General features: G+C 61.2%; 93 protein-coding genes, 2 tRNA genes and 5 pseudogenes (2 of these 100 only partly in view). 47 read left to right on the forward strand and 53 right to left on the reverse strand.

Translation table 11 applies throughout. From position 1 onward, the window contains the following. The 3 genes from LB551_RS14200 to LB551_RS14210 all read right to left on the reverse strand — a co-directional run. Nucleotides 1-110 carry the beginning of a DUF2938 domain-containing protein gene (locus LB551_RS14200; RefSeq protein WP_140551032.1) on the reverse strand. It extends 367 nt beyond the left edge of the window, so only the first 110 of its 477 coding nucleotides appear in the window; the start codon lies at nucleotides 108-110; its stop codon lies off the left edge, out of view. A gap of 93 nt (nucleotides 111-203) precedes the next feature. Further along, on the reverse strand, nucleotides 204-686 hold the full coding sequence (locus tag LB551_RS14205; protein ID WP_224623277.1) for a peroxiredoxin: 483 nt from the start codon (nucleotides 684-686) through the stop codon (nucleotides 204-206). Nucleotides 687-771: 85 nt separating this feature from the next. Next, complete coding sequence (locus LB551_RS14210) at nucleotides 772-1578, reverse strand: protein-disulfide reductase DsbD domain-containing protein (RefSeq protein ID WP_224659565.1); 807 nt, start codon at nucleotides 1576-1578, stop codon at nucleotides 772-774. 169 nt (nucleotides 1579-1747) lie between these two features. On the opposite strand from LB551_RS14210, the gene LB551_RS14215 reads away from it, so the two are divergent. After that, nucleotides 1748-2356 (forward strand): YqgE/AlgH family protein, encoded by a 609-nt coding sequence (locus LB551_RS14215; protein ID WP_140494949.1) that lies wholly within the window; start codon nucleotides 1748-1750, stop codon nucleotides 2354-2356. Nucleotides 2357-2378: 22 nt separating this feature from the next. Here the strand turns inward: LB551_RS14215 and LB551_RS14220 are convergent, their stop codons facing one another. From LB551_RS14220 to thrC, 4 genes are read right to left on the reverse strand one after another with little or no spacing between them, the layout of a single operon-like run. Next, entirely contained in the window at nucleotides 2379-5267 is a 2889-nt protein-coding gene (locus tag LB551_RS14220; RefSeq protein WP_140551029.1) for an EAL domain-containing protein, read from the reverse strand. Nucleotides 5268-5270: 3 nt separating this feature from the next. Further along, on the reverse strand, nucleotides 5271-5867 hold the full coding sequence (locus tag LB551_RS14225) for a GNAT family N-acetyltransferase (protein ID WP_224659566.1): 597 nt from the start codon (nucleotides 5865-5867) through the stop codon (nucleotides 5271-5273). A gap of 15 nt (nucleotides 5868-5882) precedes the next feature. Beyond that, nucleotides 5883-7175 carry a M16 family metallopeptidase gene (locus tag LB551_RS14230; RefSeq protein WP_140551028.1) on the reverse strand — a complete coding sequence of 431 codons (1293 nt, stop codon included), beginning with the start codon at nucleotides 7173-7175 and terminating at the stop codon, nucleotides 5883-5885. A gap of 14 nt (nucleotides 7176-7189) precedes the next feature. Further along, nucleotides 7190-8587, reverse strand: coding sequence for a threonine synthase (thrC, locus tag LB551_RS14235; RefSeq protein WP_224659567.1), 1398 nt, complete (start codon nucleotides 8585-8587; stop codon nucleotides 7190-7192). Between the two features lie 129 nt (nucleotides 8588-8716). On the opposite strand from thrC, the gene LB551_RS14240 reads away from it, so the two are divergent. Next, on the forward strand, nucleotides 8717-9442 hold the full coding sequence (locus LB551_RS14240) for a hypothetical protein (RefSeq protein WP_224659568.1): 726 nt from the start codon (nucleotides 8717-8719) through the stop codon (nucleotides 9440-9442). A gap of 37 nt (nucleotides 9443-9479) precedes the next feature. On the opposite strand, the gene LB551_RS14245 is transcribed toward LB551_RS14240, so the two are convergent. After that, nucleotides 9480-10169 (reverse strand): HAD family hydrolase, encoded by a 690-nt coding sequence (locus tag LB551_RS14245; RefSeq protein WP_224659569.1) that lies wholly within the window; start codon nucleotides 10167-10169, stop codon nucleotides 9480-9482. Nucleotides 10170-10333: 164 nt separating this feature from the next. Between LB551_RS14245 and LB551_RS14250 the strand changes: the two genes are divergently transcribed. Further along, on the forward strand, nucleotides 10334-11467 hold the full coding sequence (locus tag LB551_RS14250) for a site-specific DNA-methyltransferase (protein WP_224623269.1): 1134 nt from the start codon (nucleotides 10334-10336) through the stop codon (nucleotides 11465-11467). Nucleotides 11468-11533: 66 nt separating this feature from the next. Here the strand turns inward: LB551_RS14250 and LB551_RS14255 are convergent, their stop codons facing one another. Both LB551_RS14255 and mutY read right to left on the reverse strand, forming a co-directional pair. Beyond that, nucleotides 11534-12145: an HAD family hydrolase gene (locus tag LB551_RS14255; RefSeq protein WP_224659570.1), complete on the reverse strand. Its 612-nt coding sequence runs from the start codon at nucleotides 12143-12145 to the stop codon at nucleotides 11534-11536. 11 nt (nucleotides 12146-12156) lie between these two features. Then, entirely contained in the window at nucleotides 12157-13326 is a 1170-nt protein-coding gene (gene mutY, locus LB551_RS14260; protein ID WP_224659571.1) for an A/G-specific adenine glycosylase, read from the reverse strand. A 56-nt stretch (nucleotides 13327-13382) separates the two neighbouring features. On the opposite strand from mutY, the gene LB551_RS14265 reads away from it, so the two are divergent. From LB551_RS14265 to smc, 3 genes are all read left to right on the forward strand, one after another. Then, a complete protein-coding gene (locus tag LB551_RS14265) occupies nucleotides 13383-13883 on the forward strand; it encodes a DUF721 domain-containing protein (protein ID WP_140555929.1) in 501 nt (166 codons plus the stop codon). 142 nt (nucleotides 13884-14025) lie between these two features. Further along, entirely contained in the window at nucleotides 14026-14769 is a 744-nt protein-coding gene (locus tag LB551_RS14270) for a DsbA family protein (RefSeq protein WP_140551020.1), read from the forward strand. Between the two features lie 114 nt (nucleotides 14770-14883). Beyond that, entirely contained in the window at nucleotides 14884-18342 is a 3459-nt protein-coding gene (gene smc / locus LB551_RS14275; RefSeq protein WP_224659572.1) for a chromosome segregation protein SMC, read from the forward strand. Between the two features lie 502 nt (nucleotides 18343-18844). Here smc and LB551_RS14280 read toward each other — a convergent pair. Then, nucleotides 18845-19264 (reverse strand): VanZ family protein, encoded by a 420-nt coding sequence (locus tag LB551_RS14280; protein ID WP_224659573.1) that lies wholly within the window; start codon nucleotides 19262-19264, stop codon nucleotides 18845-18847. 342 nt (nucleotides 19265-19606) lie between these two features. Here LB551_RS14280 and LB551_RS14285 point away from each other — a divergent pair. Both LB551_RS14285 and LB551_RS14290 read left to right on the forward strand, forming a co-directional pair. After that, a pseudogene (locus LB551_RS14285) lies at nucleotides 19607-20302 on the forward strand (transposase); the annotation flags it as partial. After that, a pseudogene (locus LB551_RS14290) lies at nucleotides 20302-20430 on the forward strand (IS256 family transposase); the annotation flags it as partial. The pseudogenes LB551_RS14285 and LB551_RS14290, both read left to right, overlap by 1 nt. A 63-nt stretch (nucleotides 20431-20493) precedes the next feature. Here LB551_RS14290 and LB551_RS14295 read toward each other — a convergent pair. Then, on the reverse strand, nucleotides 20494-21639 hold the full coding sequence (locus LB551_RS14295; RefSeq protein WP_224659718.1) for an acyltransferase family protein: 1146 nt from the start codon (nucleotides 21637-21639) through the stop codon (nucleotides 20494-20496). Between the two features lie 585 nt (nucleotides 21640-22224). On the opposite strand from LB551_RS14295, the gene LB551_RS29930 reads away from it, so the two are divergent. The 3 genes from LB551_RS29930 to LB551_RS14305 all read left to right on the forward strand — a co-directional run bounded on the left by LB551_RS29930 (nucleotide 22225) and on the right by LB551_RS14305 (nucleotide 25084). After that, nucleotides 22225-22356, forward strand: a complete 132-nt coding sequence (locus tag LB551_RS29930) for a hypothetical protein (protein ID WP_263495840.1) — start codon at nucleotides 22225-22227, stop codon at nucleotides 22354-22356. 881 nt (nucleotides 22357-23237) lie between these two features. Then, the gene (locus tag LB551_RS30100) at nucleotides 23238-23621 is read left to right on the forward strand and encodes a DUF2924 domain-containing protein (RefSeq protein WP_224659574.1); all 384 of its coding nucleotides are present in this window, start codon (nucleotides 23238-23240) and stop codon (nucleotides 23619-23621) included. Next, nucleotides 23621-25084 carry a recombinase family protein gene (locus LB551_RS14305; RefSeq protein WP_224659575.1) on the forward strand — a complete coding sequence of 488 codons (1464 nt, stop codon included), beginning with the start codon at nucleotides 23621-23623 and terminating at the stop codon, nucleotides 25082-25084. The genes LB551_RS30100 and LB551_RS14305 overlap by 1 nt, the downstream gene beginning before the upstream one ends. Nucleotides 25085-25445: 361 nt before the next feature. On the opposite strand, the gene LB551_RS14310 is transcribed toward LB551_RS14305, so the two are convergent. Further along, complete coding sequence (locus LB551_RS14310) at nucleotides 25446-25871, reverse strand: superinfection immunity protein (RefSeq protein ID WP_224659576.1); 426 nt, start codon at nucleotides 25869-25871, stop codon at nucleotides 25446-25448. 52 nt (nucleotides 25872-25923) lie between these two features. Continuing rightward, complete coding sequence (locus LB551_RS14315) at nucleotides 25924-26544, reverse strand: DUF4339 domain-containing protein (RefSeq protein WP_224659577.1); 621 nt, start codon at nucleotides 26542-26544, stop codon at nucleotides 25924-25926. Nucleotides 26545-26663: 119 nt separating this feature from the next. On the opposite strand from LB551_RS14315, the gene LB551_RS14320 reads away from it, so the two are divergent. Continuing rightward, nucleotides 26664-26894, forward strand: a complete 231-nt coding sequence (locus LB551_RS14320) for a helix-turn-helix domain-containing protein (protein WP_224659578.1) — start codon at nucleotides 26664-26666, stop codon at nucleotides 26892-26894. A 492-nt stretch (nucleotides 26895-27386) separates the two neighbouring features. Here LB551_RS14320 and LB551_RS14325 read toward each other — a convergent pair whose 3' ends face one another. Both LB551_RS14325 and LB551_RS14330 read right to left on the reverse strand, forming a co-directional pair. Beyond that, a complete protein-coding gene (locus LB551_RS14325) occupies nucleotides 27387-27848 on the reverse strand; it encodes a hypothetical protein (protein WP_224659579.1) in 462 nt (153 codons plus the stop codon). A gap of 67 nt (nucleotides 27849-27915) precedes the next feature. After that, nucleotides 27916-28794, reverse strand: a complete 879-nt coding sequence (locus LB551_RS14330) for a hypothetical protein (protein ID WP_224659580.1) — start codon at nucleotides 28792-28794, stop codon at nucleotides 27916-27918. A 177-nt stretch (nucleotides 28795-28971) separates the two neighbouring features. On the opposite strand from LB551_RS14330, the gene LB551_RS14335 reads away from it, so the two are divergent. After that, nucleotides 28972-29178, forward strand: coding sequence for a helix-turn-helix domain-containing protein (locus tag LB551_RS14335; protein ID WP_224659581.1), 207 nt, complete (start codon nucleotides 28972-28974; stop codon nucleotides 29176-29178). Here LB551_RS14335 and tnpB read toward each other — a convergent pair. From tnpB to LB551_RS14360, 5 genes and pseudogenes are all read right to left on the reverse strand, one after another. After that, nucleotides 29164-29409 (reverse strand): annotated as a pseudogene (gene tnpB / locus LB551_RS14340) (IS66 family insertion sequence element accessory protein TnpB); the annotation flags it as partial. The gene LB551_RS14335 and the pseudogene tnpB sit on opposite strands and share 15 nt — an antisense overlap. 292 nt (nucleotides 29410-29701) lie before the next feature. Beyond that, nucleotides 29702-31141 carry a hypothetical protein gene (locus tag LB551_RS14345; protein WP_224659583.1) on the reverse strand — a complete coding sequence of 480 codons (1440 nt, stop codon included), beginning with the start codon at nucleotides 31139-31141 and terminating at the stop codon, nucleotides 29702-29704. After that, nucleotides 31134-31598: a DUF5681 domain-containing protein gene (locus LB551_RS14350; RefSeq protein ID WP_224659584.1), complete on the reverse strand. Its 465-nt coding sequence runs from the start codon at nucleotides 31596-31598 to the stop codon at nucleotides 31134-31136. The genes LB551_RS14345 and LB551_RS14350 overlap by 8 nt, the downstream gene beginning before the upstream one ends. Then, complete coding sequence (locus LB551_RS14355; RefSeq protein ID WP_224659585.1) at nucleotides 31595-32935, reverse strand: DNA modification methylase; 1341 nt, start codon at nucleotides 32933-32935, stop codon at nucleotides 31595-31597. Before LB551_RS14355 ends, LB551_RS14350 begins: the two co-directional genes overlap by 4 nt. After that, on the reverse strand, nucleotides 32932-33819 hold the full coding sequence (locus tag LB551_RS14360) for a hypothetical protein (RefSeq protein ID WP_224659586.1): 888 nt from the start codon (nucleotides 33817-33819) through the stop codon (nucleotides 32932-32934). Before LB551_RS14360 ends, LB551_RS14355 begins: the two co-directional genes overlap by 4 nt. Before the next feature lie 391 nt (nucleotides 33820-34210). Here LB551_RS14360 and LB551_RS14365 point away from each other — a divergent pair. Further along, nucleotides 34211-34899: pseudogene (locus LB551_RS14365) on the forward strand (integrase core domain-containing protein); the annotation flags it as partial. Between the two features lie 37 nt (nucleotides 34900-34936). Here the strand turns inward: LB551_RS14365 and LB551_RS14370 are convergent. Then, nucleotides 34937-35011: transfer RNA gene (locus LB551_RS14370), tRNA-Gln, on the reverse strand. A gap of 125 nt (nucleotides 35012-35136) precedes the next feature. Continuing rightward, nucleotides 35137-35481 carry a VOC family protein gene (locus tag LB551_RS14375; protein WP_224659587.1) on the reverse strand — a complete coding sequence of 115 codons (345 nt, stop codon included), beginning with the start codon at nucleotides 35479-35481 and terminating at the stop codon, nucleotides 35137-35139. Between the two features lie 213 nt (nucleotides 35482-35694). Here LB551_RS14375 and ppdK point away from each other — a divergent pair, with 213 nt between their 5' ends. Continuing rightward, the gene (gene ppdK, locus LB551_RS14380; protein ID WP_224659588.1) at nucleotides 35695-38373 is read left to right on the forward strand and encodes a pyruvate, phosphate dikinase; all 2679 of its coding nucleotides are present in this window, start codon (nucleotides 35695-35697) and stop codon (nucleotides 38371-38373) included. A 142-nt stretch (nucleotides 38374-38515) separates the two neighbouring features. Then, entirely contained in the window at nucleotides 38516-39256 is a 741-nt protein-coding gene (locus LB551_RS14385; protein WP_224659589.1) for a polysaccharide deacetylase family protein, read from the forward strand. Between the two features lie 38 nt (nucleotides 39257-39294). Here LB551_RS14385 and LB551_RS14390 read toward each other — a convergent pair whose 3' ends face one another. Together LB551_RS14390 and LB551_RS14395 are read right to left on the reverse strand one after the other, a co-directional pair. After that, nucleotides 39295-39684: a DUF427 domain-containing protein gene (locus LB551_RS14390; RefSeq protein WP_140551014.1), complete on the reverse strand. Its 390-nt coding sequence runs from the start codon at nucleotides 39682-39684 to the stop codon at nucleotides 39295-39297. Between the two features lie 140 nt (nucleotides 39685-39824). After that, nucleotides 39825-40181, reverse strand: a complete 357-nt coding sequence (locus LB551_RS14395) for a hypothetical protein (RefSeq protein ID WP_140551013.1) — start codon at nucleotides 40179-40181, stop codon at nucleotides 39825-39827. Between the two features lie 302 nt (nucleotides 40182-40483). On the opposite strand from LB551_RS14395, the gene LB551_RS14400 reads away from it, so the two are divergent. Further along, on the forward strand, nucleotides 40484-42112 hold the full coding sequence (locus LB551_RS14400; protein WP_224659590.1) for a fatty-acid--CoA ligase: 1629 nt from the start codon (nucleotides 40484-40486) through the stop codon (nucleotides 42110-42112). 178 nt (nucleotides 42113-42290) lie between these two features. After that, nucleotides 42291-43076, forward strand: coding sequence for a DUF1499 domain-containing protein (locus LB551_RS14405; protein WP_224659591.1), 786 nt, complete (start codon nucleotides 42291-42293; stop codon nucleotides 43074-43076). A gap of 19 nt (nucleotides 43077-43095) precedes the next feature. Here LB551_RS14405 and LB551_RS14410 read toward each other — a convergent pair whose 3' ends face one another. Next, nucleotides 43096-44004, reverse strand: coding sequence for an MBL fold metallo-hydrolase (locus LB551_RS14410; RefSeq protein WP_224659592.1), 909 nt, complete (start codon nucleotides 44002-44004; stop codon nucleotides 43096-43098). 119 nt (nucleotides 44005-44123) lie between these two features. Here LB551_RS14410 and LB551_RS14415 point away from each other — a divergent pair, with 119 nt between their 5' ends. The 6 genes from LB551_RS14415 to rfbD all read left to right on the forward strand — a co-directional run bounded on the left by LB551_RS14415 (nucleotide 44124) and on the right by rfbD (nucleotide 49304). Next, nucleotides 44124-44714 (forward strand): biotin transporter BioY, encoded by a 591-nt coding sequence (locus LB551_RS14415; protein ID WP_224659593.1) that lies wholly within the window; start codon nucleotides 44124-44126, stop codon nucleotides 44712-44714. A 61-nt stretch (nucleotides 44715-44775) separates the two neighbouring features. Further along, entirely contained in the window at nucleotides 44776-45810 is a 1035-nt protein-coding gene (locus LB551_RS14420) for an NAD-dependent epimerase (protein ID WP_224659594.1), read from the forward strand. Between the two features lie 80 nt (nucleotides 45811-45890). Further along, entirely contained in the window at nucleotides 45891-46772 is an 882-nt protein-coding gene (rfbA, locus tag LB551_RS14425) for a glucose-1-phosphate thymidylyltransferase RfbA (RefSeq protein WP_140638700.1), read from the forward strand. Then, on the forward strand, nucleotides 46773-47327 hold the full coding sequence (gene rfbC, locus LB551_RS14430; RefSeq protein WP_224659595.1) for a dTDP-4-dehydrorhamnose 3,5-epimerase: 555 nt from the start codon (nucleotides 46773-46775) through the stop codon (nucleotides 47325-47327). Between the two features lie 31 nt (nucleotides 47328-47358). Continuing rightward, nucleotides 47359-48429 (forward strand): dTDP-glucose 4,6-dehydratase, encoded by a 1071-nt coding sequence (rfbB, locus tag LB551_RS14435; RefSeq protein WP_224659596.1) that lies wholly within the window; start codon nucleotides 47359-47361, stop codon nucleotides 48427-48429. Beyond that, complete coding sequence (gene rfbD, locus LB551_RS14440) at nucleotides 48426-49304, forward strand: dTDP-4-dehydrorhamnose reductase (RefSeq protein ID WP_224659597.1); 879 nt, start codon at nucleotides 48426-48428, stop codon at nucleotides 49302-49304. Before rfbB ends, rfbD begins: the two co-directional genes overlap by 4 nt. A 76-nt stretch (nucleotides 49305-49380) precedes the next feature. On the opposite strand, the gene LB551_RS14445 is transcribed toward rfbD, so the two are convergent. The 12 genes from LB551_RS14445 to LB551_RS14500 all read right to left on the reverse strand — a co-directional run bounded on the left by LB551_RS14445 (nucleotide 49381) and on the right by LB551_RS14500 (nucleotide 65669). After that, entirely contained in the window at nucleotides 49381-50499 is a 1119-nt protein-coding gene (locus LB551_RS14445; RefSeq protein WP_224659719.1) for a glycosyltransferase, read from the reverse strand. 448 nt (nucleotides 50500-50947) lie between these two features. Further along, nucleotides 50948-51694 (reverse strand): glycosyltransferase family 2 protein, encoded by a 747-nt coding sequence (locus LB551_RS14450; protein ID WP_224659598.1) that lies wholly within the window; start codon nucleotides 51692-51694, stop codon nucleotides 50948-50950. Further along, the gene (locus LB551_RS14455) at nucleotides 51694-52641 is read right to left on the reverse strand and encodes a GDP-L-fucose synthase family protein (protein ID WP_224659599.1); all 948 of its coding nucleotides are present in this window, start codon (nucleotides 52639-52641) and stop codon (nucleotides 51694-51696) included. The genes LB551_RS14450 and LB551_RS14455 overlap by 1 nt, the downstream gene beginning before the upstream one ends. A 10-nt stretch (nucleotides 52642-52651) precedes the next feature. After that, a complete protein-coding gene (gene gmd, locus LB551_RS14460) occupies nucleotides 52652-53734 on the reverse strand; it encodes a GDP-mannose 4,6-dehydratase (protein ID WP_224659600.1) in 1083 nt (360 codons plus the stop codon). After that, nucleotides 53731-54663: a glycosyltransferase family 2 protein gene (locus LB551_RS14465; protein WP_224659601.1), complete on the reverse strand. Its 933-nt coding sequence runs from the start codon at nucleotides 54661-54663 to the stop codon at nucleotides 53731-53733. Before LB551_RS14465 ends, gmd begins: the two co-directional genes overlap by 4 nt. After that, on the reverse strand, nucleotides 54660-55910 hold the full coding sequence (locus LB551_RS14470) for an ABC transporter ATP-binding protein (RefSeq protein ID WP_224659602.1): 1251 nt from the start codon (nucleotides 55908-55910) through the stop codon (nucleotides 54660-54662). The genes LB551_RS14465 and LB551_RS14470 overlap by 4 nt, the downstream gene beginning before the upstream one ends. Further along, nucleotides 55910-56728, reverse strand: coding sequence for an ABC transporter permease (locus LB551_RS14475; RefSeq protein ID WP_224659603.1), 819 nt, complete (start codon nucleotides 56726-56728; stop codon nucleotides 55910-55912). Before LB551_RS14475 ends, LB551_RS14470 begins: the two co-directional genes overlap by 1 nt. 98 nt (nucleotides 56729-56826) lie before the next feature. Further along, nucleotides 56827-57834 (reverse strand): GDP-mannose 4,6-dehydratase, encoded by a 1008-nt coding sequence (locus LB551_RS14480; RefSeq protein ID WP_224659604.1) that lies wholly within the window; start codon nucleotides 57832-57834, stop codon nucleotides 56827-56829. After that, nucleotides 57834-61115: a glycosyltransferase gene (locus LB551_RS14485; RefSeq protein WP_224659605.1), complete on the reverse strand. Its 3282-nt coding sequence runs from the start codon at nucleotides 61113-61115 to the stop codon at nucleotides 57834-57836. Before LB551_RS14485 ends, LB551_RS14480 begins: the two co-directional genes overlap by 1 nt. Then, complete coding sequence (locus tag LB551_RS14490) at nucleotides 61112-62674, reverse strand: sulfotransferase family protein (protein ID WP_224659606.1); 1563 nt, start codon at nucleotides 62672-62674, stop codon at nucleotides 61112-61114. Before LB551_RS14490 ends, LB551_RS14485 begins: the two co-directional genes overlap by 4 nt. A 149-nt stretch (nucleotides 62675-62823) precedes the next feature. Then, a complete protein-coding gene (locus tag LB551_RS14495) occupies nucleotides 62824-64239 on the reverse strand; it encodes a mannose-1-phosphate guanylyltransferase/mannose-6-phosphate isomerase (protein ID WP_224659607.1) in 1416 nt (471 codons plus the stop codon). Further along, on the reverse strand, nucleotides 64236-65669 hold the full coding sequence (locus LB551_RS14500; RefSeq protein ID WP_224659608.1) for a phosphomannomutase: 1434 nt from the start codon (nucleotides 65667-65669) through the stop codon (nucleotides 64236-64238). Before LB551_RS14500 ends, LB551_RS14495 begins: the two co-directional genes overlap by 4 nt. Before the next feature lie 575 nt (nucleotides 65670-66244). Here LB551_RS14500 and LB551_RS14505 point away from each other — a divergent pair. Beyond that, entirely contained in the window at nucleotides 66245-68185 is a 1941-nt protein-coding gene (locus LB551_RS14505) for a nucleoside-diphosphate sugar epimerase/dehydratase (RefSeq protein WP_224659609.1), read from the forward strand. 219 nt (nucleotides 68186-68404) lie between these two features. Next, nucleotides 68405-68944 carry a sugar transferase gene (locus LB551_RS14510; RefSeq protein ID WP_224659610.1) on the forward strand — a complete coding sequence of 180 codons (540 nt, stop codon included), beginning with the start codon at nucleotides 68405-68407 and terminating at the stop codon, nucleotides 68942-68944. Here the strand turns inward: LB551_RS14510 and LB551_RS14515 are convergent. Both LB551_RS14515 and LB551_RS14520 read right to left on the reverse strand, forming a co-directional pair. Beyond that, complete coding sequence (locus LB551_RS14515) at nucleotides 68932-69879, reverse strand: NAD-dependent epimerase/dehydratase family protein (protein WP_224659611.1); 948 nt, start codon at nucleotides 69877-69879, stop codon at nucleotides 68932-68934. The genes LB551_RS14510 and LB551_RS14515 overlap by 13 nt on opposite strands. Before the next feature lie 17 nt (nucleotides 69880-69896). Continuing rightward, on the reverse strand, nucleotides 69897-71174 hold the full coding sequence (locus LB551_RS14520) for an O-antigen ligase family protein (protein WP_224659612.1): 1278 nt from the start codon (nucleotides 71172-71174) through the stop codon (nucleotides 69897-69899). Nucleotides 71175-71653: 479 nt separating this feature from the next. Between LB551_RS14520 and cysD the strand changes: the two genes are divergently transcribed. The 3 genes from cysD to cysQ are packed head-to-tail and all read left to right on the forward strand — an operon-like array spanning nucleotide 71654 to nucleotide 75301. Next, a complete protein-coding gene (cysD, locus tag LB551_RS14525; protein ID WP_140550973.1) occupies nucleotides 71654-72559 on the forward strand; it encodes a sulfate adenylyltransferase subunit CysD in 906 nt (301 codons plus the stop codon). 2 nt (nucleotides 72560-72561) lie between these two features. Then, nucleotides 72562-74499 (forward strand): sulfate adenylyltransferase subunit CysN, encoded by a 1938-nt coding sequence (gene cysN / locus LB551_RS14530; protein ID WP_224659613.1) that lies wholly within the window; start codon nucleotides 72562-72564, stop codon nucleotides 74497-74499. A gap of 10 nt (nucleotides 74500-74509) precedes the next feature. Beyond that, nucleotides 74510-75301, forward strand: coding sequence for a 3'(2'),5'-bisphosphate nucleotidase CysQ (cysQ, locus tag LB551_RS14535; protein WP_224659614.1), 792 nt, complete (start codon nucleotides 74510-74512; stop codon nucleotides 75299-75301). 10 nt (nucleotides 75302-75311) lie between these two features. Here cysQ and LB551_RS14540 read toward each other — a convergent pair whose 3' ends face one another. The 4 genes from LB551_RS14540 to LB551_RS14555 form a co-directional block, all read right to left on the reverse strand. After that, complete coding sequence (locus LB551_RS14540) at nucleotides 75312-76454, reverse strand: DegT/DnrJ/EryC1/StrS family aminotransferase (RefSeq protein WP_224659615.1); 1143 nt, start codon at nucleotides 76452-76454, stop codon at nucleotides 75312-75314. 495 nt (nucleotides 76455-76949) lie between these two features. Beyond that, entirely contained in the window at nucleotides 76950-77873 is a 924-nt protein-coding gene (locus LB551_RS14545; RefSeq protein ID WP_224659616.1) for a carbohydrate kinase family protein, read from the reverse strand. Continuing rightward, on the reverse strand, nucleotides 77870-78316 hold the full coding sequence (locus LB551_RS14550) for an RbsD/FucU family protein (protein WP_224659617.1): 447 nt from the start codon (nucleotides 78314-78316) through the stop codon (nucleotides 77870-77872). The genes LB551_RS14545 and LB551_RS14550 overlap by 4 nt, the downstream gene beginning before the upstream one ends. Next, nucleotides 78317-79543 carry an ROK family protein gene (locus tag LB551_RS14555; protein ID WP_224659618.1) on the reverse strand — a complete coding sequence of 409 codons (1227 nt, stop codon included), beginning with the start codon at nucleotides 79541-79543 and terminating at the stop codon, nucleotides 78317-78319. Between the two features lie 189 nt (nucleotides 79544-79732). Between LB551_RS14555 and LB551_RS14560 the strand changes: the two genes are divergently transcribed. The 10 genes from LB551_RS14560 to LB551_RS14605 all read left to right on the forward strand — a co-directional run bounded on the left by LB551_RS14560 (nucleotide 79733) and on the right by LB551_RS14605 (nucleotide 96076). Next, nucleotides 79733-80788 (forward strand): sugar ABC transporter substrate-binding protein, encoded by a 1056-nt coding sequence (locus LB551_RS14560; protein ID WP_411970945.1) that lies wholly within the window; start codon nucleotides 79733-79735, stop codon nucleotides 80786-80788. 156 nt (nucleotides 80789-80944) lie between these two features. Then, on the forward strand, nucleotides 80945-82006 hold the full coding sequence (locus LB551_RS14565; protein WP_224659619.1) for an ABC transporter permease: 1062 nt from the start codon (nucleotides 80945-80947) through the stop codon (nucleotides 82004-82006). Next, nucleotides 82003-82785, forward strand: coding sequence for an ATP-binding cassette domain-containing protein (locus LB551_RS14570; protein WP_140495053.1), 783 nt, complete (start codon nucleotides 82003-82005; stop codon nucleotides 82783-82785). The genes LB551_RS14565 and LB551_RS14570 overlap by 4 nt, the downstream gene beginning before the upstream one ends. A gap of 132 nt (nucleotides 82786-82917) precedes the next feature. Then, the gene (locus LB551_RS14575) at nucleotides 82918-85386 is read left to right on the forward strand and encodes a glycogen/starch/alpha-glucan phosphorylase (RefSeq protein ID WP_224659620.1); all 2469 of its coding nucleotides are present in this window, start codon (nucleotides 82918-82920) and stop codon (nucleotides 85384-85386) included. A gap of 103 nt (nucleotides 85387-85489) precedes the next feature. After that, nucleotides 85490-87736, forward strand: a complete 2247-nt coding sequence (glgB, locus tag LB551_RS14580) for a 1,4-alpha-glucan branching protein GlgB (RefSeq protein ID WP_224659621.1) — start codon at nucleotides 85490-85492, stop codon at nucleotides 87734-87736. A gap of 2 nt (nucleotides 87737-87738) precedes the next feature. Then, nucleotides 87739-89004, forward strand: coding sequence for a glucose-1-phosphate adenylyltransferase (gene glgC / locus LB551_RS14585; protein WP_140550962.1), 1266 nt, complete (start codon nucleotides 87739-87741; stop codon nucleotides 89002-89004). A 107-nt stretch (nucleotides 89005-89111) separates the two neighbouring features. Then, nucleotides 89112-90557, forward strand: a complete 1446-nt coding sequence (gene glgA / locus LB551_RS14590; protein WP_224659622.1) for a glycogen synthase GlgA — start codon at nucleotides 89112-89114, stop codon at nucleotides 90555-90557. A gap of 3 nt (nucleotides 90558-90560) precedes the next feature. Next, a complete protein-coding gene (locus LB551_RS14595; RefSeq protein ID WP_224659623.1) occupies nucleotides 90561-92189 on the forward strand; it encodes an alpha-D-glucose phosphate-specific phosphoglucomutase in 1629 nt (542 codons plus the stop codon). Nucleotides 92190-92445: 256 nt separating this feature from the next. Then, a complete protein-coding gene (gene glgX, locus LB551_RS14600; protein WP_224659624.1) occupies nucleotides 92446-94449 on the forward strand; it encodes a glycogen debranching protein GlgX in 2004 nt (667 codons plus the stop codon). Then, nucleotides 94442-96076, forward strand: coding sequence for an alpha-glucosidase family protein (locus LB551_RS14605; RefSeq protein ID WP_224659625.1), 1635 nt, complete (start codon nucleotides 94442-94444; stop codon nucleotides 96074-96076). Before glgX ends, LB551_RS14605 begins: the two co-directional genes overlap by 8 nt. A 20-nt stretch (nucleotides 96077-96096) precedes the next feature. Here the strand turns inward: LB551_RS14605 and LB551_RS14610 are convergent, their stop codons facing one another. Next, on the reverse strand, nucleotides 96097-97863 hold the full coding sequence (locus LB551_RS14610) for a TadG family pilus assembly protein (RefSeq protein ID WP_224659626.1): 1767 nt from the start codon (nucleotides 97861-97863) through the stop codon (nucleotides 96097-96099). Beyond that, entirely contained in the window at nucleotides 97863-98309 is a 447-nt protein-coding gene (locus LB551_RS14615; protein WP_224659721.1) for a TadE/TadG family type IV pilus assembly protein, read from the reverse strand. Before LB551_RS14615 ends, LB551_RS14610 begins: the two co-directional genes overlap by 1 nt. Nucleotides 98310-98594: 285 nt before the next feature. On the opposite strand from LB551_RS14615, the gene LB551_RS14620 reads away from it, so the two are divergent. The 4 genes from LB551_RS14620 to LB551_RS14635 all read left to right on the forward strand — a co-directional run bounded on the left by LB551_RS14620 (nucleotide 98595) and on the right by LB551_RS14635 (nucleotide 104014). After that, nucleotides 98595-100187, forward strand: coding sequence for a peptide ABC transporter substrate-binding protein (locus LB551_RS14620; RefSeq protein WP_140494803.1), 1593 nt, complete (start codon nucleotides 98595-98597; stop codon nucleotides 100185-100187). A gap of 171 nt (nucleotides 100188-100358) precedes the next feature. After that, on the forward strand, nucleotides 100359-101282 hold the full coding sequence (locus LB551_RS14625) for an ABC transporter permease subunit (RefSeq protein WP_224659627.1): 924 nt from the start codon (nucleotides 100359-100361) through the stop codon (nucleotides 101280-101282). Then, the gene (locus tag LB551_RS14630; RefSeq protein ID WP_224659628.1) at nucleotides 101275-102393 is read left to right on the forward strand and encodes an ABC transporter permease; all 1119 of its coding nucleotides are present in this window, start codon (nucleotides 101275-101277) and stop codon (nucleotides 102391-102393) included. The genes LB551_RS14625 and LB551_RS14630 overlap by 8 nt, the downstream gene beginning before the upstream one ends. 1 nt (nucleotide 102394) lies before the next feature. Then, nucleotides 102395-104014: an ABC transporter ATP-binding protein gene (locus LB551_RS14635; RefSeq protein ID WP_224659629.1), complete on the forward strand. Its 1620-nt coding sequence runs from the start codon at nucleotides 102395-102397 to the stop codon at nucleotides 104012-104014. Between the two features lie 26 nt (nucleotides 104015-104040). On the opposite strand, the gene LB551_RS14640 is transcribed toward LB551_RS14635, so the two are convergent. Continuing rightward, a complete protein-coding gene (locus LB551_RS14640) occupies nucleotides 104041-104385 on the reverse strand; it encodes a hypothetical protein (protein ID WP_224659722.1) in 345 nt (114 codons plus the stop codon). 304 nt (nucleotides 104386-104689) lie between these two features. On the opposite strand from LB551_RS14640, the gene LB551_RS14645 reads away from it, so the two are divergent. Continuing rightward, complete coding sequence (locus LB551_RS14645; RefSeq protein ID WP_224659630.1) at nucleotides 104690-105808, forward strand: glycosyltransferase family 9 protein; 1119 nt, start codon at nucleotides 104690-104692, stop codon at nucleotides 105806-105808. A 135-nt stretch (nucleotides 105809-105943) separates the two neighbouring features. Here the strand turns inward: LB551_RS14645 and LB551_RS14650 are convergent. Next, nucleotides 105944-106020: transfer RNA gene (locus LB551_RS14650), tRNA-Pro, on the reverse strand. A 251-nt stretch (nucleotides 106021-106271) separates the two neighbouring features. On the opposite strand from LB551_RS14650, the pseudogene LB551_RS14655 reads away from it, so the two are divergent. Beyond that, nucleotides 106272-106426 (forward strand): annotated as a pseudogene (locus LB551_RS14655) (phosphomannomutase/phosphoglucomutase); the annotation flags it as partial. 11 nt (nucleotides 106427-106437) lie between these two features. Beyond that, nucleotides 106438-108678, forward strand: a complete 2241-nt coding sequence (locus LB551_RS14660; protein ID WP_224659631.1) for an AGE family epimerase/isomerase — start codon at nucleotides 106438-106440, stop codon at nucleotides 108676-108678. A gap of 30 nt (nucleotides 108679-108708) precedes the next feature. On the opposite strand, the gene betB is transcribed toward LB551_RS14660, so the two are convergent. From betB to betI, 5 genes are read right to left on the reverse strand one after another with little or no spacing between them, the layout of a single operon-like run. Beyond that, nucleotides 108709-110172 carry a betaine-aldehyde dehydrogenase gene (gene betB / locus LB551_RS14665; protein ID WP_224659632.1) on the reverse strand — a complete coding sequence of 488 codons (1464 nt, stop codon included), beginning with the start codon at nucleotides 110170-110172 and terminating at the stop codon, nucleotides 108709-108711. 57 nt (nucleotides 110173-110229) lie between these two features. Beyond that, entirely contained in the window at nucleotides 110230-111882 is a 1653-nt protein-coding gene (gene betA / locus LB551_RS14670; RefSeq protein ID WP_224659633.1) for a choline dehydrogenase, read from the reverse strand. A 3-nt stretch (nucleotides 111883-111885) separates the two neighbouring features. After that, a complete protein-coding gene (locus LB551_RS14675) occupies nucleotides 111886-112893 on the reverse strand; it encodes a threonine/serine dehydratase (RefSeq protein WP_224659634.1) in 1008 nt (335 codons plus the stop codon). Beyond that, nucleotides 112890-114419, reverse strand: coding sequence for a choline-sulfatase (gene betC, locus LB551_RS14680; RefSeq protein ID WP_224659635.1), 1530 nt, complete (start codon nucleotides 114417-114419; stop codon nucleotides 112890-112892). Before betC ends, LB551_RS14675 begins: the two co-directional genes overlap by 4 nt. Continuing rightward, entirely contained in the window at nucleotides 114416-115006 is a 591-nt protein-coding gene (gene betI / locus LB551_RS14685) for a choline-responsive transcriptional repressor BetI (protein ID WP_224659636.1), read from the reverse strand. The genes betC and betI overlap by 4 nt, the downstream gene beginning before the upstream one ends. Nucleotides 115007-115195: 189 nt before the next feature. Here betI and LB551_RS14690 point away from each other — a divergent pair, with 189 nt between their 5' ends. Next, a protein-coding gene (locus LB551_RS14690) for an acetyl-CoA acetyltransferase (protein ID WP_224659637.1) crosses the window boundary here: on the forward strand, nucleotides 115196-115343 show its start. 1019 nt of this gene lie beyond the right edge of the window; the window shows 148 of its 1167 coding nt (coding positions 1-148); the start codon lies at nucleotides 115196-115198; its stop codon lies off the right edge, out of view.

The following is a 115343-nucleotide window of genomic DNA, read 5'->3' on the forward strand; positions in this document are numbered from 1 at the left end:
CAGTTCGGCCGCGGCTGGCCGAACGCCTTGTGCAGGAACAGGGCCCAGATATCCATCAGCAGCGTGGCGCCGATGCCAATCGCGACGGCGCGCCAGAAGATGTCAAACATCGTTGGAATCCCCCCAAAAGTCCGGCAGTTCCGGGGCGCGGTCGCTTGTCGGCGAGGCCTGGCGCCGCGGCCCCGCCTAACGGCCGCTGAAGCTTACAGCTGTCCCAGAATATGTGCCGCGCCGGATTCATCGACGCCGGGCTTGGTCTCGACATTGAGGGCGGTGACCTTGCCGTCATCGACGATCATAGAAAACCGCTTCGACCGAAGACCCATGCCGCCGCCGGAGAAGTCGGCGTCGAGGCCGATCGCCTTGGCGAAGTCGCCATTGCCGTCGGCGAGGAACAGGATCTTGCCTTCACCGCCGGTGAAGCGCGCCCAGGCGCCCATGACATGGACGTCGTTGACCGAAACAACGGCGATCGTATCGACGCCGCGCGCCAGGATGGCGTCGTGGTTCTCCAGATAGCCGGGCAAATGATTGTTGCTGCAGGTCGGCGTGAAGGCGCCTGGCACGGCAAACAGCACGACCTTCTTTCCTGCAAAAATCTCGGCCGTCGTGATCGGCTTGGGACCGTCGGCGGTCATCGTCTTGAACGTCGTATCGGGCAGTCTGTCGCCAGCGGAAATGGACATGGGTTCCTCGTTTGCGAGAATGGGGAAGGACGTGGCCTTGGGTAGCGAACTATGCGGTTTCCCGCAACCATCGCGGAGGGCTGGATCAAGGGAAAGGCAGAAGCCCTTCGACCGCGCCTGCCGAACTCGTCAGCGTATAGTGTAGTCCGCCATCCGTGGGTGTCGTCGAGGGCCGGTCGAGGATCGGCACGGTGAAGATCAGCTTGCCGTCCTTCTGGCTGCGGGCCGGCGAACCGAACATGTAGTCGCGGTCTCCTGCGACGAAGAAGTCCGCCGCTTCCGGATCGCCGGGAAAGCTCGCCTCCACAACCAGCGTTTCATGGTCGCCCGGCAGCACGTTGATGCCGAAGTCGGATCTTGCCGGCGCGGGCAAGGCGGCGAAGCTCGCCTTGACCAGCTCCGCGTCCTCGGCATTATCCGGGTCGGAGCCGGGGTCGACGGTCAGCCGCGTCTGCACAGGGATGCAGATCGTCTCGCAAATGCCGAGAAAAATGTCGGCGTCGATAACGGACGGATCCTTCGCGGTCGACAGCGTGAACGTCACCGGCAGCGAGACCGGATAGTCGTAGCCCGCCCATTTGCCGTAGCCGTCGTCATGACGCTTCGGCGCTGGGAAGGAAAGGCTGGCATCGGAAATGTTGGTGCTGGCCGAGATATCGAGTTGCGGCGGCACGCCCGCGTCGCCCGGGTCGCGCCAATAAGTCTTCCAGCCAGGCTTGAGCGCTATGTCGAGAACGCCCCGGATGCGGCCGGCATCGTCGGGCTTGCCGCTCGTCACCAGCCGTACCTTGCCGCCTTCGCTGTTGTACCAGGCGGACGAAGAGGCGGCGGCTGGGAGTGTGATTGCCGATCCGACAGCGGCGCCGAGCAACAGGATTTTCAAGCTTTGCATGGTGATGATTTGATCGTCCGTTCATGGCCGTGCAATGATTTCATGGTCTTGCCGGTATCATATTTGCGTGACCTTTGCCGCAGGTAATGATCGGCCGGCGGAACGGGCTTGGTCGAAAACCGGCGCGGTACATCTTTTCGGCGCCCGGGAAACGCGTTACGCTCTGATTATGGACTTGTTGCGCCACAAGAAGACGGCCGCCGGCAGCGGCTTTCTCGACGATCAGTTCCTCATTGCCATGCCCGGCATGAAGGACGACCGTTTCACGCGCTCGGTCATCTACATCTGCGCCCACAGCGATGAGGGCGCGATGGGCCTGATCATCAACCAGACGCAGCAGATGCTGTTTCCGGACCTTTTGGTGCAACTTGGCATCATGAACGAGCACGAGGCGATCCGGTTGCCCGCCCGTACCCGTGATTTCGTCGTTCGCAATGGCGGGCCCGTCGACCGCAGCCGCGGCTTCGTGCTGCATACGGGCGATTACCGGGTGGAGTCTTCGCTGACCGTTTCGGACGATGTCTGTCTGACCGCGACCGTCGACATATTGCGCGCCATATCGTCGGGCCGGGGACCCCGTCACGCGCTGATGGCGCTGGGTTATTCGGGCTGGGGCGCCGGCCAGCTGGAAACCGAGATAGCCGAAAACGGCTGGCTGACCTGTCCGGCCACTCCGGAGCTTCTGTTCGATACCGACATCGAGCGCAAATACGACCGGATTCTTGCCTCGATCGGCATCGACCTCGCGCATTTGAGTGTGGCGGCCGGCCACGCCTGAGCTCCGGCGGCGTGAAAGCCAATTACGCCTGCGTCAGCGGATACTGTTCCTTCAGCGTCTTCAGCACCTGATCACCGGGCATCGGGGCGCCGAACATGAAGCTCTGCACATATTCGCAGCCCATCTGGCGAAGCTCCAGCGCGTCGCGCTCGTCCGAAATGCCTTCGGCGACCACCGACAGGCCCAGCTCATGCGCCATGCTGACCATGGATTTGAGCAGCACGGCGCGTTTGGGCGTGTTGTCGTCGACGAAGCTCTTGTCGATCTTGATCGTGTCGAAGGGAAAGCGCGTCAGATAGGCGAGCGACGAATAGCCGGTGCCGAAATCGTCGAGCGACAGGCCGATGCCGAGCTGCTTCAGCTTGTTCAGCACATGGGCGGTCTGCTCGGGATTGTCCATGACCAGCGATTCCGTGAGCTCGAGCCGGAAGCAGCGCGGCTTCAGATTGGCCCGAGCAATAACCGAGCGAACATCGCTGACCAGGTCGCGGCGGATGAGCTGGCGGCTGGAGAGGTTGACCGAAACCGACAGCGGCGCGTCGCCGATCTGCTTCTGCCATGCCGCCAGATCCTCGGCGGCCTGCTGCATGGCGAACAGCCCAAGCTGCACGATCAGCCCGCAGCTTTCGGCAACCGGGATGAAATCGGCAGGCGGGATCATGCCGCGGCGCGGATGGTCCCAGCGCAGCAACGCCTCGAAGCCGGCGACGCTGCCGTCTTCCAGCCGCACGATCGGCTGGTAGGCAAGCGTGAATTCGCGCCGTTCGATGGCGCGGCGCAGGTCGGATTCGAACTGCAGCCGGTCGGTGCCGACGGCGCGGAAGGCCGGACGGAACGGTTCGATCCGGTCGCCGCCGAAGCGCTTGGCCTGGTGCATGGCAAGCTCGGCGTCCTTGACCATGTCCTCGGCCGAGGTCTGCGCCGAGGTCCAGGTGATCAGCCCGATCGAGGCGGTCAGCACGATCTCGCGCTTGGCAAAGGTGATCGGAGCGTTGATGGCATGCTTGATGGCGTCCGCCACCGCGGCGATGCGGGCCGGGTCCTGCTCGGAAAGCAGCATCAGGGCGAACTGGTCGCCGGCGAAGCGTGATAGCGAGTCCTTCGGCTTCAACAGCCGGTGCAGGCGGCGCGCGATGGTGAGCAGGATGGTATCGCCGGCCGAGATGCCGAGCCCGTCATTGACCTGCTTGAAGCGGTCGATATCGATGACGAAGACGGTCGGACGCACCTTCTCTTCGGTCCGTGCGATCGAGATGATCGCCTCGAGCCGGTTCATGAACAATTCGCGATTGGGCAGGCCGGTGAGATTGTCGTGCACCGCGTCGTGCAGCAGCCTCTCCTCGGATTTCTTCTGCTCGGTGACGTCGACCATGGTGCCGACGCAGCGGATGACCTCGCCGTCCGATCCGATCACAGGGCGCGCGCGCAGAGCAAACCAGTGATAGTGGCCGTCGGCGCCGCGCAGCCGGAAGTTCTGCGCCACCTTGCCGCGCCGATGCTCGAGCACCACGTCGAGCGTGGTGCGGAACGTGTCGCGGTCATCGGCATGCAGCACCGGCAGCCAATTGCGGGCAGCACCCCCCAGACTGTTGGGGGCGAGGCCGAGTTGGATGCTGACGTCGGGCTTGGTGACGACGCGGTCGCGCAGCACGTCCCAGTCCCACACCGTGTCGCCCGAGCCGGCCACCGCCAGCGCCTGCCGCTCGAGGTCGGAAAACAGTCCCTGGTGCAGCGCGCCGCCGGCAAAGGCATGCTGCATGACGGTGAAGCCGATCAGCAGGATGATAAGGATCAGACCGCCGCCAAGCGCCGGCTGGGCGATGTCGTTGTCGAGCATGCCGGTTATCGCCATCCACGATCCGCATAGCCACAACAGCACCATCACCCAACTGGGCACAAGCATGATCGCGCGATCATAACCGCGTATGCCGAGGAAGATGATCAGGCCGAGCCCGGTCAGCGCGGTAGCGGCGAAGGACAGTCTGGCGATGCCCGCCGCGACCGCCGGGTCGACGATGGCGACGCCAGCGATCAAGAGCAGGCCGAGGATCCAGACCAGCGCCCCATAGCTGAAATGGCCGTGCCATCGGTTGAGATTGAGATAGGCGAACAGGAACACCACGAAGGTAGCCGCCAGCGCCACCTCCGTTCCCGCCCGCCACATCTGCTCATTGCCGGGCGATATCTCGATGATCTTGTTGAGAAAGCCGAAATCGACGCAGATATAGGCAAGCACGGCCCAGGCGAGTGCCGCGGTCGCGGGGAACATGGAGGTTCCCTTGACGACGAACAAGATGGTCAGGAACAGTGCGAGAAGGCCGGCGATGCCGATGACGATGCCGCGGAACAGCGTGTAGGAATTGACCGAGTCCTTGTAGGATTCCGGATCCCAGAGATAGACCTGCGGCAGCTTGGGCGAGGCGAGTTCGGCGATGAAGGTGATCACCGTTCCCGGGTTCAGCGTCACCCGGAAGACATCGGCGTCGGGGCTGCTCTGGCGGTCGAGAGCGAAGCCTTCGCTGGGCGTGATGGCGGCGATGCGGGTCGAGCCGAGATCCGGCCAAAAGATGCCGGAATTGACCAATCGGAAATGCGGCGCCACGATCAGCCGATCGAGCTGCTGGTCGGTGGTGTTGGCAAGCGCGAACACGGCCCAGTCGCCGGTTGAGCGGGCGTCATTGGCCTCGACCTCGATACGCCGCACGATGCCGTCGGGTCCGGGTGCGGTCGAAACCTGGAAGTTTTCGCCCTGGTTGCGGTAGATTTCCACGGCGCCGGACAGATCGAGCGCGACATCGTCGCGGGCGATCTTGATCGGTTCGACGGCAAAGGCCGAGGACGCAGCGCACAGCGTCAGGATCGTCGCGAGGACAAAGGCGAACAGCGGCCCGTTGCGCAGGAATTTCGTCAAAAATCAGTCCTTCATTCCAGCGCCTGGCGGATCGTCCGCGATCCGGGCGTAGAGGTAGTGGTCCTGCCAGATGCCATTGATCCTGAGGTAGGATCGCAGAAGTCCTTCGCGCCGGAATCCGGCTTTTTCAAGCACACGGATCGACCTGATATTGTCGGGAATACAGGCCGCTTCGATCCGGTGCAACCTCAGCGTATCGAAGGCGAAGCGGGTCACGACCTTGACCGCGTCGGTCATCAGGCCGCGGCCGCCGAAGCGCTCGCCGATCCAGTAGCCGACATGCCCGCTTTGCGAGACCCCGTGGCGTATGTTGCCGAGCGTAATTCCGCCCGCCAACCTGCCGCTCGACTTCTCGAAGATGAAGAAGGCGATCGCCGTTCCTTGCGCATAGTCCTCGCGGTAGCGGCTGATGCGCAGCCGCCATGCCGCCCGGTCAAGCTCGTCCGGCGCCCAGCGCGGCTCCCATGGTTCGAGGAAGGCCCGGCTTTCGCCGCGCACCGCCGACCACTCCCGGTAGTCATTGGTGAACGGCACGCGCAGCGTTACGCGGTCGCCCTTCAGTGCCGGCAGGTCGCGGCGAAAGAAAGGGAGCGCGAACACGGCGCTTGTGCAGGCTTAGACGGCGAGCTTGCGGGCCGTGGTGTGCGTGCCCGGAAGCGAATCGAGGATCGCTTCGTATGGCGCCAGCGTACCCACGGGCCCGACAGCGGTAAGCGTCGGTTTGGTCGAGAACAGCCGTGACGACAGGTCGGTCAAACGATCGACCGTCAGCGCCGAGAGCCGCTCCATCAGTTCCTCCTTGGCGATCGGCCGGCCGAACAAGAGCAGCTGTCGCGCGATCTGCGAGGCGCGGCTGGCCGGGCTTTCCGCCGACATGATCAGACCTGCGCGGTATTGCGCGCGTGCCCGGTCGAGCTCTTCCTGCAGGATGTTCTCGCCGGCCTTCTGCAACTCCTCGATGATTACGGGCACCAGTTCGGCGATGTCGCTCTGCCCGGTCGCGGCATGGACGCCGAATATGCCGGTATCGGAAAAGCCCCAGTGGAAGGCATAGACCGAATAGCACAGGCCACGCTTTTCCCGGACTTCCTGGAACAGCCTCGACGACATGCCGCCGCCGAGGATCATCGACAGCACCTGCGAGGCGTAGAAATCGCGCACATGGTAGGCGCGGCCTTCGAAGCCCAGCACGATCTGCGCATCCATCAGGTCGCGGTCCTCGCGGAAATCGCCGCCGACATATTGCGCATATTGCGGGATCGTGTTGTCGGCCTTGGTGCGGAAGCCGCCGAGCTGCTTTTCCACTTCGCGCACGAAATTGTCGTGCTTGATGTCGCCGGCGGCCACGATCACCATGCGCTCGGCGCCGTATTGGCGCTCGATGAAATCGTGCAATTGCTTCGAGGTGAAGGATTTGACGGTTTCCGGCGTGCCCAGAATCGAACGGCCGATGGTCTGGTGGCGAAAGGCCGTCTCGGTGAACCGGTCGAACACGATGTCATCGGGCGTGTCGTGCGCGGCGCCGATTTCCTGCAGGATGACGTGCTGCTCGCGTTCGAGCTCCTGCGGGTCGAATTCCGATTCCTGCAGGATGTCGGCAAGAATGTCGACGGCCAGCGGCACGTCGTCGGAAAGCACCCTGGCATAGTAGGATGTGGTCTCGACGCTGGTGGCGGCGTTGATCTCGCCGCCGACGTCCTCGATTTCCGAGGCGATCTCGAAGGCTGTTCGCCGCTTTGTGCCCTTGAACGCCATGTGCTCGAGCAGATGGGCCATGCCATGCTCTTCGTCACGCTCATTGCGGGCACCCGACTTGACCCAGGCACCCAGGGCAACCGATTCGATGCTTGGAAGGGTTTCGGTGGCGACTGTCAGGCCGTTCGACAGACGGCTTACCTCAACACCCATATGGTTCGTACTCCTTAACGCGCCGCTCGCGCACGGCGGCTGACGTAATCTTCCACCATTTTCAGGTCGGATGGAAGTACCGTGTATTTTTCCTCCGATGTCATCAACCCACCTAGCCATGCGGGCAGTGCGGGCGACACGCCGCTGGCGGCCTCGACGGCGGCCGGGAATTTTGCTGGGTGCGCAGTGCCCAGCACCACCATCGGCGCTGCATTCGAAGCCTTGCCGGCCGCGACATGCACGGCGGCCGCGGTATGCGGATCAAGCAGGTAGTTGCTGGCCGCGAGCGTCGAGCGGATCGTGGTGGCGACCTCGTTCATATCGGCGCGGCCGGCATCGAATTCGGCCCGCATCCCTGCGATTTCCGCGGCTTCTATGGTGAAGGCGCCGGATTGTTTGAGCCCGGCCATGTAGCGCCGCACGGTCGCCGGGTCGCGGCCCGATGCCTCGAACAGAAGGCGCTCGAAATTCGACGACACCTGGATGTCCATGGACGGCGAGGTAGTCGCGAACACGCCCTTGGTGCGGTATTCGCCGGTCGCGAAAGTGCGTGCCAGTATGTCGTTGTCGTTGGTGGCGATGACCAGCCGCTCGATCGGCAGCCCCATTTTCTTCGCGGCGTAGCCGGCGAAGATATCGCCGAAATTACCGGTCGGCACGGTGAAGGAGATCGGGCGGTCGGGCCCGCCGAGCGACAGCGCCGAGGAGAAATAATAGACGATCTGGGCCATGATGCGGGCCCAGTTGATCGAATTCACCCCCGAAAGCGAGACCCGGTCGCGGAAGCCGTGGTCGTTGAACATGTCCTTGAGCAGGCCCTGGCAATCGTCGAAATTGCCTTCGATCGCCAGCGCATGCACGTTTTCAGCCTTCGATGTCGTCATTTGCCGTTGCTGCACCGGCGAGACGCGGCCATGCGGGAAAAGAATGAAGATGTCGGTGCGGCTGCGCCCGGCGAAGGCGTCTATCGCTGCTCCGCCGGTGTCGCCCGATGTGGCGCCGACGATGGTGGCATGCTGGTTGCGTTCGGCGAGCACATGGTCCATCAGCCGGGCAAGCAGTTGCATCGCCACGTCCTTGAAAGCCAGCGTAGGTCCATGGAAGAGTTCGAGGACAAAGGTGTTGGGGCCGGTCTGGACCAGCGGGCAGACGGCCTCGTGGCGGAAGGTGGCATAGGCCTCGCGCACCAGGCGCTCGAACACGGGCGCCGGGATTTCGTCGCCAAGGAACGGCGACAGCACGCGGATGGCCAGGTCGGGATAAGCAAGGCCGCGCATGGCGCGGATCTCGGCCATCGAGAATTGCGGCCACTGGCGCGGCACATAGAGCCCTCCGTCGCGTGCCAGGCCTGTCAGCACGGCATCGCAAAACCCAAGCGCGGGCGCCTCGCCGCGGGTACTCACATATTGCATCGTCACAATTCCGTTACTGCCTTGGGTTTCCGCCCACCGCAAGGTGGTTAATTTCTACGCTGGCTCAGTCGCATTTTTGCCGCGCGGTTGATATACGTCACCGGCTTTGGGAGAGGGAAGTGCAGTTTCATGGCGTTTCATACATTCAACGGTCGCTTTTTCGCGGGTCTTGCGCTCACCGGCTTTATGCTTGCCGCCGCCGGCTGCCAATCAGGCGACAACGGTATTCTGAACCTGGGTTTCGGCAAGAAGGACCCGACCGCGCCACCGCCGCCGCAGGACCCCAAGATTCTGGCCAGCCAGTTGAACGCCTATTGCCCGAGGGTGACGCTTCGCGACGGCACGGCGTTCTTCAACACCTACGCCAACGAAGCCCGGAAGCCCAGGCCCAAGCTCAAGAAGACCGGCGATGCCGCGCAGGATGCCGCGGCCCAGGCTGAGGCCGACGCTGCCGCTGCTACTCCGCCGGACGATTCGGCGAGGATCATTTATCAGGCCTCGATTAGCGACGTGACGCGGGATTGCAGCCGCGCCGACGGACAACTGACGATGAAGATCGCGGTCGCCGGCAAGATCGTGCCGGGGCCGAAATTCACGCCCGGAACCATCACCATGCCGATCCGCACCGCAGTAATGCATGGCACTGAGGTGCTTTATTCGCAGATCCACCAATATCAGGTCCAGGTTACCGATCCCTCGGTCGCCACCCAGTTCGTCTTCACCGATTCCAACATCGTCGTGCCGGCGCCGACGGCGCAGGATTATCAGGCCTATGCCGGCTATGACGAAAATGCGCCGAAGGCTGCGACCGACAAACTGAAGAAGGGCAGGAAGAAAGCCGCCGCGACCAACTAAGTCCGCGGCAGCGGTGCTCTTGAAGCCAAGCGGACGCTCACGCGTCCGCCGACCACTCGGATAAAGCGGCCAGCGTGCCGCCCAGCTCCGCCCAGCGGCGGATTACCGTCTCGGCGCCCGCCTCCGTCAGCGCATCGGCATGGCCGGGATAGCTATGGGCGGCGCCGGTGAAGCCGATGACACGCATTCCCGCCGACCTTGCGCCGGTGACGCCGTGCACGGAATCCTCGATGACGAAAGTGTTTGCCGGATGGGCGCCGAGCTTTTCGGCGGCCAACAGGAACACGTCCGGAGCCGGTTTGGTTTTTCCGGTCGGCGTCTCCATTGCGGAGAAGATGCGCCCGGCGAAGAATGGCAGCAGATGCACCTTCTCCAGCATGAATTCTATCCGCTCCGAGCGTGAGTTGGAGCAGACGCAACGTTGCGCCGTCACCGAGGCGACCGCTTCGCGCACGCCCTCGATGGCACGAACGTCGCTGCGCAGTTTCCGGTCCACCAGCTCCTCGGCGCGATCGATCAGCGATACTTGGAACGGGATGTTGGACTTCTCCTCGACCCGCATCAGGATGTCCTTGAACGTCAGCCCCGCATAGGTCTCGGCGATCTCCTCGGCCGAGATCTCGTATCCGGACAAGGTCAGGAGCTCGGCCTCGACGCGCGCGGCGATGATTTCGGAATCGACGAGCACGCCGTCGCAATCGAAGATGACAAGGTCTGGCTGGGGCATGGTGATCCGGGCAATGAGGGCGGACAGGCTTCAGGCGGCGCGGCATACACCAATGGGCACATCGGTGCAAACCGGCGCGCCCGATCGTTGCCCTTCACCGAATATTTACGCTGATCGGTAACCATAACCAGGAGTAAACAGTAACGCGTGCCTTGGGTGTAAAAATGTCAGCCGTGCGTCTTGTCGACGAGCTTTCCCATGCTCCCCAGCAATCCGAATGGCTGGACACGATCCTGAAGGGCGATTGCGTCGCGGCGCTCGACCGGCTGCCCGAGAAATCCATCGACGTCATCTTCGCCGATCCGCCCTACAATCTGCAGCTTGACGGCGACCTGCACCGGCCCGACCAGTCCAAGGTCGACGCGGTCGACGACGACTGGGACCGGTTCGAGAGCTTCGAGGCCTACGATGCCTTCACGCGCGCCTGGCTGCTGGCGGCGCGCCGGGTACTGAAGCCCAACGGCACCATCTGGGTCATCGGTTCCTATCACAACATCTTCCGGGTGGGGGCGAAGATGCAGGACCTCGGCTTCTGGATCCTCAACGACGTCGTCTGGCGCAAGACCAACCCGATGCCGAATTTTCGCGGCCGCCGCTTCCAGAACGCGCATGAGACGATGATCTGGGCCTCTCGCGACCAGAAGGGCAAGGGCTATACCTTCAACTACGAAGCGTTGAAGGCGTCGAACGACGACATACAGATGCGTTCCGACTGGCTGTTCCCGATCTGCACCGGCGCGGAGCGGCTGAAAAACGACAATGGCGACAAGCTGCATCCGACGCAGAAGCCGGAAGCGCTGCTCGCTCGTATCATGATGGCCTCGACCAAGCCGGGAGACGTCGTGCTCGATCCCTTCTTCGGCTCCGGCACGACAGGCGCGGTGGCCAAGCGCCTCGGCAGGCATTTTGTCGGCATAGAGCGCGAGCAGGCCTATATCGACGCCGCCAATGAGCGCATCGATGCGGTGCGGCCGCTCGACGGCGCGGACCTGACAGTGCTCACTGGCAAGCGCGCGGAGCCGCGCGTCGCCTTCGTCAGCCTGATCGACACCGGGCTGATGACGCCCGGCGCCACGCTCTACGATGCCAAGAAGCGCTGGGCTGCCAAGGTGCGTGCCGACGGCACGGTGGCGATCGGCGACAGTGCCGGCTCGATCCACAAGATCGGCGCCGAAGTTCAGGGTCTTGATGCCTGCAACGGCTGGACCTTCTGGCACTATGAACGCAGCGGCGGCCTGACTCCGATCGACGAACTGCGCCGCATCGCCCGGCTCGGCATGGAAAGGGCAGGGGGCTGACCCTTGTCCGATGCCGCGCCATGGCGTTGATTCAAAGTCTCAACGAAGCGCTGGAAGCGATTCAAATCACGCCTTGATTCCGAGCCGCTCAAGATCTGCCTTAAGCGTCTTGGCATCGGTGAACAGCACCGCTTGCCAGCCGGCCGCCCTCGCGCCGTCGACATTCTTCTGGCTGTCGTCGATGAACAGCGTCGCGGACGGTTCGAGCTCGAAAGCGGCGACGTGATGGTCGTAAATGTCGCGATCCGGCTTGATCTTGCCGATCTCGCCCGAAATGGTGACACCGCGCGGACGATTGAGAAAGTCGAAGCGTTGGCGTGCTTCGGCCAGCGTATCGGCGGCGAAGTTGGTCAGCATGGTGACATCGTGCCCGCTGTCGATCAGGCCGACCATGATGGCGACGCTGTCGTCATAGGCATGCGGCACCATGTCGTGCCAATGGCGGCGAAAATTGCGGATGTTTTCCGCATGATCCGGGTAGTCGGCAATCAGCAGCGTTTCCGCCTCTTCCCATGTCCGGCCGCGGTCCTGCTCGATGTTCCAGTCATGCGTGCAGACATTGTCGAAGAACCATTTCCGTTCTGTCTCATCGGGAATAAGCCGGCTGAACGGGATGTTGGGATCGTAGTGGATCAGCACTTTGCCGATGTCGAAAACGATGTGACGGATTTCAGTCATGCGGTCCTCGTTCAATGCGGGCGTTGCCTTTTCGTCGCGCCGGGTATTGCAGCCTCGATTGCCTTTTTCATGACAGTGGGCAGCGCTTCGCCCGAAATGTCCGCTGGCAGCGACCAGAAATGCCCGGCTGGAGTCTCGCCATTGCTTCGGGCGAGGAACACTTCGAGCTCGAGCGCAAAATGGGTGAAGACATGCGCGATCCGGCCGGCTTGCCGCCAGTCGCCGGGAAAGGGTGCGGCGGCCACTGTGGTTGCGCCGTCCAGCCGTGCCGTCCAGCCGGTCGTCGGCACCTCGGTCATGCCGCCGAGCAGCCCCTTGTCGGCCCGTTTGCGCAAAAGAATGGCGCCGTCGTTTCGCACGGCGACGAAAGCAGCGCCGCGCCGTAGCGGTTTGCCGGCCTTGGGCAGGCGCACCGGATATTGTTCGGGATCGCCTGAAACGACCGCGCTGCAGTTCTCGCGCAGCGGGCAAAGCATGCAGCGCGGCCGGCGCGGGGTGCAGATCGTGGCGCCCAGATCCATCATCGCCTGCGCGAAATCGCCGGGCCTCATGGCAGGAACCATGCGCTCGACACGGGCGCGGATGCCGGCCTTGGCTTCGCTCAGCGGCGTGGCAATGGAGAACAGGCGGGTCACGACACGCTCGACATTGCCGTCGACGACGGCAGCCGGCCGGTCGAAAGCGATCGCCGCGATCGCTGCCGACGTATAGGCGCCGATGCCGGGCAATTCCTTCAAGCCGGCTTCCGTGTCCGGAAACCGGCCGCCGCGCCCGGCCACCAGATCGGCGCAGGCCTTCAGGTTGCGGGCACGGGAGTAGTAGCCGAGCCCTGCCCAGGCTTTCATCACGTCCTCGACGGGCGCCGCCGCCAGCGCCGCGATATCAGGCCATTTCTCGACAAAGGCGCGAAAATAGGCCTTCACGGCTTCAACCGTGGTCTGCTGCAGCATGACTTCCGATAGCCAGATCCGGTAAGGATCGGGCCGCACGCCACGGGCATGGTCGCGCGGGGTCACGCGCCACGGCAACTCGCGGTGATGCATGTCGTACCATGCGAGCAGGCGGGACGCGGTAGACGCAGCTTTGCTACTATCGCCGGACGCAGCTTTCCTGCTGTCACTGGACGCAGCTCTGCTGCTGTCCTCTGATATGGCCTTGCGGGTCTGCTCGTGCGGTGCCATTGATCTCGTGTCGGCCTCGGCCGGGAAGAGTGGAGGTGGGTGGCTGGAGAACGCACATGGCAGGGAAAAGGCCCTTCGGCAATCCCGTTCCGGTGAGCGATCTCGCGACCGCGATCCTGGATCCGGTGCTGCGCAAGCGGGCGGGCATTTCGGTCAGCCTGGTTCAGTCGTGGGAAGAGATTGCCGGTTCGCGCCTGGCCGGTCATTCGCGCCCTGAAAAGATCCAGTGGCCGCGGCGGCTGCACGAAGACGATCCGTTCGAGCCTGCCGTACTGGTGATCGCCTGCGAAGGCATGGCGGCGCTCCATCTGCAGCACGAGGCCGGCGAGATCATCAATCGCGTCAACGCTTTTCTCGGCTTCACGGCCATAGGCCGTATCAGGATCGTGCAGAAGCCGGTTCTAAGTGAAAAAGCCCGGCCGAAACCGCCAGTCAGGCCCCTCAATGAAGCGGAAAAGTCAAGACTGTCGCACATCGTCGGCAAGATAGAAGACGATGGCCTGCGTGCCTCGCTGGAGCGGCTCGGCGCCACTATTCTGGGACAAAGAAAGTCATAGCACCGTCGCCAATCTCGCGATTTCGTGATTATAAGCTTCAAGTTTCACGATTGGATTGGGGACGGCGATGCCTTAATTCGCGCCAACTCTCGCCTTTTCGTGCCTTTGCGTTGCAAAATCCAACCCTTGTCAGGTGATTCGTATGAACCGTCCTCCGTTCGGCAAAAGCTTGTCCCGCAGAAACCTGCTGTCTTCGCTGGCCGCCATTCCGGCGGTGGCCATGCTCGCGGCATGCAGCGACTCTGGTGAGGAAGCCAAGGCGGCCGATGTGAAGCCTGCCGCTCCCGCCGCGCCTGCGACAGCGGCCACGCCGGCCGCCGTCAAGGCGCCGGAGGCTCAAGGCACGGTCGACATGGCCGAACTGCTTAAGCCCGGCGCATTGCCCGACAAGCAACTCGGCAAGGACGACGCCAAGGTCACGATCGTCGAATACGCCTCGATGACCTGCCCGCATTGCGCGCATTTCGCCGAAACCACCTTCCCGGAATTGAAGAAGAAATACATCGATACCGGCAAGGCACGCTACATTCTGCGCGAATTCCCGTTCGATCCGAGCGCCGAGGCCGGTTTCATGCTGGCGCGATGCGCCAAGGACAACTACTTCCCGATGGTGGATGTCCTGTTCAGGCAGCAAGCGAACTGGGTGGGTGTGTCCAACACCAAGGATGCGCTGCTGCAAATCTCCAAGCTCGCCGGTTTTACACAGGAGTCCTTCGAAGCCTGCTTGACGGACCAGAAACTTCTGGACGATGTGAGGGCGGTCCAGAAGCGCGGCGCCGACGAATTCAAGGTCGACTCGACGCCGACCTTCTTCATCAACGGAAAGACCTACAAAGGGGCGATGTCGATTGAGGAAATGTCGGCCATCATCGACCCTCAGCTCTGACGTCCTGGCAATGCCGAAGCGGCAGCGCTTCGGCATGCGCGGCCCTTTTGCCGTGCCGCGACCGTGCGCCCCGCCGCAAACCCGCGGCGCGGTTTCGCGTTCAGGGCGGCCTGAATGAAGTTTTCACGCCTTCGCCTCCTCGGTTTCAAATCCTTCGTCGAACCAGGCGAGTTCGTGATCGAACGCGGTCTGACGGGCATTGTCGGGCCGAACGGCTGCGGCAAGTCGAACCTCGTCGAGGCGCTGCGCTGGGTGATGGGCGAAAGCTCCTACAAGAACATGCGCGCGTCCGGCATGGACGATGTGATCTTTTCCGGCTCGGGCACGCGTCCGGCCCGCAACACCGCCGAGGTCACGTTGTTCCTCGACAACAGCGATCGCTCGGCGCCGGCAGCCTTCAACGACGCCGACGAATTGCAGGTGTCGCGCCGCATCGAGCGCGAGGCGGGCTCGCTCTACCGCATCAACGGCAAGGAAGCGCGCGCCAAGGACGTGCAGCTTCTGTTCGCCGATCAGTCGACCGGCGCGCGTTCGCCCTCGATGGTCGGCCAGGGCCGCATCGGCGAGCTGATCCAGGCCAAGCCCCAGGCGCGCCGCGCCCTGCTGGAAGAAGCGGCCGGCATTTCCGGCCTGCATACGCGCCGCCACGAGGCCGAACTCAGGCTCAAGGCAGCCGAGCAGAACCTCGAGCGCCTGGACGACGTCGTCGGCGAGCTGGAAAGCCAGATCGAAAGCCTGAAGCGCCAGGCACGCCAGGCCTCCCGCTTCAAGAACCTGTCGGCCGACATCCGCAAGGCCGAGGCGACGCTGCTCCATCTGCGCTGGACGCTGGCCAAGACCCAGGAAGGCGAGGCACGTTCGGCGCTGGCCGTCGCCACCGCCCTGGTCGGCGACCGCGCCGCCGCCCAGATGGCCGCCGCCAGGGAGCAAGGCATCGGCGCGCATCGGTTGCCCGATCTGCGTGATGCCGAAGCTGCGGCGGCCGCGGCCTTCCAGCGTCTGTCGATCGCCAGATCGCAGATCGAGGAAGAAGCCGGCCGCATCCGCGCTCGCCAGGCGGAACTCGAGCGCCGGCTCCAGCAGCTCGACGGTGACATCGCCCGCGAGGAGCGCATGGTGCGCGACAATGCGGATATCCTCGAACGCCTGCGCACCGAGGAAGCAGCGCTCAATTCCGAAAATGCCGGCGCGGCCGAGCGTGAAGCAACCACCCGAGCCGCCTTCGAACAGGCAGCCGCGACGCTCTCGCAGAGCGAGGCCAGGCTTGCAGCGCTAACCGCCGAGCGGGCCGAGGCCGCCGCTTCGCGCAATCAGGTCGAGCGGACGCTGCGCGAGACCGCCGAGCGTCGGGACCGTTTCGCCCGCCAACTCGCCGATGTCGACCGTGAATTGTCCGAAATCCTCTCCAAAGTCGCGGGCTTGCCCGACCCGGCAGAGAAGCGGCTTCTGGTCGAGGATGCAATGGCGAGGCTCGAAGAGAGCGAGGCTGGGGCGATTGCCGCCGAACAGGCGGTCGCAGAGGCGCGTGGGGCCGAAAATGCCGCCCGTCCGCCATTGCAGGACGCCAGGGCCGAACTGGCGCGCATCGAGACCGAGGCCCGCACGCTGGCCAAGATCCTGAACGCCGCCAGCGGCGATCTCTTCCCGTCCGTGCTGGAACAGATCAGCGTCGAGCGCGGCTATGAGACGGCCTTGGGCGCCGCCCTTGGCGAGGATCTCGACGTGCCGCTCGATCGCAGTGCGCCGGTGCATTGGGGCGAGGGCGCGATCCAGGCCGGCGACGCCGCGCTTCCCGAAGGCATCAAGAACCTGGCCAGCGTGGTACGTGCCCCGCCGCAGCTTGCCCGCCGGCTGGCGCAGATCGGTATTGTCGAGAGTGCCGACGGCCGCCGCCTGCAGGGACTGCTCGCGCCCGGCCAGAGGCTGGTCAGCCGTGAGGGCGCGCTGTGGCGGTGGGACGGGCTGACCGCCAGCGCCGACGCGCCGACCGCGGCCGCGCAACGCCTGGCGCAAAAAAACCGGCTGGCCGAGCTCGATGCCGAAGCAGTGCAGGCGACGCTTGTTCTGCGCGAGGCCGAGGCGGCGCTCGCGCAGGCTGAACAGGCGCTTCGCGAGGCCAGCGAGGCCGAGCGCGCCGCGCGTCAGGCCGGACGCGACGCCCAGCACGGACTGGACGCCGCCCGCAACGCGCTGGCCCAAGCCGAAAAGGCCGGCGGCGAATTGTCGAGCCGGCGCGCCGCCCTGGACGAGGCCCGCGCCCGCATTGTCGACAGTCATGAAGAAACTTCGGCCGCCTTTGCCGAGGCGGAAATGCTGCTGCAGGACGCGCCCGATCTTGGCGACTTGCAGATACAGCTCGAACAGTCCTCGGCCAATGTCGCCCGTGACCGCGCCACGCTCGCCGATGCGCGTGCCGTCCATGAAGGATTGCGGCGGGAGGCCGAGGCGCGTTCGCGCCGGCTCGATGCGATCGGCACCGAGCGCAGCAACTGGCTGGAGCGCGCCGAGAACGCTTCGACGCAGATCGCCTCGCTGGGCGAACGCAAGGCAGAGGCCGAGGCCGAACGCGAGAGATTGGCCGACGCGCCCGACGAGATCGATGCCAAGCGGCGCGCCTTGCTGTCACAGCTCACCGAGGCCGAGACCTTGCGCAAGGCAGCAGCCGACCGTCTGCAGGAAGCGGAGAACAGGCAGGCGGAACTGGACAAGGCGGCCACCGGCGCGATCCAGTCGCTGGCCGAGGCGCGCGAGACCCGTGTCCGCGCCGAGGAGCGCTTGACCGCGGCCGACGAGCGCCGGCTGGAGGTCGAGGCGCGCATCCAGGAGACGCTGAACACTCCGCCGCATCTGGTCATCCGCCATACTGGACTGGAAGCCGACGATCCGATGCCCGAAATGGCCGAGATCGAGCGCCAGCTCGACAGGCTGAAGATCGAGCGCGAGCGGCTCGGCGCCGTCAACCTGCGCGCCGAGGAAGAGCAGAAGGAGCTTTCGGACCGGCTGGAGACCATCGTCTCGGAGCGCGAGGACATCATCGAGGCGATCCGCAAGCTCCGGCAAGCGATCCAGAGCCTCAACCGCGAAGGCCGCGAGCGGCTTCTCGCCGCCTTCGACGTGGTCAACGGCCATTTCCAGCGGCTGTTCTCGCATCTCTTCGGCGGCGGCACGGCCGAATTGCAGCTCATCGAATCCGAGGATCCGCTCGAGGCAGGCCTTGAAATCCTTGCCCGTCCGCCCGGCAAGAAGCCGCAGACCATGACGCTGCTGTCCGGCGGCGAGCAGGCGCTGACGGCGATGTCGCTGATCTTCGCCGTGTTCCTCACCAACCCGGCGCCGATCTGCGTGCTCGACGAAGTCGATGCGCCGCTCGACGATCACAATGTCGAACGCTTCTGCAATCTGATGGACGAGATGGCCAAGACCACCGAGACGCGCTTCGTCATCATCACCCACAATCCGATCACCATGGCGCGCATGGACCGGCTGTTCGGGGTGACCATGGCCGAGCAGGGCGTCAGCCAGCTCGTTTCGGTGGATCTGCAGGCAGCCGAAGCCATGCGCGAGGCAAGCTGACGCGTCCTCAATGGGCGGATTTCAAATGGCTTGATAGTTGATGGATCGTGGAGCGACTCGAAGTCGAAGTCACGCGATCCCGCACGGGAAGCCGCTACGCATGTCTCTTCGATGCTCTAACCAGTATGGCCGTGCTTGTGCGGATGATGCCTGGCCGACGACCAGACGAAATACAGCGACCCCAGCTTCAGCACAGGCACCCGACGATCCCGCTCGCGATCACGCAGTTCGCGATAGACCTTCACCTTCAGCGTGCCCCCGGCAGTCTGATTCGCAGAGCCATGGCGGCCGCAGTATGCGCAGCTTTCCAGGCGGCTGAGAAGGGGCGGTCCAAGTCGTCCCGCCGGCGTCCGGGCGTTCGGACGACCGGTCGGGAATCATGTCTGCCCACCCGACGGCGACATATTTGCCATCTGCCAGGCCGGCAACTCGCGCCTGTGCTCGCGGCGCCGCAGCTCATTGATGTTGCTTCACCTTCAACGTGCCGTGCTGAAGCCTGATCTTAAGCGTCGTCGTGTCGTTCGCGCGGCAAGGCAGGCGATTCGACTTCTTCTCGCCTTGCCCGTTGCACGATCCAGGTCGCACAGATCGCGGCCAGCAGACCGCATGCCATGCCGACGCAATCGGCAACCCAGTCGAGCACGTCGAAATCGCGGCCTATCGCCGTGGTGCCCTGGAGAACTTCGATGGCAGCACCGACAAAAGCGAGGAAGACGATCAGCGCCGGCTTGTGCCGCGGCCAGCCGAGGCTGCCCAGGAAAGCCAGCACGGCGAATGCGCTGGCGTGATTGAGCTTGTCATAGTGGAAACCGATATCGATCCCGAATTGCTTGAGGCGATGTACCGGCAGCAGCGCGAGAACGAGAACGGCCGCGAGCGTGACGACAAAGGCAATCCGCTCGGCGACGGAATAGATTCTCATTCTGCTCCAACAACATGTCTCCGGTATAAACCGTACCTATGTGTCCGGAACGGACCCCTGTGCGCTTGGCTGGGGTGCCAGTCTATCGCGAACCTGTCTCGGGTGAATTTCCCTGTTACACTCCAGAAAACAGGGAAGAGGCGACGATTATGGCTTCTCTGAGACCTTCTGGCGCGCGAAATGTCTACTGAAATTCGCGGCTTAGGGTCCATTCCCTGAGGGGCAAAAACAGGGAGATTTTGGGTGCTTAACAGGGAAAGTTGAGGCCGTTAGGGGTTCAAACCTGCCTGTAAGTTTTTGCTCCACCCGGAGTTAGCTAGAGTCCGGCCTTCAAGAAGGGAGATGAAGCGGAGGTGGTTCACGGAAGAGCAGATCATCGCGGTGCTGCGAGAGCACAAGGCGGGTATGAAACGGTCGATCTGGTCCGTAAGCACGGATAAAAGGCGACGCTGTATATTTGAAAGGCGAAGTATGGTGGAATGGACGTGTCAAACGCCAAGCGCCTCAAGGCCCTGAAGGACGGAACGCAAAGCTGAAGAAGCTACCGGCGGACCAGATGCTGGAAGTGGCGGGCACTGAAGGAGCTTCTGACATAAGATGGTAAGGCCGCCGCAAGCGCGAAGCCGTAGCGCATCTGCAGGCCGCCATGGGCCTGTTGGAACGGCGGGTCTGTTCCATTGTCGGCACCGTCCGAAGATGATCCGCTATCGGTCCTGTCGTCCGCCGGAGACGGAGCTGCACAGAAGGCCGCGCGAGGTGTCATGAGCGAAGACGCTTCGGCAATCGGCGGCAGTTCATCTGCTGCGCCGGGAAGGAGAGCCATCGGGAATCAACTGCACTTATCGGCTCTACCTGGAAGGAGGGCTGACGGATCGCAAGCGCCGCGCACGACGCCGGGCTGTGAGCACGCACTCCGATCCTGGTCGAGGCAAGACCGAACGCGCGATGGTCGCAGGAATTCGTGCACGACCAGTTCGCCTGCGGGCGGCGGTTCCTGGTGCTGAACATCGTCGACGACTGACACGGGAATGCCTGGCGCGGCCATGAAGCTGCTATATCTGGTGCTCAACCACGCGGCTGAAGAATGGAAACGACCGCCGCGCGAGTGGTTCGTGGCCAAGACACAGTTCGCTGTCGTCTTCGGCGAAAGGTTCGTCAGCCAGTGACGAAACCGGCCTTGCGCACAGAATTCCTGACAGTCCTTCCGGAACCGTCAGCGAGCAATCGGCTTAGCGATCCTCAAGGCTGGCCAAGCTGGAAATAGGCGTCGGATGCAACGCATGTCCCGGTAGGGCGCCTTCGGGATTTTTGGGCGAGACGCCTCTCTTGATCAGGTCACGCGCAAATCGGTTCATTGGCCGCTCGACAATCCTTGTGACGAGAAAGGCGGCCAAGACACTGGTCGAGGCTCCTGCTGCAAATAGCCAGATCGGTGCAAAGCCGAGCGCGTAGCCGACGCTCATTACCAGCGATCCGACAGGGAGGTGCAAGAGGTAAAGTGCATAGCTGATATTCGCGAGAAAATCCAGGATCTTCGGTACTCGCCGGATACCGGAAACCATTAGCGCATAGAACATGATCCCGGATAAAATATAAGTCCATATGGCTCCGTAAGGGCCATCAAGAAGAAGCCCAGGGAAGCGGTACTCATACATGAGAGAGAACACCAACAGGTTCGCAGCCAGTAGCGTAACCGCTTCTCGCCCCGCAATCCGCCTAGTATGGTCCAGATAGAAGATGCGGCCCACCACAAAGAGCGGCAAGTAGATCGAGAAATAGCCCAAATATGACAGATCGGCGCTCGCCTTGTATGGTAATACTAGAATCACTTCTGCAGCCGTCAGCACCCAAGTTGCCCCGACCGGGCGCCCTTTGATAAGTGGAATGACTGCCACCACCAGCGCGTAAAACAAGACCTCCGCCCAAAGGCTCCAGGTAACCGCTAGCGCAAGCGGGCGGCGATCTACCGGGAAGTTGAGCATAATCGCGCTCATGAGATAGTCACGCAGGTTTTGGGCTTCATCGCCAAGCATCGGCACCAACCCAAATCGGGACGCAGCGCCGGTGCCGATCGCCATGGCACCGGCGGCAATGAATAGTGTCGGCAACAGCCGAAACGCGCGCTTAACGACAAACTCTCGCCGCGATTCGGACTGCGCCACGTGACTGATGATGTAGCCGCTGACCAGGAAGAAGATCGAGACGCCGAAATGCGCGCCACCTTGTTTCAGCCGAAAGCCGTCCACGATAGTGGACTGGTAGACCGTCCATGGAGCGAAGGCGATACCACGTTCCATGAACCACCAACCGCCAAGATGGCACCACATCACTAGGAGCGGCGCCGCGCCCCTTAGCAAATGAATGAAGGGTATCACGGGTTTGTCATGAGATTTCGGCGCTGACTGGCCACGACCGCTTAAAGGAGAAACGAACAAGAGCAATTCCCTATATCTAGCTGCGAGGCTTACCGCATCGACCCGCAATCTTCAATCGGGCCGCGGGCGGGCCCCGACCGAAACCAGCTTGTCGTGCCGCTCTCGTGCTCCGTCATGGGTATCCATTCGCCTGATGTGGGCTCGCGGCCTCGCGGATAGTCACCGGACCCAACACCTTCGCAGCCTCGACATCGCTGACGGCGGATAGGTGGGCAGGCCTCAAGGCCGCGCCATCACGCATAATTCGACTGAAATCGCTCGGCCCCGCTCCCCGCGTCAACATAGCCAAATCCGAGATCTAACAAGCTGCCCGCGAGTCGGAAAGGAACTGCCCTGGACTGCAGGGCCTCCTGTGACCGCGCGCAACACACTCGGCGCGCTGACGACGCCAAACGTGATGCGCTTCGAACTCTCCTGACGGAAGGCAAGCGCCGGCATGAACCCCTGAACAGGTTGGCGGACGTGGTTGCAAAGTTTGGTGGGAGATCGCAAAACCATGCAGCCGGTGCGAATACTGGAGCGGCAATGGCAATGAGGCTGTCGCCGAGGCTTGGCTTAGCCGCACTCATCCGCGGCTGCTATCCGCTCTACGGCCGCTCCTACCCGGATTTCAGCTGGCAGGCCAACTACAAGAAGGGAAGCGACGTGTTGACTTAGGGCCAATTAGGACCTGACTATGAACCCGGTCTACGCGTTCGCCTGACCTTTGATGCTTCAGAAAACGGCGGTTCACCGGTAAGAAGCTGGCCGACTATATTGATGGGGTCGACGAGAGCGACGCTGAGGACCTTCGCAAGTTCGTCAACGCGCGTGATCCGGCAAAGATCAATGAGCTTGATGGCGGCGCGGCAGAAATGATTAAGGCAGTTGAGACTGCGTTGCACGCCGAGGCAGCCAGAATGTCAGCTGTCGTACTCCCAGGCCTGCCGCCAACTATTGGGGTACGAATTTCCCGTTTGCGCAAACACAATGCACGGACGGTATAGGCTCGTGGACCGTGCTGTCGCACGAGGCAAGTGCCGGCCAGGCAAATCTCTCAACTGAAGGCGATAGCGACATGGCATGATTGCAGATCGGTTGGTGACCAGACAAGCCCCCGGTCCCCAAAAAGAATTTTCAGGAGCGAGGCATTCTTGTCGCGGAACACGAACAGTTACCCCGAGAACAGGTCCTTCTTCAGCATTTGCCGCACCAACAGGGGTCGCCGTCGAAATCTTTTGGTGATGCCAGTTTAGCCAGACGCCAGATGCACCTTCATGCCCAGGGCGAGGATCGTCATGGTCCAGGTGCGCAGACACGCGGGGTGTCGCAGCAAAAGCGTTGCCGGCCTTCCGAGCCAGCAACAGGGCAAGCTCTCCTTTCTTTGCATCACGTCGAACAGCACGAACAGGCCGATCGAACATGATCGTCTCCGGTTAGACCCAAGCAAAAATCAGCTTTATTCTGTGAAACTGGGAGATTAATAGCGCAATATTACGGTGGACATAAGCTGGTAAGAGAGCAATAATTTATGCGGAGCAAAGGATATAGATGAGAGAATGTCAAATATAGATGCACTTAGAATCCTATATAGAGACATAACCGGCCTCTCGGCTCCGACGAATTTGCGTAAGAGGATGATGGAACGCCTGATTGAATGGCACCTTCATTGTATGCGGAATGATATCGATTCAAAGGAAGCATTCTTTTATCGCCGTGCGTCCATAGAAGGCGTCAATTTCGCCAATGGGAACGGCTCTAACAGAGAGGTGTTTATAAGAGAGTGGAACGGCAAAGTTCATATCGTCAAGCAATGCGCCAACGGCGACTTCCGGTATGGGAAACGGACATTCCCAAGTCTCACCAGAGTGGCGAAGGAGATAACGGGAGGGCACCGGTCCGGGCCCGCCTTCTTCCAAAAAAGTTGGAGGGGCGAATTCTGATGCGTTGCGCTATTTACACGCGAAAGTCGACGGAGGAGCGGCTTGATATGCGCTACAACTCGCTTGAAGCACAGCGCGATGCGTGTCTAGCGTATATTGAAAGCCAAAAGCACAACGGTTGGATTCCCACAAAATACGAATTGGACGACGGAGGCTACTCTGGCGGCAGCGTTGATCGTCCGGCCCTTCGTCGATTGGTCGCGCTGGTTGAGAACGGCGAGATAGATATCGTAGTCGTCCACAAGGTCGACAGGTTGTCACGATCTCTGGTCGATTTTGCCCGTCTTGCAGATCTTTTCGATCAGCACGGGGTGTCATTTGTGTCCGTGACCCAAAATCTTGATACATCCACATCAATGGGTAGGCTGAGTGTTAACGTTCTGCTTTCGTTCGCGCAATTCGAGCGTGAAATTGCGGGCGAAAGAATTCGCGAAAAGATTGCCGCATCTCGACGTAAAGGGCTGTGGACCGGCGGCACTTGCCCTATCGGATATCGAGTGGTCAACAAGGGCTTGGTAGTCAATCATGACGAAGCACGGTTTGTGCGCTGGATTTTCGAACGCTATTTGTCGACGAAGTCGGTCTCCATGTTGAAATGCGAACTGCCATTTTGGTCATCCAGGGAGATGAGGCATCGAGATCTCTCTCGAGGGGCTCTGTACACAATACTCAAGAATCCTGTCTACATTGGTAAATTGCGTCTTGGCGGAGATTTGGTCAGCGCTGTTCATGAAGCAATCATCGCAGAGGAAGTCTGGGAACAGGTGCGGAACCTTATATCGAAGAACACGAGAAAAGGACGCCTTAATTTTGGCGAACAGTCTCAAGCATTACTGTTGGGAAAGTTGTTTGATGGAAATGAGATCGCAATTACGCGCTCAAAAACGTTTCGGCATGGCAAATCGTATTCGTACTATGTATCGATGTCTATTAAGCGGGAAGAAGACCAAGATCGGATTCGAATCCCCTGCGGGACGCTAGATGAGATCGTTCTGCACCAAGTCCGAACAGATCTACTTGGCAAACGCTGGCTAGAAACGCTGGTCACCTCACTGGTCGCGCATCCGGATTTGGTCAAAAGGTTACTCGAGGTTCCATTGGCGGATGTGACTGCGAGCCAGCTTGCATCAGGTATATTGAGCGTGAATCTTGAAGGCAGTGGGGCTCGGGTTCGGTGGGGCATCAAACCGATCTTGAGCAAGATGGGATTGGAAGACCCGCGCCTGATGGACCAGGTATTGCAAATCACGGCGGGTTTACCGCCGCGTCGAAGTTCAAGATCCTTGAGAACAAGCCTTATCAGGATTTCGACAGAACAAGAGTGGCGCGATCACGGGCGGCGTTGGTTTAGTTTGATTGCAACCGGCAAGGCGAAGAGCCAATCAGAAATTGCTGCCACTGAAGGAGTATCACAGTCGACCGTCAGCCGAGCTATCGAACAAGCACTGCGGCCTCAAACATAACGGTCAGCCTTACCAAGTTTGGGTGGGTTCTGAAAATTTTTCGAACTTTCTGCCGTGCGCCTGTCGCCGAATTGCGCCTACTTGTGAAGAGCTCGGATATAGGACCCGCGATCAGGCAAGCCCGAAGGCAGTTCACTGCGCGGTGGCGCGTTGACTACAACTAAGCGAGACCAGTCGTCCGAATAGGACGAACGTGCAGATCGCGATCTAACAAATTGGGGTCCCCCTCAAATGTCCTGGATGTGCCAGCTATCCGGCCAATTCGGGCAATGACCGTTTCGTGCCTGCCGTCGAAGGGGAGGACTCTCATGGCCATTCAGCGGCGTAAGTGGACCATCAAGTCGTTGGCCGACAGCAGGTATCATCCTGCCTGAACGATGCCGTCGCGCATCTTTGCGAATTGGTCGGCATCAATAACACCGTCATCGTGCAGTTTCTTGAGACGTTCGAGCCGAACGAAAACGTCATCAGCACGCAGTGGCGGTGTGAGGGGCGGTGGCTGTTGTGCGCGTTCTTCAAACCGAACGCGCACGACATCGTTGGCGGTCAGATTGAGTCCGGATTCGCCGCCGTTGCTCCTGTTTAGCGTAGCGGCGATGTGGATGGCCCTGAAGGCCCAGATCAGGCAACCGAACCACACTATGCCCGTCGCACCGAGAAAGACGTTAAAGAGCAGAATTATCCACCGGTTCGGGTGACGGCGCAGGAAGGCCACCAGCGCCGGCATCAAGAAAATCGCAAGTGCGATCACTAGAAGCAGTAGAAATACGGATTCGGAATCGTTCATATCAACTTGTGAGCCTCCGGTGCTTGTGAAGCGGAACGAGGTTAGCTGGCGCTCACACGTCCATGATGAAGGCGACCTCGGATATGAAGAGGACCACCATGCAGCCCAGCCATACCCACAGGTACGCCCAGCCGGCGCACATAACCGCAGCCCGTCGCCAAAAATAGCCTACGGGCGTCAGAAGCAGAAAGGGGACAATCCTTCGCCGGTTCGGATTGAACCCATTTCGGTTAAGCGTTTTCACGTCGGCCATGCATAAGATGAAGGCGACAATGCTGAGACAGACGGAAGTTGCGTTGCTGAAGTCGGGCGCGTTGGGGTTGGCGCCGGCTGCCTTGGCGATGACATCGACCGCAAGCATGGCAAGCGGCGAGTAAGCCAGGAACGCCGCATATATGGTCTTGGAAGCGGTTTCAGCCGCTGAAGGGCCAAGTGACGGTGGTCCGGAGTCCGTCGCCATCCGGCCTTGTCCAAGTCGGGGCAGGGGCGGTGGACCAGATGTCAGACTCTCCCTGAACTGCGTCTGGTTTGCCGGCACCCACTGCGAACCCAAGGCCGCCGACCAGACGCGGGCTTCCGGTGCAAGAAAGCGGTTGGCAAGAAGTTTGGCGAGATCAGCTTCCGGGACCGGTCCGCGTTGCATGCCATTTTCCTCATAGTACCAGTCGGTCATAGCGCCCCCGAGGTTTGCGTTCCAAAATGGTTGGATGGGCTGCGGAAATGCAGCGGCGAGTAACTGATGTAGAGTATACTCCGTGGTTATATATTCAGCAAGCAGCTGTGGTCCGCCGCATGGACATACGGCAGCTTTTTGCAAGGAACCTTCGATCGGCGCGACAAGCGCGAGGCCTGTCGCAAGAGGAGTTGGCCGACCAGGCTGAGCTTGATAGGACCTACATTAGTTCGCTGGAACGCGGCCGCTACTATGCCAGCCTTAAGTCGATCGCCAAGATCGCCAAGGTGCTGGAGCTCGAGCCTGCCGGATTGCTGGCGAAGGACGAGGATGCCGGCGCGGACAAGTGAGGTGCCCTTATCGCAAGCATTGCGTAATGCTGGGGCAGACCTCCGGCTCGGTAGGACATTGATTATCAAAGCCGCCCTTAAGGTCATTTCTGCTGCAGCCTCGTTTGCTGAGATTGCTGCGCCTGCAGGGCCGAGCGCCAATGGTAAGGATTTTCTCCAAGGAATCCTGGCCTGGATGGGCAAGTGGTGCCATGACAATCGGTTTGACCGCATCTGCTGTGGTGCCCAGTGCCTGGAGTGCAGTCAGGACTTCTGAGTTCGGGCTCCATCTTAGAGAGGGGTGCGATGACAGAGCCTGCTTTGACGTCGGAAGCAGGTTGGTTGCGCTTTTCGTCATGTGCAGGTCTCTGAGTGAAGTCGTGACACCAATGCTTCCTTTGCAGGGCAAGTCCAGCTCAAAGAGAGGGCGAGGAAATAAGAACGGGCCGATCAGCATACCTTTCGGAAGCGGGTGATATCACTGCAGAGAACTCATGCTTATTTGACTGGCGGTCATGATCGCCGAAGTTTTGGAACGCGACTTTGCCCAACGGGTACGTAGTGACTATCGCTTTTCAAATCAACACGATGTTCGGAAATCTCAAACATCGATCGAACCAGAGCGAGCCGCGAAGGCGTCAAGATTCTGCGATCGCAATAGAGTGTGAAGCCGTTTTGAGCCGGATAAAAGACCAGTCTGCCGCGCGGCCAATCCTCATATTCCGTGGCAAGTAGGCTGCCGCTTAAGTTTCTGGCGCGAAGCCAGGCCGGTCCACGCGCCTGCATATCGTTCCAAAAATCGTAGTGACCACCAGAATGGGTGAGGGCCTCTCCATAGACGTCTGCTGTGGCAAGCTCGATGCAGTCTCCAAGGATCGCATCTTGTCCATTCCGATCGGGAATGATCCAAAAGAACCCAACTTTGCCGGCAGGCAGGCCTTCTGGGATCTCACTATCGGCATTGCTCGGCTCCATGCATACTCCTTGGCAGACGTCTTTAATGTGATCCGCGCATCAAGAGATCGAGCGACTCATCTCACGGTCACGGCTCCAGGTTCACCATGAGCTGACCGTCATCCATCATCTTGACGCTGTAATCGATATTTCTGTCGCCAAGCAGGCCTTGCGACCGCAGCATAAGAACAGCCATCTGATTGTTCGGCTGCGCGTTGTCCGGTGTGTCAATAGCTGCTGTGACGATCGCCGAGCAGGAGTAGCCGTTTAGCAGCTCCCCTTCGGTGCGCGCCGCCTTGACAGTATAACTCAGCTTGGGTCTTCCAACGGTCGCAAATGCGAGCAACTGCTCACCGTCAAGCGGCGTTGAGGCAAGCAGATCTGATACGGTGTCCTTCACCTCAGGTGAGCTGCATCGGGGAACCAGGCTGCTGACCTGTTCATCGTCTGCTGATCGTGTGGATTCTTCTTGCTGCGCTGACGTGCTGGCTTCCTCGGGGGGAGCCGAGCCTAAATTGTCCGGCGAGGTGGACGGATCTTCCGGCCTCGTCTCTTCGACGCCGACAAACACCTCAAAGCCGAAATGCCCATTTGCGCATTGGCTGTCGAACGAGATGAGTGCGGCAGGACCGTCAGGGTTCGCGCTCTTGTAGATGACAGAGCATTCCAGGTCGGGATCAAACGGATTGTTGGGCAGGCACAATCTCTCCAGACCCACAGAATTGAGCCGTACCTCCCAACTGGACTTTACCTCCCGATTGTTCAGCCGATCCTCATAGACCGCGACCCCGCCCGGCGCCAGCGACACCCGCATGTTGCCAAAATCCAGAGCAGGGTGCCGGGAAGTCCATTTCGAGATCTCGAAAACGGGCGCCCATTTGCCGGTCAAAAAGAAGTCGAGCTGTACGCAATTCTCATCGGCGCGAGCGACCGCCGGCGCCGACGCGAGAATGGTGGCGACGCCCAACAGTAAGGTTCGACCTCGGCTTCTTACGGGCATTGGCTACCTCCTCCATAATTGCCGGCTCATAGTCTGAGCACGGCTTTTCCCACGGTAGCAAAGCGCTCGCTTCCAAACGTAAGTCAAGCAAAATGTCACTCATCGTCTGTAGACTGATAGAGTGCGAGCAAGAATGTCAGCTGTGTGGACATTCGCAAACGCCTCGGTCTGAACCTACGACGGCTGCGCTTGGCAAAAGGCCTTTCCCAGGAGGCTTTTGCCGATGACGTCGGCATCCATCGCACCTATGTGAGTGACCTTGAGCGCGGCAGGCGGAACCCGACGATTACCATCGTCGAAAAGTTGGCGATGTTTCTGGCCGTTAAGCCGGGCGAGTTACTCGACGACTAGACTAGCAGCGACACTGTTCCATCGCATTCCCGAACACCGAAATGCCGGCAAAGCCGCCGCATGCACGAACTCGCAGCGGAACTCGCCATCATCCAACCACTTCGCATAGATGCAGACGCCGGTGCCGGCCCAGAAGATCAGCTTAATTCGATCCGTCTGTTTCGCCCGAAACACATAGACGGCGCCACTGAACGGATCGGCGCCCATCGTCTCGCGCACCAACGCCGCGAGCCCCTCCGCACCCTAGCGGAAGTCCACCGGCTTCGTCGCCACCATGACCTTGACGGCGCCCGTCGGCCCGATCACAACGTTGCCTTCAGCGCACGGATGACCGCCGCAAACGGCCGGGCGTCGGCTCCCGGCCGACCGGCATGGCGATGCCGTCGATCTCAAACCGATATGGGCAAGACCAATCTCGCCAGCGAGGCGGCATCCTTCGTTGGGAAGAGGACGCGGCCGGGTAATGGGGATCCCTGCCCCGCGGCGGCGCGTTAACTGCGGCCTCCCGCCTTCTGGTCTGTTATTAGGTCTTTGGCCTATAGCGATCTAGCCGGTTGGGTCGAGGCGAAAGTCGGCGAAACACGGGGTCAGGCACGCCGCTAACTTCTGATCCGGTCAGCCACTGCAGATATTGGGTGAGCGCGTCGACTTGATCGTCATTTGATCCGTATGGAAAGGCGGTCAGTTCATCCAGGAAGGCATCAATGCCAGGGAGGCCTTCGGCGATGTGGATGTATTGTGCCGTAATCTTGTCCATTACGGCGTCAAGGCGTTGGGTTTTCGATAGGCCGCCGGGGCTCATTTCCAAAACGTTTGCCCCCTTTGCTCTGAGTTCGGCAGCCAGAGAAATGCCTGTCGATGTCATCTCCACCAGGTGACGTGCCGGTTGATATCGATCGTTTAGCGCAAGAGCCTGAGCCTTGAGCGAGAGATAGTCGAGTCGGGTTCGGCTGATGTGTTTCAGGTAGCTCACTTTACCGTGCTTCTGGAACACGAGGCACACGGAGTAGGACGAGCCAGGATTGGTGCTTGATGCGCAGTCCCAAGAAAAAATCGTCTCTCCGCCACTAGGCGGATTTGCGGTCACAGGAAAATGCACCGCTTTCAGAACACCAGATTCGCGTGCGGTCGGCCGTTGTTGATACTGGGTCGCGTACACATAGGGGGCCAGCGTATCGATTTCTCTGGCGATGATGGCGGGCGTATATCGGCTCGGCTGCAGGACGTCGCCTTTCTTTCGACGAAATTTGACTTGGCCACGTTCAATGAACTCGTCATCCTCCGCCCTAAATGGCAATTTGAGATGCTCGAAACCCCGTGTCAACAAATAGCCAGGCAAGTCACCCGTATGGACCCGGTGCCCGATTGAGACCACTGACTTCCAGGCCGGATTGTTCCCGCGGGTCGAGAAGACGGCCTCGAAGGCGTTGATGACTGTGTCACGGGAAGCTTGGGACTCGGCCTCTTGCGCCGACAACGCGTCGTCGATCAAAAGAAGGTCGGCGCCTCGTCCGGTCATTCTGGTCTCGAAGCTGCCGGCCAGCAGACCTCCGCCGGCTTTAGTGCGAAAGTCCATAGTGGCTTGTCTCTCGTCGCTGATCTGCAATCCGGGAAAGATTTCCGCGTAAGCCTTGGTCCGCATCATCGCTACGCATTTTGCAGCCAGGTCTCTCGAAAGGCTTTGAGAGTGGGTGACCAGCATTACTTCTCGATTCGGAAATCTCCCTAGATACCAGGCGATCGTTGCGATCGCAGTGTAGGATTTCAGGTGCCGCGGGGGCAGGTTGATGACGAGGTTGCCATCCGTTCGGCGCAATACCGTGTCTTCAACATGCTGCGCCATAAGATCGATGTAGGGGAAATGCTCATAGCCCGGCACGGAAAGTCGCAGCATCCGTTCGTTGAACGCCCAAAGATGTAGTCGGTACAGCGCAAGAAAGATTTCTCGAGAGGGCTCAGTCATTCTTTTCTCCCTCATTTGCAGGCTCTGTTTGGTCGTCTTCGGCCATTGACGGCTCACTTTGGTTTTGCTCTGTGGCGAGACCTAATCTCTGTGCGAAGAAGCGCTCCAAGATCTCCGCTTCTTCCGCGGAAACGGGTGCTGACGCCGCAGGCTTCGAAGCTTCGGGAATGCGGAATTGGTCAGGCACGAGGCTCATCAAAATTTGGATCATCTTGACGTTTTTCGCCAACGCGCCGGCGACAATCGTTTTCGCTATCGCATCCCTTTTTGTGAGGACCTGCTCCTGCCCGTTCTCACGCACTGTGATGGGCTGCCTAAGCTCTGTCAGGACCGCAAGTCCAATGTTCTCGGTACGTTTGCGTCGCCCCCTCGGATTGCCCGACTGTCCCGGTTTGAACCGAGACTTTTTCGGGGGCTTGCCGTAACCGACTTTCTCCTCTTCGTCGTCAGTGCTCATTGTGGAGCCTCCGGCGACATTTTGGACGTCTTGGCTGCAGGAGCAGCTTGGGCTTCGTCGAACCCTAGACCGTCAGACAGCCGAACGGCTGAAAGGCCGGTCTCTGCCTGCCATCGGCGGATAGCCAGATCGACGAAACGCGGCTCGATCTCCACCCCGAAGCAAATCCGCCTGGATCGTTCGGCCGCTAGCAGCGTCGTTCCGGACCCCAAAAATGGGTCGAAAACGATGTCGCCAGGTTTGCTGGAATCGCGCAGCGCATCCGCAACCATTGCCGACGGTTTGACGGTCGGATGCTGGCTCAGCAGGTGGCGTTCCGGGCCCATGACATTGACGCCGCGGTATTGCCAAACGTTCGAGCGCGACCTGCCGTGCTTGCCTAACTCCACGTTGTTGCGGTATTTTTCGCCAGTCCGTTTGAATATCGCAACAAGCTCATGCTGGGAGCGCAGAAACGATCCCATGCCAGGATTGGTCTTTACCCAGACGGCGAGGTTTACGAGTTCGAGACCGAGTGCCTCCGCGGCTTTGACCAAATCGGCAATGTGTCGCCAGTCCATGCAAACATAGGCCAGCCCGCCCTCTGTTAGCTGTCCAAAGATTGCAGTCAGAACAGCCCTCAAAAATGCCCCGAACTGCTCCGGTGACATTTCTCCAGAGGCCATCGCAAACTCCTGATGGCTTGCCTTGCCCAGACCCGACACGAATCCTTCTATCGGAACGTTGTATGGCGCATCGGCGAAGGAGACGGACGCCGATAGCCCGTCAAAAAGTCGTTGCAGCAGGTCCTCGTCACGGCAGTCGCCGCAAGCCAGGCGATGGGTAGAGGCGCCATTGGCAAGAATCCAGATGTCGCCGACTTTCGAGACAGGCTTCTCAACCAACAAGCGTGCGTCGAGTTCTTCTACGTCGCCGGGGGCATCTATATCCATCTCGATCGTGTTTTCGATTTGGAGGGTATCGAAGCCCGTCAGGTCAAGTTCGTAGCCAATCTCCAGCAGGTGTCGAAGCTCTCTGGCCAGCGCCTTCTTGTCCCACATTCCATCTTCGCCAAGCCGATTCAGCGCGAGCCTTACGGCTCGCCGGTCTGCTTCCGGCAGATGCGATATGTCGATGGTCAGCACATGGGTCAGACCCGCCTTTTGAGCTGCTGCGAGCCTCGCATGACCATCGACGACATAACCGCCGCCTTCGATAATGATGGGAATGATTTGGCCATATCTTTCGATATGTATGACCAGTTTGCGAATTTTTCCCAGGTTGTGATTGCGGACGGCATAGGGCGAAACCCTCACTTCCGAAATGGGAGTGAGATGCATCTGGAGATGATTTTTCATTTAGCCACTCCCAGCTGGGTGCGGCTCTCGTTGCGAGAACCAAGAGCCTGCACGAAGACTCCAGCTTGGAAGCCAGGTTTATTACCCGTGCAGCGCGGCCCTTGAGCTTCGGGCAACTCAAACCTGATTTGACGTTCGAGTGCTGCCAGCCGTGGAGTTATGTCCTCTACGACGCCGACGTACCAATCCTCGACCTGGTCGATGATCGACAGGATCCATCGAGTTTGGCTTCCGACGGTTCTTTCAATTTGGAAACAGGCGGTAAACGGGAAGGGACCCTTATACCCGTGTAAAGGCCCCCAATGACCTTGGTAGGGACCGCCTACGGTCGTGAAGTCGATGTCCAGAAAATCGAGCAGAGAATCGCCGTCATCGTTGTCGTACAATTTGTGGCCGAAGACCTGCCAGAGACACAGGCTGGCTTCGAAGAACGTCAGGTCCTGGCGACAGCGCCACCATGCATCTTCCCTCTGCCAGAGATCCCACATCACATCTTGGTCGATTGGAAATGGCCTCCTTACGCCGAGACGCACTAGCTCCAGCCCGTCTAAGCCAGCATTGGGTGGTTTCTGGCGAGAGGGCCGACGGGGTAATGCTAGTCGCGCCAGTTCCGAGATCGGGACGAGCCCGAGTTTGACTCTCCTTGAATGATGCAGAGGATGGGATGCGACCAGTGCGTGGGTGACGCTGGCGTCGTGGGCTAATCGGAGGGAAGATTGAAATCCGATCGCTTCAATATCACCCTCGACCACAATCGGAACAAGGCTGACATTTCGAGTCCATGAACGTGGTCTGTAGCGCTGGGCCTGAGCGAAGCCGCTATTCCTCGGCGCCGCATTCGGGTGCTTAATACGAAAACGGTCAATTCTAAGTTGAATTTTCATTGCGGGATTCCTCATGTCTGCGCACGGGAATCCCGGAATGGGGTCCATGCCCTCCTTATAGGGTTGGCGCCGGAGATTGTCCGCCCCACAACTAGAATGGACGGAACAAAATTGCCGTGGTCATTGCGATTTTTCGGCTATGTTGCGTATTTGTCACATTTTTTTGAACTTGGAGTGGCCAAACCGAAAAGTAACGCAGGGAGCGGGTCGATAGGAAAGGGCAGTACATGATGATCGGTCATACATCTTAAGGTTGTACGCCTTGCAATATTTGCAGTCTCGACATAGCCGCTCTGCATCGGCTTTCCGGCGCGATGAAGTGCCACTCGACGCGATGACCCTTCGACCCGGCGAACGAGAGCCTGTTTTTCGGCCTCGAGCACGCCCGAAGCGTAACAGGGCGACGGGAACACCGCTTTCAAACGGCTACCGCCCCAACGATCTTTGGTGCGCCGACTACAAGGGCGAGTTCATGCTTGGCGATCGGCGCTATTGCTTATCCGCTGACGATCACCGACTTCGCCAGTCGCTACCTCATCGCCTGGGAGGCGCTGTCGACCACCAAGGAAGCCTATGCCTTCACCGTTCGAAAGCGGTTTCAAGGAGTTCGGCCTGTCCAGCGCGATCAGGACCGACAATGGCGTTCCCTTCGCCAGCCCCAATGCGCTGTTCAACCTCAGCAAGCCGTCGGTCTGGTAGCTGCGCCTGGGCATCGACATCGAGCGCATCAAGCCGGGCTGCCGGCAGCAGAACGGACGCCATGAGCGCATGCACCTCACCCTGAAGAAGGAAACCACCAAACCGCCAGGCGCCAATTTCCTTCAGCAGCAGGCCAGGTTCGACGACTTCATCGACGAGTTCAATTCAGAACGGCCGCATCAGGCGCTCGGCATGGACTGTCCAGCCGACCTCAGCCTGGTCTTCGCCGGCCAGACCGTCGGCATCAAACAGGTCGAGGACCATATCTGGCTGGCCAGCTTCATGGACTATGATCTGGGATATTTTGACGATGAGACATGCAGGCGCGAACCACTCCAAAACCCCTTCGGCCCAAAAGTGTTACCCATGTCTCCGGTATAAACCGTAACCTATGTGTCCGGAACGGACCCTGTGCGCTTGGCTGGGGCGCCAGGATTCGAACCTGGGAATGTCGGTACCAAAAACCGATGCCTTACCACTTGGCGACGCCCCAGCAGCTGACATGCGTCGACTGCGCGCGGCCTTATAGGCTGTGCCGATGGAAAGCTCAATGCTGGAGATTGCGACATTCCGGTTGATCCACGGTTCCGTTGGCGACGGCCGCACCGGTCGCGCCGCCTATTCTCCCCACTCTGTCATCTCGTTTCCGGCCGGATCGGCAAAGTGGAACCGCCTGCCGCCGGGAAACGAAAAGATCGGTTTGACGATCGTGCCGCCGGCATTCTCGACCGCTGCCAGCGTCTCTTCCAGATCCTGGGAGTAAAGCACCGGCAACGGCTTGGCGGTGGCGTCGCCGCTGTCGGCCTGAAAACCGCCGTCCAGGCCCTCGCTAAAGGCCGAATAGGTCGGCCCATAGTCGGTGAACGACCAGGCAAAGGCGGCGCTGTAGAAGGCTTTCACACTGTCCAGCGTCGCGCCGGTTGCCGGCAGTTCCAGATAGTCGAGTTTTCCGGTGAGCTTCATGAGGCACCTCTTCGTTCCCTGTATGTTCTAGCCTCGTGCCGTTGGAGTAGCAAGTCCTTTTGCCGTAGCTTTTGCTTAATCGATTGTAGCGGCCAAACGGCCTTTCCGACGCCTTGCCTTTCGCATTGCAGCATCATATCGCTCCAAAGTCGGGCATGGCGGGACTTTCCGTTTCGTCAATCTTTCCAATCTCCTGCAACCGGAGAGCAAAGCATGACCAAGTGGGTTTTCACCTTTGGCGATGGTGCGGCAGAGGGCCGGGCCGATGACAAGAATCTGTTAGGCGGCAAGGGTGCCAATCTGGCGGAGATGTGCAGTCTTGGCCTGCCGGTACCGCCGGGCTTCACCATCACGTCGGAGGTTTGCAACGCCTACTATGCCAATGGCCGTGCCTATCCGGCAGGGCTTGAAGCTGACGTCGCCGTGGCGCTGGACCATATCGGCCGGCTCACCGGCCGCCGTTTTGGCGATCCGTCGAAACTGCTTCTGGTATCGGTCCGCTCCGGGGCCCGCGCCTCGATGCCCGGCATGATGGATACGGTGCTCAATCTCGGCCTCAACGACGAGACCGTCGAGGCGCTGGCCGTCGATTCCGGCGATGCGCGCTTTGCCTATGACAGCTACCGCCGCTTCATCCAGATGTATTCCGATGTCGTCATGGGACTCGACCACGAGGTGTTCGAGGAGATCCTCGAGGACCAGAAGGCCAGCCTCGGCCATGAGCTCGATACCGAACTGACGGCTATCGAGTGGCAGGGCGTCATCGCGCTATACAAGGCCAAGGTCGAAGAGGAACTCGGCAGGCCGTTCCCGCAGGATCCGCACGAACAGCTCTGGGGCGCCATCGGTGCGGTGTTCTCGAGTTGGATGAACAACCGCGCCATCACCTACAGGCGCCTGCACGATATTCCCGAAAGCTGGGGCACGGCGGTCAATGTCCAGGCCATGGTGTTCGGCAACATGGGCGAGACCTCGGCCACCGGCGTCGCCTTCACCCGCAATCCCTCGACCGGCGAAAAGCAGCTCTATGGCGAGTTCCTGGTGAATGCGCAGGGCGAGGACGTTGTCGCCGGCATCCGCACGCCGCAGAACATCACCGAGGCGGCCCGCATCGCCGCCGGCTCCGACAAGCCGTCATTGCAGAAACTGATGCCGGATGCCTTCCAGTCCTTCGTCACCATCTCCGACAGGCTGGAAAAGCACTACCGCGACATGCAGGACCTCGAATTCACCATCGAGCGCGGCAAATTGTGGATGTTGCAGACGCGGTCCGGCAAGCGCACCGCCAAGGCGGCGCTGAAGATTGCCGTCGAGATGGCCAGGGACGGCCTGATCTCGAAAGAGGAGGCGGTCGCCCGCATCGATCCCGCCTCGCTCGACCAGCTCCTGCACCCCACCATCGATCCGAAGGCCGCGCGCGACGTCATCGGTGTCGGCCTGCCGGCTTCGCCCGGCGCCGCCACCGGCGAAATCGTCTTTTCCTCCGCGGACGCCGAGGATTTCAAGGCGCAAGGGCGCAAGGCCATCCTGGTGCGCGTCGAGACCAGTCCGGAGGACATCCACGGCATGCATGCGGCGGAGGGCATCCTGACCACGCGCGGCGGCATGACCAGCCATGCCGCGGTCGTGGCGCGCGGCATGGGCAAGCCGTGCGTCTCGGGCGCCGGTTCGCTGCGCGTCGACTATAAGGCAGCTACGCTGATGTCGATGGGGCAGACCTTCCGCAAGGGCGACATCATCACCATCGACGGCGGCAACGGGCAGGTGCTCAAGGGCGCTGTGGCGATGCTGCAGCCCGAGCTTTCCGGCGATTTCGCGGCCATCATGGAATGGGCGGATGCGGTGCGGCGCATGAAGGTGCGCACCAATGCCGAAACCCCGCTCGACGCGCGCATGGCGCGCTCCTTCGGAGCCGAAGGCATAGGCTTGTGCCGCACCGAACACATGTTCTTCGATGGTGCCCGCATTGTCGCCATGCGCGAGATGATCCTGGCTGACACCGAAAAGGACCGGCGCGCCGCGCTTGCCAAGCTGCTGCCGATGCAGCGAGCGGATTTCCTGGAGTTGTTCGAGATCATGGCCGGGCTGCCGGTGACCATCCGCCTGCTCGATCCGCCTTTGCACGAATTCCTGCCCAAGACCGAGGCTGAGATAGCCGAAGTCGCGGCGGCGATGAATGTTGCGCCGGACAAGCTCAGGCAGCGCACTGAGGCGCTGCACGAATTCAACCCGATGCTCGGCCATCGCGGCTGCCGGCTTGCGGTGTCCTATCCCGAGATCGCCGAGATGCAGGCGCGTGCCATTTTCGAGGCCGCCGTCGAGGCCGGCCGCAAGGCCGGCGCGCTGGTGGTACCCGAGATCATGGTGCCGCTGGTCGGGCTTGTAAAGGAACTCGATTACGTCAAGGCGCGCATCGATGCGGTGGCCAAGAGCGTCATGGACGAAAGCGGCGTCAAGATCGATTACCTGACTGGAACCATGATCGAGCTCCCCCGCGCGGCGATCCGCGCCCATGTCATCGCTGAATCGGCCGAATTCTTCTCATTCGGCACCAACGATCTGACCCAGACGACATTTGGCATCTCGCGCGACGACGCGGCCTCGTTCCTGGAGACCTATCGCCAGAAAGGCATCATCGAACAGGATCCGTTCGTCTCGCTGGACATCCATGGCGTCGGCGAACTGGTGCGCATGGCTGCCGAAAAGGGCAGGGCGACGCGGCCACGGATCAAGCTCGGCATTTGCGGCGAGCATGGCGGCGATCCGGCCTCGATCCGCTTCTGCGAGGAGGTCGGACTGGATTACGTGTCCTGTTCGCCCTACCGCGTGCCGATCGCCAGATTGGCGGCCGCGCAGGCGGCCGTTCAGGCGGCGAAGGCGGGCCGCGGCTGAGCGCTTGCCGCCGGTCGGAACGAGGAACTGCCGCAAGACGGTCAGATTGTCGCGTCTGGTGCTTTTCTGCTATCCAGCTCCCGATTTCCGCCTTCATGCGGGTCTTGGGATGGCCGCTTGAAACGCCGCTTGGAACTGTTTGATGCGCCTGCTGCAAAAAAATCTCTGCGTTGTCGCCATGTCATTGGCCGTGGTGTCCAGCGGCCATGCCGCATCGCTTGTCGAACCCATCCTGCACATCAGGCCGGATGCAGGCGGAGCCGGGCGCGTTGCCTTGACCCTCGACGCCTGCGGCGGACGGACCGACAACCGCATCCTCTCGGCGCTGGTGGAAAACAGGATACCTGCGACCATCTTCGTCACCGGCATCTGGCTGAAGCGGAACGCTGCCGCCGTCGAGATCATGCGGGCGCATCCTGACCTGTTCGAACTGGAAAACCACGGCGGCCATCACATCCCGGCCGTCGACACGCCGCAGAAGATCTATGGCATACGCAGCGCCGGCAGTCCGGAAGCGGTGCTGGCGGAGGTCGAGTCGGGCGCCGTTGCCTTGGCCGGGACGGGCGAGCCGGCGCCGAAATGGTTTCGTGGCGCGACCGCGGAGTATAGTCCGTCGGCGATCGCCATGATCCGCAAGCTGGGCTTTAAGATCGCCGGCTTCTCGATCAATGGCGACGGCGGTTCGCTGCTCGGCGCCAGGGAAACGACAAGGCGCATAGAAGCGGCCAAGGACGGCGACGTCATCATCGCCCATATCAACCAGCCGACCCATGCAGCCGGGGAAGGCGTCGTGGAGGGCTTGCTGGCGCTTAAACAAAAGGGGCTGACCTTCGTGCGGCTCGACGATGCCGACGGCCTCGGCAACAACGGCACCACCGACTGATCCGCAGGACGGCACGTCCGGCCTCCTCCTTGGTCCGTTCAGCCTGGCTTGGCTTCGATGCTGACCTTGCTTGCGTAGAACGCCCCGTGGTTGCGAATTTCAGCCATTTCGTCGAAAGGCTGCTCATAGGCCCACATCGCATCCTTGCCTGCCTCGCCGGCAGGCAGCACGCTCCAGTAGCTTGCGTCGCCCTTGTAGGGACAATGGGTGGAGGATTGCGTGCCGCTCAGCTTGCTGAAATCGATGTCTGCGAACGGGATGTAGAAGGCGGCCGGGTAGGGCGCTTCCGTAAGCACCTTGGCGTTCGTCGATGAGGCGATAACCGTGTCGCCTGCACGCACGGTGACGGTGCCCTTATACGGTTCGACGGTGATGACCTTATCGGGATTGCGCCGGAAGCCGGGTGCCGGGTTGGCGATCTTGTCCATGCTGTTTCTCCTCGTCTCAGCTTTAAGTGTGTCGACGAGGTTGTTTGCGCAAGGCCGACGGTCGCCGGCAATCCGCAATCGATCTCCAGCCGTGGGCGCTGCCGACGGTATTTTTTAGCGATGACCTTGTCCGGCGAGGCTCAGGCCGCGGTTCTGAATGCGTCCATCAGGCCGGCATAGGCGGCAGCGATACCGGCCACCGGATTACTGCTCCTGGACGCGGTCTCGACTTTCAAGTGACCGCCGCCGGTCGGCAGGGTGAGCAGCAGGAATTGACGATTGCCGCCGTCGCCTACCGATGCCGCGGCGACGTGTTCGCCTTCTCCTTCGCTCTGAACGCACATCTTGAACAGCAGCGTGCCGCCAACCGCTTCGAGCGCACCGCCGACAACTTCAACAAATTCGTCTTCGGAAACAGTCTTTGTGTCCGGCACCAGATCGCCCAGGCTTTCGGCAAGCGTACTTTCCAGTGCCTTATCGTCGAGCTGCGTGTCCATGCGAACCTCTTTCAGTCGCCAATCGCACCCCTTTGCCCATTAACGAAACTTAATGCCGACGATGGCCGGATTGTGGCGGATTGTCCTCTCGGTCGAGTAATTTAGTCTCCTCTGATATAATGGGTTTCAAGCCGCCGGTCCTATTGCATGAGCACCAGGCATTCGGACTCCAAGAAATACGCGATGCGATCGCTTCCCTGCGACCGGCATCCGGATTTCCTTCGCCACCCGGCGGTGGCTGGACAATCCACCGGTTCGCTTCACAATGGGAACAAAAGCGAGAAGCGTAAGGGAGGAAACGAATGCTGGGGCTGATGCAGGAATGGCCGCTTCTTTGCCATAAGCTTATCGACAACGCGGAGCGGCAGCATGGCGGGCGGGAGATCGTATCGCGCTCGATCGAAGGACCGATCGTACGTAGCACCTACGCCGCCATCCATCGTCGCGCCCTGAAGGTCTCGCAGCGCCTGGAGCGTGACGGCTATCGCCTGGGCGACCGCATTGCGACACTGGCCTGGAACACGGCGCGCCACATCGAGGCCTGGTACGGCATCATGGGCATCGGCGCGATCTATCACACGCTCAATCCGCGGCTGTTTCCCGAGCAGATCGTCTGGATCATGAACCATGCCGAAGACAAGGCGGTCTTTGTCGACCTGACTTTCCTCCCTTTGCTCGAGAAGATCGCCGGCGCGGTCAAGTCCCTGAAACAGGTGATCGTGCTGACCGACAGGGCGCATCTGCCGCAGACCACGCTGCCCAACGTCGTTGCCTATGAAGAATGGCTCGACGAGGCCGACGGCGATTTCGCCTGGAAGAGCTTCGACGAAGGCACTGCCGCCGGCATGTGCTATACGTCGGGAACCACGGGCGATCCAAAGGGCGTCGTCTACAGTCATCGCTCGAACGTGCTACACGCCATGATCGCCGCCATGCCCGACGCGATGGGCCTGTCTTCGCGCGACACGATCCTGCCGGTGGTTCCGATGTTCCACGCCAATGCCTGGGGCCTCGGCCAGAGCGCGCCGATGGTCGGCGCTAAGCTGGTCATGCCCGGCTGCAAGATGGACGGCGCCTCGATCTACGAATTGCTCGACACCGAGAAAGTGACCTTCAGTGCAGCCGTGCCGACGGTGTGGATGATGCTGCTGCAATATCTGGAGGAGACCGGCAGGAAGCTTCCCTACCTGAACAAGGTCGTCATCGGCGGCTCGTCATGCCCGCGGATCATCACCAAGAAGTTCCAGGACAATTACGATGTCCAGGTCATCCACGCCTGGGGCATGACCGAAATGTCGCCGCTCGGCACACTGTGTACGCTGAAGCCGGACTATGAAAGCCTTCAGGGCGATGCCCGGCTCGATGTCCAGGGCAAGCAGGGTTACCCGCCCTTCGGCGTCGAGATGAAGGTGACGGACGACGACGGCAACGCTCTGCCTTGGGACGGCAAGACATTCGGGCGGCTGAAGGTGCGCGGCCCGGCGGTGGCCAGTGCGTATTATGGCGGCGCCGGCTCGGAGCAGTTCGACGACGACGGCTGGTTCGATACCGGAGATGTCGCGCACATCGACGCTGGCGGCTATATGCAGATCACCGATCGCGCCAAGGACGTCATCAAGTCCGGCGGCGAATGGATTTCGACCATCGACCTGGAGAATCTGGCCGTCGGCCATCCCGATGTCGCCGAGGCAGCCGCCATTGGCGTCCCTCATTCGAAATGGGGCGAGCGGCCTTTGCTGGTGGTTGTCCGCAAGCCGGGCAAGGAACCGACCAAAACCGATATCCTTGGTTTTCTCGACGGTAAGGTGGCCAAATGGTGGATGCCCGACGACGTCGCTTTCGTCGGCGAAATTCCGCACACCGCCACCGGCAAGATCCAGAAGACCACCTTGCGCCAGCAATTCAGGGACTACCGGTTGCCGACGGATTGACGCGATATTGCGTGTCTCGGTCTGGTGCCGTCGTAAAGGAGAGCGCAGCGCCGCGCACCTTTCCGGCACAACGGGCACTATGGCATTTCCAACTGGCGCATGATCCTTTTCGAAATCGATTCCGATTTTGGTGGCCATGCGCTAAGTCTTCGTTCGGCTTGGGATAACGCAGAGAAACATGGTCAGCATTTCCGAACGGCGAACGTCGAAGGCTGCCGGATGGTCGCGGCGCACGGCTGCTTTTTCGGCGGTGCTTTTGCTGATCGTGTTCGTCGGCCACTATTTCAACCTCGTTGAAACACCGGTGTTCCTGTGGGTGCTGGCTATTGTCGCGCTGTTGGCGGCACTGGCGCTGCTGTTCGCCGGATTTGCCTTCTCGAGGGTGTGGAATTTTGGTGACTACGGCGGCCGCGACATCACCGCCGGCGTTCTGCTGGCAGTGTTGGTGCTGACCCCCTATGGCATCGCCGCCTATTGGGCGACAATCTTTCCGCCGCTCAGGGATATTTCGACCGATTTTGACGAGCCGCCGGCACTCGACGTCACCGGTCGCACGAAGGACATGAATGTGCTCTCGCCGCCGACGCCTGGCGAGCAGCGGTTGCAGACCGACAGCTACCCGCTTGTCACCGCGCGCAGCTACGACCTGCCGTTCGAGACCGTCGTCACTGCCGTTGAAACTGTGCTCGACCGCCGCGATTGGGATCTTACCGGACCCTATCCCGAACTCGCCGGGCAGAGCGAAGTGACGATTACCGCCGTCGCCAGGAGCTTCGTGCTGGGTCTTCCCGCCGACGTGGCGATCCGCATCACGGACGACGGGGATACGGTCATAGTCGACATGCGGTCGGCTTCGCGCTACGGCCGCCACGACCTCGGCGACAACGCTGCGCGCATCACCGACTTCCTGGCGGAATTGGACCAGGAAGTCGCCGGCCAGGTCGGCGCGGCTCCGGCCGAATAGCCTAGCTAGCTGCTGGAACCTATGCGGGCGGCGTGAAAACGCCATCTATGGCCGGCGCGGCATCTGTCGCTACCAGACCGCGGGCCACCAGATCCTCCAGATGGGCAAGCACCGACAATCCGGCGGCGCCATGCAGCCGCGGGTCGGTATCCCTGTAGATCGCCTTGACCATGTCTGCGATCGTGCGGTCGCCGACGCGGATCCGCTCCAATATGGCCCGCTCGCGCATTTTGCGATGGGTCTTCAACCCACGCATGAAGCCTCGCGGTGCCGTCACCGGCCCGCCGTGGCCGGGTAGCAGGAGGCGGTCGCCGCGTTCGATCAGCCGGTCCAGCGAGGCCATGTAGTCTGCCATCGCCCCGTCCGGCGGCGCGACGATGGAGGTCGCCCACGCCATGACATGGTCGGCCGAAAACAGGATGCCGGTACCCTCCAGTGCGAATGCTGCGTGATTGGCGGTATGGCCGGGGGTCAGGACCGTGCGGATCGCCCAGCCGTCGCCGGCGACCAGCCCGCCGTCCGGCAGCGCGACATCGGGAACGAATGCGGTGTCGGCGCTGGCATCGAGCGTATTGATCTCGCCAGTGTGCAATGGCCTTGCCGGCCGGTGCGGCCCCTCAGCCAGCACCTGGGCTCGGGTGTGTTGCTTCAGCCGGGCCGCCAGCGGGGAATGGTCGCGATGCGTGTGGCTGACGAAGATGTGGCTGACCGGCCTGCCGGCGATGACGTCGAGCAAGGTGCGAAGGTGGACTTCCTCATCCGGCCCCGGATCGATCACCGCAAGCGTATCGCGTCCCACGACGTAGCTGTTGGTGCCGTGAAAGGTGAAGGGACTGGGATTCCGGGCCGTGATGCGCTGCACGTCGGGCGCGACGCTGACGCCCTGGCCGTAGCAGGGATTGAAGCTGGTATCGAATTCGAGGGCCATGACGGTGTCGATGCCTGTTGCGGGAACGGCAAAACTGATTGCCGCATAGCACGCAAGCCAATATAGGAAAACGCAAGACCGCGATCATAGGATGGCGGCAAATCGGATTGGGGAAAACCATGGCAACTGCAACGACGATGCGTCCGCTTGTTTCTCTGGCTCTGCCGCAGGAGGGAGCGGCGCGGCTGGCAACGCAGCTTTTCCTGGCGATCGCCGGAACGCTGTTGTTGACGCTGTCAGCCAAGACCAAGGTGCTTCTGGGGCCGGTCGATATTTCGATGCAGACGCTCGCGGTCCTGCTGATCGCGGCCGCCTTCGGCCTGCGTCTCGGCGTCGCAACCCTGCTGCTCTATATGGCCGAGGGCGCGATGGGCTTCCCGGTTTTCCAGGGCACGCCGGAAAAGGGCATCGGCATTGCCTACATGCTTGGCTCGACCGGCGGCTATCTCGCCGGCTTCGTGGTCATGGCGGCGATTGCCGGCTGGGCCGCCGATCGCGGCTGGGATCGCCATCCGATCAAGCTTTTCAACGCGATGATGGTCGCCGAGTTCGTCATGATAGCCATGGGCTTTGCCTGGCTGGCGATGCTCATCGGCCCGGAAAAATCCTGGCAGTTCGGCGTCGTGCCGTTCATTGTCGGTGATCTGATCAAGGTTGCTTTGGCCGCGTGTCTGGTGCCCGCCGTCTGGTCGCTGCTCAAGCGCGCCTGAGACTGTAGGGAGCTCGGGCTGCAGCGGCGTCAGAGGTCTATTCAGGGGTTGGGCGCGTCTGATGAAGGTTCTTGTCACCGGCGCTGCCGGCTTCATAGGCTATCACGTCGCCAGGCTGCTGCTGGAACGCGGCGACGAGGTCGTCGGCATCGACAGCATCAACGACTACTATGATCCGCAGATCAAGCATGCGCGGTTGCGGCTTCTGGCCGAAGCAAGCCGCGGCACCAATGCGGGCTACCATTTCATCCATGGCAATCTCGCTGAGCGGAGCGTGGTGGACGGTTGCTTTGCCGACCACGCCTTCGACCGGGTGATCCATCTCGCCGCCCAGGCAGGCGTCCGCTACAGCCTGGAAAACCCGCACGCCTATGTCGAGAGCAACATTGTCGCCTATACCAACATGCTGGAGGCCTGCCGCAGCGCGCACGTCGCGCACCTGACCTATGCCAGCACGTCGAGCGTTTATGGCGCGAACACCGACATGCCGTTTTCCGAGCATCGCCCGGCCGATCATCCGCTGCAGTTCTACGCCGCCACCAAGCGCGCCAACGAACTGATGGCGCACAGCTACAGCCACCTTTTCGGCCTGCCGACCACGGGCTTGCGCTTCTTCACCGTATACGGCCCCTGGGGGCGTCCTGACATGGCACTGTTCCTGTTCACCAGGAACATCCTGGCCGGCGAGCCGATCAAGCTGTTCAACAATGGCAACCACACGCGCGACTTCACCTATGTCGACGACATCGCCGAAGGCGTTATCCGCGCCAGCGACAGCCCGGCCGCCGGCAACCCGGCGTGGGATTCCGGCCATCCCGATCCGGCGACAAGCAGCGCCCCCTGGCGCGTCTTCAACATCGGCAACAACAACCCGGTGAAGCTGACTGCCTATGTCGAGGCTCTGGAAAGCGCGCTCGGGCGCAAGGCAGTGGTCGAGCTGTTGCCTTTGCAGGCCGGCGACGTGCCCAACACCTTTGCCGACACCTCGGCGCTGCAAGCGGCGGTCGGCTATCGCCCCGGTACGTCCGTGACGGAGGGCATCGGGCGGTTCGTCGAATGGTATCAAGGGTACTTTGGTAACGAGTCTGCGTTATAAACGGACCTTGCAGCAGCTTTTTCGGGTGTGGTTTGGCTACCGCTGCTGCCGAGGAGTTTTAGTGTGTCAAGGAGAGTTTCTTGAAAGGAATTATCCTTGCTGGAGGCAGTGGAACGCGCCTTTATCCACTAACGTTAGCCGTCTCTAAGCAAATACTCCCGGTGTACGACAAGCCGATGATCTATTACCCGCTGAGCGTTTTGATGCTTGCGGGGATTCGAGAGATTTTGGTCATTTCCACGCCGCGGGACCTGCCGGTTTTCCGCGAGCTGCTGGGCGATGGATCAGAATTCGGGCTGGAGTTGTCCTATGCCGAGCAGCCGCAGCCTAACGGGCTTGCGGAAGCCTTCATCATCGGCCGTGATTTTATCGGGGCGGACAGCGTGTCGATGATCCTGGGCGACAACATTTATTTCGGCGACGGGTTGTCCAAGCTTTGCCGCACCGCGGCATCGCGCGAAAGCGGCGCTTCGGTGTTCGCCTACCATGTCGAGGATCCGGAGCGCTATGGCGTGGTGTCCTTCGACAAGACCACCGGAACCGCGCTCACGATTGAGGAAAAACCACAGAAGCCGAAATCCAACTGGGCCGTCACCGGCCTTTATTTCTACGACAACGAGGTTGTCGACATCGCCTCAAGGATTCGGCCCTCGGCTCGTGGCGAGCTCGAAATTACGGCGGTCAACAATGCCTATCTCGAGCGTGGCCAGTTGCAGGTGCATAGGTTGGGGCGCGGCTACGCCTGGCTCGATACCGGCACTCACGACAGCCTGGACGATGCTTCTTCGTTCGTGCGTACAATCGAACGTCGCCAAGGCATCAAGGTCGCCTGTCCGGAGGAAATCGCCTTCGAACAGGGCTGGCTCAGGGCTGAGGAGGTCCTGCAGCGCGCAACCCGCCTGGGAAAAAATGAATATGCCGCCTATCTGCGCCGCCGCGTGGTCGAGTTGTCGGAGGACTAGATGCTGGAGGTGAGACCCCTTGGCATCGAAGGTCTGCTCGAAATCATTCCGAAGCGGCACGGCGATGCCCGTGGCTACTTCACCGAAACCTGGAACGCCGCACGCTTTGCCGAGGTCGGCCTCGAACTCGCCTTCGTCCAGGACAATCACTCCTATTCCGCAGCGGCCGGTGTCGTCAGGGGGCTGCACTATCAGTTGCCGCCACGTGCACAGGACAAGCTGCTGCGCGTTGTCAGAGGCAGTGTCCTGGATGTCGCGGTCGATATCCGCCGCTCCTCGCCGACATTCGGAAAATGGGTTGCCCTCGAGGTCTCGGCCGAGAAGGGCAACCAGATTCTGGTGCCCAAGGGCTTCGCCCACGGTTTCATGACGTTCGTGCCCGATACCGAGGTACTGTACAAGGTGACCGACACCTATTCGCCCGAACACGACCGCTCGATCCGTTTCGACGACCCCGCCATCGGCATAGAATGGCCGCCGCCGGCTGGCGGCTTCCAGCTTTCCGACAAGGACCTCAAGGCGCCGCTGCTCGCCGCCGCCGAGGTGTTTGCCTGATGAACATTGCCAGATGCATGGGGATAGCGGCATGAATTTTCTGGTGACGGGTGGGGCTGGCTTCATCGGTTCGGCGGTGTGCCGGCATCTGTGCGCCAACCCGGCCTACCGGGTGACCAATCTCGACAAGCTGACCTATGCGGGCAATTTGGCCTCGCTGCGGCCGATCGAGAATGCACACAATTACAGCTTCGCTCATGCCGACATCTGCGACGAGCGGGCGGTGCTCGACATATTGCGCCGCGACAGTATCGACATCGTCATGAACCTCGCCGCCGAGAGCCATGTCGACCGCTCGATCGACGGGCCGGGCGCCTTCATCGAGACCAACATCGTCGGCACCTACCGCATCCTCAATGCGGCGCTGGAATACTGGCGCGGCCTATCCGGCGACAGGAAGGGCCGATTTCGCTTCCATCACGTCTCGACCGACGAGGTGTTCGGCGACCTGCCCTTCGATGGCGGCATGTTCGTCGAGGAGACGCCTTACGCGCCGTCCTCGCCCTATTCCGCCTCCAAGGCGGCCTCCGACCATCTGGTGCGGGCCTGGCACGAGACCTATGGCCTGCCGGTGGTGCTGTCCAATTGCTCGAACAATTACGGGCCTTACCATTTTCCCGAAAAGCTGATCCCGCTGGTCATCCTCAACGCGCTCGACGAGAAGCCGCTGCCGGTCTACGGCGCCGGCGCCAATGTGCGTGACTGGCTGTTCGTCGAGGACCATGCGCGCGCGCTGGAACTGATCGCCACCAAGGGGCCGCCGGGTGAGAGCTACAATGTCGGCGGCAATTCGGAACGCACCAATCTGGGTGTCGTCGAGACGATCTGCGATCTGCTCGACGCCAGGCGCCCCCGAGCCGGCGGCAAAAGCTATCGCGGCCTGATCTCTTTCGTCACCGACCGCCCCGGCCATGATCGCCGCTACGCCATCGACGCCTCCAAGATCGGCCGCGAGCTCGGCTGGGCGCCGAAGGAGAATTTCGACAGCGGTCTGGCAAGGACGGTCGACTGGTACCTGGACAACAAATGGTGGTGGGGACCGATCCGCGAACAGCGCTATGCCGGCGACAGACTGGGCGGAGCGCGCAAGGAGGCCGTGTGAGGCTCGTTGTCACCGGACGCGAGGGCCAGGTCGCGGCAAGCCTTCTGGAGGCCGGGCGCGAAGACGTCGAGGTCGTCGCCATCGGCCGGCCGCAGCTCGACCTAGCACGGCCCGAGACCGTGATCGACGCCATCGCCGCCGCTAAGCCCGATATCGTCGTGTCGGCCGCCGCCTACACGGCGGTGGACCAGGCCGAGGACGAGCCTGAGCTGGCCTATGCGGTGAACGCCGCCGGCGCCGGCGAGGTGGCGCAGGCGGCGGCTCGGCGCGGCGTTCCCGTCATCCATCTTTCGACCGACTATGTCTTCGACGGCACCAAGGACGGTCCCTATCTGGAAACCGACGCGACCGCGCCGATTGGCGTCTACGGCGCCTCCAAACTTGCCGGCGAACAGGCCGTGGCATCAGCTAATCCGCGCCACCTGATCCTGCGAACTGCCTGGGTCTACAGCCCGTTTGGCAAGAATTTCGCCAAAACCATGCTTAGGTTGGCCAGTGATCGCGACGAGATACCGGTTGTGGCCGACCAATGGGGAAATCCCACTTCCGCGCTTGATATCGCCGACGCGATCCTGCATGCGGCAGCACGGCTGCACCGCAACGAGGATTTCGCCGCGTGGGGCATCTATCATCTGGCCGGTACGGACGAAACCAACTGGAGCGGCTTCGCCCGCTATATCCTGGACACAAGCGGTGGGCTCGGTGGCCCCTCCGCGCGGGTGCGGGACATTGCTGCGACGGACTATCTTACCAAGGCGCGCCGCCCCGTCAATTCACGCCTGTCGAGCGCGAAGTTTGCCTCGGTGTTTGGATGGCGTGCGCCGGTACTGCAGAAGTCGGCGCGAGAGGTGATCCGTCGTCTCCTGAGCAGGTGACTTGACGGGCTTTGACTGCATCAACAACCAGCAACCGGCGGGGGATTCACCGGGTGCCGCAGCGCGAAGCCGTATGTCAGCGTCGGCGGTTATCGAGTTGGTGATAGAGCTTGGCGTAAGCTTTTCCCATCCTGTCAGCTGTAAAGAGGCGAACGTAGCGATCGCGAGCAGCTCGCCCCCAGTTCGCTGCCTCGACCGGCGAATCGACGACCTGGTTGATGGCTTGGGCAAGGCGTGCTGGATCGGAAGGCGGTACGACCAACCCGGTTTCGCCGGCTTTGTTCACATAACTTGTTCCCGTTCCGATCTCGCAAGAGATCATCGGTTTGCCGCACATCGCAGCCTCGACGAGAGAAAGCCCGTAGGCTTCCGACCTTTGGTTCGACGGAAAAACGAACCCCAGGCAGTTGTGGAGGAGCGCCATTTTGTGCCGCTCGGCCACCTCGCCAAGGAATATCACATTGTTGCGACGCAACGTCTTGGCCTGAAGCTTGAGCCGCTCTTCGATAGGCCCTGATCCGGCAATAACGATCTTGCACCTGACTTTGTCGGCCGCCTGAATCAGCACGTCCAGCCCCTTATAGTAGCGCAAGACGCCGACGAAGAGCACGAAAGGCTCCGCTACTGCCGCTTGGCACCATCTGTTGTCGGCTTCGGTCGGCGTGGGATAATCTGTTTCATCTATACCGATAGGGATGATCGTCGATTTGCCCTCCAAGCCCCTGAGAACGGAGCTCGATTTCAAATAGTCCGGGGATGTCGCGACGATAGCGTCCACATCCCTGAGGAAGCGCAGCATGAACGGCCGATAAAGAGGCAGCAAAAGTCTTTGTTTGACGATGTCGGAATGGTAGGTGACGACGGTCGGTTTGCCGTGACGGGATTGAAAATGCACCATGTCCATGAATGGCCATGGGAAATGGTAATGTATGAGGTCGGCTTTCCCAGCGAGCGCTCCGAACTTCCGGAAGACCTCGAACGAAAACCCGGTCGATGCCAATTCGAAATCCAGCCTGGCTTTTCGGGCCATGTGCCCGTCGAGATACTGCGTGTTTTCGTTTGGAGCACGGCTCAAGGAGAGCACTTCGGTCTCGATGCCATGACTGGCGGTGCTTCGAGCGATGGCATGTATCGTCCGCTCCACCCCGCCAAAGGTGTCGGGCCAGTATGTCTTAAAGAAATGGAGGACTTTCAAGCGTTGATCTTCCGTCTTTAGTTGATCCTCCCACGTAAAGCGTACTGCGTTAGGCGCGCCGCCCGCGACCCTCTCGCGCAATGCCGCGCCGACGGACAAGCCGCTCGAAGCGCTTGCGATTGCTGCTGGTCCGTCGGGGATAAGAACCGCGCTTTCCCCGGCGACTTCCGGCACCGGCGAGGCTTTCGATGTTAACGCGGCCTTGCCGAAGACAGTGCCTCGACGATCGGAAAACCAAAACCTTGATAGCGAGGTCGCAGCGCGAACGGGGCGAGCTATTTTGCGAAGGTTCTTCCTGGGCTAGATCGTGCGACACAGAGCGCATAGGGCCCTCACCGGACGCTTACTGCCGAGCAGTCACGCACCTGCTGAACTGGCGAGGTGAGCGAGTGTATGGCCACATTGTTCCTTTCTTTGCTTTTCGGGTCAGCGAAGGCGATAAGCTACCTTAAGCGCCGTTGGTCAACGCTTTCCACCAGACGGCATAAGGTTGATACATCCGCCATTTTAGCGGCAGCGATCCGTTATGGCGGCGGACGACATTCATAGCCTCCCTGTAGTGCGCGGAACGAAATTTGTTCGTCTTTGTAGCCCCGTGGTTCCGGTTCACAGCAACAAACCCATCGACAAAAATGAAGTCGCCGAAGGACTGATAGAGTTTCCACCAGAGATCATAGTCCATTGCCATATGCAGCGTCTCATCGAGCCCGCCGACAGCATCCCACGCGCTGCGGCGAACGAGAGTGCCAGGCTGAGAGACTATGCACCGCAAAGCCAGGGCGCGGCGGGCGAAAGGTTGAACCCAAACCGGTCGCCGTCGGCCTGTTGCTTCATCCAAGTTCCACACCCGACCGTAGGCCGCAGGCGCTTCCGGCTGCCGCTCCAGCGCTGCAACGAGATTCACGAGGCCACCGTCAAGCATAATATCGTCACTGTTCAACCAACAAACGTATGGCGCGGTCGCTTGCGCCACGCCCTCGTTGATGGCAGCCGATTGGCCTGCATCCCGGTGAGACCGCGCGCCGGCAAGATGGGTGCGCCAAGTCTGGATCACAGCCATCGAATTGTCCGTCGAACCTCCGTCCTGAACAAAGACTTCCAACGGCACATTCTGCTGGAAGATCGACCGTAGCGCCGCATCAAGGAACCTCCCTTGGTTCAGCGATGGCACGATCACCGAGACGATCGGCTTCATTAGGCAAGGCCCAACTTGCGCCTCATATCAGGAATGACGCTGGCGATCCCCTGCTCGAGCTTGATCGAGGCCGTCCATCCCAATTTCGCCAAGCGCGATACATCTAGAAGCTTGCGAGGTGTGCCGTCCGGTTTGCTCGAATCAAAGCGAAGGGTGCCTGAGAAGCCGACGATGCGCCCGATCGTCTCTGCAAGTTCGCGTATGGTTACATCGGAGCCGGTGCCAACATTGTAGAGGCCGCCGGTAACGCCGCGCTCGAGCATAAAGAGGCAGGCGTCAGCCATGTCGTCGACGTGCATGAACTCGCGCCGAGGCGAGCCGCTGCCCCATACGACCACTTCCGGAGCGCCCGTCCGGTGCGCGTCAAAGGTCTTGCGCAGCAGAGCGGGCAGCACGTGGCTGGTGTCAAGATCATAGTTGTCGTTAGGGCCGTAGAGGTTAGTTGGCATCAGCGACACGAACTTGGAACCATACTGGCTGTTGTAGGCCTCGCACATTTTGATCCCTGCGATCTTCGCGATAGCATACGGTTCGTTCGTGTATTCAAGCGGTCCTGTGAGTAGATAATCTTCCCGGATAGGCTGGGGACAATCTCGCGGATAGATGCAACTCGACCCAAGGAAGAAGGCTCGGTCGACGCCGGCGCGATAGCAAGCATCGATGACATTGGCTTCGATCATGAGATTGTTGTAGATGAACTCGCCACGATACGTATTGTTGGCTTGGATTCCCCCTACCTTTGCGGCTGCCATAAATACGAACTGCGGACGTTCGGCCAACATCAGGTCAGCCACGGCCTGCTTGTCCATCAAATCAAGTTCAGCATGGCTGCGCGTGAAGGTATTATGATACCCGCGGTCTGCCAAACGCCTGACGATGGCGGAGCCCACCATGCCACGATGCCCTGCGACGAAGATCTTCGCTGAGGTGTTTAACGACTGTGTCATCGGCGGCGGCCTACTCGTGGTAGTCATGGGCGGTATAGCCGGCCTGACGCACGATCTGGTCGCGAGTGGCGCTGGATAGGTCCTCACGCACCATTTCCTCAACCAGTTCTTCAAAGGTGATCTTGGGCGTCCATCCCAGCTTCTCCCGAGCTTTGCTCGCATCGCCGAGCAGGGTATCGACCTCGGCGGGACGGAAGTACCGTTCATCGACGGCTACCACTATATTGCCATTCTCATCGTAACCGCGCTCCTCCACCCCTTTGCCTTCCCAGCGAATGGGCATTCCCAAATGCCGGGCGGCGATCTCCACGAACTCACGGACACTGTACTGCACACCAGTAGCTATGACGAAATCCTCCGCTTGATCCTGTTGCAGCATCAGCCATTGCATTTCGACATAGTCCTTTGCGTGACCCCAGTCACGGAGCGAATCGAGATTGCCGAGATAGAGCGTCCTTTGCACTCCGAGTTTGATACGGGCCAGCGCGCGCGTAATCTTCCTAGTAACGAAGGTTTCGCCCCGCCGCGGGGACTCGTGGTTGAACAGGATGCCGTTGCACGCATAGATGCCGTAGGCTTCCCGGTAGTTCACTGTGATCCAGTAGGCATACAACTTAGCAACGGCGTAAGGACTACGTGGGTAGAACGGTGTGCGCTCGGTCTGAGGCGTTTCCTGGACGAGACCGTAAAGCTCTGACGTCGAGGCCTGATAGAAGCGGGTTTTGTCCTGCATGCGGAGATTTCGTATGGCCTCCAGTATGCGTAGCGTGCCCAGTCCATCCGAATTGGCAGTGTACTCCGGCTGCTCGAATGACACGGCCACATGGCTCTGGGCGGCGAGATTGTAGACTTCGTCGGGTGCCACAGACTCAATAACGCGAACCAGCGAGCTGGCGTCAGTGAGGTCGCCGTGATGCAGCATGAATTTGCGGTCAGTAACCTCCGGCCCTTCATATAGGTGATCGATGCGGTCAGTGTTGAAAAGTGAGGTCCTGCGCTTAAGCCCATGAACCTCGTAGCCTTTGCTGATTAGAAGTTCGGTAAGATACGAGCCGTCCTGACCGGTGACGCCTGTGATCAAAGCTTTCTTCATGGGGACATTCTCCTTGTGTGATCACCGCGTATTGCGTTGCTCGGATCGTGTGGCCGTACCGTGTCGAGGGAGAAGCCCTTCCCAGGGGGAAGTCCTCCTACGCGACGCCGCAGGCGATTGTAGATGCCCGACTGCAGGCGAACGAGCAGCGAGAGCGCCTTGCCGCCTCCTGGCACGATCTGGAGGCCATATTTGCTACGAACCTTGGCGATCTCCTGTTTGCCGATCGTTGCCATGTGTCTCGTCGTCTTGGCGTTCTCGTGCACGCGAAACGCTGCCAAGAACCTGTCAACTCGCTTAAAGCGGCCGCGTCGCATGTAACGAACGAACAGGTCATAGTCCATTGCAAAGGCGAAAGATGGATCAAGATTCCCCGCCTCCTCGAAGAGCGTTCGTCGCCAGAAGCAGGTTTCCTGTGGAATAAAATCCCAGCGCTCCATCAGATAGTTCGAATGACGCGGCAGTATCCAGTGACCAACAACCCGATCGTTGGCGTCGATGATGCAGCGGTGGCTGTAGATAAAGGCCACGTCCGAATTTCTGCTGAAGAATTGCGCGACGAAGGATAAGGTCCCGGGCAGCAGAACATCGTCGCTATTGAGGTACGCCATCAGGTCGCCTGTTGCATGGCGGAATCCATCAGCGACGGCGGCGCTTTGCCCCCCATCCGGCCTGCTCTCGAAATGTGCAAAGCGATTGCGGTACGGCTCAAGGCGCTCAAGGGTGTCGTCGGTAGAGCCGCCATCCATGACAATGTACTCAAGGGCGGGGTAGCCCTGCTCGATCACGGACCTGACGGTGCGCTCAATGAAGGCGCCCTGGTTGAATGAAGGCGTGACGATAGAAATGCGCGGTAGGACAACGCTCGCGGATGGGTCTGCCGCCCCGACAGATGGAACATTGGTATTCTGCATGGCTGCCGGGGTCATTCGATGCTCAGTTCGGCGCGCAAGTTGACCATGCCGTAGTAGGTCGGGGCCACATTGGCGTACACGCGCAAAAAGCCGACGTCAGTGCGCCTATGCAGAAAATGATCGTCGCCTTCCACCCGCTCGCTCACACCTGCGGAAAAGAAATAGTCGCCCGGTGGCAAAGCCCCAGTCGGGATCGAGAAACATGCGGTTCGCCGCGCTCCAGCAGTCACTTTGAAAGTGGATTTGTCGAGGATGAGCGAGTTGGTCGCATATATGACTTGTCCCTCAACGTTGACCATTCGCATTCCAAACACAATCCGGTCCACGTCGGCATTGAAATCGACTGTGTAGCACCAGCGGAAAGGGTCTGGTGGACTGACGCTTTCTACTCGCTCGCCGCCGAGGGTTTCGATCCAGGTTTCGACAACAGTCGCCTTGCGATTGCCGTAATCATTGAACCTTTCGACGTCGGGCTTGGCTGCTGCTTGGTCGCCGGTGCTCAACAGGCGGTTGCTGATGTCTAAATCATGTTCGTATGCAGCGATGACCTCGGGAGGGCGTCCCGCTAGGCGTACCATGCCTTCCTTGAGATAATATGCTCTGGTGCAGATTCGCCGCACTGTCTCGAGAGAATGGGATACAAACAGCAACGTCCCGCCGCGTTCTATGTACTGCTCGATCCGCGCGTAGCACTTGCGCTGGAATAGCGCATCACCGACAGCTAGGGCTTCATCGACGATCAACATCTCCGGCTCAAGGCACGCGGACACAGCAAAAGCCAGGCGCATGGTCATGCCGGAAGAATAATTCTTGACCGGCTGCTCGATGAAATCACCGATTTCGGCGAAGGCGGCAATCTCCGCGAAGCGAGCTTCGATCTCCTGCTTAGAGAAACCGAGGATGGCGCCGTTGAGGAAGACGTTCTCGCGACCGGTGAAATCGGGATTGAAGCCGCTGCCAAGCTGCAACAGCGCAGCGATCTTACCGCGCACCGTGACGGTGCCAGACGTGGGCGTCATGGTGCCGGTGATGATCTGCAGCAGTGTGCTCTTGCCCGCACCATTGCGCCCTATGATGGCCACTGCCTCGCCGCGGCTAATCTGCATCGAGACACCTTGGATCGCCCAGAACTCCTTGTGGTATTGGCGTCGGTGTCTGGTCAAAGTCTCCAGCAGCCTGTCCTGCGGACGGTTATAATAACGGTGACATTTACCAATGTCGCGAATATCCACCAGTACGTCCGACACGCCTACCGAATCCATCACAACACATCCGAGAAGCCAGACCTGGTCTTTTGAAACCAGGCATAGCCGAGGGAGAACGTAGCCAAAGCGATTGCAAAATAGAGCACGTATGGACCCAAGTCGGGAAAAACACCTTGCACGAGTGTCGCTCGGAGTGTCTCTACCACATAGGTTAGCGGGTTGAGGATCATGAATGTGCGCATAGGTTGTGGAACCGAGGTGGCGGGGTAGAAAATGGGAGCCAAGAACATCAGGCCCATGCTTAAAAAACCTACGATCTGGCCGACATCCCGCAGGTAGACGGTTGTGGAGGAGAGAAACCAGCCAGCACCCAGGGCTATCAAGCAAAGAGGCAGCAGGATGAAAGGGATGGATATGGCCGAGACTGGGATGCTGCTATGAGTAGCCCACCAGACTGCAAGCAAAATCGCGAGGCTGATGAACGCGTGAAAGGCCGCCGAGCCCAGCGCCACCATGGGCAGTATCTCAAGCGGAAACACGACTTGGTTAACATAACCGGGATTGGTGAGGATCAGCGACGGCGCCCGGGTGATGCACTCGGCAAAGAGTTGATGCAGTATGAGCCCGGCGAAAAGGATCAGTGAGAAATCAAACGTCGTCTCCTGATGCAGACCCCAGCGAGCTTTGAATACTACGCCAAACACGAATGTGTACATGGCCAGCAGGAGAAGTGGATTGATGAATGACCACAACAGGCCTACGAACGAGCCACGGTAGCGGCCGCTAATTTCGCGCCAGATCAACTGCCGGACTAGATAGCCATGTCGGACGGCAGACTGGACTGCTGACACCGGCGTTGCCTTAAAATTCTGCATATCGTTCCTGCCGTTTGAGAAAGCACGTTGTCTGTCGATCTCCGACTGCGTTAGGATCGGCGAAGCTTCATTGGTGTCACGACCCTGAAAAAATGGCTTCAGAGCGTAGCGTCCCGAGTTGCGCCGGCAGTTTGCAGGCGCGCGATCTGGGCTTCCACCATTTGCCGGACGAGTTCCTCGAATGAAGTACGCGGCTGCCAGTTGAGCTCGGCGCGGGCGCGTGACGAATCGGCGATGGTGCGCCTGGAATCGACCGCGCGCACCAAAGCAGGCGCGACAGCGACATGCGTTCTCCAGTCGAGACCGACCAGTGTGAAGGCCGCCTCGCAGAACTCCCTGATTGAATGGCTCTCGCCTGTGCCGATCACATAATCGCGTGGCTCGGATTGCTGTAGCATAAGCCACATAGCCTCCACATAGTCGCCAGCGAATCCAAAATCTCGGTGCACGTCCATGTTGCCGAGATAGAGCATTCCATTCTTGACGATGGGCGATCCGCGTTCGTCCATCGCCTCCGAGGTATGAATACCCAGGCGCAGGCATGCAGCGGCGTACGCGATCTTTTGCGAGACGAAGCCGAGCGGCCTTCTTGGGCTCTCGTGATTGAACAGTATGCCGCTGCACACGTACAGTCCGTAGTGCTGCCTATACGCGCCGGTCATCTGGTGAGCATAGAGTTTGGCAATGCCATAAGGCGTCTGCGGCATCGGCACAGTGCTTTCAGACTGCGGGTACTCCGTGGCGTCACCGAATATCTCAGAGGAGGTCGCTTGAAACACGCGGCATTTTGGCAACCGCTGGCGTATGCGATCGAACAGATGATGGGGCATGAGCGCATTTACCAGGCCGGATTCGAGTGGTTTATCCCAAGACATCTGTGGCCGCGATAGCGAGCACAGATTATAAATCTCGTCGGGACGGGCTGCATCGATGATGTCGTCCAGAAGGCGATGATCGGACAGGTCGCCGCCATACACTGCAGTCGCATTAGGCAAATCGAGACCGCGACGGCTGTGGCCGTGAACTGCATAACCTTTGCTAGCCAACAGCTTGGCCAAATACCAGCCATCCTGGCCGGAACAACCGGTGACCAGCGCTCTCCGCATCAGACTTCGATTCTTTCCTGCTTGGGGGCAGCAGAAGAAAGGCTGTCTCTTGCGGGTTCTCCTGTCTTTGCTTTCGGCATTTGGGCAATTTCCTCGAGCCACGGGCGCAATTTGTCCAGGGCTACACTCCAAGCATACTTAGCTTCGACCAAAGCGCGACCATTGAGAGCAAGCTGAGCCGCCTGCTGCTCATCCCGGAGGAGGGTGATGATATGCCGGGCAAGTCCGGCATCGTCATCGGCGACTTTGGCATGGATATCGGCTTCGATGTCCAGCCCCTCGACCGCAAGGCTCGTGCAAACGCTCGGAATGCCGGCCGACAGAGCTTCGAGCACCTTATACTTGGTTCCGCTACCTGTCGTCAGGGGTGCGCACATGACCTGCGCGTTACGCAGATAAGCCCGCACGCTGTCCACCGCGCCGGTCACGAAAACCCGTTTGCCGTCAGAGCGAGCGACGAGTTCGGGCCGGGGAAGCTGCCCGACGAGCCAAGCCTGCGCACAGGGCAACTCCTTCCAAACCAGCGGCATCACCCTATCGATGAGGCGCATGGCGGCTAAGTGGTTGGGTTCATAGCCCATGCTAGCGATGAAAGCGACGGCTGGGGTGTCTGTCGGCGCGCGCTTTTCGAACGCGAAGTACTCAGTGTCGACGCCATTTTGAACCACTGCTACGCGCCGCGGATCCAAGCCATAGCGCTCAATGAAGATGGATCGGTCGAGCTCGCTGACGGCCAGCACGCCGTCGTAGAGCGCCAGATTGCACTGCTCGAACACCCGCGCGCGCCTGGCTTCGACATAGCCGGTGAGCCTGCGATGGCCGGTGGCCGTCATCGCCAATCGCTCTATCCGTACCGATTCCACGTCGTAGCTCGCCATGATAGTGCGCGTCTCCCCCAAATCCTTCTCTAGCAACAAAGCAATGCCGTTTGATTGCGGGCTGACGATCAAGAACCTCGGACGATGCTTCAGCAGGAACTGGCGGACGAAATTGACGACGTTGGCTCGTAACACTTGGAGATTGGAGTTCGCGTCGAAATGGAATCGGGAGGTTGGTGCCGCCAAGCTGAGCTTGTTTAAGGCTCGGCGCAAGGTGAACGCAGGCGAACGTATGCGATTGAACGCGATCGGGTCCAGCAACTCGGCTCCTTCTCCGATTAGTGAAGAGTCGAAATAGTTGACCAGCGCTGGCCGGAGGATGTCGCCGACACCCTCGTGAGATCGTGGATACGTCGCCGCGAAGCTAAGATCGCTGTGCTTCTGCAACTCCTCGAGAATGTGGAAGTCCCGAATCTCACCGCCGGAGAACCCTGGGTAGCGTGGCAGAAAATGTGAGCAAAAGAGGATCGAGCCCAAGGGCGCCGACGGATCAGCGGGCAGCATTTGCTTGTCATAGACAAAGTCGGGCTGGGCTAGGCCAGGCTTGTGTAGCTTGTGTATTTTGAACGACTTAAGAGGTTTGGGGGCCAACCGCTGCGCCAGTTTCTCCACATTGACATAGCGGGTCACCGCGAGCAGTGCCACGCCTGCCGCTGCGAGCTTGAACCTCCAGTCCCGAGGACGGCCGCCCCAGATCCGATTCAAGAAAGCGACTGTGAAGGAACTTAGGGTTGACTTGAATCCCGGGTCTCTCCAGTGCGGCCACCAAGGCCGGCTGAATCGGTAGAGTTCCACCAAAAATTTGTTCCAATCGCTCGTCTTGGCAGCGCTGTGAATACGGTATAGCGAGAGAGTTTTCTCGACTTTCATGGTCTTGCCAACAGAGACCATACGGAAGAATAGCTCAAAATCGAAGATGAAATGGTAGCTTTCGTCGAGGGGCCCAACGCGGTCCAGCAAGCCCTTGGTGAAGAAAGTCGAAGGCTGTGGAATGCTGTGCACATAGGACCAGTAGGCTGGAACCCGCTCGCGCGGCTGGACGACGCCATAATATAGCGCGGTCTTGTACTCCCCGTGATCCATGATCTTGGGATTGTCCTCCTCATCCACGTAAAGGGCATTGCCGACCACCAAAGACAAGTCGGTATCGGCCGCAAATAGCTGGCCAACGGTGCGGAGCGTATCCACGGCATACATGTCGTCGCTGGCGAGCCAGGTCAACACGTCTCCCGTAGCGCGCGCGAGCCCTTTATTGATGGCATGCGCGGGGCCGTGGTCCTTTTCTGATTCCCAATGAGCGATGTTCTCGTTGTAGCGCTTGAGAATATCGACCGATCCGTCAGTCGAACCACCGTCCATGACAATGACCTCGAGCTTTGGGTAGTTCTGCACGAAAATACTGTCGAGTGTCCGTTCCAGAAACTCCGCTTGGTTGAACGAAGGAATAACGACAGATATCCGCGGCCATTGTCGGGTCGGAATTGCCTCCGGCACAACCGTTCTTGTCCGGGCGACCTGTACATATGTGCCGTCGCCGGCATCGCCCTGCACCGGAAATCCATCTCGCGAGCCTGCCCTTGATTGCAGGTCGTTGGCTCGCATCTGCCCGTACAGCTGCCATATTTGTTGTAATGTGCCTTCGCTCAATTCCTCTCGCATACCGGGCTGCAGCAAGGATTCGAGGAAATAGAGGACGCCGCCGACAGTGAAGGACTTGCCAGTATGCTTGCCAGTCATGGCGATGATCTCGGCCGCCCGTAGCATTCCTCCGCTGGCCGTCTTGGTGTCTTCGTATTCGCGGCTGATCGACAGAAACTCGTTGATTGCTAAGGCTGGGTAGCGTTCCGCGATCCGGATCAGGATGTCCCAATCCATGCTGAAACGTAGGGCTGGATCCAGCCCGCCCACTGCATTCCAAGCTTCCCGAGAGAAGAACACCGAAGGCTGTAGGATGTAGTCCAGGCCCTCCTTGAGCGCCCGGCGATTGAGGGCAATATGCTGCCGAGTGAATGGCGTTTTGATGCCGGTGAGCTCGTCCAGCCGCAGTCCGTTGCCGATATATAGGCCATGCTTCGGATTGCATTCCATAGCGCCAGCCACCGTACGCAAGGCGTCAGGCATATAGAGGTCGTCTGAGTTTAGCCAGGCGACGATGTCGCCCGTCGCCCGCGCAACACCGGCATTAATAGCGGCTGACTGGCCGCCGTCGGGCTGGCTTTGCCAGTAGTCAATCTGCGCCTCAAATTCGCGAATGACCGACACGCTCTCGTCGGTCGAGCCGCCGTCCATGACGATAAGTTCAAGATTATTGTACTTCTGCCCGACGATGCTTTCGAGGCACTGACCCAGGAACCGACCCTGATTGTAGCTGGGAACGACAACGCTGATACGCGGCAGAATCATATGCCCCCCCTACGGAACAGCCGCACGAAAGGTGACTTCCGAAGGGCATCCAATTCGGACTCCAGCCTGTCGATCTCCTGCGCGGCTTGAGAGATTCTGCCTTCCAGTTCGTTTCTTAGCTCTTGGGCATTGTCCAGGCGGCTCGACAAGAGTTCGGCGTTCCTTCGCGCTTCGTCTTTTTCGCGCTCAAGTTTAGCGGCTGCGGCGGTCTGCAAGGCGTTGCTCTCACGCATCTCGGCGTTCAAACGCTCCAGGCGGGTGAGATTCTCGTATAGGTCGAACTGACTGGTTAGATTGCCGAGATTCATCAAGGCGGCTGTGACATCTTCTACTTTGGTGGTGAGATCGGCAATTCCGTGCGTCACGGTCACTCGAGATGCGACGACTTCGCCTTGTAACTCCTGCCTTAGTGCGGCCAGATCAAGTCGCAGCAGGTCAATGTTCGGGCCGGCTGGGGACGTAAGTCGGTTCTCCACCGCTTCCTGCAATAGTGCGATCTTTGATTGCAGCGTAACTCCCAATTCGGCAAACTCCCGCCGCATCGGCGCGATGTCTTGGTCTGGACCGCCATCGGCGAGCGAGTGAGACGCCGCGGATGCGGCTTGGCGCCTGCGCGATAAGTGGTATTGCGTGGCCAATTGCCTCTGCCTCTGCCAATATCGATACGGACGCAAGGAAAGCCCATGTCTCTGGGCCTCAAGCTCTAAAGCCTTCTGCCGGCTGCGTTCGGGCAGCAATTGAGCATCAGGAATCGAACCGGCATCATGCATGTCGTATAATTCGGGATAGCCTAAGTCCGCGAGCACCTCGCGACCGAGATAGGCACACAGCAGGCGAGTGTCTTCCATGCCCAGCGTCTCTAGATAGCGGCCCACCGAATTGGGATGAACGCTATCCGTTTGAGTGATCTTCACGTCACCGAAGGCACTGCCCTGGAGCTGCTTCAATCCGCCCCTGATGTCGCTGTCGAGATCGATGGCTTCGAGACCCAGATGGCCAAAGACACCCGCCATGACGGAAGCTGGATCTCTCACCAGTTCCTCATAACGGACCAGGCGCACATCGTTTTCGCGCGCGAAGTCGATGAGCCGGCGGAAGCCAAGAGCAAAATCGAACAGAATGGGGTGGTCGATTCCGTCTCTCAACGCGGCCAAAACGTCGTTAGCCCAGGTGGATTTGTACGATGCTGCCACGTCCAGCGGATTGCGGATCATCCAGAAGTAGCGCGCTTCCGGCATGGCCTTGCGGATGAAATCGAGGCAATGATGATACCGGGGTGTCTTGTCAACGAGCCACAGCGCTGGACTTCCCACCAGCATCCGCCGATAAATGGTCATTGCGATCTCGCCTCGCAGGCGCATATCAGCGAAGTAAGGCTCGGTGGCCTTGCGGATCAGTTCCACGTCTGCCGGATGGGGCGCCGGGACCAAGCCCAGTGAGGCTACGGCCAGCATTGTCCAGGGCTCTGACGGGCTATGGATTTGCGGATGCTGGTTCAGCAGAGCCGAAAACAGCGTCGTTCCGGACCGAGGTATTCCCAAGAGGTAAGCGACTTGCATGTGCGCTACCTAGATCAATTGGCAAGCAGAAGCTCTGCCAGATAGGCACCGTCCTGCCCGGTGATGCCGGTAGTCAAAGCTGTCTTTGTCATCAATGTTCTCGGTTTTGTCTGGTGATTGGTCGCCAAGCACCGTGAGCCAATGGATTGTCAGGCGCGGCCGTATACGTCGTCAAAACGCACGATATCGTCCTCGCCGAGATAATCGCCGCTTTGCACTTCAATGATCACCAGGTCAATCCGGCCCGGGTTCTCCAGCCTGTGTTTATGACCGCAAGGGATGTAGGTTGACTCGTTGGTCGCCAGGAACAGCTCCTGGTCGCCGTTGACTATTTTCGCGGAGCCGCTGACCACGACCCAATGCTCGGAACGATGGTAGTGCATCTGCAAACTCAAACGTCTGCCGGGTTTCACCTCGATGCGTTTGATTTTGAAGCGCTCGCCTTCCTCCAGAACGGTATAGGTGCCCCACGGCCTATGTACGGTGCTGTGGACCAAATGTGCCTCATGCCCTGAAGCCTTGAGGCCCTCGAATAACTTCTTGACGTCCTGAACGCGGTCGCGGGAGGCGACAAGCAATGCGTCGGGAGAATCGACGATCACCAGATCGCTGACCCCGACCGTGCCGATGACGCGCTTGTCGGAACTTACGTAGCTGCCGGTAGTGTCGATCATGTGAACATCGCCGCGTAGCCGGTTCCCGCTTTCGTCAGGAGCGATCAAATCGGCCATCGCGTTCCAAGACCCGATGTCGTTCCAATCCATGTCGCAAGGAACCACGGCAAGATTGTTTGCCTTCTCCATAACCGCGTGATCAAGAGAGATTCGCGGAGCGGAGCCAAAATGCTCGGGCGCGAGTTCGATTTTGGCAAAGTCTTCGCTTTGACTGAATCGGCCGTTCTCATAACTGTCGGAAACCGCCTGGATCACTTCGGGGCAATGCAAAGCCATCTCATCGAGCATGCGTTGCGCGCTGAAGCAGAAAATTCCCGCGTTCCAGAAGAAGCGTTTGGATTCGACATAGGCCTTGGCTGTGTCGAGATCCGGCTTTTCAACGAAGCGGACGACTTTCTCACCATCGGCTTCGATGTAGCCGAATGCCGTGTCCGGTCCGGTCGGGCTGATGCCCAATGTGGCAATCCGCCCCAGTTTTGCATATTCGATGGCGCGGCCCATAACGTCTAGAAATGCAGGCAGGTTGCCAATCATGTGATCGGCCGGGAAGACGGATAGAATCGCATCAGGGCCCTGTGTTGCCTTGGCATGAATTGTGGCTGCCGCCACGGCAGCGGCCGTATCCCGGCCTTCCGGCTCGAGCAGAAACGTACGCGGCAACACAACCGAATCCAGTTCGTCGAAGTCGTCCTTTGTGAGGAAAAAGTGGTCCCCGGACGTTACAGCCACGAGTTCCACCACTCCCTCAATCGACGCGGCGCGCAGCACTGTGTGCTGAATAAGCGAATGCCCATCCACCACTCTAAGAAAAGGCTTGGGGTGCGATTGCCTTGAGGCAGGCCATAGTCGCGATCCGGCTCCACCGCTGATGATGACGGGAACCACTTTCATGAAATGACCTCCGATTCGTTTGTGGATGCGATTGCCCGCGCCCTGTCGAGCGTCAGCGCCACAATCGCTCTCGCTCTGCCTGGGTCTGCTGCCTCCGAATAACAGCGAAGTTCCGGCGCGTTTCCGGACGGCCGCAGATGGATGATCTCGCCAGTCAGCATTTGTGTCCTTAGGCCGTCGGTCTCGTCAACTTCAGCAACAGTCCCGAACGGGGCCAGAAATCGCTGCAGTGCAAGCCGGTCCGCGAGCCGACGCATCAAGCTGCGCGAACTCTCCACTGGGAAATTCTCAAGGCGTTCGCTTGCACAGGCCGGAAGATTCCACAACGTGCGCAAACCTGACAGCGATTTTCTTGTCGACGCGACCATCCCGAGAACAGCCAGGATGGGGAGCAGTGAATCCCGTGTCGGCAATGCCGTCAATGTCTTTCCGTGTGGTGAACAGCACGACCCCAAGAGAACGCCACCGTTGGCTTCAAAGCCCACAACGATTTTCTCGGGGTGGTATGAGGCTTCCATGGCTTCCACGACAAACGGAGATCCGACCTTCGTTCTCAGAACCGTAAAACCGAAGGCTTTCGAAATACCTGAATTGGAAGTCACGGGCGTCACCACAATGTCAGCCCGCAGAAACAGAGCCGTGGCGAGGCCGATCAGGTCGCCGCGAAACAGGTCACCATTCTCATCGGCAATCAGTGGCCGATCAGCATCGGCATCGGTCGACACGATAGCGTCGAGATGGAATTCTCGCGCCCAACCCTTGAACTTTGCGATTGTGGTTTCGTCAACGGCTTCGGTATCGACGGGTACGAAGGTCTCCGATTTCCCGACAGGTGTCACATTTGCGCCAAAGGATCGGAGAACCTCCACCAGAAGATCCGCCGCGACCGAACTGTGCTGATAGACGCCGAGCCTCAGGCCCGAAAGGGACCCAGCCTCCAAGATGTCGTCAGCGCGCGCGCGATAGGTGGCGATCGCATTGTCGTGACGCCCCGGCAAAGCCGTTCCTATTGGCGGCGGGGGGCAATAGGCGTCTAGCCGTTCGGCAGCATAGTGTGCCATAGCGGCTTCATCGGCCTTGGTGATCTCGCCCCGCGGGCTATAGAACTTGATGCCATTGCGATCCGCAGGGATGTGCGAACCCGTAACCATGAGCGCCGCTGCGTCATGCTGCCCGGCATACAACGCCAAGGCTGGCGTTGGAATGGCACCGCAATCGATCGGTTGAAACCCACTTGCCGCCAAAGCAGCCATGCAATTGGCGGCGATCGTCGGACTGCTGTCGCGCAAGTCACGACCTACGAACACCTTGGCCTTCGATCGGACCCCATCGGCAACGAGACGCCAAGCAAAAGCCTCCGTATAAAGGCCGCTGGGTTTCCCGACTAATTCTGAAGCCAACCCTCGCAGGCCACTTGATCCAAACTTCATCACTTCGCTTTGGCTGGTAAAGGGAATCCCCTCATATTGCAGCAGACTTCGCTGTCAACCGCAAAATCGCTTCGAGCGGTCCACCTTTCCTTCCAGCTACCCACAGCGCAATCCCAGCCTCGTCGACAGGTGAGAGCAGTCTGGCGTCACGAGTAGATAGCCTCTGCTGGCGGTTCTCTAATCGCTTGATATCTGCGGAACCGCAGGCGCATAGATCGAGAGCAGACTGCCCCCAAGGGCAAAGAGTGAAAGGATTGAAACGGTCCCTCCGGCCTGCCTTTCCTCTATCCTGAGTTGCTGCCGGCTTCCAGAGCTCTTTGGGGTTGATGTGCAAGATCTTGATCAAACGGACTTCCACTTCACCCGCCGACCTATGAAAAAATCTCTGGCGATGACTTCAAGTCCACGCTATGCGATACAGGCGGCGGGGGCCGAAGTTTTGGTACTAAAAAGAAGCCGCCGGTGACGGATGGTATTCGCTCTAGAGCCACTTTAGTATTGAAGTCTTCGCGCCTGGAGTTCAGTACCGTCCGATGACATCCTATGTAGAAGCTGTACCCGGACTCCGGCCCACAATGCGTCGTGCCATCATCATGATTCAAGACATCGCCATGGTTTTGGTGGCGGTGGCGCTTAGTCTGACTTTATCGCAGTCGAGGCTGTCGTTCGAAGCGTTCTCTCCGGCGGGTTTCGCTTGCTGGGCGAGCATCATTATTCTTAGTCATCTGTTATTCAGATATTGCGGCCTATACAATACTGTGTGGCGGTTCGCCTCGACGCCGGATTTCTTCAACATCCTGAAGGGATGCGCGATACTGACCATCGCTCTTTATTGTGTTTCGCTTTTTGTTCGTTCCTTTCAGCCGGTGGCGGGCCTCAATGAGCGCCAGTTCATCGTCTTCTTCCTGGTTTCTTTCACTATCATCTCGGCGCCCCGGATTTTCTATCGGTTCTTTCGTGACGGCGCGAGCTGGCGCATTCTGAGTCGCGGCAAGCCTTCGACTAAGCGAGCAGTGTTTGTCGGCAGGCTGAGCGAGGCCGACGTAATCATCCGTTTCACCCGCACGACGCAGCCTGTAGAGCATTCAATTGCAGGGATTATGGCGATTGAGCACGGTGTTCCGCAGGGCACTCGGATCCAGGGCGTTCCCGTCGTGGCCACCCGCGCCGGGCTGATCGAGGTGCTGGAAGAATACGCCAAAGGTACAACAAGCCTGGACCTGCTGATTTTCGGCAGCGGCGCCGAACATGAGATCGAGGAATATTCGGAGCTCGTCCGTGTCGCCCGGCAAGGCGACATAGCGGTGGTGCAGTTCTCAGGGCTTTCGCAGCTTGGTCAGGAAGGAAAGCTCGTTCTCGACGAGGTCGAGATGGAAACGATCCTGCGCCGCCCCACGGTTCCATCCGACATCGAACGCATCGGGGCCTTCGTCGGCGGCAAGCGCGTCCTGGTCACCGGCGGCGCCGGTTCCATCGGCCGCACCCTGGTCAAGAGGTCACTGGAACTGGGCGCGGAGGCGGTGCTGGTTGCCGACAACTCCGAGTTCGGCATTTTCCAGTTGAGCCAATATGTCGAAGAGAAGGACCACGACCGCCTCAAGGTCCGCATTGTCGATGTCGCCGACCGGCGTCAGATGACGCGTGTCGTCACCGAATTCAAGCCGGACATCGTTTTCCACGCCGCGGCGCTAAAGCATGTGCCTTTGCTCGAGGAAAACTGGGATTCGGCCATCCAGACCAATGTCTTCGGAACGCTTGTCTGCGCCGAGGTTGCCGCCAAATGCGGCGTCAAGCAATTCGTGCTTGTTTCGAGCGACAAGGCCGTGGATCCGACATCCGTTCTGGGCCTGACGAAGCGGGCGGCCGAACAGATCGTCAGCGCCTTGCATGAAAAGCCAGCCGGCGAGACCGGCACACGGCGCCCCGCCACCAAGTTCATAGCCGTTCGGTTCGGCAATGTCTTTGGCAGCAATGGCTCGGTCGCAACCATATTCCAGGCGCAGATCGAGGCCGGAGGTCCGGTCACCATAACCGACCGTCGCATGACGCGCTATTTCATGACCGTGGCCGAAGCCGTCGACCTCGTCATCATGTCGGCGGCCGATGCCGCCTCGCGGCAAGCCGGCGACGACTACGCCGTCTACATGCTCGACATGGGCAAACCGGTGCCGATCCTCGAAGTTGCCGAGACGATGATCCGCATGTCCGGAAAAAGCCCACACACGGACATCCCAATTCGCTTCACCGGAATCCGGCCAGGTGAAAAACTCCATGAAACGTTGCATGGTGAGGATGAGGAACTGGTCGAACTCGGCATTTCCAAGATTTTTGGCCTGAGCACCGATGTCGCGGAATGGTCCGATGTCCAGGCGGCGCTTGCGGCCCTGCAGCAATCCGTGAAGAGCCAGGACAAGGCATCCTCGCTCGCTGTGCTTGCGGGTCTTGACCATACCAAGAAGGTAAGAGGGGACGTGCCTGAGGCCGTGATCCCGAAAGCGGCCGGGCAGGCGAACTGATGCTTCAAAAGACCCTGGCTTTCTTCGGCGCTTGAGCAGTCTGCGCAAGAGCGGCATTTATCGGCGGACCTTCGGGATCCTGGGGCGCTGTCTGGCATTCCTCTGCGGGCGCATCTGAGCAGGCGAGGGGGCGAGCTTGGTAGAGCGATAGCCTCATGCTACGTCGAGCGGATTCGTATTTTTGTCTTTGGTTTTGGCAACGAGCACTATCGGCGGTTCATGAAGACAGCCAAGCAAATCTTCGATCTTGCCGGCGCGGCGCTGCTGCTCCTGGTTACGTCACCCATCCTGGCGCTCGCTGTCCTGGCTGTTCGTATATCGTCGCCCGGTCCGGCCATCTTTTCTCAAACGCGGGTTGGCCGCGATGGCGCGCTCTTTCGCTGTCACAAATTGCGCACGATGTATGTCGGCACGCCATCCTTGCCTTCGCACGAGGCGCCGGCGAATGCCGTGACGCCGGCCGGAAAGACCCTGCGGAAGTTCAAGCTCGATGAGCTGCCGCAGTTCTGGAATGTTCTGAAGGGCGAGATGAGCTTGGTCGGACCACGTCCCTGCCTGCCGACGCAAACCGAGCTGATCGAGTGCCGCCGACGGCTGGGCGTTTCGTCGGCGCTTCCCGGCATCACCGGCCTGGCGCAGGTCAAGGGCATCGACATGTCGGACCCGGCCCTATTGGCCGAAACCGATGCCGACTATCTCAAGGTTGCGTCGATCGGCCTTGATCTTCGCATCCTGCTCGCGACGATTTATCCAGGTTGAGCTTGCCTGCTGCGCGCCGCGATTTCGCTTAGACGATCAAGCGTCGCTGTTTCCGGCAGCCAGCCCTGCGAGATGAGCAGGGAAGGGTCGCATATCTGTGTCGCCGTCATGCTCTCCCAAAACGCCCGCTTGCCTAGCGCCACCGCGGCCATCCGCATCAGGCTGGCCGGTACGGCAGCCAGGCGCACCGGCCGCCCAAGTCCCTTACGGAAGGCGCTTACGACGGCCGCCATCGACACCGGAGACACGTCGGTAGCTATATAGGCAGGGCTAAGCGGCCCCGGATGAGCCAACAAATGCCGCACGGCTTGCGCCGCTGCGTCGGCCGACACCAGCGAGCGGGTTCCTGTCAGAATACCCGTCGGCAGCGGCAGGCTCGTATCGGCCAGGCGTAGCAGCATCGCCAGATTGCCTTTCATGCCGCTTGCGTAGGCGGCGGGCAGGCGCAGCACGGCGGCGTCGGCGCGGCCGTGCGATGCATAGGCGTCCAGGACCCTGATCTCGCCCTCACGTTTCGAGCGCCCGTAGGCGCATTGCGGATCGGGGACCGTATGCTCGTCGATCGTTGCGCTGACGCGGGCGCCGATCACGGCCCGGACTGATGACAGTTGGATGAAGCGTCCGCTTGTCTGAATGGCAGCCGCATGCGCCAGCCGAGCGCTCAACTCTGCGTTGGCCGCTCGGTAGTCGGCTTCGGTGGCCCCGCCTTGATCATTGTTCAGGCCGGCGCAATGAACGACGTCCGTGACATCACGGGTAACGGCAAGAAAGGCCTCGGCCGGCGCATCGAAACGCGGCAAGACGACGGTGTCGCTGCTTGAACCGAGCCTTTCGGGATAGCGCGAGGCGAGGCGAACCTCCACGCCTGCCTCGCGAAGCCTTTGCACGACGAGACGTCCGATGAAGCCCGATGCGCCTGTGACCAAGACCTTCATTGCCTTGCCCGGAGCCGTTATTGCGTGACTGGCGGATGTGGCATCTCTTCCGGTAGCGGGGCCTGGCGACCCGACGCAAGATAGGTCCCGGATACCAGGAAGACCATGAACACCGAATCCAGGATGTCTTGGCCAATCAGGATGCCTGTCATCCCAGCCGTCAGGTAGGTGATCACCATGACGACGACCATGGTGGCGCCAAAGCGCTCGATCGGGTCGGCGCTGTTGCGCAGGACCAGGGCGGCGTTTCTGGTGGCGACGACAAAGATCGCCGCCAAAGTCACGGCGCCCAGGATGCCCGCCTGTACCAATGCCGTCAGGAAGCCATTGTGGAAATGGGTGAAGCCTACCGATTTCGCGAACAGGTCTTGGAAGCCCTCCCTGATCAAGAGCTGCTTGGCACCCACTCCATGTCCGAACAAGGGCATGTCGCGGAATGCCTTCAGGCCGATGTCCCAAAGGGCAACACGTATTCCAAGCGACGTGTCGGAATTGCCGTGCGCCCCAAGCGTATCCCAATCAGAGCGCAGAAAATCGAATCTGTCGGATATCGTATGGAAGCCGATTGCGGCGACCGCGACGCCGATAGCCGCCAGCAGAAGTAGCAGACGGACGGCATTCTTCCCTTTCAGCCAATGCTGGTTGATCAACAGCACGGCAATGCCGGAAATCAGCAGCGCCAGCCAGATGATGCGCGTGCCGGAGTAGATGATGGCGATCGTTCCGCCGAGCGCTGCGCAGATCAGCGCACTCCTGTGTCTTTCGATGCCCGACAGGGCACCGGCCACGCAGGCCATCACTGCAAGGCAGACGACCGTGGCGAACACGATCGCATTTCCCGCTCCGCCCTCCGCCCTCATCCCGATCCAATATTGCTGGACGATCGCCAACAGCAGGGCGACGAAACAGGCGGCCATGCTGCTGAGGATGATGATCCGGACAAGGGTTGTTTTCCGCGTAATGCTCCAGGTTGAATAGGAGAGGGGGAAAAACAGGAAGGTGACGAGCGGGATGAGATGCGGCGCATCCCTGACGATTGCGTTGTTGGCGAGCGAAGCCAGGAGATTTGCCGCGCAATAGGCATAGATCGCGACCGTCAGCGCCATCATCGCCCGGTCGACGTTGAAGCGCCTTTTTTTCGAGGCGATCAAGAGAACCGACCACAAGCCGCCGCCGTTGAACACGAAGCTCACCGCCGACCCCAGGACCGGCGGAAAAAAGAAGCAAGCGATGGAAAAGTAGATATTGATCCGCGAGGGCGAGAACTGCCGTCTTATCGATGAAAGCTGGCTCAAGGGCGGCTCACCATTCTCGGACGCTTCACACGGCGGATTGTCTGACGGCGGCGAACATAGCCCTGCCGAATTGACCGTGTCGCATCGTGCATCAGCCCGCTTTCAGTGGCCGGTATAGCGGCTTGGGTCTTTTTCTGAAAGTGCATCAGGGCCGATTGCCACCGAAAATCGGCAGCCGCTGACAGACGATCGGATTGGGCGCGGCGAGACCGCGTGCTTTTCACCAAGCAATTTTTTCCCCCGCATTTCTCAGCCGCCGGCGTGACAAGCAGGAATTTCCGGATTTTGACGCATGGATGGAAAATTCATTCCCGAACCACTCCTTGCCGGGCGCGTCTTGCATTGTTCTGGGCAGCGGCGATCTGCTAGAACGCCCGCAAGAATAACATTGTCCAGAAGCAAGCTTGAACCGGGCGCGAAGCTCGATGATTTGATGCCAGGTCTTCTGTCGGAAGGCACGAGAGAACGCTAGACAGGCCATGACAACAGCGCTTACGCACCTGCAGCGGCTTGAGGCCGAGTCAATCCACATATTCCGTGAAGTCGCGGCCGCCTTCGCCAAGCCGGTCATGCTCTATTCCGTAGGCAAGGACTCGTCCGTGCTGATGCACCTGGCGATGAAGGCGTTCTATCCCGCCAAGCCGCCCTTTCCGTTCCTTCATGTCGACACAACCTGGAAATTTCGCGAGATGATCGCCTTTCGCGATCAGATGGCGCAAAAACTCGGCTTCGATCTCCTGGTTCACGTCAACCAGGATGGCGTGCGCGACAACATCAATCCCTTCGATCATGGCTCGAACACGCACACCCATGTGATGAAGACAGTGGCGCTGCGCCAGGCGCTCGACAAATACGGTTTCGATGCCGCCTTTGGCGGCGCCCGCCGCGACGAGGAAAAGTCGCGCGCCAAGGAGCGCATCTTTTCCTTCCGCAACGCCCAGCATGTCTGGGATCCGAAGAACCAGCGCCCCGAAATGTGGAAGATCTTCAACACCCGCATCGCCACGGGTGAATCGATCCGCGTTTTTCCGCTGTCCAACTGGACCGAGCTCGACATCTGGCAGTACATCCTGCAGGAGAACATCCCGATCGTGCCGCTCTATTTCGCCAAGCAGCGGCCGGTCGTCGAACGCGATGGCATGCTCATCCTCAAGGACGACGATCGCATGAAATTGCGCCCCGGTGAGACGGTCGAGAACCGGCTGGTGCGCTTCCGCACGCTCGGCTGCTACCCGCTGACCGGCGCCATCGAATCGGAAGCCGACACGCTCGAGGCCATCGTCGGCGAGATGCTGACCGCGCGCACCTCCGAACGGCAGGGCCGCCTGATCGACCGGGACGAAGCCGGCTCCATGGAAAAGAAGAAGCGCGAGGGGTATTTCTGACCATGCGCCACATCATGGCAAAGAGCCTCGCACCTACCGACGGCGTCCGTGACTATCTGGCGGCGCAGGAGAAGAAGTCGCTGCTGCGCTTCCTCACCTGCGGCTCCGTCGACGATGGCAAGTCGACGCTGATCGGCCGTCTGCTCTCCGACACCAAGCAGATTTTCGAGGACCAGCTCGCCGCGCTCGAACGCGATTCGCGCAAGCATGGCACGACCGGCGACGACATCGATTTCGCGCTGCTGGTCGACGGTCTCGAAGCCGAGCGCGAGCAAGGCATCACTATCGACGTCGCCTATCGCTTCTTCGCCACGCCGAAGCGCAAATTCATTGTCGCCGACACGCCCGGCCACGAGCAGTACACGCGCAACATGGCGACCGGCGCCTCGACCGCCGACCTGGCCATCGTGCTGATCGATGCGCGCCAAGGCGTGCTGCGCCAGACCAGGCGCCACTCGATCATCGCCTCGCTGCTCGGCATCCGCCATATCGTGCTGGCCGTCAACAAGATCGATCTCGTCGATTTCGACCAGGCGGTCTTCGATCGGATCACGCAGGACTATCAGCAGTTTTCGCGCGATCTCGGCTTTGAGACCATCGTGCCGATCCCGATGTCGGCACGCTACGGCGACAATGTCACCGGCCGCTCCGACAGGATGGGATGGTATTCCGGCCCGACGCTGATCGAACATCTCGAAACCGTTTCGGTCGATGAGGCCGCGGCCGAGTTGCCGTTCCGTTTTCCGGTGCAGTACGTCAACCGTCCCAATCTCGATTTTCGCGGCTTCGCCGGAACGATCGCCTCAGGCGCGATCTCGCAAGGCGACGAGGTCGTCGTCGCCAAGTCGGGCAAATCCTCCCGCGTCAGGCGCATCGTCGCGCAGGGTGGCGACCTTGCCCAGGCGGTTGCCGGCCAGGCCATCACGCTTGTCCTCGATGACGAGGTGGAGATTTCCAGGGGCAACATGCTGGTGGCGCCTGCCGCACGCCCGCAGGTCGCCGACCAGTTCGCCGCCAACATCGTCTGGTTCGACGAACATGCGCTGCTGCCGGGCCGCTCCTATATCCTGCGCACCGAGACCGACCAGACCAGCGCCACCGTCACCGATCTGAAATACCGGGTCAATGTCAATGACTTTGCCCGTGAAGCTGCCAAGTCGCTCGAGATGAACGAGGTGGGCATCTGCAACATCTCGACGCGCACGCCGATCGCTTTCGACACCTTCGCCGAGAACCGTACCACCGGCGCCTTCATTCTGATCGACCGCATCAGCAACGCCACGGTCGGCGCCGGCATGATCCTGCATTCGCTGCGCCGTGCCGAGAACATCCATTGGCAATCGCTCGATGTCGGCAAGCGGGTACGTGCCGACATCAAGAACCAGCGGCCCGCCGTGTTCTGGTTCACCGGGCTGTCGGGCTCGGGCAAATCGACCATCGCCAACCTGTTCGAGAAGAAGCTGTTCGCCTCCGGGCGCCATACCTACATTCTCGACGGTGACAATGTCCGCCACGGCCTCAACCGCGATCTCGGCTTTACCGACGCCGACCGCGTCGAGAACATCCGCCGCGTCGCCGAAGTGGCCCGTCTCATGGCCGATGCAGGGCTGATCGTCATCGTTTCCTTCATTTCGCCCTTCAGCGCCGAGCGGCGCATGGCCCGCGAATTGATGGCCGAAGGCGAGTTCGTCGAAGTGTTCGTCGACACGCCGTTCGAGGAATGCGCCAGGCGTGACCCGAAAGGCCTCTACGCCCGCGCGCTCAATGGCGAGATCAAGAACTTCACCGGTGTCGACTCGCCTTACGAAGCGCCGGAAAAACCGGAAATCCATCTGAAGACACTCGGCAAATCGGCTGAAGAGATGGTAGACCTCCTGGAACACTGGCTGAACGAGCGTGACATTGCCGAAGACCAATACGACAATGGCGGCGGCATCTGACGACAGGTCGATGCTCGAAATTTTCGAGGGGCTCGCTTTGGCGGCCGGCCGCGAGGTCATGCGTGTGTTCCACGCCGGCTGCGCGGTCGACCAGAAATCAGATTCCTCGCCGGTGACCGAGGCGGACCGCGAGAGCGAGAAGATCATTCTGGCCGGATTGCGTGCCGCCTTTCCCGACATTCCCTGCGTGGCCGAGGAGGAAGCATCCGCCGGCATCGTGCCGCCGGACCTGGAGGGGGCTTTCTTCCTGATCGATCCGCTGGACGGCACCAAGGAATTCGTCAATCGCCGCACCGATTTCACCGTCAACATCGCGCTTGTCCGTCATGGCGTGCCCGAAGTCGGCGTCGTCTTCGCGCCCTGCACGGGGCGCTTCTTTTCCGGGCTGCCGGGGAGGGCGGAATGCCTCGAAATAGATGGCGACTACCGCATCGCTTCTCGCCGGCCGATTTCTGTGAGAGCGTCTGCGACGCCGCTGGCTGTGGTTGCGAGCCGCTCCCACAACACGCCCGAAACCGAAGCCTATATTCGCGACCTAGGCGTCGCTGAGATCGTCTCTGTCGGCTCGTCGCTGAAATTCTGTCTGGTCGCCAATGGCGAAGCGGACATTTATCCGCGTTTCGGTCGTACCATGGAGTGGGATACCGCAGCCGGCGATGCCGTGCTGCGCGCCGCCGGCGGCATCACGCGCACGCTGGACGGACAACCCTTGATGTATGGCAAGCGAAACCAGGGCGGCGATGCGGATTTCGCCAATCCGCATTTCATCGCCAGCGGCAGGGCAGGGGCAAGCCCCGCCTGAAGCCGGCTGGTTACTCGGCCGCGGCCTGCGCCGAGTTCGATCCGACATAGTTGCGGATCGTCTCGATGATCCGGTCCTGATCGGCTTCGCCGAGATAGGGGTGCATCGGCAGGCACAGGATGCGCTTGGGCAATTGCTCGGATACGGCAAGGCCGGTCGGCGTTCTCGGATAGTCGCGATAGGCGATCTGCTCGTGCAGCGGCTTCACATAGTAGATGACCGACGGAATGCCTTTTTCGCCGAGATGAGCCTTCAGCCCGTCGCGCTTGGGCGTCTCGATGGCGTATTGCGCCCAGGCCGAGCGGCTGCCATCCAGGTTGCGGGCTGCCGTGACGACATCGCCAAGCCCTTCGGCATAACGGTTCGCCACCGTTTGCCGGGCAACCATCTCGTCCTCGAGAATGGCGAGCTTTTCGATCAGGATCGCGGCCTGCAGCGTGTCGAGCCGTGAATTGATGCCGACCCGGATGTTGTCATATTGCGTCTCGCCCTTGCCGTGGAAGGCGAAGGAGCGCAGCTTGTCGGCCAAGGCATCGTCGTTGGTGAACATCGCTCCACCGTCGCCGTAGCAGCCGAGCGGCTTCGCTGGATAGAAACTGGTCGAGCCGACCGTGCCGAACGACCCGCACATCTTGCCGTCCGCCGAACCGCCCATCGACTGGGCGGCATCCTCGATCACCATCAGGCCCTCCCGATCGGCGATCGCCATGATGGCATCGTAGTCGGCGGCAAGGCCGAAGAGGTCGACCGGAATGATCGCCCTGGGCTTCAGCCGGCCTTCGTTCTTGATCATCGTGATCGCCGCTTCGAGGCTGGCGATATCGATGTTGTAGGTGTTGGGATCGACGTCGACGAACACCGGCTCGGCCTTGGCCAGCGCTACCACTTCCGCCGTGGCGGCAAAAGTGAAGCTCGGAACGAACACGGCATCGCCCGGGCCGATCCCGGCGGCGAACAGCGGCAAAAGCAGTGCGTCGGTGCCGTTGGCGCAGGCCACGACATGCTTGACGCCGACATAGGCGGCGAGCTTTTTCTCGAATTCTGCTACCTGGGGACCGAGGATATAGCGGCCGTCCTCAACGACATGGTCGATCGCGGCCTTCAGCCGGTCGCGGATTCGTTCGCGCTGTGCGCCAAGATCGATGAACTGCATGTCGTCCTCAAACGATTTTTAACCAGGCGGTCTAGCCTCGGCCCGCTGGTATCAGAGTTGCGCCTGCCGAGAAAGCCGGGCGCGCGCAGCGACAAATTGCCCGGTCATGGCGGTCTGTTACCGGATTTCCCGGTGCTGGTCAGCCAGACGCTGGAAATCCGGGCTTCGTCGGGCGCAATTACGAGTTTATAATCCCAGAGTCGACCCTGCGAAACATAAAGTGATCGACCGGCTCAATCCATGTTGGGCCTTTACCGAGGCCCGAACCTGGGGCAGCCAAGGCCTGAGAAGGGCAAGTCCGCTGTGCCCCAGCTATCCGAGGATAGGAATTTTTTCTTGACGGGGTGAAGGCAACTATGCTACATATTTGCCTATGGTGCTGAGTTGCGCCAGGGACCCGCCGCACGGGCGGGTTTTTCTTTACCACTTCATCAACAGCGCGCCGGGAAGTTCCAGGGAACCCGTTAATTCGGAGTCGTTGCCCTGGAGCGCTGCTCAGGCGATCTCATGCCGCCAGGGCGGATTGGCGCCGGCCCGCGCCACGGTTACCGCCGCTGCCTTGGCACCAAGCACCAGCGCCTTGCGGATAGCGTCCTGCGATAGCCCGGAGATTGCCGTCTTCGTCAGCAGGCCTTGTTCGTGCAGGGAGGCGAGGATGCCGGCATTGAACGTATCACCGGCGCCGACCGTATCGACCACCTCGACCTTTTGCGGCGTCACGCTGACCATGTGATCCCTGGTGTAACCGACGGCGCCTTCGGCGCCATGGGTCACGACGATCAGCTTGGGGCCGCGGTCGAGCCAGTTGCGCACGACATCCTCGTGCGAGCCGGCTTCGTCGAACCAGTGAAGATCTTCATCCGAGAGTTTTACGATATCGGCCATCGCCATCATCTCGCGAATACGCTTCAGATGCTTCGCCTTGTCCGGGATGAAGTTCGGCCGGATGTTGGGGTCGAGCATCATGACGCGACGACCATGCTCGCGCTTCATCAATTCCTCGTAGGCGGCGCCCGCCGGGTCCGAAATAAGGCTGATGGCGCCGAACAGCATGGTCTCGATCTCCGGACCGAGTTGCGGCAGATCCTCGACGGTCAGCATGCGCCCGGCGGTGTTCTCATCGTAGAAAGTGTAGGTTGCCTGGCCATCGTTCAGCCGCACGAAGGCGAGGGTCGTGGGCCGGCGCGAAGTGTGCGCATAGGTGGAACTGACTTTGCTCGCCCCGAGCGCTTCGCGGAGCTGGCCGCCGAACAGGTCCGACGACAGGCCCGAGAAGAAGCTGGCAGGAGCGCCCAGCCGACCGAGCGCAATGGCGGTGTTGAACACCGCGCCGCCGACATAGGGTGCGAAGGCCCGTTCTCCCTCCGTCGTCGTGCGCGGCAGCATATCGATCAGGGCCTCGCCGCAGCAAAGGATCATTGTCTTGTCGTCTCCGGCGGATGGATCACGCCCTTGCGGATGATGATGTTGGCGTAGAGCCTGGGTTCGCTGGTCGCGACGATGGCGTGCGCGGCCCTGACGCGTGCATAGAAGTCGGCACCGGCCAGCGCAACCACCTTGCGCCCGGGCGCGCGTTTTGCACACAGCACTTCGATTTCATGATGCACGGGATCGGCAAGCGAAGGGTCGCCTCTGACCGAGGCGCGAAACAGCGCCTCCGGCACGACGTCATCGACGGGCAGCACGCTCAATATGGCGTCCAGCATCGGAATGAGATGGTGACCGTCGGCCCGCACGAGCCGGTTTGCCTGCTCTTCGGCCGGGTAGTTTCCATCGACCAGGGCGATTTCGTCGCCATGCCCCATCGCACGCAGGATCGCCAGAAGCTCCGGACCGAGCAGCGCCGGAATTCCGATCAGCATTCAGATGCTCCTGGAAATCGTGGTCGAACCGATCAGGAAGCGCTCGGATAGTGGCAGGCTGGCGCCGCCGAGAGCGCGCGCGTGAATGCCGACGGTGCCTTCGCGGACGTTTGGCAGTTTCAATCCCTCGGCATCGATCGTGTCGATGGTTGCGATGACGGCGTCGACCAGCCTGCGGCGCACCTCTTTCGGCATCCAGCCGTCGATCACCGCCGCCTCGAAGTCGATGACGGACGACGCCGCGACTATGGCATAGGCGAGCGCCCGCGAGGCATTTGTGATCCAGTGGTCGAGCTCGGCGCCGACCTCGCCCCAGTCCTCGGGCGACGTCCACAGATGCGACGCCTCGACGCCACGCGCATTGAGCGCTTTTTCGAGCATGGCGATCGAGGCCACGTCGATCAATTGCGTCGGCTTTCCCTCCGGTCCGGGCACCGGCATGGAGCCCAGCGCGCCGGCGTTGCCGGTCGGACCGCCAAAGAGTCGTCCGTTGAGGACGATGCCACCGCCGGCAAAGGCGCCGATATAGAAATAGACGAAATCACGCGGGGCGCCTGCCTGGCCGAAGACCAGCTCCGCGCCGCAGGCCGAAGTGGCGTCGTTCTGCAGATAGACCGGAAAATCGCATCGCGCCTGGATTTCCGCGCGGATATCGCGATGGCGCCATTCGTCCATGACGTCGCGCGGCGCGCCGGCGGTATCGGCCCAGTTCCAGAGCTCGAACGGCATGGCGATGCCGAGCCCCGCTATGCGCTTGTCCTGCGCGGGCGAAAGCTCGCCACGCATCTTCTTCATGCCTGATGTGACGAAGTCCACCGTCTCGCGCGGGGCAGGGTAGCGGTAGGAATGCTGCAGCATCGAACGTACATTGCCGAGGAAATCGATCAGCACGAGCTCGGCGCTGCGACGGCCGATCTTCAGGCCGATGAAGAACGCGCCTTCGGGATTGAGCGCCATGGGGATGGAGGGCTGGCCGATCTTGCCGCGCAGCGGCGCCTGCCGCAGCAGCAGGCTTTCCTCCTCCAGCTCGCGCATGATGACGGAGACGGTTTGCGCCGACAGTCCGGTCATGCGGGCGATGTCGGACTTCGCCAGGCTGCCATGCTGGCGCACCAGCGACAGCACCAACCGCTCATTGTGGTCCCGCATGCCGCTCTGGTTGGTGCCGCGGTGAATAAGGCTCTCATTCGCCTCGGGCGAACCATGCCTGGCAATGGCCGTCTCCACCCTGTTTCCTCCCGTCTTTCCCCTCAATGCTTTTGGGGCAGAATGTGCGAACGGCGCAAGGCTGTCAATAATAAATAAGAGTGATTTAATTATTGACAGAGAGATCGGTCTGGTGTCATTTGAGGCAGGCATCCGTACCGGGAGAGGTTGCTTGGATGCCGGAGGGGTGCCGGTTGGCCGGCATCTGAAATGTTCCACTGGGAGGAAATCGTGACCAATACAAAACTGTTGAAGCCCACCGTTTTCGCGGCGGCTGCTCTGGGCCTGATGGCATTCGCCTCGTCCGCATCCGCGGCCGGTGTCGGCGCCTGCCTGATCACCAAGACCGACACCAATCCCTTCTTCGTCAAGATGAAGGAGGGTGCGACCGCCAAGGCCAAGGAGCTTGGTGTCGACCTCAAGACTTATGCCGGCAAGATCGACGGCGACAGCGAAAGCCAGGTCGCGGCGATCGAGAGCTGCATCGCTGACGGCGCCAAGGGCATCCTGATCACCGCGTCGGACACCAAAGGCATCGTGCCGACGGTGAAGAAGGCGCGTGATGCCGGCCTGCTGGTGATCGCGCTCGACACGCCGCTCGATCCGATCGACGCCGCCGACGCGACCTTTGCCACCGACAATTTGGAGGCCGGCAAGCTGATCGGCGCCTGGGCCGCCGCGACGCTCGGCGACAAGGCCAAGGACGCCAAGATCGGCTTCCTCGACCTGACCCCCTCGCAGCCGACCGTGGACGTGCTGCGCGACCAGGGCTTCATGATGGGCTACGGCATCGACGTGAAGGATCCCAACAAGATCGGCGACGAGGATGACGCGCGCATCGTCGGCCATGACGTCACCAACGGCAATGAGGAGGGCGGCCGTAAGGCGATGGAGAACCTTCTGCAGAAGGATAACACCATCAACGTCATCCACACCATCAACGAGCCGGCCGCGGTCGGCGCCTATCAGGCGCTCAAGGCCGTCGGCCTGGAAAGCCAGGTGCTGATCGTCTCCGTCGATGGCGGCTGCCCCGGCGTGAAGTCGGTGGCCGAAGGCGTCATCGGCGCGACATCGCAGCAATATCCGCTGCAGATGGCGGCGCTCGGCATCGAGGCCATCGCCAACTTCGCCAAGGACGGCACCAAGCCGAAGCCGACCGAAGGCAAGAACTTCTTCGACACTGGCGTCAATCTGGTGACCGACAAGCCGGCCAATGGCGTGAAGTCCATCGACACCAAGGAAGGCCTCGCCAAGTGCTGGGGCTGATGCCGGTCTGACTGGCAACGAAAAACGGAGCGGCCGGACTTGATCCCCGGCCGCTTCGGGTGGACGATTGTCGCGTGACCGCGAACAATCCCGGCAGGAGACCGGAAAGGCGTGGACGGGTGTCGCCGCGTGGCTGATACCCTACGGGGAGGAAACATGTCTCAAGCTCAGGAATTCGAGAAGGTTCTCTCGGGCAGCGACACGAGCGTTGCCGCGTTTGACGAGCATAAATCGGCGGTCAGACGCATCCAGCATTTTCTGCATTCGACGCCGGCCGCGGTGCCGCTGATCGTTCTGGTCCTGGCGATCATCGTGTTCGGCCTCACCATTGGCGGGCGTTTCTTCTCGTCCTACACGCTGACGCTGATCCTGCAGCAGATCGCAATTGTCGGCATTCTGGGTGCCGCCCAGACCCTGGTCATCCTCACCGCCGGCATCGACCTGTCGATTGGTGTCATCATGGTGATTTCAGCCGTGATCATGGGCAATTGCGCCGTCAGCTACGGCCTGCCGAGCGTCCTTGCCGTGGCGATCGGACTTGTCGCGGGTGCTGCCTGCGGGCTGCTCAACGGGGTGCTTGTCGCCTACATGAAACTGCCGCCATTCATCGTGACGCTCGGGACCTGGAACATCGTCATGGCGACGAACTTCATCTATTCGGCCAACGAGACGATCCGCGACACCGACGTAGACGTTCAGGCACCGCTGCTGCATCTGTTCGCGCTCAGCTTCAAGGTCGGCACTGCTGTGCTGACGGCCGGCGTGATTGCGATGGTCGCGCTCGTGCTGCTCCTCTGGTACGTGCTCAATCACACGGCATGGGGCCGCCATGTCTACGCTGTCGGTGACGATCAGGAGGCGGCGAAACTGTCGGGTATCCAGACCAAGAAGGTGCTCATGACGGTCTATACCCTGGCCGGGCTGATCGCCGCTTTCGCCGCCTGGGTCTCCATCGGCCGCAATGGGTCGATCTCGCCGTCGGCCGCCGTGACCGACTACAACCTGCAGGCGATCACCGCCACGGTGATCGGCGGTATTTCTCTTTTCGGCGGCCGCGGCTCGATCCTCGGCACGCTGTTCGGCGCGATGATTGTCGGTGTCGTCTCCATGGGCCTCAACATGCTGGGCGCCGATCCGCAATGGAAGGTGCTGCTCACCGGCGTGCTGATCATCGGCGCCGTGGCGGTCGATCAATGGATCAGAAAGGTTTCGGCATGACCCAGGACCCTATCCTCACCGCTCGTGGACTGGTCAAGCGCTACGGCCGCGTCACCGCCTTGGACAATGCTGATTTCGACCTCTACCCCGGCGAAATCCTCGCTGTTATCGGCGACAACGGCGCCGGCAAGTCGTCGCTCATCAAGGCGATTTCAGGCGCTGTGGTGCCCGATGAAGGCGAAATCCGGCTTGAGGGCAAACCGGTCGCCTTCAAGTCGCCCATGGAGGCTCGCGAAGCCGGCATCGAGACGGTCTACCAGAACCTGGCGCTGTCGCCGGCGCTGTCGATCGCCGACAACATGTTTCTCGGCCGCGAGATACGCAAGCCCGGCTTTGTCGGCCAATGGCTTCGCATGCTCGACCGTCCGGCGATGGAAAAGCGCGCTCGCGACAAGCTGACTGAACTCGGCCTGATGACCATCCAGAACATCAGCCAGGCGGTAGAGACGCTGTCGGGTGGCCAGCGCCAGGGCGTGGCAGTGGCGCGCGCCGCCGCTTTCGGCTCTAAGATGGTCATCATGGACGAGCCGACAGCAGCACTTGGCGTCAAGGAAAGCCGCCGCGTGCTGGAACTCATCCTCGACGTGAAGAAGCGCGGTCTGCCGATCGTGCTGATCTCGCACAACATGCCGCATGTCTTCGAAGTGGCAGACCGCATCCACATCCATCGGCTGGGTCGTCGGCTGTGCGTCATCGATCCCAAACAACATACAATGTCCGATGCCGTCGCCTTCATGACCGGCGCAAAGACGCCGCCGGAGGCGGCGCTGGCGGCCTGAACTGCCAAATTGCCGCTGGGTAAGTCGGCTCCGGTTGACTTAAATCGATTGAACGTTTGCTGCAATGCGGTAGCATGGGCTGGGATGAATGATGAAAGCCGGTATGATCGTGGCAACCGCACGAGAGGCAGCATGACGCGCACGATGACATCCGACCCCCTCCCGCCACTGCTTGAAAATCCCGATCCCAAGACCCTCGCAAGGGAAGTCTTGATGGCCCTGAAATACAGGGTCGGCAAGGACACCACCGTCGCCACCCAGTACGATTGGCTGACCGCCTCGATCAAGGTCGTGCGCGACCGCATCGTCGATCGCTGGATGCAGGCGACGAAAGAGGCCTACGCCCAGCAGGAAAAGCGCGTCTATTACCTCTCGCTGGAGTTCCTCATCGGCCGCCTGATGCGTGACGCCTTCTCCAATCTCGGCCTGATGGAGAACATGCGCGAGGCGTTGTCGTCGCTCGGAGTGGAACTCGACCTCATCGCCACGCTTGAGCCGGATGCAGCACTTGGCAATGGCGGCCTCGGCCGGCTCGCCGCCTGCTTCATGGAAAGCATGGCCACCGTCGATATTCCCGCGCATGGCTACGGTATCCGCTACGCCAACGGCATGTTCCGCCAGGAGATCCATGACGGCTGGCAGGTAGAATTGCCCGAGACCTGGCTCGATCACGGCAATCCCTGGGAGTTCGAGCGCCGCGAACGGTCGTTCGAGGTCGGGTTCGGCGGCTCGGTGGAATCGGTCACCACCAGGGATGGCCGGCTGGAACGCCATGTCTGGAAGCCGACCGAGCATGTGCTGGCCGTCGCCTACGACACACCCGTCGTCGGCTGGCGGGGGAATCGCGTCAACACACTGCGGCTTTGGTCGGGCATGCCGGTCGATCCGATCCTGCTCGACAAGTTCAACGCTGGCGATCACATCGGCGCACTCGCCGAAAGCAACAAGGCCGACGCGCTGTCGCGCGTGCTCTATCCCGCCGATTCCCACATGGCAGGGCAGGAACTCAGGCTGCGGCAGGAATATTTTTTCTCCACTGCTTCGCTGCAGGACATCGTGCAGCGCCATCTCAGTCAATATGGCGACCTGAAGTCGCTGCCCGACAAGGCGGCAATCCACCTCAATGACACCCACCCGGCGATCGCCGTGCCGGAACTGATGCGCCTTCTGATGGACGTCCACGGCATGGATTTCGACCAGGCCTGGGACACCACCAAACGCACCTTCGGCTATACCAACCACACGCTGCTGCCGGAGGCGCTGGAAAGCTGGCCGGTGCCGCTGTTCGAGCGGCTTTTGCCGCGCCATATGCAGATCGTCTACGCCATCAATGCTCAGGTGCTGCTCGAGGCGCGCGCCACCAATCAGTTCTCCGGCGAGCAGATCAGCCGCATCTCGCTGATCCAGGAGAATGGCGACCGCCGCGTGCGCATGGGCAATCTCGCCTTCGTCGGCTCGCATTCGATCAACGGCGTCTCGGCGCTGCATACCGAGCTGATGAAGGAAACGGTATTCGCCGACCTGCACACACTTTATCCCGACCGCATCAACAACAAGACCAACGGCATCACGCCGCGGCGCTGGCTGATCCAGTGCAATCCAGGTCTGACCGCACTCGCCCGCGAGGCGATCGGCGACCGCTTCCTGGATGACATCGAGGCCATCAAGGGGCTCGATGCCTTTGCCGACGATACTGCTTTCCGCGAAAAATTCGCCGGCGTGAAGCGGCAGAACAAGGTGAAGTTGGCCAATCTCATTGCCGAGCGGCTCGGTATCAGGCTCGATCCCTCGGCGCTGTTCGACATCCAGGTCAAGCGCATCCACGAATACAAGCGCCAGCTCCTGAACATCCTCGAGGCGGTCGCGCTCTACGACCAGATCCGCTCGCATCCGGAGCGCGACTGGATGCCGCGCGTGAAATTCTTCGGCGGCAAGGCGGCGCCCAGCTACCACAATGCCAAGCTGATCATCAAACTGGCCAATGACGTCGCCAGGGTGATCAACCGCGATCCGGCCGTTCGCGGCTTGCTCAAGGTGGTGTTCGTGCCGAACTACAATGTCAGCCTCGCCGAGATCATGATGCCGGCCGCCGACCTTTCCGAGCAGATCTCGACCGCCGGCATGGAGGCTTCGGGCACCGGCAACATGAAGTTCGCGCTGAACGGCGCGCTGACCATCGGCACGCTCGACGGCGCCAATGTCGAAATCAAGGAGTGTGTCGGCGACGACAACATCTTCATCTTCGGCCTGACCACGGCGGAGGTCGCCGAGCGCCGCAACAATGGCTATGATCCGCGTGCCGTCATCGAGGCATCGCCCGAACTGTCGCAGGCGCTCGCGGCCGTTTCATCGGGCGTCTTTTCGCCTGACGATCCCAACCGCTACCGCGATCTCATCAATGGTCTCTACGACAGCGACTGGTTCATGGTCGCGGCGGATTTCGACGCCTATGCCGCTTGCCAGAGAGACGTCGACGCCGTCTGGCGCAACAGTCCGGACTGGTACGCCAGGGCAATCCATAACGTCGCGCGCGTCGGCTGGTTCTCTTCCGATCGCACGATCCGCCAATACGCGAAAGACATCTGGAACGTGCCTGCCTGATGTGATTGCATGAAGCGACGAACGATGTGGTCCTGGTGTGAGTTCGGACGCCGAATTTATACCTTAAAACAAACATTCGGTGCCCGGGGAGGGACACTGCCCGATGAGGAAACCGCGCGCGACCGCTGCGACAAGCGGGCCGGACGGATCGGCGCCGGCCAGCGATGTCGCGGCGATTGTCGCCGGCACGCACGGCGATCCTTTTGCGGTTCTCGGCGTCCATGAGGTGGGCAAGAGCCTGTTTGCCCGCTGCTTCGTTCCGCATGCGGAGTTCGTCACCGCCTATACGCTGACCGGCATGATTGCTGGTGAATTGTCCAGGCGTGACGATGGCGGCTTTTTCGAAGGCAAGCTGTCGATCAGGAAGCGTCAGCCGTTGCGCTATCACGCCAGGAATGCCGGCGGCGACTGGTGGCTGACCGATCCCTATTCTTTCGGCCCGGTGCTCGGTCCGATGGACGATTACTACATTGCCGAGGGCTCGCATCTGAGGCTGTTCGACAAGCTCGGCGCGCATGTCATCGAGCACGAAGGCGCCACCGGCGTGCATTTCGCCGTCTGGGCCCCCAACGCAAGGCGCGTCTCGGTGGTCGGCGATTTCAACGACTGGGACGGCCGCCGCCATTCGATGCGCGACCGCCGGGACACCGGCATCTGGGAGGTGTTCATCCCCGATATCGGCGCCGGCAGGCCCTATAAATACGAGATCATCGGCCCCGATGGCGTGAGGCTCCCGCTCAAGGCCGATCCGTTTGCCTTCAAGTCCGAACTGCGCCCGGCGACCGCTTCGGTGACCGCTGCGTCGCCCGCCCATCAATGGGGCGATGAGGCGCATCGCAGTTTCTGGCGCAATGCCGATCCCCGGCGCGAGGCCATCTCCATCTACGAGGTCCATGCCGGCTCCTGGCAGCTTCGCGATGACGGCACGTTTCTGTCATGGGATGAACTGGCCGACCGGCTGATCCCCTATGTCGTAGAGACCGGCTTCACCCACATCGAGTTCATGCCGATCTCCGAACATCCCTATGATCCTTCCTGGGGCTACCAGACGACAGGCCTCTACGCACCGTCGGCCCGCTTTGGCGACCCGTCCGGCTTTGCCCGCTTTGTCGACGGCGCCCACCGTGCCGGCGTCGGCGTCATCCTCGACTGGGTGCCGGCGCATTTTCCGGTCGACGAGCATGGCCTCATCCATTTCGACGGCACCGCGCTCTACGAACATGCCGATCCGCGCCAGGGTTTTCATCCCGACTGGAACACGGCGATCTACAATTTCGGCCGCCGCGAAGTGGTCTCGTTCCTCGTCAACAACGCGTTGTTCTGGGCCGAAAAATACCATGTCGACGGCCTGCGCGTCGACGCGGTCGCCTCGATGCTCTACCTCGATTATTCGCGCAAGGCAGGCGAGTGGATCCCCAACGAGAAGGGCGGCCGCGAGAACCTCGAAGCGGTCAGCTTCCTGCAGAAGATGAACAAGGAGCTCTACGGCCACCATCCAGGGGTTATGACCATCGCCGAGGAATCGACCTCGTGGCCGAAGGTCTCGGCGCCGGTCCATGAAGGCGGGCTGGGCTTCGGCTTCAAGTGGAATATGGGCTTCATGCACGACACGCTGGAGTATTTCTCCAAGGAGCCGATTTTCCGCAAACACCACCACAACGACCTTACCTTCGGCCTGGTCTACGCCTTCTCGGAGAATTTCGTGCTGCCGCTCTCGCATGACGAGGTCGTGCACGGCAAAGGCACGCTGCTTGGCAAGATGGCCGGCGACGACTGGCAGAAGTTCGCGACCTTGCGCGCCTACTACGCTTTCATGTGGGGCTACCCCGGCAAGAAGCTGCTGTTCATGGGCCAGGAGTTCGCGCAGCGCCGCGAATGGAGCGAGGCGCGCGCGCTCGATTGGAATCTTCTCGATTTCCGCTCGCATCGCGGTGTCTGGCAGGTAGTGCGCGACCTCAACTATCTCTACCGCTCGCGTCCGGCCCTGCACGGCCGCGATTGCGAGCCGGAAGGCTTTTCCTGGCTGATCGTCGACGACAGCCAGAATTCCGTCTTCGCCTGGCTGCGCAGCGCGCCGGGAGGCAATCCGGTCGCGATCATCTCCAATTTCACGCCGGTGCCGCGCGACAATTACCGCGTGCCGCTGCCGAAAGCAGGCACATGGCGCGAAATCATCAATACGGACGCTTCCGAATATGGCGGATCCGGCGAGGGCAATGGCGGCGCCGTCGAAGCGCGGGCGGAGGAGGGGGGCATCTCCGCAACGATGCTCTTGCCGCCGCTGTCGACGATCATGCTTGAACTGGTCGCGGAGCAAGCCATGTCGAGACCGGGTAACTTGGGAGGGTAGAAATGGCAAACTCGAAACGAACCCAGCCGCTGGCCCGCGACGCCATGGCTTATGTGCTGGCCGGCGGCCGCGGCAGCCGCCTCAAGGAACTGACCGACCGGCGCGCCAAGCCGGCGGTCTATTTCGGCGGCAAGACGCGCATCATCGATTTCGCGCTCTCCAACGCCCTCAACTCCGGCATCCGCCGCCTCGGCGTCGCAACCCAATACAAGGCGCATTCGCTGATCCGCCATTTGCAGCGCGGCTGGAACTTCCTGCGGCCCGAACGAAACGAAAGCTTCGACATCCTGCCGGCCAGCCAGCGCGTGTCGGAAACGCAATGGTATGAAGGCACGGCTGACGCGGTCTACCAGAACATCGACATCATCGAGGCCTATGGTCCGGAATACATGGTCATCCTGGCCGGCGACCACATCTACAAGATGGATTACGAGATGATGCTGCGCCAGCATGTCGACGCGGGCGCCGATGTCACGGTCGGCTGCCTCGAAGTGCCGCGCATGGAGGCCACCGGCTTCGGCGTCATGCATGTCGATGCCAAGGACAACATCATCGCCTTCGTCGAAAAGCCCGCCGATCCTCCCGGCATTCCTGACAAGCCCGAGTTCGCCCTGGCCTCGATGGGCATCTACGTGTTCAAGACCAGGTTCCTGATGGAGCAGTTGCGCCGCGACGCGGCCGAGCCCGGCTCGAGCCGTGACTTCGGCAAGGACATCATTCCCTATATCGTCGAGCACGGTAAGGCGATCGCCCACCGCTTCGCCAAGTCGTGCGTGCGTTCGACCGCCGAGAACGAGGCCTACTGGCGCGACGTCGGCACCGTCGATGCCTATTGGGAAGCCAATATCGACCTGACCGACGTGACGCCCGAACTCGACCTCTACGACCGCGACTGGCCGATCTGGACCTATGCCGAGTTGAAGCCGCCGGCGAAATTCGTCCATGACGAGGATGGACGGCGCGGCTCGGCCGTGTCCTCGCTGGTGTCGGGCGACTGCATCGTCTCGGGCGCCACGCTCCGCAAAAGCCTGATCTTCACAGGCGCGCGCATCAATTCCTATTCGACGCTGGAAGAGGTCGTCATGCTGCCCGACGTTCATGTCGGCCGGAACGCAAAGTTGAAGCGCGTGGTCATCGACCACGGTGTAAGGATACCGGAAGGGCTGGTGGTCGGTGAGGATCCCGTGCTCGACGCCAAGCGCTTCCGCGTTTCGGAAAAGGGCATCTGTCTGATCACGCAGGACATGATCAACAAGTTGTCAACCTGATCAGGTTGATCAACAAGCTGTCACTTTAGGGTGGTTTGTGCATGTCCTTGCCCAAGAACAGCTGCACGGTTGTGGGCTAGATGCACCAGGAGCGGTTCGGTAAGCGCATGCAGGTTCTGTCGGTCACGCCCGAGATCTTTCCGCTGATCAAGACCGGCGGGCTTGCCGATGTGACCGGCGCGCTGCCCGTCGCGCTGGCCGCCAAAGGCGTGACCATGCGCACGCTTATTCCGGGCTTTCCCATGGTGATGGACGCCTTCAAGAAAAAGAAAGCTGTCTACAAGTATCCGCTGCTGCAGGGCGGCAAGGCCTCGGTCCATTCTGTCCAGCTTGCCGGGCTCGATCTTTTCGTGCTCGATGCGCCGCATCTGTTCGATCGCCCCGGCGGTCCTTACGGCAATGCCGCGGGTGCCGATTGGCCGGACAATTGGCGCCGTTTCGCAGCGCTCAGCCAGGCCGGCGCCGATATCGCCGGGGGTGCCATCTCCGGCTACATGCCCGATATCGTGCATGCCCATGACTGGCAGTCGGCGATGACGCTGGCCTATATGCGCTATGGCAAGGCGGTGGGCACGCCGTCGATGATGACCGTCCACAATCTCGCCTTCCAGGGGCAGTTCGGCGCCGGCATCTTCGGCGAACTCGGCCTGCCGACGGCGGCGATGGCGCTCGACGGCGTGGAATATTATGGCGGCGTCGGCTTCCTCAAGGCCGGCCTGCAGGCCGCCTGGGCCATCACCACCGTCAGCCCGACCTATGCGCAGGAAATCCGCTCGCCGGAATTCGGCATGGGTCTCGACGGCCTGATCAACATGCGTTCCAGCGACCTCTATGGCATCGTCAACGGCATCGACACCGCCATCTGGGACCCGGAAACCGACAGGCATCTGGTGTCGAATTATACCGCCGCCTCGCTCAAGGCGCGCGCGCCCAACAGGGCCGCTGTCGAGGACCGTTTCGGGCTCGATCGCGACGGCAGCCCGATCGTCTGCGTCGTCAGCCGCCTGACTTGGCAGAAGGGCATGGATATATTGGCGACGGCGGTCGACGGCATCGTTGCGGCGGGCGCGCGGCTGGCCATTCTCGGCTCGGGCGATGCCGGCCTCGAAGGCGCGCTGCTCGCCGCTGCCGCGCGCCACCGCGGCCGCATAGGTGTGGTCGTCGGCTATGACGAAGGCCTGTCTCACGTCATGCAAGGCGGCTGCGACGCCATCGTCATCCCGTCGCGCTTCGAGCCTTGCGGACTGACGCAGCTTTATGGCCTGCGCTATGGCTGCGTGCCGGTGGTCGCCCGCACTGGCGGGCTCGCCGACACCATCATCGACGCCAATGAGGCGGCGCTTGCCGCCGGCGTGGCGACCGGGTTCCAGTTCGCGCCCAGCGATGGCGGCGCGCTGCTTCACGCCATCCGTCGCCTGGCCGAGGCCCATGCCAGCCCCGCGATCTTCGAGGCCATCCAGCGCCAGGGCATGAAGACCGACCTGTCCTGGGATCGAAGCGCTGACAAATATGTTGAACTCTATCGCCTGCTGCTTTCGAAAAGGGTTGCTTGAAGCATGATACGCACCGTCCCCACCAAACCCTATTCCGACCAGAAGCCCGGCACGTCGGGGCTGCGCAAGAAGGTGCCTGTGTTCCAGCAGGAGCACTATGCCGAGAACTTCATCCAGTCGATCTTCGATGCGCTGGACGGGTTCAAGGGCAAGACGCTGGTGATCGGCGGCGACGGCCGCTTCTACAATCGCGAGGTCATCCAGAAGGCCATCGCCATGGCCGCCGCCAACGGCTTTGGCAAGGTGATGGTCGGGCAGGGCGGCATCCTGTCGACGCCGGCCGCTTCGCATGTCATTCGCAAGTACAAGACGTTCGGCGGCATCATCCTGTCGGCCAGCCACAATCCGGGCGGCCCGCACGAGGATTTCGGCATCAAGTACAATGCCGGCAATGGCGGCCCGGCGCCGGAAAAGCTGACCGATGCGATCTTCGCCAGGAGCAAGGCGATTTCCAGCTTCAAGACCGCCGACATCGATCCGATCGACATCGACACGATCGACACCGTCAAGGCCGCCGGCATGACCGTCGAGATCATCGACCCGGTCGCCGACTATGCCGAATTGATGGAAAGCCTGTTCGATTTCGATGCGCTGCGCAAACTGTTCAAGTCGGGCTTTCGCATGCGCTTCGACGCCATGCACGCGGTGACCGGTCCCTACGCCAAGGAGATCCTCGAACACCGGCTCGGCGCGCCCGACGGCACCTGCCGCAACTTCAAGCCGCTGCCGGATTTCGGCGGCCACCATCCGGATCCGAACCTGGTCCATGCCAAACATCTCTATGACGAGATGATGGGACCGGACGCGCCGGATTTCGGTGCCGCCTCCGACGGTGACGGCGACCGCAATTTGATCATCGGCAAGGGTATTTTCGTCACCCCGTCGGATTCTCTCGCCATGCTTGCCGCCAACGCCCGCCTGGCGCCGGGCTACAAGAAAGGCTTGAAGGGCATCGCCCGCTCGATGCCGACCAGCGGGGCCGCCGACCGCGTTGCCGAGAAACTCGGCATCGGCATGTATGAGACGCCGACCGGCTGGAAATTCTTCGGCAATCTGCTCGATGCCGGCATGGCGACCATCTGCGGCGAGGAAAGTGCCGGCACCGGCTCCAACCATGTCCGCGAGAAGGACGGCCTGTGGGCCGTGCTCCTGTGGCTCAACATCCTCGCCGCGCGCGGCGAGAGCTGTAAGCAGATCGCCACCGAGCACTGGGCGACCTACGGCCGAAACTACTATTCGCGCCATGACTACGAGGAAGTCGATAGCGCGCGCGCCAATGCGCTGATCGACGAACTGCGCGCCAAGCTTGGCTCGCTGCCCGGCACCAGCGTGCGCGGCCTGAAGATCGCCAAGGCGGACGACTTCGCCTATCACGATCCAGTCGACGGATCGACCAGCGAGCATCAGGGCATCCGAGTGCTGTTCGAAGGCGGCTCGCGCGTCGTCTTCCGGCTCTCCGGCACGGGCACCTCGGGTGCCACCTTGCGCGTCTACATCGAGCGCTACGAACCGGACAAGGCCAGGCACGATCTCGACACGCAGGCAGCGCTCGCCGATCTGATCGCGGCAGCGGATGACATCGCGGGAATCAGGAGCCACACCGGCCGCAACAAGCCAAGCGTGATTACTTGAGCGTGGTGCTGCGTGCGCCCATAGCTGCTCGCAGAGTATCAGGCGAGACAATGACGGGCGTATGGCGCTGTACCCCCCTCTGGCCTGCCGGGCATCTCCCCCTCAAGGGGGGAGATCGACAGTTTCAGCGCCTCGTTCCTCATGCTGCGTTGGCCGTTAGCGAAAGCGATGAGGCAGTTCGATCTCCCCCCTTGAGGGGGAGATGCCCGGCAGGGCAGAGGGGGGTGCCTCGCTCTAACCTAGGCGACATTTTCCCGTGAACCAATTCGGTGCCACCATCACCCGCGACGGCATCCGCTTCGCCGTCTGGTCTTCATCGGCGCGCCGCTTGTGGGTCTCGATCTTCGACGGTCACGGAAACCGCGAACTCGACCGGCTGGAACTGCAGCCGGAAGGCGAAGGGGTGCATGCGCTCTTCGTTTCCGGCCTTGCCGCCCGCACGCGATACGGCTTCCGCGCCGATGGCGACTACGCTCCCGAGCGCGGATGTTGGTTCGACCCCGACAAGCTGCTGACCGATCCCTACGCCGTCGAAATCGACCGGCCCTATGCCTATCATTGGCGCCTCGCTGCGCGCCGCAACGAGGGTGCCGACACCGCGCCGCTGATGCCGAAGGCCGTGGCGAAAGCCCCGCCCACGGCTGTGCCTGTGCCGCCGCCGCTGTTCCGTCCCGGCGGCCTGATCTACGAAGTGCCGGTGCGCGCCTTCACCATGCGGCATCCCGATATACCGGAAAGCCGGCGCGGCACGATCGCCGCACTTGCTCATCCGGCTGTCATCGAGCACCTGCAAAGGCTCGGCGTCTCCGCCGTCGAACTGATGCCCGTGACGGCATCGATCGACGAGCGGCATCTGCCGCCGCTCGGGTTGAGCAACGCCTGGGGCTATAACCCTGTCACCTTCATGGCGCTCGACCCGCGCCTGGCGCCTGGCGGCCTGGCCGAATTGCGCGACACCGTTGCCGCGCTGAGGAAAGCCGGCATCGGCACCATTCTCGACCTCGTCTTCAACCATACGGGCGAAAGCGACAGGCTCGGTCCGACATTGTCGCTGCGCGGCCTCGACAATCAGGCTTACTACCGGCATCAGCCTGATGGCAGGCTGGTCAATGACACCGGCACGGGCAACACGGTCGCGTGCGACCATCCGGTGGTGCGGGAAATGGTGCTCCACACGCTTCGCCATTTCGTCCGCCACGCCGGCGTCGACGGATTTCGTTTCGACCTGGCGCCGGTGCTGGGGCGCGTCGGCGGCACCTTCGAGCCCTCGGCGCCCTTGCTTGAGGCGATCGCCGTCGATCCTGTCCTTTCAGATCGTGTGTTGATCGCCGAACCGTGGGACGTCGGCCCCGACGGCTATCAGCTTGGCAATTTTCCCCCGCCTTTCCTCGAATGGAACGACCGCTATCGCGACGATGTCAGGCGCTTCTGGCGCGGCGATGCCGGCGGTGTCGGCGTGCTCGCCACACGGCTTGCCGGCTCGTCCGATATTTTCGGCAGGGCTGGGCAGCCGACCAGCCGAAGCGTCAATTTCATCGCGGCGCATGACGGTATGACGCTGGCCGACATCGTCGCCTATGAGGAGAAGCACAACGAGGCCAATGGCGAGCAAAATCGCGACGGCCACAACGAGAACCTGTCCTGGAACAACGGCGCCGAGGGCGAGACGGACGACGCAGCAATCAGGAAGGCGCGCTTCAGCGACCAGTGTGCGCTGCTCGCTACGCTGTTCGCCTCGCGCGGCACCATCATGCTGACATCAGGCGACGAATTCGGCCGCAGTCAGCAAGGCAATAACAACGCTTATGCGCAGGACAACAACATCACCTGGCTCGACTGGACCGGGCGTGACAAGGCGCTGGAAGACTACGCATGTGCACTGGCCGCTTTGCGCCGCACAACGCCGGCGCTCTCCAATATAAATTTCCTTACCGGCCAGCCGCTGGCGGGTTCGGACACGGCCGACGTCGCCTGGCTCACCGAGACGGGGGCGTCGCTCGGCGAGGCGGATTGGAACGATCCCGCCCGGCATCGCCTCGTCATGCTGCTCGGCGGCGTGGATGGCCGGCTTGCCGTTATGATCAATGGCGATCGCCGCCAATGCATCTTCACTTTGCCCGCGCGAGACGGATTCCAATGGCATCCCGCCATCGAAGCGCAAGCAGTTGATCTTTCTCGCGCGCTGCCTAGCCGCAGCGTGAATTTCATGATCGAGCGCAGGCCGAAAGGGCCCACACAGGAAAAGGGTCGTGATGGCTGACGACAATGCCCAGCGGGAGGGCGACTGGTGGCGCGGCTGCATCATTTATCAGGTCTACCCGCGTTCCTTCCAGGACACGACCGGCGACGGCAGCGGCGATCTCGCCGGCATCACATCAAGGCTCGCCCATATCGCCTCGCTCGGTGCGGATGCCGTCTGGCTGTCGCCTTTCTTCAAGTCGCCGATGGCCGATATGGGCTACGACGTGTCGGACTATCGCGACGTCGATCCGATGTTCGGCACGTTGGAGGATTTCGACATTCTCGTTGCCGAAGCACACCGGCTCGGCCTGAAGATCGTCATCGACCAGGTGCTGTCCCATTCCTCCGACAGGCACGAATGGTTCGTCGAAAGCCGTGCCAGTCGCGACAATCCAAAGGCCGACTGGTATGTGTGGGCCGACGCCAGGCCCGATGGCGGCGCGCCCAACAACTGGCTGTCGGTCTTCGGCGGCCCCTCATGGGAGTGGGATGCGACCCGCCGGCAGTACTACCTGCACAATTTCCTCGCTTCGCAGCCGGATCTCAATTTCCACAATCCCGAGGTCCAGGACGCGCTCCTGGATACGGTGCGGTTCTGGTTGGAGCGCGGCGTCGACGGCTTTCGGCTGGATACCGTCAACTACTACGTCCACGACCGCTGGCTGCGCAGCAATCCGCCCTTGGCGTCAAGCATTGCGGGCACCAATACCGAGACCAACACCTACCTCTACCAGGAGCACCTGTTCGACAAGACGCAACCGGAAAACCTGGCGTTCCTGCGGCGCTTCCGGGCGCTGATGGACGAGTATGGGGACCGCGCCGCCGTCGGCGAAATCGGCGATGAAGGCCGCTCCTTGCAGACGCTGGCCGCCTACACCTCCGGCGGCGACAAGCTGCATATGTGCTACACTTTCGATCTGCTTGGCCCGCAGTTTTCGGCGGCGCATGTGCGCGGCTGTGTCGAGGCATTCGAAAATGCTGTCGCCGATGGCTGGGTCTGCTGGGCGTTTTCCAACCACGACGTCGTGCGTCATGTCAGCCGCTGGACGCGGCCTGGCGGCGATCCCGACATGGTGGCCAAATTCTCGATCATGTTGCTCTCTTGCCTGCGTGGCTCGATCTCACTCTACCAGGGCGAGGAACTCGGTTTGCAGGAGGCGGAACTTGCCTATGAGGATCTGCGCGATCCGGTCGGCATCCGCTTCTGGCCCGGCGTGAAGGGAAGGGATGGCTGCCGCACACCCATGGTCTGGGAGTCCGGCGCCGACAATGCGGGCTTCTCCACCGGTAAACCCTGGCTGCCGGTGCCGGAAAGCCATCGCGCTCGCGCGGTCGATATACAAAGCGGCGATGAGCAATCGGTACTCTCCGCCTACCGTTCGGCGCTCGCTTTGCGCAAGCGGCATCCGGCGCTGGTCGGCGGTTCGATCCGCTTTCTCGACGCCGAAGGCGACGTGCTGGCCTTTGTCCGCGAGCATGGCGATGAGAGGCTGCTCTGTGCCTTCAACTTCGCCGGGGAACCGGCCAATTGGCCGCTGCCGCAAGACTTAGGAGCGGTTGCGAAACTTGGCGGCGATGCCTCGCTCGCCGGGGAGGCCGGGCTTTTGCTGCCGGCACTCGGATGCTTTCTTGGACGGCTTGCCTGATTCAGCGCGTGCCGGCCACCTTACTGGACAAGCACGGCACGTCCGCACGTTGCGCCGGTGACCCGGACGTCGGCCTCGCCGAGACGCACGCCAAGAGCTCCGAGCAGATTGGTAAGCAAACTGTCGACCGGGGCCGCCACGCCGTTCAGAAGCGCCACCACCGGCGGCTTCACAAATCCCAGAAGGCTGTTCAGATTCAGCGGCAGACCCAGTAAATTCGCCGTCAGCGACAAATCGCTGACCAGCGACGTAGTCAATGATTGGGTGAAATTCTGCGTGTAAGCGGTCCTTATCGTCTTGGCGTCGATATCAGCCTTGTTGAAGGTCAAAGTCGTCGGCGTGTTGTTGGCCATGTCAAACGCCGCTGAGCCCACCACGGACAGCACGGGGATGATCAGAAGTTTCACGGCCGCGACCTCGGTGTTGGAAAACGTCTCCTTGCTGGTGAAATCGGCAAAGCCGGCGCTGCTGCTGTCACCGAGATGCCCTTCGACGATACCGGGGCGCGTAGCGATGGTGACCTTGATACTGCCAGGGCCGGTCGGACAACTTATGTCGGCGAGCTTGGCCTCGGCATAGGCGACTTCGACATGCAGAGGCAGGCTGACCGACACCAGGGTGATACCGCCTCCGACATTGCTGTTGCCGGCTCCGATCTTCACCACCAGCTTGATGCGGGTCTGGGCCGTCCGCACAATGGTGCCGACTTCGCCGACCGTCAGCCATGGCGTGGATTGCGGCGGTTCGCCGACGGCGATGGCGAGCGTGCTCGACAGCACCCCCGGTATGCCGGCGCTGAGACCGAGGTCGATCTGCTTCGAACCGTTTGCCAGTCCGGCGGCGGCCGTCAGCATTCCCATCGCGCTGGCGTCAACGCCAAGGCCGGCCGGCCTTTGCCCGAGGCCGAGGCTGCCGACGGAACCGAGGTCAATGAGATGGCTGAGCGGAATCTTGACCGTGCTGGTCGATTTGGTCGCGATGGTTTGCAGGGCGGCCTTGGCCGTGTTGCCCAGCCCGGGAACATTGGCCATGGCGGTGGCGACCTGGCCGACTGTAGCCTTCGAGGCCAGGACGTCCGAATAGGTCACACCCGTCAGGTTCAACTGCACCGCCAGGGCATCGACGAAGGAAAGCACGCTGACATCGGCCGAGATCAATCCGTTGTAATCCATGACGCTGAGCGAGATGTTGCCGCCGAGGAGCCCGCCGAGAAGCGCGTTAAGGACGGGGCTGTTGCTGGTATTGACACTGAGCAACCTCGATCCGACCGAGAAAGTGGCCTGTGGCGTCATGCTGGCGGTGGCCTCGGTGCCAATGACGGGCGTGGGGATCAGCGAGCTTGCGAAATAGCGGTTGGGGATCTTGCGCAGGGTCACATGGACCGCATTGTAAGGCGCTGCGCCTGCCTGGAAGCGTTGACCCACATTGACCGAGGAAGCCCCGGCATACCGGCCGGGCGTGACCGTCACGACGGTTTTGCCGACCACCGCGGGGATGGTCTGACCCGGGCCTTGAACGACGACACCTGGCATGCCGTTGTCGGTGAGCGTGGTCACGACCGCGGTCTGGACGTTGTCGATGTTCGAAGCCGCGGTGATCGCTGCCAGGTCGACCATTGCCTGTGCTTCCCGGCGCTCGGTGTAGATGGAGGCCTCGTCGATGGCGACCGCCGCCAGCGCCAAGGCAACGGGGGCGCTCAATGCGGTCATGACGGCGAAGTTCGCCTTCCTGTCTCGCATCATCGACCGCGCGAGCCAGCCGGCACCCTTGCGCGCATCCAAAGCCATTAGATACCTCCCACCCTGATCGTGGACTGGCGCTTAATCGTGGTATCCGGCATGGCTATGCCCGGAAACAGACTCCAGATCGGCAGGTTGCGGGCATCGTACTGGATCGACACCACGAACTGATTGCCGTCGGCCGTGCTGTCATTGGCCTGGTAGGTCAGCTTGCTGGCGTCGACGAAGGGATATCCACCGGCATTATTGGCGAGAAACGAGGCCACCAGCGTCTGCCGCTCGGTCTGGTTCAGCCCCGAGATGGCCGTCCGGGCGGCGTCCGCCGCGATCTGCTGTATTGAATTGGCCGCGCCGAAATAGATACCGTATGCAACCATTCCGAGCAGGAGAAGGATGAATATCGGTGACAACAGAGCGAACTCAACCGCCGAAGTTCCCGAAGTGTCTGTCTGGAATCGGCGCCCCTGGATCCGGCGAATGAGGTTCTGAACCATGCTGCCGAGCATGCCAAAGTTCGCATGCAGAAAGCGAAAACTCTAGGCGCAACCTGGAAGTGTGTATGATTGAAAAGCTGCGCTAATTTAGCCGCGGCTTCTTTGATTCCTGGCTATTGACTTAGGGTCAATCAGTACTCGGTTGAAAAGAGCTTGCCGCCTGTCTAGTCTCCTGCCACCAGCCGACGGAGGGAACCGGCGGCGCGCTCAAAGGGGCCAGACATCGGTCCCGGGGCGTCAACACGTAAAGGCGCGCCGTTGGCAGCGCCGACAGGGAGAAACTTCATGCTGAAAAACATGCTGAAGGCGACGGCATTCGCCACAACCATGGCGCTGGCCGCCGGAACATTTTACACGCCGGCCTTTGCCGAGGTCGTCTACAACAGGGGCACTGCTGCCGAATCCGAGTCGGTTGATCCGCATAAGACCTCGACGGTCTATGAAGCCAATGTCTTGCGCGACCTGTTCCAGGGCCTGGTGATGCAGGACGAGAAGGCCAACGTCATCCCCGGCGCCGCTGAGAGCTGGACGGTGTCGGATGACGGCACCGTCTACACCTTCAAGCTCAGGAAGGACGGCCAGTGGTCCGACGGCAGCCCAGTGACGGCCGAAGACTTCGTCTTCGCTTTCCGTCGCCTCGAAGACCCGGCCACGGCCGCCGAATATGCCTCGATGCTCTATCCCGTCAAGAACGCCGAGGAAGTCAACACCAAGAAGGGCAAGCCCGAGGACATGGGCGTCAAGGCGATCGACGCGACAACCCTTGAAGTGACGCTGAAGGCGCCGACGCCCTATTTCCTCGAAATGCTGACCCATCAGGCGACCTATCCGGTCAACAAGGCGTCCATGGACAAGCTCGGCGCCGACTGGATCAAGCCGGGCAATCTCGTTTCCAACGGCCCCTATACGCTGGCCGAGTGGGTTCCCAACGATCATATGAAACTGGTCAAGAATCCGAAATTCTGGGATGCCGGAAGCGTCAAGATCGACGTCGTCAACTACATCCCGACAGAGGATCGCTCGTCGGCGATGAAGCGCTTCGAGGCCGGCGAACTCGACAGCTACGACGATCTCCCGACCGAGCAGCTCGCCGACCTCAAGGCCAAGTTCGGTGACCAGATCAAGGTGGGGCCGTATCTCGGCACCTACTACTACGCGATCAAGACCGACAAGAAGCCTTGGGACAATGTCGAGCTGCGCAACGCCATCTCGATGGCCATCGACCGTGATTTCATCGCCGAGAAGGTCTGGCAGAACTCAATGCTGCCGGGCTATTCGATGGTCCCTCCGGGCATCGAGGGCTACACGCCGGCAATGGCCAAATATGCCGACATGTCGCAGATCGACCGTGAGGACGCAGCCAAGAAAATCCTCGAGAAGCTCGGCTACACGCCGGAGCATCCGCTGAAGATGGAGATCCGCTACAACACGTCGGAGAACCACAAGAATACCGCGGTCGCCATCCAGGAACAGCTGAAGCCGCTCGGCGTCGACGTCACGCTGCTCAACACCGACACCAAGACCCACTACTCCTTCCTCGAGCAGAGGGGCGACTATGACGTGGCGCGCGCCGCCTGGATTGCCGACTACAAGGATCCGGAAACCTTCCTGGGCATTTCGCGCAAGGCCAGCGGCAATAACTATTCGGTCTATGACAGCCCGCAATACGAGGCGGCCATGGACAAGGCGGCCGCCGCCGGCGGCAAGCCGGAAGAGCGCATGAAGGAACTCGCCGCCGCCGAACGTATCCTCGTCGACGACGTCGGCCAGATTCCGCTTCTCTACTATAGCTACCACGATATCGTTTCCCCGAAGCTGCACGGCTTCGTCGACAACGTCATGGACGTGCATCCGTCCCGCTTCATCTCCAAGGATTGAAAACCTTGATCGAACCGCCGCCCGTTCAGGACGGCGGTTCGATCTGTCGTCGCAGGGGGCCCGAAAGTCGAAATCGATTTTCGCAGGCCACGATGCGAAGATGAGAGGTGCCAGAGCGCTGCGGGCGTCCGGTCGGATGCCCGTCACCCTGGCTGAAGCAGGGCACCGCCGATGCTACGCTACATTTTCAGGCGGCTTCTGACCGCCATTCCGACGCTATTCGTCATCGTGACGTTGGCGTTCTTCCTGATGCGCGTCGCACCGGGCGGCCCGTTCAACCAGGAGCGCGGCCTGAGCCCAGAGATCAGGGCCAATCTTGAAGCCCAGTTCGGGCTCGCCGACCCGCTCTGGCTGCAATATGTCCACTATCTCGGCAATCTCCTGCGCGGCAATTTCGGCCCGAGCTACAATATGCCGGACTTTACCGTCACCGAGCTTTTCGCCAAGGGCCTGCCTATTTCCATTCAGCTCGGCGCCTCCGCGCTGATCCTGGCGCTGCTGCTCGGCACCGTGCTCGGTACCATTGCGGCGCTCAACCAGAACAAACTTGGCGACTACACGGTGATTGCGCTGGCGACCGCCGGCAGCACCATCCCGACCTTCGTCATCGCGCCGGTGATCCAGCTTGTGTTCGGATTGACCTGGAAGCTGTTGCCGATCGGCGGCTGGGGCGACGGCGCGCTCATCAACAAGATCGGTCCCGTGCTGACGCTTGCCCTGCCGCAGATCGCCATCGTCGCCCGGCTGATGCGCGGCTCGATGATCGAATCGCTGCGCTCGCATCACATCCGCACGGCGCGCGCGCTCGGCCTGTCCGACTGGTCGGTGGTGGTCAAGCATGCGCTGCGCGGCGCCGTCCTGCCGATCGTCTCCTTCACCGGTCCGGCTGCCGCCGCACTGCTCACCGGCTCGATCATCGTCGAGACGATCTTCTCCATTCCGGGCGTCGGCCGCTACTTCGTCGATGCCGCGCTCAACCGCGACTACACGCTGGTGATGGGGACGGTGGTGGTCATCGCCATCTTCACCATCGTCTTCAACCTGATCGTCGATGTCATGTATGCCGTGGTCGATCCGAGGGTGCGCTATGACTGATATCGCGATCGCCGCACCGGTCGTCGGCCGTTCGCTGTGGGGCGATGCCTGGGCGCGCCTCAAGGCCAACCGCGCCGCCATGTTCAGCCTCTACTATCTGATCCTGATCGCTGTGATCAGCGTGTTCGGGCCCTGGTTCGTGCCGCACCAATACACCACCATCTATGGTGATTATGTACGCACGCCGCCGAGCCTGTCGGCCTATCCGAAGGCGGACATGATCGAGACCGCGCTCGATGAGGCGATCAGGCGCATGCGCGTCGACATCAAGGAGTGGCGCCAGGACGGCAATCGCGTCTTCGTCACCGTAACCTCCAGCAAAGCAATCGACGACCGCAACATCCGCTATCTCGACCGGTCCGATGCCTTCGACGACACCAGGATCGAAAGCAAATCGCCCGATGGCCTGGAAGCGACGATGAGCGCCTCGGTCAAGCAGCAATATTTTCTTTTCGGCACCGACAACACCGGCCGCGATCTGTTGTCGCGGACGCTGATGGCCGGGCGCGTCTCGCTGGCCATCGGTCTGCTCGCCGGCGTCGTGGCCGTGGCCATCGGCGTGCTCTACGGCGCCACCGCCGGCTTTGCCGGAGGCAGGGTCGATGAGGTGATGATGCGCATCGTCGACGTGCTTTATTCGCTGCCCTTCATCTTCTTCGTCATCATGCTGGTCGTGTTCTTCGGCCGCAACTTCGTGCTGATGTTCCTGGCGGTCGGCGCCGTGCTGTGGCTCGACATGGCTCGCATCGTGCGCGGCCAGGCGCTGTCTATCCGCCGCCAGGAATATGTCCAGGCGGCCGAGGCCATGGGCGTCGGCCAGCGCGGCATCCTTTTGCGTCACGTCATTCCCAACCTGCTCGGGCCGGTGGTTATCTACATGACGCTGCTGGTGCCGCAGGTCATTATCCTGGAGAGTTTTCTGTCGTTCCTCGGGCTCGGCATCCAGGAACCGATGACCAGCTGGGGCGTGCTGATCTCGGTCGGCGCCAAGAACATCGGCACCGCCAACTGGCTGCTTCTGTTCCCTGCCTTCTTCCTGGTCTCCACCTTGTTCGCCCTGAACTTCGTCGGCGACGGCCTGCGCGATGCGCTCGACCCCAAGGACCGCTAAGATGGACGCAGCAGAGACCATTCTCAGCGTAAAGGATCTTCGCGTGCGCTTCCGCACCCTCGACGGCGCGGTCGAGGCGGTGAAAGGCATCAACATCCATGTCAAGGCGGGCGAAACCGTCGCTGTGGTAGGCGAATCCGGCTCCGGCAAAAGCCAGACGATGATGGCGGCGATGAGCCTGCTGGCCTCCAATGGAGAAGCCACCGGCAGTGTCGATTATCGCGGCCGCAATCTTCTGACGCTGAGCAAATCCGAGCTGAACAAAGTCCGCGGCCGCAAGATCAGTATGATCTTCCAGGAGCCGATGACCTCGCTCGATCCGCTCTATTCGATCGGCAACCAGCTGATCGAACCGATCCGCCGGCATCGCGGCTTGAATGCGGCGCAAGCGCGCGAGGAGGCGCTCAACCTGCTCAGGCTGGTGCATATTCCCGATCCCGAACGGCGCATGAAATCCTATCCGCACGAAATGTCGGGTGGCCAGCGCCAGCGAGTCATGATCGCCATGGCTTTGGCAAACGATCCCGACATCCTGATTGCCGACGAACCGACGACAGCGCTCGACGTCACCATCCAGGCGCAAATCCTCATGCTTCTGGCCGAGCTGCAGCGCAAGCTCGGCATGGCGATCGTCTTCATCACACACGATCTCGGCATCGTGCGGCGCTTTGCCGACCGGGTCTATGTCATGCGCTCCGGCGAGGTGGTGGAGGAGGGGGACGCGCAAGCGATCTTCGCCAGTCCTCAGCATGCCTACACCAAGATGCTGCTGGCGGCCGAGCCGACCGGAACGAAGGCGCCGCCGCCGGCCAATGCGCCGGTCCTGCTCGAAGGCAGAAACGTCGAGGTCACCTTCCGCATCGGCGGCGGCTTTCTGGCCGGCGAGCCGCTGATGCTGCGCGCCGTCGACCACATCTCGATCAGGCTGAGGCGCAATCAGACGATTGGCATCGTCGGCGAATCAGGTTCTGGAAAATCGACGCTTGGCCGCGCTTTGCTGAGGCTGTTGCCGAGCGATGGCGTGATCCGCTTCGGCGACCGCGATATCTCGACCGCCGACCGCCAGACGATGCGGCCGCTGCGGCGTCAGTTGCAGCTGGTCTTCCAGGATCCGTTCGGTTCGCTGTCGCCGCGTATGACCATCGGCCAGGTCATCACCGAAGGGCTGCTGGTGCATGAACCGAACCTCTCGGGCAAGCAGCGCGATCAGCGCGCCGTCGAGGCGCTGCGCGAAGTCGGCCTGGATCCCAACTCGCGCAATCGCTATCCGCATGAATTCTCAGGCGGCCAGCGCCAGCGCATCGCAATCGCCCGCGCCATGATCCTCAAACCCAAGCTGGTGGTGCTGGACGAGCCGACCTCGGCCCTCGACCGCTCGGTGCAGAAGCAGATCGTGGAGTTGCTGCGCAAGCTGCAGGCCGACCATGAGCTGTCTTACCTCTTCATCAGCCACGATCTCGCCGTGGTGCGCGCCATGGCCGACTACATCATCGTCATGAAGCAGGGCAAGATCGTCGAGGAAGGGCCGACGGAAGACATTTTCAGCAATCCGCAGGCCAGCTACACGCAGACTCTGATGAGCGCCGCGATCGATGTCACGCGGTTCCGTTTGAGTGCGTGAGGCGAGCCCGGCAGCGGCGCCTCAGCTCAATTCGCCAGCCCTGGGCATTTGCGCGCCCTGGCGGCGGCCATGGCCGCTTGCTGCTGCTTCAGCCGATCGATCCTGGTCGTTTCGCGATTGGCGACCGCGGCCTTGACGCTTGAGCCGCCCAGCAGCCATCTGGGAACACTGGTGCTGGCGACCTTACCGCGCGTGATGGCTGTCTGCGAGATGCCTTTGGCGGTTTCGCCTATGGCGCTGCTCAGTTCGGCGCATGTCATCTTGTCGTAATTCGCCGGGTCGATCGATCCGCTGGTCGACGCGCAGCCTCCGACAAGGGCGAGAAGGAGCACGGGGATGAACGGCCTGCTGGGGGTCGACTGCAATTTCATGTCCACGACCTTACTCCAGCGTAAGCGACCATGGCCACCCTCCGATATGCTCGCATCCATACGTACGCCGAAACGAACCGGGGTCATTCACATTCACGACGGTCACGAGTTCGGCCTCGGCGGAACCCTTGAAAGAGAGCCTGCGAGCCCCATCTGCGTTGACAAATATTCCTGGCTGGTTGATGGCTGAGGCGATATCCTATATCAGCGGACAGAACGAGCTTGTCATTGCGCGGCTATTGCCTAGATCGATCGCTTGTCGAAAATTTTGGATTCTTTTTGGCTGAAATGGAATAGTCATTCCATGAAAAGTTGGATCAAGAATTCAAAAGAGCCGGTAAAGGCGCTGCCGAAGGCTGGCAACGTACAATCAATACTCATAAATCAGACGAAGTTTATCGGGGATGTTGTTCTAACTTCGGTTCTGGTCAGGCATCTGCGGGCAGAGTTTCCGAACGCGACGATCACCATGCTATGCCAGGCGGCGCTGGCGAAATTCGTTCTTGAGCAAGGCATCGCCGACAGCGTGGTTTCGCTCGATCGCGGCAAAATGCGCGGCTCCCCTTTCGAGCGCGTGTCCGGAATGTCCAGGCTCCTGCACGATCTGAGGAAGTCGGATTATGATCTTATCATCGATCTGTCCGACTCCAAGACGTCACGGCTCGTCATGCGCTTCGTCAAGGCGCCCTTTCGCGTGGGCTATGTTCCATCGGAGCAGCCCCTGAAATTCTGGGAGCGCCAAAGCGCCAACATCTTTGCCGCCACATACGGCCATGGCGGCGAGCATTATCTGCATCGGTACCTGTCGCCGCTGTTTGCCCTTGGCATTCCTGTGACCGATCCTATCCCGTCCCTGAAGCCAACCGAATCCGGTTCGCGTCAGGCAAAGCAGCTGCTTGCCCGACACGAATTGGAAAGGAAGTCGTTTGTCGCCGTCCATGCCGGCGCCAGTTTCCCAGGGCGTTGCTGGCAGCCTGACCGTTTCGCTTCGGTCCTGGGAGAGATTTACCGGCGAAAGGGTCTGCGGGCGGTCATCGTTGGCGGCCCCGACGAGGCAGGTATCGCAGGCAAGGTGTTGGATGCGGCAACATCGCCGATCGTGAATCTCGTTGGCCAGGCACCCCTGACAACCCTTTTGCCTCTGCTGGGCGACGCTCTGATTTTCCTGGGCAACGAAAGCGGACCCATGCACCTGGCCGCGGCCATGAAAACGCCCGTCGTTGGCCTGTTCGGTCTGACCCAACCTGACATTTGGGGGCCTCTTGGCGTCCCTAACCGTGCGCTGCAGCCCCCGATGCCATGCAAGTGCATAGCGCCGGGCCTCTGCAAGGTGGGCAATGCAGGGGGTGTTTATTGCGTTCAACGGCTTGACGCCGCCGACGTCACGAAAGCGGCTATCGAACTCATAGACCGCGTCAGCTAAAGCAATTCCAGGAAAAGTGCGCAGCGGTTTTCCGTCCGCAATTGCGTAAAGCAAGGAGTTGGAGCGGTCGGCGATCCCATCAAACGCTGAGCCGCTGCAGCGGGAACAACAAACACGCGTAGCGCTTTGTTTTTCTGGTCGGAGTGGCAGGATTTGAACCTGCGACCCCCTCGTCCCGAACGAGGTGCGCTACCAGGCTGCGCTACACTCCGTGACCAGACCGCGGGCTTATAGCCGCCGCATCTGGTTCCTGCAAGCGTCAATGGCAGCACTTCTGTCGCATTTCGCCAGCTTTCTTCGCGAGCCTGTTTCAGCGCCTCGAATAAACGTCGCTTAAGGCTTCCGTGATAGGGCACCCTCGGCAACCGTTTGCGCGACTTGTGTTTCCAGCCGCCCGGAGATTGCAGTCTTGACCCTCGGGATCGTTGGCGAAGTCCGGCCCAACAGTTTCGGCTTCAGTCGCGAGGACGGCACTTGGGCCTGGTGCGGGCCTCCTCCAACAAGCCGGAGCTTGTCGTAGTGGTGGAGAGCCCGGTATCGTCACAGCGGCGCCGGCAGATGTTCGACGCCGTGCTGCGCCGCAGTCCGGAAGTCGGCGCCTACAACCAGACTCTCTGACAAGGGTATCCATGAGCCAGCGCATCGTCAGTTTCGTCATCAGCGGCGGCGTCGGCTCACGGCTCTGGCCGCTCTCGCGCGAGGACAATCCCAAGCAGTTCCACGATTTTTCGGGCGACGGCTCGATGCTGGCTAAGACCGTGCGCCGGCTGGCATCACGGCTCAGCGGCGAGACGCCCATCTTCCTGATCGCTTCTGAACGCCATGCCGAGCGCGTCCATGCCGATCTCGCCGGTATAAATCTCGGCGGCGGCGGTCCGCTGTTCGAACCCATAGGCCGCAACACCGCCGCGGCGGTGGCGCTGGCAAGCCTGCGCACGCTCGCCGAATTCGGCGACGAACTGGTGCTGGTGGTGCCGTCCGATCACGAGATTTCGACCGCGCGGCAATTCTGGCAGAGCGTCGAGGCGGGTGCTGCCGCTGCCAGTGCCGGGCGGCTGGTGGTGTTCGGCCTCAAGCCGACACAGCCGGAGACCGGCTATGGCTACATCGAAGTCGCTGCCGAAAGAGAGGGCGTGTTCGACGTCTCGCGCTTCATCGAAAAGCCGGACCTTGCCACCGCCCAGGCCTATCTCGAAGCTGGCAATTTCCACTGGAACACCGGCATCTTCCTGTTTCGCGCCGGCGCCATGCGCGATGCATTCGCGGCTTTCGAGCCGAAGATCTGGCAGGCGACCGAAGCTGCCTACAAGGCTGCGACATCGGACCTTTCCGGCTTTTACATGCCGCTGGACCTCTACGGCGCCATTCCTTCGACCTCGATCGACTACGCCATCATGGAGCGGGCAAAGGACATCGCCATGGTGCCGGCCGGCTTTCGCTGGAACGATCTCGGCTCCTGGCAGTCGCTGCTCGATGTCGGGCCTGCCGATAGCCAAGGCAATGTCATCGCCGGCGACGTCGTCGCCATCGATTGCGAGAATTCCTACATTCGCAGCGATGGCCGGCTGCTGTCGGCTATCGGCATGAGAGATGTCGCCATCGTCTCGACATCGGACGCGACCTTCGTCGCCCCGGTCGGCCACAGCCAGCACGTCAAGAAGATCGTCGAGCAGCTCGAAAAAACCGGCCGGCTGGAAACCCGCTTCACGCCTGCCCACGACCGGGTCATCGAAAGCGGCGCCTGGCGTCGCCGCGTCCATCACTGGCTGTTTCAGGAGACGCTTCCGCTGTGGTCGACATCAGGCGTCGACGAACGCTATGGCGGCTTCCACGAGGCGCTTGGCTTCGACGCCACGCCGCTGATGAAGCCCAAGCGCATGCGCACGCAGGCCCGCCAAGTCTACGCCTTTGCGGTCGCCAAGCAACGCGGTTGGGACGGCCCGGCCGACCGGCTCATCGCTCACGGCATCGACTTCATGGCCGGAAGCGGCCGAACGGCAAGGGGCGGCTGGGTGCGTACCCTCGACATCGACGGTTCGGTCGCCGACCCGGTCGAGGACGCCTACGATCATTCTTGCGTGCTCCTGGCCCTGGCACATGCCCATATGTCGGGCCATCCGGATGCGCTGCGACTCGGCGAGGAGACCTTCGCCTTCCTCGATGCCCATCTCGAGGATAGCCGCATGACCGGCTTTCTCGAAACCTCGGACGGGCAGGGCGAGCGGCGCTCCAATCCGCATATGCATTTCCTGGAAGCCTTCCTCGCCTGGCACCAGGCGACGGGCGAGCGCGCCTATCTGCGCCGCGCGGCGCGCATCATCGACTTGTTCCGCAGCCATTTCTTCGATCCGGAAAGCTGGACGCTGGGTGAATATTTCGACGCGGGCTGGAGGCCTGTGGCGGGCGAGAAGGGCACCTGGACCGAGCCCGGCCATCACTTCGAATGGGCTTCGCTGCTGGTCGATTTCGCCGGACGCAGCGGCCAGGCCGAACTGAGTGGCTTCGCCAGGAAACTCTATGCCTCGGCCATCGCCAATGGCCTCAACCGCGCCACAGGCCTTGCCTATGGCGCCATCTCCCGGCAGGGTCTGCCACTGGACCTGATCTCGCGCAGTTGGCCGCAGGCCGAAGCGGTCAAGGCGGCGATTGCGTTGGACGGTTCCGGCGGACCCGATCTCAAGCCGGAGATCGAGGAACGCGTCGGCCGGCTGTTCCGCTGGCATATCGATCCGGCGCCGCTGGGCCTGTGGATCGATCGCGTCGACGAACGCGGCCGCTCGCGGGCATCTGATGTGCCGGCCAGCATTTTTTACCATCTCGTCTGCGCGCTGACGCAGTATCTGGATGGGACGGCGGAGAAGGGCGGCTGAGAAAGAGGCGCTGTCCCGCCGACATTTTGTTCAATACGGGCTGGCCACATCCCCGGTCTCGACATAGATCGACTTCAGCTGCGAATAGAGCGCCAGCGCGGCCAGCGAATTCTCTCGCCCGATGCCGGATTGCTTGACGCCGCCGAAGGGGATTTCGACCGGGGTCAGGTTGTAGGCGTTGATCCAGCACGTGCCGGCCTGCAGCTCGGCGATGACGCGGTGGGCGCGCGGCAGGTCGCGCGTGAACACGCCGGCCGCCAGGCCGAACTCGGTGTCGTTGGCGCGCTCGACCACCTCGTCCTCACCGTCGAATTTCAGCACGCTCATGACAGGCCCAAAGATTTCCTCGCGCGCGATGCGCATGCTGTCGGTCACCCCGGTGAACACCGTCGGCTCGATGAAGAAGCCGCCTTCAAAACCTTGCAGCGAGGGCACGTTGCCGCCGCAGGCGAGGGTGGCGCCTTCTTGCTCGCCCGCCGCGATGTAGGAGACGACCTTCTCCTGCTGCGCCTTGCTGACCAGCGGCCCCATCTGGGTTTCGGCATCGAGGGGGTCGCCGATGCGGATCTTCTTGGTTCGCTCGACCAGCCGGTCGACGAAGCGGTCATGGATGCCCTTCTGGACGAAGACGCGCGTGCCGTTGGAGCAGATCTGCCCCGTCGAATAGAAGTTGCCGAGCATGGCCCCGCCGATGGCATTCTCGAGATCGGCGTCGTCGAAGACGATCAGCGGCGACTTGCCGCCGAGTTCCATCGTCGCGTGCTTCATCTTCGAGCCGGCTGATGACAGCACCTTGCGGCCGGTCGGCACCGAACCGGTCACCGACACCTTGGCTACGACATCGTGGCCGACGAGGCTGGCGCCGACATCGCCATAGCCTTGCACGACGTTGAACAGCCCGTCGGGCAGGCCCGCCTCACTGTAGATCTCGGCCAGTGCCAATGCCGACAATGGCGTGTTTTCCGATGGTTTGAACACCATGGCATTGCCCATCGCGAGCGCGGGCGCGGATTTCCAGCCGGCGATCTGGATCGGGTAGTTCCAGGCGCCTATGCCAACGCAAACGCCGAGCGCCTCACGCCTTGTATAAGCGAAGGGCCCGCCCAGATCGACAGCCTCGCCATTGTAAGCGGCAACCGCGCTGCCGAAATATTCCAGGCAATCCGCGGCGGATGGGGCATCCGCCACCAGCGTTTCCTGGATTGCCTTGCCGGTGTCGAGCGTCTCGAGGCGGGCAAGATCGGCGTTGCGGGCACGCAAGATGTCGGCGGCGCGGCGCAGGACGCGACCGCGCTCCACCGGCTTCAGCCGCGCCCAAGCTGGTTGCGCGGCACGTGCCGCCTCGATGGCGAGTTCCAGCACGTTCGGCGTCGCCGAGCGTAAAAGGGCGATGGTCTCGCCGGTTGCCGGATAGATGACCGGCAATGGCGCGCCTTGCTCGTCGTCTATGTAGCGTCCGTTGACATAGTGCGATGCCGTTGGCTGGGCGCGCATGGGCTTCTCCAAATCGTCTTTCGCGGCGTGCCGATCGTGCGGTTGCACAATCATGCTCTATCTGTCGGACGCCTGCCAGCGGGGATTGATCCATGGTTCCTGGTTGGAAGGCGCCAGCGGCGTGCGGCCAAGGATGTGGTCGGAAGCTTTCTCGCCAGTCATGATCGACGGCGCGTTGAGATTGCCGTTGGTGACGCGCGGGAAGATCGAGGAATCGGCGACGCGCAGGCCCTCGACGCCGATCACCCGGCATTCCGGATCGACGACGCTCGTGACGTCGTCGGCACGGCCCATCCGGCAGGTGCCGCAGGGATGATAGGCGCTTTCGGCGTGATCCCTGATGAAGATGTCGAGGTCGTCGTCCGACTGCACGTGGCTGCCGGGCGAAATTTCCTGGCCGCGGAAGCCGTCGAAGGCCTTCTGGCCGAAAATCTCGCGCGTCAACCTGATGCAGTGTCGGAATTCGCTCCAGTCGTCGGGATGCGACATGTAGTTGAAGTGAATCACCGGTTTCGAATTCGGATCCGGCGAGCGCAGCGTTACCGAGCCGCGCGACTTCGAGCGCATTGGCCCGACATGCGCCTGAAAACCATGCGACTTCGCCGCCGCCTTGCCGTCATAGCGCACCGCCGCCGGGATGAAGTGGTACTGGATATCAGGATAGTCGACGCCGGCGCGCGAGCGCACGAAGGCCGCCGCCTCGAAATGATTGGTGGCGCCAAGGCCGGTCTTGAAGAACAGCCACTGCGCCCCGATCATCGCCTTGGAAAACGGGTTGAGCACCGAATTCAGCGTGATCGGCTTTGTCGATTCCTGCTGGATATAGAGTTCCAGATGGTCCTGCAGGTTGCGGCCGACGCCGGGTCTATCGGCCACCACCGCGATGCCGTTTTCCCTGAGATGCTCTGCAGGCCCGATGCCCGACAGCATCAGGATTTTCGGCGAATTGATCGACGATGCCGCGACGATCACCTCACGTCGCGCCTTAACGACTTGAATCTGTTTGCGAGCTTCGATTTCGACCCCGATGGCGCGTTGATTCTCGATGATCACCCGCCGCGCAAAGCCCTTGACCAGGCTTACGTTTTTGCGCCTGAGCGCCGGCTTCAGATAGGCTGATGCCGCCGACCAGCGGCGGCCGCCGAAAATGGTCTGCTCCATCGGGCCGAACCCCTCTTGCCTGGAGCCATTATAGTCGTCGGTCAGTTCGAAGCCGGCCTGGCGGCCCGCTTCGACGAAGGCGCCATAGAGCGGATTTTTCCGCGTGCCGCGCCGCACGTGCAGCGGCCCGCCATGACCCCGCCAGCCGTCCTCGCCACCATCCGCATCTTCCATGCGCTTGAAATAGGGAAGCACGTCGGCAAAACCCCAGCCGGCGGCTCCCTGTTCGGCCCAGTGGTCGAAGTCGCGGGCGTGGCCGCGCACATAGACCATGCCATTGATCGAGGACGAGCCTCCGATCACCTTGCCGCGCGGCGTTGCCAGCACGCGGCCGCCGAGATGCGGCTCCGGTTCGCTGGCGAAGCCCCAGTCGTAGAGGCTCATGTTGAGCGGGATCGACAGCGCCGATGGCATCTGGATCAGCGGCCCGATATCGGAGCCGCCGAATTCGATAACGATGACAGAGTGCTTGCCATCCTCCGACAGGCGATAGGCCATGGCCGAGCCGGCGGAGCCGGAGCCGATGATGACGAAATCCGCTTCAAGCATTGTTCATATGCGCCCATCGTTCACATGCGTGATGAAATCGGCGAGCGAGACATTGCCGCCGGTAGCCACCACAAGGACGGTCTTGCCGGCCACATCCACCTTGCCGCCGAGCAGTGCCGCCAGCGAGGCAGCTCCGGACGGCTCAAGCACCAGCTTCATCCGCTCGAAGGCGATTTTCATTGCCCGCCGCACCAAGGCGTCGTCGACGGTGATGCCGCGAACGCCGGCGGTTCTGACCGCCGCGAACGGCGCGTCGCCGGGCCGCCGCGACATCAGCCCGTCACAGATCGAGTTCGGTGCGAGCGGCATGGTCTCGATGCTGCCATGCGCCAACGAGGCGCCCATGCCGTTGAAACCTTCGGGCTCGACGCCGATGGTTTCTGTGGCCGGCGACAGATAGTGGAAAGCGAGCGAAACGCCGCCGATCAGGCCGCCGCCGCCGACCGAGCAGAACAGCACGTCCGCCTTCGCGCCCTTGGCAGAAAGCTGCTCCAGCGCCTCCAGCCCGGCCCCTGCCTGGCCAGCCACGATTTCCGGGTCGTCGAAGGGATGCAGCAATGCCAGCCCTTCGGTCTCGGCGATCTCGCGCGCCCGCGTGGCGGCGACCTCCTCACGCGCGCGCTCGCCGTGATCGGTAAGCACCACGCGCGCGCCATAGCCCGCTGTGGCGTCGCGCTTGGCGGCCGGCGCGTCGATCGGCATGACGATCGTGACGGGAATGCCGAGCGCCTGGCCGGCAGCCGCCAGTCCTTGCGCGAAATTGCCGGAAGAATAAGCGACGACGCCCTTCTTGGCTTCGTCGGGCGACAGCCGCTTCAGCCGCCAGTAGGCGCCCCGCACCTTGAACGATCCCGCCCATTGGAGCGATTCCGCCTTGACGAAGACGCGAGCGGCGCCGGTTTCCCTGGCGAGCGTCGCCGATTCCAGCAGCGGCGTGATCTGCGTCGCCTTGGCGGTGACCGCATAGGCTTGCTTCAGGTGGTCGAGTGAGGGAACAAGCGTAGCCATCATTCGCCTCGCGGATACCGTTTGCTCTCCTCGAGATTGTCGAGGTTCATATGGTTGCGCATGTAGCGCTCGGACGCTTTCTGCAGCGGCTGGAAATCCCAGGGGTAGTAGGCGCCGTTGCGCAGCGCCCGATAGACGACCCAGCGGCGCGCCTGGCTTTCGCGCACCGCGGCGTCGAAAGCGGCCATGTCCCAGCGCGCCCGCACCTTCTCCATGAACGCCGCGACCAGCGGTTCGTTGGCCGGATCGGCGGCGAGGTTTTTTCGCTCCAGCGGATCGGATTGGAGATCGAACAGTTGCGGCGCATCGAGCTCGCAATGGACGAACTTGTATCGGCCCTCGCGGATAGCCACCAGAGGCGCGTATGAACCCTCAGCCGCATATTCCATCAGCACAGGCGCGCTGCGCTGCTCACCGTCGATCAGGGGCAGCAGCGATTGGCCATCGGTCCATGGCGCGACGGCATCGATGTCGATGCCGGCGAGGTCGCAAAGCGTCGGCGTCACGTCGAGATTGGAAACCGGCGCTTCGATCAGCCCGGCCGCAACGCCCCTGCCGGCAACCATCAGCGGCACCCGCGCCGAGCCCTCGAAGAAGCTCATCTTGAACCATAGGCCGCGCTCGCCGAGCATGTCGCCATGGTCGGAGCAGAACAGGATGGTGGTGTCGTCAAGCATGCGCGTCCGCTTGAGGACGTCCAGGAGCTCGCCGAGCTTGTCGTCGACATAGGAAATATTGGCGAAATAGCCGCGCCGCGAACGGCGCACCTGCTCAGGGCTGATCTGGAACGACGGATAATCGCTGGCGACATACAGCCGCTGCGAATGCGTGTCCTGTTCGTCATACGCGATGAAACCGGTTTCCGGGTCGAGCGCCTGGCAATTTTCGTAAAGGTCCCAATATTGCTTGCGGGCGACATAGGGATCGTGCGGATGTGACAACGAAACGGTCAGGCACCATGGCCGGCGCTCCTCATCGTCCTGTTCGCGTGAAAGCTGATAGAGCTTCTGCGCGGCCAGGAACACGACCTCGTCGTCATATTCCATCTGATTGGTGGTTTCCGCGATGCCGGCCCCGGTCACCGAGCCCAGATTGTGATACCACCAGTCGATGCGCTCGCCGGGCTTGCGGTAGTCGGGTGTCCAGCCGAAATCGGCCGGGTAGATGTCCGTGGTCAACCGTTCCTCGAAGCCGTGCAACTGGTCCGGCCCGACGAAATGCATCTTGCCCGACAGGCAGGTGTAGTAGCCGGCCGCGCGCAAATGATGAGCGAAGGTCGGAATCGACGAGGCGAACTCGGCCGCGTTGTCATAGACCCCGGTGCGCGACGGCAACTGGCCGCTCATGAACGAGGCGCGGCCGGGCGCACAGAGCGGCGAGCCGGTGTAATTGTTGCGGAAGCGCGCCGAGCGGGCGGCCAATGCCTTCAGATGCGGCGCGTGCAGGAAGTCAGCCGGCCCGTCCGGAAAGAAAGTCCCGTTGAGCTGATCGACCATGACGACCAGGAAATTTGGTTGCTTGCGTGTCACTGCCTCTGCCGTCCGCTGAGTTTCATTTCGAGATAGTCTTCGACCAATGCGATCGCGGTCGCGGCATCGGGCACGCCGTCCTTCAGCGCGCGCCTGATGTAGAGCCCGTCGATCATCGCCGCCGTCGCTTCGGCGACGCGGTCGGCCTCGGCTCGGGGCAGGATGCCGACCAGCCCGCTCATCAGGTTCGAATGCAGCCGCCGCGCATAAATCCTGAGCAGCCGGCGCAGCGCCGCCGATTTCTGCGCCTCGACATAGAAGGCGAGCCAGGCGGCGATCGTTTCGGCCCGGAACTGGATCTCGGAGAAATTGACGGCCACCACCGCCGAGACGCGTTCGCGTGGGGAACCGGCGGATTGAAGCGCGCGCCGCATGTCCGCGGTCAGTTTGGCCAGGATATGACGCATCGTCGCGAACAGCAGTTCATCCTTGGCGCCGAAATAATGATGGGCCAGCGCCGACGACACGCCGGCGCGCCCGGCGATCTCCGACATCGTCACGTCAAGCGAGCCGCGCTCGCCGATCGCCGAGATCGTCGCGTCGATGAGCGCTTTGCGGCGCAGTGGCTCCATTCCGACTTTCGGCATGCTGTTCCCGATGTTTCGGTCGAAGATTATTTTTTATTGACGGGTCAATCAACAAAAATCCAGCCCGAACGACAACCGATTGTCGGCTCTGGCTCATCCCGCGGGCTGGAAAACGGTTCACTATTGAACAATATTGAATGCTCAAGCCGCGATATGACGTGTTAGGATCCGCGGCAGATGGAGATTGCCATGACCGCATGCATCGTCGGCTGGGCGCATTCGCGTTTCGGCAAGCTTGAAGGCGAAACGCTGGAGAGCCTGATCGTCAAAGTGGCAACCGAGGCGCTCGACCATGCCGGCATTGGCCCGGACGATGTCGACGAGATCGTACTCGGAC

Origin of the sequence: Mesorhizobium sp. BR1-1-2 (genome assembly GCF_020165435.1) — a bacterium.
GTDB lineage: Bacteria > Pseudomonadota > Alphaproteobacteria > Rhizobiales > Rhizobiaceae > Mesorhizobium.

Coding starts and splice junctions, on each gene's coding strand:
- LB551_RS14205 (WP_224623277.1), bottom strand. CDS start 686: ATGTCCATTTCCGCTGGCGACAGACTGCCCGATACGACGTTCAAGACG.
- LB551_RS14210 (WP_224659565.1), bottom strand. CDS start 1,578: ATGCAAAGCTTGAAAATCCTGTTGCTCGGCGCCGCTGTCGGATCGGCA.
- LB551_RS14215 (WP_140494949.1), top strand. CDS start 1,748: ATGGACTTGTTGCGCCACAAGAAGACGGCCGCCGGCAGCGGCTTTCTC.
- LB551_RS14230 (WP_140551028.1), bottom strand. CDS start 7,175: ATGGGTGTTGAGGTAAGCCGTCTGTCGAACGGCCTGACAGTCGCCACC.
- thrC (WP_224659567.1), bottom strand. CDS start 8,587: ATGCAATATGTGAGTACCCGCGGCGAGGCGCCCGCGCTTGGGTTTTGC.
- LB551_RS14240 (WP_224659568.1), top strand. CDS start 8,717: ATGGCGTTTCATACATTCAACGGTCGCTTTTTCGCGGGTCTTGCGCTC.
- LB551_RS14245 (WP_224659569.1), bottom strand. CDS start 10,169: ATGCCCCAGCCAGACCTTGTCATCTTCGATTGCGACGGCGTGCTCGTC.
- LB551_RS14250 (WP_224623269.1), top strand. CDS start 10,334: ATGTCAGCCGTGCGTCTTGTCGACGAGCTTTCCCATGCTCCCCAGCAA.
- LB551_RS14255 (WP_224659570.1), bottom strand. CDS start 12,145: ATGACTGAAATCCGTCACATCGTTTTCGACATCGGCAAAGTGCTGATC.
- mutY (WP_224659571.1), bottom strand. CDS start 13,326: ATGGCACCGCACGAGCAGACCCGCAAGGCCATATCAGAGGACAGCAGC.
- LB551_RS14265 (WP_140555929.1), top strand. CDS start 13,383: ATGGCAGGGAAAAGGCCCTTCGGCAATCCCGTTCCGGTGAGCGATCTC.
- LB551_RS14270 (WP_140551020.1), top strand. CDS start 14,026: ATGAACCGTCCTCCGTTCGGCAAAAGCTTGTCCCGCAGAAACCTGCTG.
- smc (WP_224659572.1), top strand. CDS start 14,884: ATGAAGTTTTCACGCCTTCGCCTCCTCGGTTTCAAATCCTTCGTCGAA.
- LB551_RS14280 (WP_224659573.1), bottom strand. CDS start 19,264: ATGAGAATCTATTCCGTCGCCGAGCGGATTGCCTTTGTCGTCACGCTC.
- LB551_RS29930 (WP_263495840.1), top strand. CDS start 22,225: ATGGCAATGAGGCTGTCGCCGAGGCTTGGCTTAGCCGCACTCATCCGC.
- LB551_RS30100 (WP_224659574.1), top strand. CDS start 23,238: ATGTCAAATATAGATGCACTTAGAATCCTATATAGAGACATAACCGGC.
- LB551_RS14305 (WP_224659575.1), top strand. CDS start 23,621: ATGCGTTGCGCTATTTACACGCGAAAGTCGACGGAGGAGCGGCTTGAT.
- LB551_RS14310 (WP_224659576.1), bottom strand. CDS start 25,871: ATGAACGATTCCGAATCCGTATTTCTACTGCTTCTAGTGATCGCACTT.
- LB551_RS14315 (WP_224659577.1), bottom strand. CDS start 26,544: ATGACCGACTGGTACTATGAGGAAAATGGCATGCAACGCGGACCGGTC.
- LB551_RS14320 (WP_224659578.1), top strand. CDS start 26,664: ATGGACATACGGCAGCTTTTTGCAAGGAACCTTCGATCGGCGCGACAA.
- LB551_RS14325 (WP_224659579.1), bottom strand. CDS start 27,848: ATGGAGCCGAGCAATGCCGATAGTGAGATCCCAGAAGGCCTGCCTGCC.
- LB551_RS14345 (WP_224659583.1), bottom strand. CDS start 31,141: ATGACTGAGCCCTCTCGAGAAATCTTTCTTGCGCTGTACCGACTACAT.
- LB551_RS14350 (WP_224659584.1), bottom strand. CDS start 31,598: ATGAGCACTGACGACGAAGAGGAGAAAGTCGGTTACGGCAAGCCCCCG.
- LB551_RS14355 (WP_224659585.1), bottom strand. CDS start 32,935: ATGAAAAATCATCTCCAGATGCATCTCACTCCCATTTCGGAAGTGAGG.
- LB551_RS14360 (WP_224659586.1), bottom strand. CDS start 33,819: ATGAAAATTCAACTTAGAATTGACCGTTTTCGTATTAAGCACCCGAAT.
- LB551_RS14375 (WP_224659587.1), bottom strand. CDS start 35,481: ATGAAGCTCACCGGAAAACTCGACTATCTGGAACTGCCGGCAACCGGC.
- ppdK (WP_224659588.1), top strand. CDS start 35,695: ATGACCAAGTGGGTTTTCACCTTTGGCGATGGTGCGGCAGAGGGCCGG.
- LB551_RS14385 (WP_224659589.1), top strand. CDS start 38,516: ATGCGCCTGCTGCAAAAAAATCTCTGCGTTGTCGCCATGTCATTGGCC.
- LB551_RS14390 (WP_140551014.1), bottom strand. CDS start 39,684: ATGGACAAGATCGCCAACCCGGCACCCGGCTTCCGGCGCAATCCCGAT.
- LB551_RS14395 (WP_140551013.1), bottom strand. CDS start 40,181: ATGGACACGCAGCTCGACGATAAGGCACTGGAAAGTACGCTTGCCGAA.
- LB551_RS14400 (WP_224659590.1), top strand. CDS start 40,484: ATGCTGGGGCTGATGCAGGAATGGCCGCTTCTTTGCCATAAGCTTATC.
- LB551_RS14405 (WP_224659591.1), top strand. CDS start 42,291: ATGGTCAGCATTTCCGAACGGCGAACGTCGAAGGCTGCCGGATGGTCG.
- LB551_RS14410 (WP_224659592.1), bottom strand. CDS start 44,004: ATGGCCCTCGAATTCGATACCAGCTTCAATCCCTGCTACGGCCAGGGC.
- LB551_RS14415 (WP_224659593.1), top strand. CDS start 44,124: ATGGCAACTGCAACGACGATGCGTCCGCTTGTTTCTCTGGCTCTGCCG.
- LB551_RS14420 (WP_224659594.1), top strand. CDS start 44,776: ATGAAGGTTCTTGTCACCGGCGCTGCCGGCTTCATAGGCTATCACGTC.
- rfbC (WP_224659595.1), top strand. CDS start 46,773: ATGCTGGAGGTGAGACCCCTTGGCATCGAAGGTCTGCTCGAAATCATT.
- rfbB (WP_224659596.1), top strand. CDS start 47,359: ATGAATTTTCTGGTGACGGGTGGGGCTGGCTTCATCGGTTCGGCGGTG.
- LB551_RS14450 (WP_224659598.1), bottom strand. CDS start 51,694: ATGAAGCCGATCGTCTCGGTGATCGTGCCATCGCTGAACCAAGGGAGG.
- LB551_RS14455 (WP_224659599.1), bottom strand. CDS start 52,641: ATGACACAGTCGTTAAACACCTCAGCGAAGATCTTCGTCGCAGGGCAT.
- gmd (WP_224659600.1), bottom strand. CDS start 53,734: ATGAAGAAAGCTTTGATCACAGGCGTCACCGGTCAGGACGGCTCGTAT.
- LB551_RS14465 (WP_224659601.1), bottom strand. CDS start 54,663: ATGACCCCGGCAGCCATGCAGAATACCAATGTTCCATCTGTCGGGGCG.
- LB551_RS14470 (WP_224659602.1), bottom strand. CDS start 55,910: ATGGATTCGGTAGGCGTGTCGGACGTACTGGTGGATATTCGCGACATT.
- LB551_RS14475 (WP_224659603.1), bottom strand. CDS start 56,728: ATGCAGAATTTTAAGGCAACGCCGGTGTCAGCAGTCCAGTCTGCCGTC.
- LB551_RS14480 (WP_224659604.1), bottom strand. CDS start 57,834: ATGCGGAGAGCGCTGGTCACCGGTTGTTCCGGCCAGGATGGCTGGTAT.
- LB551_RS14485 (WP_224659605.1), bottom strand. CDS start 61,115: ATGATTCTGCCGCGTATCAGCGTTGTCGTTCCCAGCTACAATCAGGGT.
- LB551_RS14490 (WP_224659606.1), bottom strand. CDS start 62,674: ATGCAAGTCGCTTACCTCTTGGGAATACCTCGGTCCGGAACGACGCTG.
- LB551_RS14495 (WP_224659607.1), bottom strand. CDS start 64,239: ATGAAAGTGGTTCCCGTCATCATCAGCGGTGGAGCCGGATCGCGACTA.
- LB551_RS14500 (WP_224659608.1), bottom strand. CDS start 65,669: ATGAAGTTTGGATCAAGTGGCCTGCGAGGGTTGGCTTCAGAATTAGTC.
- LB551_RS14505 (WP_224659609.1), top strand. CDS start 66,245: ATGCGTCGTGCCATCATCATGATTCAAGACATCGCCATGGTTTTGGTG.
- LB551_RS14510 (WP_224659610.1), top strand. CDS start 68,405: ATGAAGACAGCCAAGCAAATCTTCGATCTTGCCGGCGCGGCGCTGCTG.
- LB551_RS14515 (WP_224659611.1), bottom strand. CDS start 69,879: ATGAAGGTCTTGGTCACAGGCGCATCGGGCTTCATCGGACGTCTCGTC.
- cysD (WP_140550973.1), top strand. CDS start 71,654: ATGACAACAGCGCTTACGCACCTGCAGCGGCTTGAGGCCGAGTCAATC.
- cysN (WP_224659613.1), top strand. CDS start 72,562: ATGCGCCACATCATGGCAAAGAGCCTCGCACCTACCGACGGCGTCCGT.
- cysQ (WP_224659614.1), top strand. CDS start 74,510: ATGCTCGAAATTTTCGAGGGGCTCGCTTTGGCGGCCGGCCGCGAGGTC.
- LB551_RS14540 (WP_224659615.1), bottom strand. CDS start 76,454: ATGCAGTTCATCGATCTTGGCGCACAGCGCGAACGAATCCGCGACCGG.
- LB551_RS14545 (WP_224659616.1), bottom strand. CDS start 77,873: ATGATCCTTTGCTGCGGCGAGGCCCTGATCGATATGCTGCCGCGCACG.
- LB551_RS14550 (WP_224659617.1), bottom strand. CDS start 78,316: ATGCTGATCGGAATTCCGGCGCTGCTCGGTCCGGAGCTTCTGGCGATC.
- LB551_RS14560 (WP_411970945.1), top strand. CDS start 79,733: ATGTTCCACTGGGAGGAAATCGTGACCAATACAAAACTGTTGAAGCCC.
- LB551_RS14565 (WP_224659619.1), top strand. CDS start 80,945: ATGTCTCAAGCTCAGGAATTCGAGAAGGTTCTCTCGGGCAGCGACACG.
- LB551_RS14570 (WP_140495053.1), top strand. CDS start 82,003: ATGACCCAGGACCCTATCCTCACCGCTCGTGGACTGGTCAAGCGCTAC.
- LB551_RS14575 (WP_224659620.1), top strand. CDS start 82,918: ATGACGCGCACGATGACATCCGACCCCCTCCCGCCACTGCTTGAAAAT.
- glgB (WP_224659621.1), top strand. CDS start 85,490: ATGAGGAAACCGCGCGCGACCGCTGCGACAAGCGGGCCGGACGGATCG.
- glgC (WP_140550962.1), top strand. CDS start 87,739: ATGGCAAACTCGAAACGAACCCAGCCGCTGGCCCGCGACGCCATGGCT.
- glgA (WP_224659622.1), top strand. CDS start 89,112: ATGCAGGTTCTGTCGGTCACGCCCGAGATCTTTCCGCTGATCAAGACC.
- LB551_RS14595 (WP_224659623.1), top strand. CDS start 90,561: ATGATACGCACCGTCCCCACCAAACCCTATTCCGACCAGAAGCCCGGC.
- LB551_RS14605 (WP_224659625.1), top strand. CDS start 94,442: ATGGCTGACGACAATGCCCAGCGGGAGGGCGACTGGTGGCGCGGCTGC.
- LB551_RS14610 (WP_224659626.1), bottom strand. CDS start 97,863: ATGGCTTTGGATGCGCGCAAGGGTGCCGGCTGGCTCGCGCGGTCGATG.
- LB551_RS14615 (WP_224659721.1), bottom strand. CDS start 98,309: ATGGTTCAGAACCTCATTCGCCGGATCCAGGGGCGCCGATTCCAGACA.
- LB551_RS14620 (WP_140494803.1), top strand. CDS start 98,595: ATGCTGAAAAACATGCTGAAGGCGACGGCATTCGCCACAACCATGGCG.
- LB551_RS14625 (WP_224659627.1), top strand. CDS start 100,359: ATGCTACGCTACATTTTCAGGCGGCTTCTGACCGCCATTCCGACGCTA.
- LB551_RS14630 (WP_224659628.1), top strand. CDS start 101,275: ATGACTGATATCGCGATCGCCGCACCGGTCGTCGGCCGTTCGCTGTGG.
- LB551_RS14635 (WP_224659629.1), top strand. CDS start 102,395: ATGGACGCAGCAGAGACCATTCTCAGCGTAAAGGATCTTCGCGTGCGC.
- LB551_RS14640 (WP_224659722.1), bottom strand. CDS start 104,385: ATGAAATTGCAGTCGACCCCCAGCAGGCCGTTCATCCCCGTGCTCCTT.
- LB551_RS14645 (WP_224659630.1), top strand. CDS start 104,690: ATGAAAAGTTGGATCAAGAATTCAAAAGAGCCGGTAAAGGCGCTGCCG.
- LB551_RS14660 (WP_224659631.1), top strand. CDS start 106,438: ATGAGCCAGCGCATCGTCAGTTTCGTCATCAGCGGCGGCGTCGGCTCA.
- betB (WP_224659632.1), bottom strand. CDS start 110,172: ATGCGCGCCCAGCCAACGGCATCGCACTATGTCAACGGACGCTACATA.
- betA (WP_224659633.1), bottom strand. CDS start 111,882: ATGCTTGAAGCGGATTTCGTCATCATCGGCTCCGGCTCCGCCGGCTCG.
- LB551_RS14675 (WP_224659634.1), bottom strand. CDS start 112,893: ATGATGGCTACGCTTGTTCCCTCACTCGACCACCTGAAGCAAGCCTAT.
- betI (WP_224659636.1), bottom strand. CDS start 115,006: ATGCCGAAAGTCGGAATGGAGCCACTGCGCCGCAAAGCGCTCATCGAC.